General features: G+C 43.5%; 113 protein-coding genes and 17 tRNA genes (2 of these 130 only partly in view). 52 read left to right on the plus strand and 78 right to left on the minus strand.

Going from position 1 to position 115,343, the window contains the following annotated elements:
• Positions 1-108, minus strand: the 5' portion of a protein-coding gene (locus tag AAGA51_RS11050; protein WP_042483940.1) for a DUF4442 domain-containing protein. The gene continues 405 nt to the left of window position 1, outside the view; only the first 108 of its 513 coding nucleotides appear in the window; it begins with the start codon at positions 106-108; its stop codon lies beyond the left edge, outside the window.
• A gap of 257 nt (positions 109-365) precedes the next feature.
• Here AAGA51_RS11050 and fcrX point away from each other — a divergent pair, with 257 nt between their 5' ends.
• From fcrX to AAGA51_RS11085, 7 genes are all read left to right on the plus strand, one after another.
• Positions 366-815: a ferric iron uptake transcriptional regulator FcrX gene (gene fcrX, locus AAGA51_RS11055; protein ID WP_042483943.1), complete on the plus strand. Its 450-nt coding sequence runs from the start codon at positions 366-368 to the stop codon at positions 813-815.
• Between the two features lie 339 nt (positions 816-1,154).
• Entirely contained in the window at positions 1,155-2,255 is a 1,101-nt protein-coding gene (locus AAGA51_RS11060; RefSeq protein WP_042483946.1) for an ABC transporter ATP-binding protein, read from the plus strand.
• Entirely contained in the window at positions 2,252-3,127 is an 876-nt protein-coding gene (locus AAGA51_RS11065; protein ID WP_042483949.1) for a carbohydrate ABC transporter permease, read from the plus strand. Before AAGA51_RS11060 ends, AAGA51_RS11065 begins: the two co-directional genes overlap by 4 nt.
• A gap of 5 nt (positions 3,128-3,132) precedes the next feature.
• Positions 3,133-4,035 carry a carbohydrate ABC transporter permease gene (locus tag AAGA51_RS11070; protein ID WP_217995507.1) on the plus strand — a complete coding sequence of 301 codons (903 nt, stop codon included), beginning with the start codon at positions 3,133-3,135 and terminating at the stop codon, positions 4,033-4,035.
• Between the two features lie 138 nt (positions 4,036-4,173).
• The gene (locus tag AAGA51_RS11075; RefSeq protein ID WP_042483951.1) at positions 4,174-5,487 is read left to right on the plus strand and encodes an ABC transporter substrate-binding protein; all 1,314 of its coding nucleotides are present in this window, start codon (positions 4,174-4,176) and stop codon (positions 5,485-5,487) included.
• Positions 5,488-5,590: 103 nt separating this feature from the next.
• Positions 5,591-6,589 (plus strand): LacI family DNA-binding transcriptional regulator, encoded by a 999-nt coding sequence (locus tag AAGA51_RS11080; protein WP_042483954.1) that lies wholly within the window; start codon positions 5,591-5,593, stop codon positions 6,587-6,589.
• A gap of 66 nt (positions 6,590-6,655) precedes the next feature.
• Positions 6,656-7,618: a glycoside hydrolase family 43 protein gene (locus AAGA51_RS11085; protein WP_042483957.1), complete on the plus strand. Its 963-nt coding sequence runs from the start codon at positions 6,656-6,658 to the stop codon at positions 7,616-7,618.
• A 104-nt stretch (positions 7,619-7,722) separates the two neighbouring features.
• On the opposite strand, the gene AAGA51_RS11090 is transcribed toward AAGA51_RS11085, so the two are convergent.
• The 3 genes from AAGA51_RS11090 to fabB all read right to left on the minus strand — a co-directional run bounded on the left by AAGA51_RS11090 (position 7,723) and on the right by fabB (position 11,368).
• Positions 7,723-8,736 carry an aspartate-semialdehyde dehydrogenase gene (locus AAGA51_RS11090; protein ID WP_042483960.1) on the minus strand — a complete coding sequence of 338 codons (1,014 nt, stop codon included), beginning with the start codon at positions 8,734-8,736 and terminating at the stop codon, positions 7,723-7,725.
• Positions 8,720-9,865, minus strand: a complete 1,146-nt coding sequence (locus AAGA51_RS11095; RefSeq protein ID WP_042483963.1) for a 4-phosphoerythronate dehydrogenase — start codon at positions 9,863-9,865, stop codon at positions 8,720-8,722. Before AAGA51_RS11095 ends, AAGA51_RS11090 begins: the two co-directional genes overlap by 17 nt.
• Positions 9,866-10,156: 291 nt before the next feature.
• Entirely contained in the window at positions 10,157-11,368 is a 1,212-nt protein-coding gene (fabB, locus tag AAGA51_RS11100) for a beta-ketoacyl-ACP synthase I (RefSeq protein ID WP_042483964.1), read from the minus strand.
• A 126-nt stretch (positions 11,369-11,494) separates the two neighbouring features.
• Between fabB and mnmC the strand changes: the two genes are divergently transcribed.
• Positions 11,495-13,513 (plus strand): bifunctional tRNA (5-methylaminomethyl-2-thiouridine)(34)-methyltransferase MnmD/FAD-dependent 5-carboxymethylaminomethyl-2-thiouridine(34) oxidoreductase MnmC, encoded by a 2,019-nt coding sequence (gene mnmC, locus AAGA51_RS11105; RefSeq protein ID WP_042483966.1) that lies wholly within the window; start codon positions 11,495-11,497, stop codon positions 13,511-13,513.
• 65 nt (positions 13,514-13,578) lie between these two features.
• Here mnmC and AAGA51_RS11110 read toward each other — a convergent pair whose 3' ends face one another.
• The 3 genes from AAGA51_RS11110 to AAGA51_RS11120 all read right to left on the minus strand — a co-directional run bounded on the left by AAGA51_RS11110 (position 13,579) and on the right by AAGA51_RS11120 (position 15,158).
• On the minus strand, positions 13,579-14,106 hold the full coding sequence (locus AAGA51_RS11110) for an NADPH-dependent FMN reductase (protein ID WP_042483968.1): 528 nt from the start codon (positions 14,104-14,106) through the stop codon (positions 13,579-13,581).
• Positions 14,107-14,316: 210 nt separating this feature from the next.
• Positions 14,317-14,580, minus strand: coding sequence for a YfcL family protein (locus AAGA51_RS11115; RefSeq protein WP_042483970.1), 264 nt, complete (start codon positions 14,578-14,580; stop codon positions 14,317-14,319).
• Between the two features lie 47 nt (positions 14,581-14,627).
• Positions 14,628-15,158 carry an elongation factor P hydroxylase gene (locus AAGA51_RS11120; protein WP_042483972.1) on the minus strand — a complete coding sequence of 177 codons (531 nt, stop codon included), beginning with the start codon at positions 15,156-15,158 and terminating at the stop codon, positions 14,628-14,630.
• A gap of 236 nt (positions 15,159-15,394) precedes the next feature.
• On the opposite strand from AAGA51_RS11120, the gene AAGA51_RS11125 reads away from it, so the two are divergent.
• Positions 15,395-16,018, plus strand: coding sequence for a trimeric intracellular cation channel family protein (locus tag AAGA51_RS11125; protein ID WP_042483975.1), 624 nt, complete (start codon positions 15,395-15,397; stop codon positions 16,016-16,018).
• A gap of 89 nt (positions 16,019-16,107) precedes the next feature.
• Here AAGA51_RS11125 and aroC read toward each other — a convergent pair whose 3' ends face one another.
• Entirely contained in the window at positions 16,108-17,193 is a 1,086-nt protein-coding gene (gene aroC / locus AAGA51_RS11130; RefSeq protein ID WP_042483977.1) for a chorismate synthase, read from the minus strand.
• Between the two features lie 192 nt (positions 17,194-17,385).
• Positions 17,386-18,318 carry a 50S ribosomal protein L3 N(5)-glutamine methyltransferase gene (prmB, locus tag AAGA51_RS11135; protein WP_042483980.1) on the minus strand — a complete coding sequence of 311 codons (933 nt, stop codon included), beginning with the start codon at positions 18,316-18,318 and terminating at the stop codon, positions 17,386-17,388.
• Between the two features lie 63 nt (positions 18,319-18,381).
• Here prmB and smrB point away from each other — a divergent pair, with 63 nt between their 5' ends.
• A complete protein-coding gene (gene smrB / locus AAGA51_RS11140; protein WP_042483983.1) occupies positions 18,382-18,936 on the plus strand; it encodes an endonuclease SmrB in 555 nt (184 codons plus the stop codon).
• 136 nt (positions 18,937-19,072) lie between these two features.
• Here smrB and flhB read toward each other — a convergent pair whose 3' ends face one another.
• The 27 genes from flhB to AAGA51_RS11275 all read right to left on the minus strand — a co-directional run bounded on the left by flhB (position 19,073) and on the right by AAGA51_RS11275 (position 45,813).
• Positions 19,073-20,203 (minus strand): flagellar biosynthesis protein FlhB, encoded by a 1,131-nt coding sequence (gene flhB, locus AAGA51_RS11145; RefSeq protein ID WP_042483986.1) that lies wholly within the window; start codon positions 20,201-20,203, stop codon positions 19,073-19,075.
• Positions 20,204-20,218: 15 nt separating this feature from the next.
• Complete coding sequence (gene fliR / locus AAGA51_RS11150) at positions 20,219-21,001, minus strand: flagellar biosynthetic protein FliR (RefSeq protein WP_042483988.1); 783 nt, start codon at positions 20,999-21,001, stop codon at positions 20,219-20,221.
• Between the two features lie 8 nt (positions 21,002-21,009).
• Complete coding sequence (fliQ, locus tag AAGA51_RS11155; protein ID WP_042483989.1) at positions 21,010-21,279, minus strand: flagellar biosynthesis protein FliQ; 270 nt, start codon at positions 21,277-21,279, stop codon at positions 21,010-21,012.
• 12 nt (positions 21,280-21,291) lie between these two features.
• Complete coding sequence (gene fliP, locus AAGA51_RS11160; RefSeq protein ID WP_042483992.1) at positions 21,292-22,191, minus strand: flagellar type III secretion system pore protein FliP; 900 nt, start codon at positions 22,189-22,191, stop codon at positions 21,292-21,294.
• Complete coding sequence (fliO, locus tag AAGA51_RS11165; protein ID WP_042483995.1) at positions 22,169-22,558, minus strand: flagellar biosynthetic protein FliO; 390 nt, start codon at positions 22,556-22,558, stop codon at positions 22,169-22,171. The genes fliP and fliO overlap by 23 nt, the downstream gene beginning before the upstream one ends.
• Positions 22,559-22,562: 4 nt before the next feature.
• Entirely contained in the window at positions 22,563-22,973 is a 411-nt protein-coding gene (gene fliN / locus AAGA51_RS11170; RefSeq protein WP_042483998.1) for a flagellar motor switch protein FliN, read from the minus strand.
• A 17-nt stretch (positions 22,974-22,990) separates the two neighbouring features.
• Positions 22,991-24,052, minus strand: coding sequence for a flagellar motor switch protein FliM (fliM, locus tag AAGA51_RS11175; protein ID WP_042484000.1), 1,062 nt, complete (start codon positions 24,050-24,052; stop codon positions 22,991-22,993).
• A 7-nt stretch (positions 24,053-24,059) separates the two neighbouring features.
• Positions 24,060-24,554, minus strand: a complete 495-nt coding sequence (gene fliL, locus AAGA51_RS11180; protein WP_042484003.1) for a flagellar basal body-associated protein FliL — start codon at positions 24,552-24,554, stop codon at positions 24,060-24,062.
• 308 nt (positions 24,555-24,862) lie between these two features.
• Positions 24,863-26,656 (minus strand): flagellar hook-length control protein FliK, encoded by a 1,794-nt coding sequence (locus AAGA51_RS11185; protein ID WP_042484004.1) that lies wholly within the window; start codon positions 26,654-26,656, stop codon positions 24,863-24,865.
• 156 nt (positions 26,657-26,812) lie between these two features.
• Positions 26,813-27,259 (minus strand): flagellar export protein FliJ, encoded by a 447-nt coding sequence (gene fliJ / locus AAGA51_RS11190; RefSeq protein ID WP_042484006.1) that lies wholly within the window; start codon positions 27,257-27,259, stop codon positions 26,813-26,815.
• Positions 27,260-27,266: 7 nt separating this feature from the next.
• Complete coding sequence (gene fliI, locus AAGA51_RS11195; RefSeq protein WP_042484008.1) at positions 27,267-28,589, minus strand: flagellar protein export ATPase FliI; 1,323 nt, start codon at positions 28,587-28,589, stop codon at positions 27,267-27,269.
• Complete coding sequence (fliH, locus tag AAGA51_RS11200; RefSeq protein ID WP_042484010.1) at positions 28,589-29,392, minus strand: flagellar assembly protein FliH; 804 nt, start codon at positions 29,390-29,392, stop codon at positions 28,589-28,591. The genes fliI and fliH overlap by 1 nt, the downstream gene beginning before the upstream one ends.
• 147 nt (positions 29,393-29,539) lie before the next feature.
• Positions 29,540-30,592 carry a flagellar motor switch protein FliG gene (fliG, locus tag AAGA51_RS11205; protein WP_042484012.1) on the minus strand — a complete coding sequence of 351 codons (1,053 nt, stop codon included), beginning with the start codon at positions 30,590-30,592 and terminating at the stop codon, positions 29,540-29,542.
• Complete coding sequence (fliF, locus tag AAGA51_RS11210) at positions 30,585-32,333, minus strand: flagellar basal-body MS-ring/collar protein FliF (protein ID WP_042484014.1); 1,749 nt, start codon at positions 32,331-32,333, stop codon at positions 30,585-30,587. The genes fliG and fliF overlap by 8 nt, the downstream gene beginning before the upstream one ends.
• Positions 32,334-32,347: 14 nt before the next feature.
• The gene (gene fliE / locus AAGA51_RS11215) at positions 32,348-32,659 is read right to left on the minus strand and encodes a flagellar hook-basal body complex protein FliE (protein ID WP_042484016.1); all 312 of its coding nucleotides are present in this window, start codon (positions 32,657-32,659) and stop codon (positions 32,348-32,350) included.
• Positions 32,660-32,746: 87 nt separating this feature from the next.
• Positions 32,747-34,156 (minus strand): sigma-54-dependent transcriptional regulator, encoded by a 1,410-nt coding sequence (locus AAGA51_RS11220; protein ID WP_042484018.1) that lies wholly within the window; start codon positions 34,154-34,156, stop codon positions 32,747-32,749.
• A 2-nt stretch (positions 34,157-34,158) separates the two neighbouring features.
• On the minus strand, positions 34,159-35,211 hold the full coding sequence (locus AAGA51_RS11225; RefSeq protein ID WP_042484020.1) for a sensor histidine kinase: 1,053 nt from the start codon (positions 35,209-35,211) through the stop codon (positions 34,159-34,161).
• A gap of 124 nt (positions 35,212-35,335) precedes the next feature.
• Complete coding sequence (locus tag AAGA51_RS11230; RefSeq protein WP_042484023.1) at positions 35,336-36,799, minus strand: sigma-54 dependent transcriptional regulator; 1,464 nt, start codon at positions 36,797-36,799, stop codon at positions 35,336-35,338.
• Positions 36,800-37,031: 232 nt separating this feature from the next.
• Positions 37,032-37,442, minus strand: coding sequence for a flagellar export chaperone FliS (gene fliS, locus AAGA51_RS11235; RefSeq protein WP_042484026.1), 411 nt, complete (start codon positions 37,440-37,442; stop codon positions 37,032-37,034).
• Between the two features lie 11 nt (positions 37,443-37,453).
• Positions 37,454-37,759, minus strand: a complete 306-nt coding sequence (locus tag AAGA51_RS11240) for a flagellar protein FliT (protein ID WP_042484029.1) — start codon at positions 37,757-37,759, stop codon at positions 37,454-37,456.
• Positions 37,760-37,763: 4 nt separating this feature from the next.
• Entirely contained in the window at positions 37,764-39,752 is a 1,989-nt protein-coding gene (gene fliD / locus AAGA51_RS11245) for a flagellar filament capping protein FliD (protein ID WP_042484032.1), read from the minus strand.
• A 21-nt stretch (positions 39,753-39,773) separates the two neighbouring features.
• Complete coding sequence (flaG, locus tag AAGA51_RS11250) at positions 39,774-40,235, minus strand: flagellar protein FlaG (RefSeq protein ID WP_042484034.1); 462 nt, start codon at positions 40,233-40,235, stop codon at positions 39,774-39,776.
• 73 nt (positions 40,236-40,308) lie between these two features.
• Positions 40,309-41,439: a flagellin gene (locus AAGA51_RS11255; protein ID WP_042484037.1), complete on the minus strand. Its 1,131-nt coding sequence runs from the start codon at positions 41,437-41,439 to the stop codon at positions 40,309-40,311.
• 226 nt (positions 41,440-41,665) lie between these two features.
• Entirely contained in the window at positions 41,666-42,805 is a 1,140-nt protein-coding gene (locus AAGA51_RS11260; protein WP_042484040.1) for a flagellin, read from the minus strand.
• Positions 42,806-43,068: 263 nt separating this feature from the next.
• Positions 43,069-44,202 (minus strand): flagellin, encoded by a 1,134-nt coding sequence (locus AAGA51_RS11265; protein ID WP_042484042.1) that lies wholly within the window; start codon positions 44,200-44,202, stop codon positions 43,069-43,071.
• Between the two features lie 143 nt (positions 44,203-44,345).
• Positions 44,346-45,251, minus strand: a complete 906-nt coding sequence (locus tag AAGA51_RS11270) for a Dyp-type peroxidase (RefSeq protein ID WP_042484045.1) — start codon at positions 45,249-45,251, stop codon at positions 44,346-44,348.
• 97 nt (positions 45,252-45,348) lie between these two features.
• Positions 45,349-45,813 (minus strand): DUF2919 domain-containing protein, encoded by a 465-nt coding sequence (locus AAGA51_RS11275; protein ID WP_042484048.1) that lies wholly within the window; start codon positions 45,811-45,813, stop codon positions 45,349-45,351.
• A 289-nt stretch (positions 45,814-46,102) separates the two neighbouring features.
• On the opposite strand from AAGA51_RS11275, the gene AAGA51_RS11280 reads away from it, so the two are divergent.
• Entirely contained in the window at positions 46,103-46,450 is a 348-nt protein-coding gene (locus AAGA51_RS11280) for a DUF2956 domain-containing protein (protein ID WP_042484049.1), read from the plus strand.
• 24 nt (positions 46,451-46,474) lie between these two features.
• Here AAGA51_RS11280 and AAGA51_RS11285 read toward each other — a convergent pair whose 3' ends face one another.
• Positions 46,475-46,756 (minus strand): winged helix-turn-helix domain-containing protein, encoded by a 282-nt coding sequence (locus AAGA51_RS11285; RefSeq protein WP_042484051.1) that lies wholly within the window; start codon positions 46,754-46,756, stop codon positions 46,475-46,477.
• A 247-nt stretch (positions 46,757-47,003) separates the two neighbouring features.
• Here AAGA51_RS11285 and AAGA51_RS11290 point away from each other — a divergent pair, with 247 nt between their 5' ends.
• From AAGA51_RS11290 to AAGA51_RS11305, 4 genes are read left to right on the plus strand one after another with little or no spacing between them, the layout of a single operon-like run.
• Complete coding sequence (locus tag AAGA51_RS11290; RefSeq protein ID WP_042484055.1) at positions 47,004-47,351, plus strand: ArsC family reductase; 348 nt, start codon at positions 47,004-47,006, stop codon at positions 47,349-47,351.
• Positions 47,352-47,395: 44 nt separating this feature from the next.
• A complete protein-coding gene (gene dapE, locus AAGA51_RS11295; protein ID WP_042484058.1) occupies positions 47,396-48,529 on the plus strand; it encodes a succinyl-diaminopimelate desuccinylase in 1,134 nt (377 codons plus the stop codon).
• A 22-nt stretch (positions 48,530-48,551) separates the two neighbouring features.
• The gene (locus AAGA51_RS11300; protein ID WP_042484060.1) at positions 48,552-49,229 is read left to right on the plus strand and encodes a M15 family metallopeptidase; all 678 of its coding nucleotides are present in this window, start codon (positions 48,552-48,554) and stop codon (positions 49,227-49,229) included.
• Positions 49,230-49,240: 11 nt separating this feature from the next.
• Positions 49,241-49,429 (plus strand): DUF2897 family protein, encoded by a 189-nt coding sequence (locus AAGA51_RS11305; protein ID WP_042484063.1) that lies wholly within the window; start codon positions 49,241-49,243, stop codon positions 49,427-49,429.
• 44 nt (positions 49,430-49,473) lie between these two features.
• Here AAGA51_RS11305 and bamC read toward each other — a convergent pair whose 3' ends face one another.
• Together bamC and dapA are read right to left on the minus strand one after the other, a co-directional pair.
• A complete protein-coding gene (gene bamC, locus AAGA51_RS11310; RefSeq protein WP_042484067.1) occupies positions 49,474-50,490 on the minus strand; it encodes an outer membrane protein assembly factor BamC in 1,017 nt (338 codons plus the stop codon).
• A 58-nt stretch (positions 50,491-50,548) separates the two neighbouring features.
• A complete protein-coding gene (gene dapA / locus AAGA51_RS11315) occupies positions 50,549-51,427 on the minus strand; it encodes a 4-hydroxy-tetrahydrodipicolinate synthase (protein WP_042484069.1) in 879 nt (292 codons plus the stop codon).
• A gap of 439 nt (positions 51,428-51,866) precedes the next feature.
• On the opposite strand from dapA, the gene AAGA51_RS11320 reads away from it, so the two are divergent.
• Positions 51,867-52,409 (plus strand): glycine cleavage system protein R, encoded by a 543-nt coding sequence (locus AAGA51_RS11320; protein WP_042484072.1) that lies wholly within the window; start codon positions 51,867-51,869, stop codon positions 52,407-52,409.
• Positions 52,410-52,418: 9 nt separating this feature from the next.
• The gene (bcp, locus tag AAGA51_RS11325; RefSeq protein WP_042484073.1) at positions 52,419-52,892 is read left to right on the plus strand and encodes a thioredoxin-dependent thiol peroxidase; all 474 of its coding nucleotides are present in this window, start codon (positions 52,419-52,421) and stop codon (positions 52,890-52,892) included.
• Between the two features lie 79 nt (positions 52,893-52,971).
• Here the strand turns inward: bcp and AAGA51_RS11330 are convergent, their stop codons facing one another.
• From AAGA51_RS11330 to AAGA51_RS11340, 3 genes are all read right to left on the minus strand, one after another.
• A complete protein-coding gene (locus AAGA51_RS11330; protein ID WP_042484075.1) occupies positions 52,972-54,843 on the minus strand; it encodes a methyl-accepting chemotaxis protein in 1,872 nt (623 codons plus the stop codon).
• Between the two features lie 193 nt (positions 54,844-55,036).
• On the minus strand, positions 55,037-56,110 hold the full coding sequence (locus AAGA51_RS11335) for an AI-2E family transporter (protein WP_042484079.1): 1,074 nt from the start codon (positions 56,108-56,110) through the stop codon (positions 55,037-55,039).
• Entirely contained in the window at positions 56,094-56,339 is a 246-nt protein-coding gene (locus AAGA51_RS11340) for a sulfurtransferase TusA family protein (RefSeq protein ID WP_042484082.1), read from the minus strand. Before AAGA51_RS11340 ends, AAGA51_RS11335 begins: the two co-directional genes overlap by 17 nt.
• Positions 56,340-56,575: 236 nt before the next feature.
• Here AAGA51_RS11340 and AAGA51_RS11345 point away from each other — a divergent pair, with 236 nt between their 5' ends.
• Genes AAGA51_RS11345 through AAGA51_RS11360 form a run of 4 tightly spaced genes read left to right on the plus strand, consistent with a single transcriptional unit; the run spans position 56,576 to position 59,457 of the window.
• Positions 56,576-58,033 (plus strand): M48 family metalloprotease, encoded by a 1,458-nt coding sequence (locus tag AAGA51_RS11345; protein ID WP_042484165.1) that lies wholly within the window; start codon positions 56,576-56,578, stop codon positions 58,031-58,033.
• A gap of 25 nt (positions 58,034-58,058) precedes the next feature.
• Complete coding sequence (gene arsC / locus AAGA51_RS11350; protein ID WP_042484086.1) at positions 58,059-58,409, plus strand: arsenate reductase (glutaredoxin); 351 nt, start codon at positions 58,059-58,061, stop codon at positions 58,407-58,409.
• Positions 58,409-58,984, plus strand: a complete 576-nt coding sequence (wrbA, locus tag AAGA51_RS11355; RefSeq protein WP_156102027.1) for an NAD(P)H:quinone oxidoreductase — start codon at positions 58,409-58,411, stop codon at positions 58,982-58,984. Before arsC ends, wrbA begins: the two co-directional genes overlap by 1 nt.
• A gap of 44 nt (positions 58,985-59,028) precedes the next feature.
• The gene (locus AAGA51_RS11360; RefSeq protein ID WP_042484092.1) at positions 59,029-59,457 is read left to right on the plus strand and encodes a DUF2069 domain-containing protein; all 429 of its coding nucleotides are present in this window, start codon (positions 59,029-59,031) and stop codon (positions 59,455-59,457) included.
• Positions 59,458-59,561: 104 nt separating this feature from the next.
• On the opposite strand, the gene AAGA51_RS11365 is transcribed toward AAGA51_RS11360, so the two are convergent.
• A complete protein-coding gene (locus AAGA51_RS11365) occupies positions 59,562-60,755 on the minus strand; it encodes a DUF2066 domain-containing protein (RefSeq protein WP_052404585.1) in 1,194 nt (397 codons plus the stop codon).
• A 219-nt stretch (positions 60,756-60,974) separates the two neighbouring features.
• Between AAGA51_RS11365 and AAGA51_RS11370 the strand changes: the two genes are divergently transcribed.
• Positions 60,975-62,231, plus strand: a complete 1,257-nt coding sequence (locus AAGA51_RS11370; RefSeq protein WP_042484095.1) for a uracil-xanthine permease family protein — start codon at positions 60,975-60,977, stop codon at positions 62,229-62,231.
• A 64-nt stretch (positions 62,232-62,295) separates the two neighbouring features.
• Here the strand turns inward: AAGA51_RS11370 and ybaK are convergent, their stop codons facing one another.
• From ybaK to hemA, 8 genes are all read right to left on the minus strand, one after another.
• Positions 62,296-62,775, minus strand: a complete 480-nt coding sequence (gene ybaK, locus AAGA51_RS11375) for a Cys-tRNA(Pro) deacylase (protein WP_042484098.1) — start codon at positions 62,773-62,775, stop codon at positions 62,296-62,298.
• Positions 62,776-62,907: 132 nt separating this feature from the next.
• Positions 62,908-64,569, minus strand: coding sequence for a bifunctional UDP-sugar hydrolase/5'-nucleotidase UshA (ushA, locus tag AAGA51_RS11380; protein ID WP_042484102.1), 1,662 nt, complete (start codon positions 64,567-64,569; stop codon positions 62,908-62,910).
• Between the two features lie 362 nt (positions 64,570-64,931).
• On the minus strand, positions 64,932-65,783 hold the full coding sequence (gene kdsA / locus AAGA51_RS11385) for a 3-deoxy-8-phosphooctulonate synthase (protein WP_042484105.1): 852 nt from the start codon (positions 65,781-65,783) through the stop codon (positions 64,932-64,934).
• A gap of 18 nt (positions 65,784-65,801) precedes the next feature.
• Positions 65,802-66,611, minus strand: coding sequence for a SirB1 family protein (locus AAGA51_RS11390; RefSeq protein ID WP_042484108.1), 810 nt, complete (start codon positions 66,609-66,611; stop codon positions 65,802-65,804).
• Between the two features lie 49 nt (positions 66,612-66,660).
• Positions 66,661-67,044, minus strand: a complete 384-nt coding sequence (locus AAGA51_RS11395; RefSeq protein WP_042484110.1) for a SirB2 family protein — start codon at positions 67,042-67,044, stop codon at positions 66,661-66,663.
• A gap of 46 nt (positions 67,045-67,090) precedes the next feature.
• On the minus strand, positions 67,091-67,954 hold the full coding sequence (prmC, locus tag AAGA51_RS11400; protein WP_042484113.1) for a peptide chain release factor N(5)-glutamine methyltransferase: 864 nt from the start codon (positions 67,952-67,954) through the stop codon (positions 67,091-67,093).
• Positions 67,955-67,957: 3 nt separating this feature from the next.
• On the minus strand, positions 67,958-69,046 hold the full coding sequence (prfA, locus tag AAGA51_RS11405) for a peptide chain release factor 1 (protein WP_042484116.1): 1,089 nt from the start codon (positions 69,044-69,046) through the stop codon (positions 67,958-67,960).
• A 29-nt stretch (positions 69,047-69,075) separates the two neighbouring features.
• On the minus strand, positions 69,076-70,335 hold the full coding sequence (gene hemA, locus AAGA51_RS11410; protein WP_042484118.1) for a glutamyl-tRNA reductase: 1,260 nt from the start codon (positions 70,333-70,335) through the stop codon (positions 69,076-69,078).
• Between the two features lie 160 nt (positions 70,336-70,495).
• On the opposite strand from hemA, the gene lolB reads away from it, so the two are divergent.
• From lolB to AAGA51_RS11515, 21 genes are all read left to right on the plus strand, one after another.
• The gene (lolB, locus tag AAGA51_RS11415) at positions 70,496-71,110 is read left to right on the plus strand and encodes a lipoprotein insertase outer membrane protein LolB (protein ID WP_042484121.1); all 615 of its coding nucleotides are present in this window, start codon (positions 70,496-70,498) and stop codon (positions 71,108-71,110) included.
• Positions 71,107-72,015, plus strand: coding sequence for a 4-(cytidine 5'-diphospho)-2-C-methyl-D-erythritol kinase (ispE, locus tag AAGA51_RS11420; protein ID WP_042484124.1), 909 nt, complete (start codon positions 71,107-71,109; stop codon positions 72,013-72,015). The genes lolB and ispE overlap by 4 nt, the downstream gene beginning before the upstream one ends.
• On the plus strand, positions 72,008-72,952 hold the full coding sequence (locus tag AAGA51_RS11425; protein WP_042484128.1) for a ribose-phosphate pyrophosphokinase: 945 nt from the start codon (positions 72,008-72,010) through the stop codon (positions 72,950-72,952). The genes ispE and AAGA51_RS11425 overlap by 8 nt, the downstream gene beginning before the upstream one ends.
• Positions 72,953-73,273: 321 nt before the next feature.
• A complete protein-coding gene (pth, locus tag AAGA51_RS11430; RefSeq protein ID WP_042484131.1) occupies positions 73,274-73,864 on the plus strand; it encodes an aminoacyl-tRNA hydrolase in 591 nt (196 codons plus the stop codon).
• 10 nt (positions 73,865-73,874) lie between these two features.
• Positions 73,875-74,966 carry a redox-regulated ATPase YchF gene (gene ychF / locus AAGA51_RS11435; RefSeq protein WP_042484134.1) on the plus strand — a complete coding sequence of 364 codons (1,092 nt, stop codon included), beginning with the start codon at positions 73,875-73,877 and terminating at the stop codon, positions 74,964-74,966.
• Positions 74,967-75,257: 291 nt separating this feature from the next.
• Positions 75,258-75,334 (plus strand) — tRNA-Met (locus tag AAGA51_RS11440).
• A 51-nt stretch (positions 75,335-75,385) separates the two neighbouring features.
• Positions 75,386-75,470 (plus strand) — tRNA-Leu (locus tag AAGA51_RS11445).
• 27 nt (positions 75,471-75,497) lie between these two features.
• Positions 75,498-75,572: transfer RNA gene (locus tag AAGA51_RS11450), tRNA-Gln, on the plus strand.
• A gap of 181 nt (positions 75,573-75,753) precedes the next feature.
• Positions 75,754-75,830, plus strand: a tRNA-Met gene (locus AAGA51_RS11455).
• A 61-nt stretch (positions 75,831-75,891) separates the two neighbouring features.
• Positions 75,892-75,976 (plus strand) — tRNA-Leu (locus AAGA51_RS11460).
• A 26-nt stretch (positions 75,977-76,002) separates the two neighbouring features.
• Positions 76,003-76,087 (plus strand) — tRNA-Leu (locus AAGA51_RS11465).
• A 26-nt stretch (positions 76,088-76,113) separates the two neighbouring features.
• Positions 76,114-76,188 (plus strand) — tRNA-Gln (locus tag AAGA51_RS11470).
• A gap of 162 nt (positions 76,189-76,350) precedes the next feature.
• A tRNA-Leu gene (locus AAGA51_RS11475) sits at positions 76,351-76,435 on the plus strand.
• 12 nt (positions 76,436-76,447) lie between these two features.
• Positions 76,448-76,524: transfer RNA gene (locus AAGA51_RS11480), tRNA-Met, on the plus strand.
• Between the two features lie 50 nt (positions 76,525-76,574).
• Positions 76,575-76,659: transfer RNA gene (locus AAGA51_RS11485), tRNA-Leu, on the plus strand.
• 26 nt (positions 76,660-76,685) lie between these two features.
• Positions 76,686-76,760: transfer RNA gene (locus AAGA51_RS11490), tRNA-Gln, on the plus strand.
• 83 nt (positions 76,761-76,843) lie between these two features.
• A tRNA-Leu gene (locus AAGA51_RS11495) sits at positions 76,844-76,928 on the plus strand.
• A gap of 26 nt (positions 76,929-76,954) precedes the next feature.
• Positions 76,955-77,029, plus strand: a tRNA-Gln gene (locus AAGA51_RS11500).
• A 183-nt stretch (positions 77,030-77,212) separates the two neighbouring features.
• A tRNA-Leu gene (locus AAGA51_RS11505) sits at positions 77,213-77,297 on the plus strand.
• 26 nt (positions 77,298-77,323) lie between these two features.
• A tRNA-Gln gene (locus tag AAGA51_RS11510) sits at positions 77,324-77,398 on the plus strand.
• Positions 77,399-77,529: 131 nt separating this feature from the next.
• A tRNA-Leu gene (locus tag AAGA51_RS11515) sits at positions 77,530-77,614 on the plus strand.
• Positions 77,615-77,878: 264 nt separating this feature from the next.
• On the opposite strand, the gene AAGA51_RS11520 is transcribed toward AAGA51_RS11515, so the two are convergent.
• The 15 genes from AAGA51_RS11520 to AAGA51_RS11590 all read right to left on the minus strand — a co-directional run bounded on the left by AAGA51_RS11520 (position 77,879) and on the right by AAGA51_RS11590 (position 93,962).
• Positions 77,879-79,012 (minus strand): flagellin, encoded by a 1,134-nt coding sequence (locus AAGA51_RS11520; RefSeq protein WP_042479973.1) that lies wholly within the window; start codon positions 79,010-79,012, stop codon positions 77,879-77,881.
• Between the two features lie 486 nt (positions 79,013-79,498).
• The gene (locus tag AAGA51_RS11525) at positions 79,499-80,638 is read right to left on the minus strand and encodes a flagellin (RefSeq protein WP_042479976.1); all 1,140 of its coding nucleotides are present in this window, start codon (positions 80,636-80,638) and stop codon (positions 79,499-79,501) included.
• Between the two features lie 391 nt (positions 80,639-81,029).
• Positions 81,030-82,223, minus strand: a complete 1,194-nt coding sequence (gene flgL / locus AAGA51_RS11530; RefSeq protein WP_042479977.1) for a flagellar hook-associated protein FlgL — start codon at positions 82,221-82,223, stop codon at positions 81,030-81,032.
• Positions 82,224-82,235: 12 nt separating this feature from the next.
• Positions 82,236-84,110: a flagellar hook-associated protein FlgK gene (flgK, locus tag AAGA51_RS11535; protein WP_042479980.1), complete on the minus strand. Its 1,875-nt coding sequence runs from the start codon at positions 84,108-84,110 to the stop codon at positions 82,236-82,238.
• A 176-nt stretch (positions 84,111-84,286) separates the two neighbouring features.
• Positions 84,287-85,237 carry a flagellar assembly peptidoglycan hydrolase FlgJ gene (gene flgJ / locus AAGA51_RS11540; RefSeq protein WP_042479984.1) on the minus strand — a complete coding sequence of 317 codons (951 nt, stop codon included), beginning with the start codon at positions 85,235-85,237 and terminating at the stop codon, positions 84,287-84,289.
• 10 nt (positions 85,238-85,247) lie between these two features.
• Positions 85,248-86,333: a flagellar basal body P-ring protein FlgI gene (locus AAGA51_RS11545; RefSeq protein ID WP_042479986.1), complete on the minus strand. Its 1,086-nt coding sequence runs from the start codon at positions 86,331-86,333 to the stop codon at positions 85,248-85,250.
• 116 nt (positions 86,334-86,449) lie between these two features.
• On the minus strand, positions 86,450-87,229 hold the full coding sequence (flgH, locus tag AAGA51_RS11550; protein WP_042480737.1) for a flagellar basal body L-ring protein FlgH: 780 nt from the start codon (positions 87,227-87,229) through the stop codon (positions 86,450-86,452).
• A 50-nt stretch (positions 87,230-87,279) separates the two neighbouring features.
• Positions 87,280-88,068, minus strand: a complete 789-nt coding sequence (flgG, locus tag AAGA51_RS11555) for a flagellar basal-body rod protein FlgG (RefSeq protein WP_042479988.1) — start codon at positions 88,066-88,068, stop codon at positions 87,280-87,282.
• Positions 88,069-88,088: 20 nt separating this feature from the next.
• Positions 88,089-88,838 (minus strand): flagellar basal-body rod protein FlgF, encoded by a 750-nt coding sequence (gene flgF / locus AAGA51_RS11560; RefSeq protein WP_042479991.1) that lies wholly within the window; start codon positions 88,836-88,838, stop codon positions 88,089-88,091.
• A gap of 203 nt (positions 88,839-89,041) precedes the next feature.
• Positions 89,042-90,346 carry a flagellar hook protein FlgE gene (gene flgE / locus AAGA51_RS11565; protein ID WP_042479994.1) on the minus strand — a complete coding sequence of 435 codons (1,305 nt, stop codon included), beginning with the start codon at positions 90,344-90,346 and terminating at the stop codon, positions 89,042-89,044.
• 27 nt (positions 90,347-90,373) lie between these two features.
• Complete coding sequence (gene flgD / locus AAGA51_RS11570) at positions 90,374-91,081, minus strand: flagellar hook assembly protein FlgD (RefSeq protein ID WP_042479997.1); 708 nt, start codon at positions 91,079-91,081, stop codon at positions 90,374-90,376.
• A 17-nt stretch (positions 91,082-91,098) separates the two neighbouring features.
• Complete coding sequence (gene flgC / locus AAGA51_RS11575; RefSeq protein ID WP_042479998.1) at positions 91,099-91,515, minus strand: flagellar basal body rod protein FlgC; 417 nt, start codon at positions 91,513-91,515, stop codon at positions 91,099-91,101.
• A 5-nt stretch (positions 91,516-91,520) separates the two neighbouring features.
• Entirely contained in the window at positions 91,521-91,916 is a 396-nt protein-coding gene (flgB, locus tag AAGA51_RS11580) for a flagellar basal body rod protein FlgB (protein WP_042480001.1), read from the minus strand.
• 281 nt (positions 91,917-92,197) lie between these two features.
• Positions 92,198-93,025 (minus strand): protein-glutamate O-methyltransferase, encoded by an 828-nt coding sequence (locus tag AAGA51_RS11585; RefSeq protein WP_042480002.1) that lies wholly within the window; start codon positions 93,023-93,025, stop codon positions 92,198-92,200.
• A 10-nt stretch (positions 93,026-93,035) separates the two neighbouring features.
• Positions 93,036-93,962, minus strand: a complete 927-nt coding sequence (locus AAGA51_RS11590) for a chemotaxis protein CheV (protein WP_042480005.1) — start codon at positions 93,960-93,962, stop codon at positions 93,036-93,038.
• Between the two features lie 57 nt (positions 93,963-94,019).
• Here AAGA51_RS11590 and flgA point away from each other — a divergent pair, with 57 nt between their 5' ends.
• The 3 genes from flgA (at position 94,020) to AAGA51_RS11605 (ending at position 95,675) form a co-directional block, all read left to right on the plus strand.
• On the plus strand, positions 94,020-94,787 hold the full coding sequence (gene flgA / locus AAGA51_RS11595; RefSeq protein WP_081878633.1) for a flagellar basal body P-ring formation chaperone FlgA: 768 nt from the start codon (positions 94,020-94,022) through the stop codon (positions 94,785-94,787).
• A 112-nt stretch (positions 94,788-94,899) separates the two neighbouring features.
• The gene (gene flgM, locus AAGA51_RS11600) at positions 94,900-95,220 is read left to right on the plus strand and encodes a flagellar biosynthesis anti-sigma factor FlgM (protein ID WP_042480007.1); all 321 of its coding nucleotides are present in this window, start codon (positions 94,900-94,902) and stop codon (positions 95,218-95,220) included.
• Between the two features lie 29 nt (positions 95,221-95,249).
• Positions 95,250-95,675: a flagella synthesis protein FlgN gene (locus AAGA51_RS11605; protein ID WP_042480009.1), complete on the plus strand. Its 426-nt coding sequence runs from the start codon at positions 95,250-95,252 to the stop codon at positions 95,673-95,675.
• A gap of 157 nt (positions 95,676-95,832) precedes the next feature.
• Here the strand turns inward: AAGA51_RS11605 and flgP are convergent, their stop codons facing one another.
• Together flgP and AAGA51_RS11615 are read right to left on the minus strand one after the other, a co-directional pair.
• Positions 95,833-96,267 carry a flagellar assembly lipoprotein FlgP gene (gene flgP / locus AAGA51_RS11610; protein ID WP_042480011.1) on the minus strand — a complete coding sequence of 145 codons (435 nt, stop codon included), beginning with the start codon at positions 96,265-96,267 and terminating at the stop codon, positions 95,833-95,835.
• 9 nt (positions 96,268-96,276) lie between these two features.
• Positions 96,277-96,912: a FlgO family outer membrane protein gene (locus tag AAGA51_RS11615; protein WP_042480013.1), complete on the minus strand. Its 636-nt coding sequence runs from the start codon at positions 96,910-96,912 to the stop codon at positions 96,277-96,279.
• A 162-nt stretch (positions 96,913-97,074) separates the two neighbouring features.
• On the opposite strand from AAGA51_RS11615, the gene AAGA51_RS11620 reads away from it, so the two are divergent.
• On the plus strand, positions 97,075-98,208 hold the full coding sequence (locus AAGA51_RS11620) for a flagellar assembly protein FlgT (RefSeq protein ID WP_042480015.1): 1,134 nt from the start codon (positions 97,075-97,077) through the stop codon (positions 98,206-98,208).
• A 53-nt stretch (positions 98,209-98,261) separates the two neighbouring features.
• Positions 98,262-98,338: transfer RNA gene (locus AAGA51_RS11625), tRNA-Arg, on the plus strand.
• Between the two features lie 562 nt (positions 98,339-98,900).
• Here AAGA51_RS11625 and AAGA51_RS11630 read toward each other — a convergent pair.
• The 7 genes from AAGA51_RS11630 to AAGA51_RS11660 form a co-directional block, all read right to left on the minus strand.
• On the minus strand, positions 98,901-99,800 hold the full coding sequence (locus tag AAGA51_RS11630) for a hypothetical protein (protein ID WP_042480018.1): 900 nt from the start codon (positions 99,798-99,800) through the stop codon (positions 98,901-98,903).
• A gap of 219 nt (positions 99,801-100,019) precedes the next feature.
• Positions 100,020-100,337, minus strand: coding sequence for a hypothetical protein (locus AAGA51_RS11635; RefSeq protein ID WP_042480019.1), 318 nt, complete (start codon positions 100,335-100,337; stop codon positions 100,020-100,022).
• Positions 100,338-100,679: 342 nt separating this feature from the next.
• Positions 100,680-102,224, minus strand: a complete 1,545-nt coding sequence (locus AAGA51_RS11640) for a replication endonuclease (protein WP_042480020.1) — start codon at positions 102,222-102,224, stop codon at positions 100,680-100,682.
• Between the two features lie 243 nt (positions 102,225-102,467).
• Positions 102,468-102,710, minus strand: a complete 243-nt coding sequence (locus AAGA51_RS11645) for a helix-turn-helix transcriptional regulator (protein ID WP_042480026.1) — start codon at positions 102,708-102,710, stop codon at positions 102,468-102,470.
• 50 nt (positions 102,711-102,760) lie between these two features.
• Complete coding sequence (locus AAGA51_RS11650; protein WP_042480028.1) at positions 102,761-103,687, minus strand: hypothetical protein; 927 nt, start codon at positions 103,685-103,687, stop codon at positions 102,761-102,763.
• A 156-nt stretch (positions 103,688-103,843) separates the two neighbouring features.
• Positions 103,844-105,076, minus strand: a complete 1,233-nt coding sequence (locus AAGA51_RS11655; protein ID WP_042480030.1) for a tyrosine-type recombinase/integrase — start codon at positions 105,074-105,076, stop codon at positions 103,844-103,846.
• Between the two features lie 1,179 nt (positions 105,077-106,255).
• On the minus strand, positions 106,256-106,402 hold the full coding sequence (locus tag AAGA51_RS11660; protein ID WP_102954314.1) for a hypothetical protein: 147 nt from the start codon (positions 106,400-106,402) through the stop codon (positions 106,256-106,258).
• Between the two features lie 74 nt (positions 106,403-106,476).
• Here AAGA51_RS11660 and AAGA51_RS11665 point away from each other — a divergent pair, with 74 nt between their 5' ends.
• A complete protein-coding gene (locus AAGA51_RS11665; protein ID WP_042480035.1) occupies positions 106,477-106,830 on the plus strand; it encodes a translation elongation factor Ts in 354 nt (117 codons plus the stop codon).
• 172 nt (positions 106,831-107,002) lie between these two features.
• Here the strand turns inward: AAGA51_RS11665 and AAGA51_RS11670 are convergent, their stop codons facing one another.
• Complete coding sequence (locus tag AAGA51_RS11670) at positions 107,003-108,481, minus strand: EAL domain-containing protein (RefSeq protein ID WP_052404540.1); 1,479 nt, start codon at positions 108,479-108,481, stop codon at positions 107,003-107,005.
• 439 nt (positions 108,482-108,920) lie between these two features.
• Here AAGA51_RS11670 and AAGA51_RS11675 point away from each other — a divergent pair, with 439 nt between their 5' ends.
• Positions 108,921-109,451, plus strand: coding sequence for a GNAT family N-acetyltransferase (locus AAGA51_RS11675; RefSeq protein WP_042480037.1), 531 nt, complete (start codon positions 108,921-108,923; stop codon positions 109,449-109,451).
• Between the two features lie 88 nt (positions 109,452-109,539).
• Here AAGA51_RS11675 and AAGA51_RS11680 read toward each other — a convergent pair whose 3' ends face one another.
• Positions 109,540-111,075 carry a methyl-accepting chemotaxis protein gene (locus tag AAGA51_RS11680; protein ID WP_042480039.1) on the minus strand — a complete coding sequence of 512 codons (1,536 nt, stop codon included), beginning with the start codon at positions 111,073-111,075 and terminating at the stop codon, positions 109,540-109,542.
• A gap of 524 nt (positions 111,076-111,599) precedes the next feature.
• Between AAGA51_RS11680 and AAGA51_RS11685 the strand changes: the two genes are divergently transcribed.
• On the plus strand, positions 111,600-112,106 hold the full coding sequence (locus tag AAGA51_RS11685; RefSeq protein ID WP_042480042.1) for a Fe3+-citrate ABC transporter substrate-binding protein: 507 nt from the start codon (positions 111,600-111,602) through the stop codon (positions 112,104-112,106).
• Positions 112,107-112,215: 109 nt separating this feature from the next.
• Here the strand turns inward: AAGA51_RS11685 and gltX are convergent, their stop codons facing one another.
• A complete protein-coding gene (gene gltX, locus AAGA51_RS11690; protein ID WP_042480045.1) occupies positions 112,216-113,643 on the minus strand; it encodes a glutamate--tRNA ligase in 1,428 nt (475 codons plus the stop codon).
• Positions 113,644-113,878: 235 nt separating this feature from the next.
• Here gltX and AAGA51_RS11695 point away from each other — a divergent pair, with 235 nt between their 5' ends.
• On the plus strand, positions 113,879-115,343 hold the 5' portion of the coding sequence (locus tag AAGA51_RS11695; protein ID WP_042480046.1) for a heavy metal translocating P-type ATPase. The gene runs 1,304 nt beyond the window's last position; only the first 1,465 of its 2,769 coding nucleotides appear in the window; the start codon lies at positions 113,879-113,881; its stop codon lies beyond the right edge, outside the window.

Raw genomic sequence — 115,343 nt, forward strand, 5'->3', positions numbered from 1 at the left:
CGTACTAATAGACTCAATTTTTATGCCCGCCCCCCAGAACGGAGGCCAACTATTCAATGCATACTTCACAATATTAGGTTTATATAGCTTCGAGAGTATTTTATTCATGCTATCCGTGCCTTAGACTCTAGATTGCTTCGCGCCTGCACCCGCAAATGGACTCGCATATGGCGCCAATAAAAAGCAGAATTAATGTTAAATAATTGTAACTGGTCTAATCACTTTTATCAGTGACATAGCACGACTTTAAGAGAAAACACTAGTAACCCTCTGAACTTCGTGGTTTATTGTTCAGTGCGAGTAACCTATAATGTTGAGCAACATTGAATTCTGTTATTTACTGCAGATCATCAACGGGAAGATATATGTCAGACAATAACCAAGCGCTAAAAGATGCTGGTCTTAAAGTAACCCTACCAAGGCTAAAGATTTTAGAAGTTTTACAACAGCCTGAGTGCCAACATATTAGTGCTGAAGAGCTCTACAAAAAGCTAATTGATCTTGGCGAAGAGATCGGTCTTGCTACGGTTTACCGAGTTCTAAACCAATTTGATGATGCAGGTATCGTTACTCGCCATCATTTTGAAGGCGGCAAGTCAGTATTTGAATTATCAACTCAACACCATCACGACCATCTTGTATGTCTAGATTGTGGTGAAGTAATTGAATTTTCTGATGAAGTGATTGAGCAGCGTCAAAGAGAGATTGCACAGCAATACAATGTTCAATTAACCAACCACAGCTTGTACTTGTACGGAAAATGTGGTGATGGTACTTGTAAAGAAAACCCAGACGCACACAAACTGAAAAAATAATTACGTTTGTCTGTATCTCTAATTTAAGAAGCCGAGTGATTATTGCACTCGGCTTTTTTATTCCCTTTCAGACAACAACTCGCTCCAAATTTAGAGTGATAATCATCTAACTCAACATTTCTTTAACTTTGATCTAACTCACACGTCTAAATAACCAGCACTTTCATATCATCCACATTAAGTGTGATCCAACAATTATTTCCCACACCTATAACTGGTCATTTTGTGATCTCTTATTGCTTTTATAATACTCACCGCTACTAACTAATAATATTAGCTATATTATTAACTCAAACAAAAAAACAACACCCTACAAGTATAAATTCAAAGGACGAACCAATGGCAGCATCGATTGAGATTAAAAATCTAACCAAAGCATATAATGGTTCAATGGTTTTAAATGACATCAGTTTCCATATAAAAGAACGGGAATTTATTGTCTTTCTTGGTCCATCCGGCTGTGGTAAATCGACCCTTTTACGAATGATTGCGGGACTAGAAAACCTTAGTGGCGGCGAAATTTGGATGGACGGAAAACGTCTGGACACATTAGCCCCAGGTCACCGTAACATTTCAATGGTTTTCCAAAACTATGCTCTCTATCCACACATGAGTGTGGAAGAAAACATGACTTTTGGTCTCAAAAACATCGGTACTGAAAAGTCTGTTATTGAGCAACGATTGTCCGAAGCTGCGCGTATTTTGGAAATTGAACATCTGCTAAATCGCAAACCTGCTGAGCTTTCTGGTGGTCAGCGTCAACGTGTTGCCATTGGCCGTGCCATCGTTCGTGAACCGAGTGCATTCTTGTTTGATGAGCCGCTATCTAATCTTGATGCTGCGCTTCGTAGTCGTACTCGCATAGAACTGGCTCAACTTCATCAACGCGTAAACACCACTATGATTTACGTGACTCACGACCAAGTGGAAGCAATGACCCTCGCTGATCGTATCGTCATTCTAAATAACAAAGGTATTGAACAGATCGGTACTCCTATCGAAATTTACCAGCGTCCGGCAAGCAAATTTGTCGCTGGCTTTGTGGGTTCTCCCGCAATGAATTTCTTTGATGTCGATAAAGTAGAAGAGGTAAATGGAAAAGCTGTTATCCACATTGATCAGTTCGCTGCTATTCACTCAACCATCAATACTCACCACTTACCTTTAGGTCAGCGATTTGAAATGGGCATTCGCGCCGAAGATATCGTCATCACTGAAAATGACGAGCCAGCACATGCGACAGGTAAGATAACGTTCATAGAGCGATTGGGCGACCGTACTCTGGTTTACGTTTCATTAAAAAGTGGAAAAATGCTGATTGCAGAAGCAAGTAGTAAGCGTCATCTCCAAACAAATCAGCATGTTGGCTTAAATATCGATTTCGATTCCGTTCATCTGTTTGATGAAAGCGAAAAGGCCTACCACGGAGGTGCACTATGAGCATAACGCAATCTTCCACCAAGGAGCGTTGGGGTAACTTCCTCTTTATCACGCCTTATTTGCTCGTGTTCATTTTTATGATTGCACTACCGCTTTTTTGGGGAATTTACCTAAGTTTTCAGAAAGTTGACCTGTTTGGTCCGGGGAAATTTGTCGGTTGGAGCAATTATGTCCGCCTATTTGACAACAAGATATTCATCCAGACCATCTGGAACACTTGCTACTTTGTTTTACTTACCGTACCAGCCCTCGTTGTCCTTGGCTTAGGTTTGGCGATGGCGCTGAACCAGCAAACCAGAACCGCGAATATTCTGCGTGGGGTATTTTTTGCGTCAACTATTCTATCCGTGACAGTGGTAACACTGATTTGGCGCATCATTTTTATTCCAAATGACGGCTTTATGTCGATGGTATTCAATTGGCTCAATTTGGAAGCTATCCCATTCTTATCGAGCCCAGACTGGGCATTGAAATCTATCGCTATCGCGACAATCTGGTGGTGTTTGGGCTTGCCAATGATTCTGTTTACCGCCGCACTTCAGCAAATACCTAAAGACTTGTATGAGGCAGCGCAACTGGATAACGCCAGCAAATGGACCACATTCCGAAAAATCACTCTGCCATCGATTACCCGCACCATTATCTTGGTAACGATTATCGAAATCGTCATGCAGTTCCAGTTATTTGGTCAAGCGTTGCTTATGACTAACGGCGGACCAAACAACACATCACGATCCATCGTTATGTTCATTTACGATGCTGGTTTCCGTCGCTGGGATATTGGTATGGCTGCTGCGGCTTCGCAAGTCCTATTCCTGATCATCCTCGTGGCTGCAATCGCTCAATTTATGATTAGCCGTAAAAAAGGATAACTTTGATGAGTGCAACAAAAATGAATCTATCTTCAGATATTGCCGACTCATCTGCGGCAAAAAAACAGATAACCTATCAACCGAACTCTCAAAAAACCAACCGTGCAATTCTAGTGCTCACGCTCGTATTGTCACTGATTATGGTCGCGCCGTTTCTTTGGATGCTTGGTCTGAGTTTGAAAGATAACCAAGAGTTGATGTTAGGCACGGATGCGGTTTTCCATTTCCCATACACATTACAAAACTACCTAGACATATTTCGTAGTTCGTCAGTGTTTCACTGGCTAATGAACAGCTTGATCGTATCCGGTTGCATGACGCTGGGTGTGCTGACGCTGTCTTCTTTAGCCGGTTATGCTTTCGCTCGACTCGAATTTCCAATGAAGAAAACACTGTTTGTGATTGTGCTTATGGGCCTAGCAGTGCCTGAGCAAGCGGTTATTATCGCTCGTCATCAGTTGTTTAGTGAATTCCAGCTTCACAACACCTATTTAGGCTTAATTTTGCCCGGCTTATCTGCGCCTTTTGGGGTGTTCTTGATGACGCAATTTTTCAAAGCGATACCAAAAGAAATCGATGAAGCTGCAATCATGGATAACGCCTCTAAGTTTAAGATTTTCTGGAAGGTGTTATTGCCACTCACTATTCCAGCGCAAGCAACATTAGCGATTCTGACATTCTTAACCTCATGGAACGATTACTTCTGGCCGTTGATCTCTGCGACAGACAAATCGATGTACACCATCACGATAGGTATTGCATCGTCGCAAACCAACTTTGCTCAAACGGAAGGTTTAGGCTTCTTAAGTTCGCAAGCGATCTTCTCGGCGATACCCATCATCCTTGTTTACATTTTTTTCCAAAAACACATCGTGACTGCCGTAGCTGGCGGCGCAGTGAAACAGTAGAACTTTCCTGAACAAATAAAACCATCAACATCAGGAAATGACAGATTTGAATAAGCTTTACCGTTACATAAACCGCCTACTCAAGTAAGCCGTATGAATAGGTAAACATTAAACAATAAAATAATAAGGCTTTTAGATATGAAACCCTACATCTCTACATTGTCACTAGCCATTGGCTGTATGCTGTCTGCCGGCAATGCTATCGCAAAAACGGAATTAAACATTCAACGTGTTTTTGGTGCCTGCGAAGCAGAATACGCAAAATCGGTGGATGTCAGTGCGGCAAATGGCGAATGTGGAATCATGACCACTTTGCTTAACAAGTTCGATGCGGAAAACCCAGATATCGACGTACGAGTCACAACTGTTGAATGGCCGGGATATGATCAGCTAACCGCACAAATGGCTTCTCGTACTCCACCTGATGTCGTGACTATGCATAACTCTGTAATTTCTGACTATCAGTCGCGTAACTTAATTGTGCCTATTGACGACTTCTTGAAAATGGAGAATGTCGATAAATCAATATTTACGCCAACAGCGACGGATGGCGTAACCCGTGAAGGCCAGTTTTATGGTCTACCAATCGACACATGGACCATGCTGTACCACGTAAACATGAAGCTGATGAAACAAGCCAATCTGGTTGATAGTGAAGGGAAACCCATTATTCCTAACTCTCCTGAAGAGCTATTAGCTCAAGCAAGACAGTTTAAACAAGCAACAGGTAAACCTTATTTCATTCAGATCCTATCGAATGAAACGGCCTCTTATACGCGTCTTCTATACACTTACCTATTCCAACAAAACAGTGATTTCTTTGCTAACCCAGAAAAAATATCGCTACAAACACCTGAAGCAAAAAACATCGTAAATCTATTTAAAACGATCTACGAAGAAGACTTAACAACCAAAAATATGGACTACCCTGCAACCGTTTCTGCATTTAGTAATGGTCAAGGCGGTATATTGTTGAATGGTAACTGGTTGTTAAGTGCTTACGACGAACAAGCCGCGCAGGCAGACAGTCCTTTTTACAACGCTTATGAAGCCGTGCCTTACCCATTTTTATACAAAGGAGCAAAAGCTCACTACGTAGATGGTCACTCATGGGTTGTACCAAGCAAACGTCGTGATGACGAAAAAGACGCTGCGATAGCCAAACTGTTTAAATTCTTCGCTGAAAATGACGGTCAGTGGGCACGAACAGGACATCTACCAAGCGTATCGAGTGTGCTAAAAGATGAGAAATTCTTGTCACTACCTCACCGCTCAAACATTCTGTCCGTCACGCAAACAGGTCGTGGACTCCCAGCTGGCGTGCAACGTCAATGGGCGCTGCAAGACATTATTGGTGAAGAGTTAGCAGCAGCGATTATGGGTTCAAAAGACGTGGATGAAGCACTTGCTGATGCTGAAAGTCGCATCAATGACGTTTTAAGTAATTTGTAATTACCAACGTCACAACCATGCATCTTTGAAGTTGAGGGACTTTTTCGTCAATGGAAATACCTCAACTCCAAAGAACACAAGTATTACTAGAAGAAGCAGAGCTATGCGAAAGAAAAAAAAGGTCACCATGTTAGATATCGCCACCGCAGTGGGCGTATCACAACCGACGGTTTCCGTTATTTTGAACGGTTCAGACAACGTAAAAGTATCTGAAGAAACCCGAGAAAAAGTGCTCAGTAAAGCAAGAGAACTGAACTATAAGTTCAAATCCAATGTATTACACACTCAATCTCACCGTCGCATAGCACTACTAATCAACAGCATGAACATGCACGATCCGTTTATTAACGCGATCACTGCCGCTAAAGTTCGCGCTTGGGAACTGGATACCATTCTTACGGTGTTCGACTATGAAGACAATGATGAGCTCAAAAACAGCATGTTGTCCTTAATCAACAATAGCGGTTATGACGCTCTGATTGTTGCTTCAAACACACCAGCTCAAATTGAATCAACCATCAGTAGTCAGTTACCAATGCTGTTTCTAAACTGCACGAATCCCCTTTATGTTCAAGACGTTCCGAGTGTTTTGACTTCGGACTTTCTAGGTGGTTATCGCGCTGCCGAGTACCTCGTCAATAAAGGATACAAAGATATCGCCATGATTACCGGTGAAAGCTGGTCAGATTCATCGATCCAACGTTTGCGAGGTTTCCGTCAAGCGCTGACCAACGTTGATATCTTGGTAAATGACAACTGGATAAAAGCGGGTAACTGGTCAGTTAAACAAAGTTATCTAGAAACGGAAAACTTACTTTCACAAGCTAACCGACCTCGCGCCATATTTTGTGCCAGTGATTTAATGGCGATTGGTGTGTATCAGGCACTTGCACATCACAACCTTCGCATTCCTGAGGATGTCGCGGTTATTGGATACGATAACCAGCTCTTGGCGAGTGAACTCACCCCTTCTCTCACCTCTGTTGATTTGCCTTATGACGAAATGGGACGAATTGCGGTAGAGACACTGCTTTCATCAACACCACCAGAAGTCATGATGATGAAAGTTGAGGGTGATTTAATTCCCCGAGAGTCGGCATAAGCATTAATAAGATTACTGGGGCTGCCCCCACGTTGTATTGCCATGATTTCATGGCTAGGAGCCATAATGATTATTAAAAACCCACTGGTTGAGCAAAGAGCCGACCCGTTCGTCTATCTGCACAACGACGGTTATTACTACTTCACTGCTTCGGTGCCAGAATATAACCGGCTGGAGCTTCGTCGAGCTGAACACATTCATCAATTGGCTACAACGACGGAAATCGTTGACGTGTGGCATAAACCAGACACTGGCGCTTACTCTGATCTGATATGGGCACCTGAAATCCACTACATTGACGGTACATGGGCGATTTACTTTGCTGCCGCACCCAATCGTGAAATCGTCAACAATGCGTTTCAGCATCGTATGTATGCCATCACCACACAAAGTGACAATCCTTTAACAGGTGAATGGAGCGAACCAACTCAAGTAGATAGTGGTCTTTCCACTTTCTGTTTAGATGCAACTTGCTACAAACACAATGACCAGTGGTACTACATTTGGGCTCAAAAAGACGCCGTGATTCCGGGCAACTCTTGTCTGTATATCGCGACGATGGATTCACCGACCACACTTTCAAGTGCTCCAGTACTGCTGACTAAACCAGAATTTGATTGGGAAATTCGCGGTTTCTTAGTTAACGAAGGCCCAGCGATTTTGCACCGCCATGGAAAAATTCATCTCACTTATTCCGCAAGTGCAACCGATGAACGTTACTGCATGGGTGTGCTTTCGATTGATGAGAATGCGGATTTGATGAACGCCTCAAACTGGACTAAATATCCAAACCCAATATTTGAAACGGCAGAGGAAAAAAACATCTTTGGACCGGGTCATAACAGCTTCACCACCAGTAAAGACGGCAGCAAAGATTACATGATTTACCATGCTCGTAATTACAAAGGTATCGAAGGCGACCCGCTGTGGGACCCAAACCGTCACGCATGCGTGCAGCCAATTGAGTGGTCGGAAGATGGTTTGCCTATTTGGGGCACACCACAGAAAGAAATTGAATGGGTTGAATAACCTTACCAACCAATAAATAAAAGGGAGTCGTTGTAAAACGACTCCCTTTTTACATCAGTTAGCTGATAAGTTTGTGTTCAATACAGACTTGTCAAAAAGCCAATTTAGAAGTAATCGCGAACCAATACTTCTGCAATTTGCACTGCGTTTGTTGCTGCGCCTTTACGTACGTTATCAGCAACAACCCATAGGTTGATACCACTGTGGTGACTGATGTCGTTACGGATACGACCGACCAACACGTCATCAATACCACCAGCGTCACGAACTTGAGTCGGGAAGTCATTCCCTTCAAATACACGAACACCTTCAGTTTGTTTCAAAAGCTCAATCACTTGGCTTGCATCAATCGGTGAACTGGTTTCAATATGAACAGCTTCTGCATGACCGTAGAACACAGGCACACGAACACAAGTCGGGTTAACCATGATTGAAGGATCGTTGAAGATTTTTTGGGTTTCCCACACCATCTTCATCTCTTCTTTGGTGTAACCGTTATCCATAAATACGTCGATTTGCGGAATACAGTTAAACGCGATTTGTTGGCTGAATGCATTGTTATCAGCTGGTACACCATTAAGAAGTTTTGCCGTTTGACCTGCAAGCTCATCAATACCCGCTTTACCTGCACCCGAAACCGACTGATAAGTAGAAACGTTGATGCGCTCGATACCGACAGCATCATAAATCGGTTTTAATGCCACCAGCATCTGAATGGTTGAACAGTTCGGGTTAGCAATGATATTGCGGTTGCGGAACTCAGCAATCGCTTCAGGGTTAACCTCAGGCACAACCAGCGGCACATCGTAGTCGTAACGGAATTGTGAGGTATTATCGATAACCACCACACCAGCATCCGCAGCAATCGGTGCCCATTTTGCAGATAGGTCACCACCTGCCGAGAACAGCGCAATATGTGCTTGGGACCAATCGAAGTTTTCTACGTTCTGAACCTCAATCGTTTTACCGTTAAAACGGTAAGTTTTGCCTTCGCTACGCTCACTCGCCAACAAGAACAGTTCATCAACTGGAAACTTACGCTCCTTGAGAACTTCTAACATTGTTTCACCGACTGCGCCTGTTGCGCCGAAGATTGCTACATTAAATTGCTGGCTCATTGGTTACCTCAATTCTAAAACCTAATTTCTCTAGCGGTGCTAAGTTGGACAGCTCATCACCAACAAGCGTGATCGCGCTGTATTCGCGTCTGTCCCAATAATTCTTACGCATTAAGTCAAACGCACCCGGTTGACCGATTTCACGACGAAACTGCGCATCGTCTTTTCTTACATCGTAGACGAGTTGAATCAAATTAAATAATGTTGCTTCATCCCAAGCGCGCTCCAGTATGACTTTAGGAATAGGTGCGATTGGCAATAAAGTTGAAGGGTTAGCAAAAGCGCTTGATTCGATATACTCACAATAACTATTAAAAATCATTGTTGTTCCGCGCGCTTTACCTTCTAAGCCATAGCCCGCTACGTGTGGCGTAGCAAACGCTAGCAGTGGCAACAGATCCATATCCACTTGTGGTTCAAACTCAAACACGTCTAGAGCTGCAATAAAGCCGTCTTGCTTTTGCAAACGAGCTTTCAGCGCTGCGTTATCGACGATTGGACCACGAGCAGCGTTAATCAGAATTTGATCGCTTCTCAGGCTCTCAAGTACTTGTTCGTTAATCAGATGATGAGTCGGCCATTCGCCGTCAGTAGTGATTGGTGTATGCAGCGTGATGACATCTGCTTTACTTAATAACTCATCAAGCGGCGTAAACTCGCGAGAGTCTCCTTCTGCCTGCTTCGGTGGATCGTTCAGCAGAACGTTAATACCCATCCCAGTTAAGCATTCAGAGAGGTAAGTACCCACTTGCCCTGCACCAATAATACCAACTGTCTTTTCAAAAATTGAAAAGCCATGTTGCTGCGACAAGACCATCAAGACACTCACTACGTATTCAGCAACGCCAACCTTGTTACAACCCGGTGCAGCGGTAAAGAAAATACCACGTTGCTCAAGTAACGCTTGATCGACATGGTCCATACCAGCTGTTGCCGTACCTACAAATCGTAGTTTATTAGCTTTACTCAATAGCGCTTCATCAACTTTAGTTACTGAGCGAATCATCAGCGCATCTACATCGACTAAATCGTCGGCAGTTAGAGTACGACCGGGTTTAAGGATCACTTCGCCCAATTGGCTGAATAGCTCTTCAGCGTAAGGCATATTTTCATCGATTAAGATTTTCATTGCAGAATTTAACCCTGATTTTAACCATAGGGGGCCTGTTTCCCTTCTATAGCAGGCATTGTGCAAAAAAGAGCGGAAGGTGTCGAGGATAATAGGCTTAAGCCCCAAAAATAAAAATACCCAGTGGCAATAATAGCCACTGGGCAATATCCAGAACAAAAGGATCTCGTCCCGCTCTCCATGGGACAAAGTCAGCGTCTGTTTGATCAGTCAAACTGATCGGTTCTGGAAACCAAAATACCAATCTAAGTAAGTCGTTACTCCAATTGGTATTACCTTACGGTAGGTCTCTTAAGCTTCGTACTTCTTGATTACTAGAGTGGCGTTAGTGCCACCGAATCCAAAGCTGTTTGACATAACTGTTGTTAGCTCTTGCTCACGCATTTCACTTACAATATCCAGACCAGCAGCTGCTTCGTCTAGGTTATCGATGTTAATGCTCGGCGCGATGAAGCCGTGGTGTAGCATTAGAGTTGAGTAAATCGCTTCGTGTACACCCGCTGCACCTAGAGCATGACCTGTCATTGCTTTCGTTGCAGAAATTGCTGGGCTGTTGCCGCCGAACACTTCTTGGATAGCACCAAGTTCTTTCACGTCACCAACAGGTGTTGATGTACCGTGAGTGTTCACGTAATCCACTTTGTCGATGCCTTGCATTGCCATCTTCATACAACGTACAGCACCTTCACCTGATGGCGCAACCATGTCATAGCCGTCAGAAGTCGCACCGTAACCTACGATCTCGCCGTAGATTTTCGCGCCACGAGCAAGAGCATGCTCAAGTTCTTCGATAACAACCATACCGCCGCCACCAGAGATAACGAAACCGTCGCGGTCTGCGTCATAAGTGCGAGACGCTTTGTCTGGTGAATCATTGTATTTAGTAGATAGTGCGCCCATTGCATCGAACATCATAGTCAATGACCAGTCTAGCTCTTCACCACCACCTGCAAATACGATGTCTTGTTTGCCTAGTTGGATAAGCTCCATAGCGTGACCAATACAGTGTGCCGAAGTTGCACATGCAGAACTGATTGAGTAGTTCACACCACGGATTTTGAATGGCGTTGCCAAACATGCAGAAACCGTTGAAGACATTGTGCGCGGTACCATGTATGGACCAATACGCTTCACGCCTTTCTCACGTAGAGTATCAACAGCGATCACTTGGTTCAGTGATGATGCACCACCAGAACCTGCAACGATACCTGTACGATCATTAGAAACTTGTTCAGGAGCAAGACCCGCATCAGCGATTGCTTGTTCCATTGATAGGTAAGCAAATGCCGCCGCATCACCCATAAAGCGCATCTGTTTGCGATCGATATGGTCAGCAGGGTTCATCTTCAAGTTACCCCAAACTTGTGAGCGAAGACCTTGCTCTTTAAATTGCTCAGAGCCTGTGATGCCTGATTTGCCAGCTTTAAGAGACGATAAAACTTCTTCGACGTTGTTACCGATACTTGAAACAATACCCATACCGGTGATTACGACTCGTTTCATGTGACATTCCTATTATTCAATAATTCGTTAAATGATAACGAAGATGGACTTCAAAAGTGGTCAGCTTTCCCATTAATCCGTACAATCTCGACAATATTTCGCCGAATTTGAAAGAATTTTCCTACTATGACATCCATTACTAACGCACAGCTTGGCTGGAATGATGCCGGAACGCCGGTTTCAGACCAGTTCGATGATGTTTATTTTTCAAACGTCAATGGACTGGAAGAAACTCGCTATGTGTTTCTAACACAAAATAATCTTCCTCAAAGATGGCAAGATTATGACCAAAAGCGTTTTGTCATTGCCGAAACAGGATTCGGTACTGGATTAAACTTCCTCGCAGTTTGGCATTGGTTTGAGAAGTTTAGACAGCAAAACCCCGAAGCGATACTACAATCGTTACATTTCATCAGTTTTGAGAAGTTCCCGCTAAGTAAGGCTGACTTAATTAAAGCGCATGAATCTTGGCCTGAACTGGCTGATTACGCACAACAACTCCATGAATTCTATCCGATTGCCGTTCCTGAATGTCACCGTATTGTCTTAGCCGATGGTGCAATTACTCTCGATTTGTGGTTTGGTGACATTAAAGACTGTATGCCAAAAGTGCCAACTCTCAAGCAAGGCATTGTTGATGCTTGGTTTTTAGACGGCTTCGCACCAAGCAAAAACCCTGAAATGTGGAACCAAGAGCTGTTCAATGGCATGGCAAAACTGGCTAAACAAGATTGTACCTGCGCAACTTTCACGGCGGCGGGTTTCGTGCGTAGAGGTTTAATCGAAGCAGGCTTTGATATGAAGAAAGTCAAAGGCTTCGGTACTAAGCGAGAAATGATTGCCGGTAAGCTTAAAGATAAAGCGGCGTACAGCAACATTAAACCTTGGTTCCATGTTGAAGCGACTGACAATCTGCATGACGTTGCGATTATTGGTGGTGGTATTGCCAGTGCTGCTCTTGCAAAAACACTCACAGCAAGAGGTATATCGGTCTCTATGTATTGCAAAGATGAAGCCCCTGCGGAAGGCGCGTCGGGCAATCGTCAGGGTGCAGTATATCCTCTGCTTAATAGCGAACACTCTGGCGTATCACGTGTGTTTGCTCCAGCCTTTTTATTTGCTCGCCAATTTATCGACCAAGCGGCAAAGACCGTTTCGTTTGACCATGACTGGTGTGGCGTGACTCAGCTAATGTGGGATGACAAATCGACCAAGAAACTGGACACCATGTTGAAAGCGGATTTCTCGCCGGAATTGGTATCCAAACATAATGTTGATCAGACCAACCAAATGGTGAGATTGCCGGTAGATGTGGAAAGTCTCTCCTACCCTATGGGCGGCTGGCTGTCTCCTGCTCAGTTAACTCAAGGCTTAATTGCTGAGCTAGAGCAACAAGGTAAGCTAAAGGTTTACTACCAGCACCATGTTGATTCGCTCGACTGGCAAGAGGAAGAAAAACAGTGGCAACTGACCTGTGGAGAGAAAAAGCTCCACCATCAAGCGGTTGTTATTGCCACTGGGCATCTGTTTGATAGCCTGACGCAAACACAATTTGTCCCTCTCGGTAAAGTAAAAGGGCAAGTAAGTCATATCCCAACCAACCACGAATTGCAGCAATTAAACACTGTGCTCTGCTATGACGGTTATATGACGCCTTGTAACCCGAACAATCAACATCACTGTATCGGTGCCAGTTACGACCGTTCACACTTAGATCAAGAGTTTGATCCACAGGCTCAAGTTGAAAACGCTCAGCGCCTCAAAAACTGCTTACCTCAGCAAGCATGGCCAAACAGTGTCGATGTGAGCGAGAACCAATCTCGCCAAGGCATTCGCTGCGTGAGTCGCGATCACCTTCCGTTTGTGGGTAACGTTGGGAACTTTGAAGCAATTACAGAACAATACTCCGAACTAAACGGGATGAGCGAGAGCGACGCTTCTGATATTGCCCAATATCCTCAGTTGTATTCATTACTTGGGTTGGGCTCGCGCGGTTTGAGTTCCGCGCCACTCATGGCTGAACTGCTCGCCTCACAAATGAGTGGTGACCCGTTGCCTCTGCCTAACGATGTGCTTGAAACCCTTCATCCAAGCAGAATGTGGGTAAGAAAGCTGCGCAAAGGGAAAGCGTTAACAGAGAAGTAAATCGGTTCTGCAAACACGAAGAAGCCTCGCAATAGCGAGGCTTCTTTATCAATGCGATTTAAAGATTAAGCAGCCAGTTTTGCTACCGCTTCTTTTAGTTGAGCCGCGATGCTTTCATCAGTTACTACACCGCTTTCCATATCGAAATTGTCGTAGAAGTTTGGTACTGAAACTGTTGCTTTTACGTTGCCACCGAAGTAGCCAGCAGAGCCTGAAGCAGCAGCTAATACTGATGATGCGCCGCCAGGACCAGGTGATGTTGCTAAGTATACCGCTGGTTTATTTTTAAATATTTCACGGTCGATACGAGTCGCCCAGTCAAACAGGTTTTTGTACGCTGCAGGGTAGTGACCGTTGTGCTCAGCAAAAGAGATAACAAATGCATCTGCCTGTGCTAAATCACGTAGGAAGCCTAACGCGCCTTCAGCCTGACCAATCTCTTTTTCAAGATCTTCGCTGAACATAGGTACGTTGTAGTTGTTGATGTCCAGCACTTGAACTTCAGCACCATCAATCAAATTTGCTGTATAAGTTGCCAATGCTTTGTTAATAGAGGTTGAACTGGTGCTTGCACCGAATGCGATAACTTTCATGACGATAATCCTGTGTGCTGTTTTGATGTGATTAGATTAATCTTTGAACACCTTACCCACAAGCCGAATTATTGTATGAGGTCATTCAAAAATTTTGAATGATGCGTTATTCGCGCCTCACCTATCGATGTTTCTCAATGAACAATCAACGCATAAAAAAATAGCAGCGTAATTGCTGCCATCTTTTGTATTTTGTTCTTCGCACTGTGACTAAGCTTGGTTCGATAACTCGTTCCATAAGTCAGACACAATAATACGGTCTGCTGGCGTCAACTCAGAGCGAGCCTCTTCCAAACTTTTTTCAATACGTACTTTTAGCTCAGCGATGTCTTCAATGCCTTCTTCTTCACACGATGCTGCGGATAGTGAAATGTGCCCACGTAAATAACCACCAGCAAACAGTTCATCATCCGATGCAGTGGCAATACGTGTATCAATCAGCTCTAAAAGTTTTTCTTCAAATTCAATAATCATGTTCTATGAATACCTAGTTTTATCAAGACTGTGCAGTTGCGTATGGGTTACTTAATCACAAACTGATCAGCCGTTAGTTCTGGTGTCTGATAAAACGACTGCAATGCCTGAGAAAGCATTTTCACTCGTTCAGGTAATCCATGTTGCAAAATACTCAAGACTTCTTGATGGACTTTCGCCATGAATGCCAGACGGTCTGGTTCAAAATCGCCGCTAAGGTTGTCACAACTTACCGTAAAAGGAAACCCTGCACTGAGCGCCAGTATCCACTCATAAGCTTGGGGACGAATTTCGACTTTCTCGAACTCTGCCTGCACTTGCTCAGAACGACCATCGGGATGATACCAGTAACCAAAATCTTCCAATAAACGACGTTCAGGGCCAGCCACACACCAGTGCGCAATTTCATGCAAAGCAGAAGCATAGAAGCCGCGAGCAAAGATAATCCGGTGATAATCCACCTTATCATCAGCAGGTAAGTAGACAGGCTCGTCACCGCCTAACTCCAGCTTAGTGTTAAACGAACTGAAGAAGGTTTGGTTAAAGATGTCGATCAAATCAGTGTATTGGTGAGACATAACAGCAAGTTCTTGGGTATGCGACGTATGAAGTTAACAACGAGCTGCATTTTCGCGGCTTTTTGCTCTGAGGTAAAGTGCAGGAATGAATGTATTAGTTTTATTTATCTGTAAAACTGATGTCAAAACGCCAAAAAGCGGTCGTATTCCGTTTCATCTGATACTACACTGCGCACCTTTCTCAGCCCCTGATTCATCACGACTCTCAACCAACAATCATTTATAGGTGTAATACTATGCTGCTCAGCGTTTTGTACATTATCGGGATTACAGCGGAAGCCATGACTGGTGCCCTCAGCGCTGGTCGCAAAAAGATGGATTGGTTTGGTGTCATGTTAGTCGCCAGCGCTACAGCTATTGGTGGCGGAACCGTACGTGATATTTTGCTGGGTCATTACCCTCTAGGCTGGGTAGAGAATCCAGAATTTCTTTTGATTACCTGCGTTGCGGGCGTTGTGACAACCGGTGTTTACAAATGGGTGATCAAGCTTAAAGGTCTGTTTATTCGCTTAGATGCTCTGGGTTTGATTGTATTCAGTATTATCGGCACCAAAGTGGCAATGGGCATGGGGCTGCATGAAGTAATCTGTGTGGTGTCCGCGCTGGTAACCGGTGTATTTGGCGGTTTGCTGCGTGATCTGATTTGTCGCCAACAACCTTTGGTATTGCATGACGAGCTGTATGCTTCCGTGGCACTTGTCGCCTCAGTGCTCTATTTAGCATTATTAAAATTTGGGGTGAATGATGTGACCAGCACCATCATTACTTTAGTGGTCGGTTACCTGCTACGCATGGCTGCGGTCCGTTTTAAATGGCGTTTACCGTCTTTTCACCTTGAAGCTGAGAACTCGATTCACTGAACTGGAATAAGTAAACCAGTTTCGCTGCAACTCATAATGCAAAACAAAACGCCCTCAAGTGAGGGCGTTTTTCATTCATAAATCCGAGATTAGATGTGTGGTGTCTCTGTAGTTACACCGTGGTTCTGACCACGATGGCGCAACAAATGATCCATCAATACAATCGCCAGCATAGCTTCAGCAATTGGCACCGCGCGAATACCAACACATGGGTCATGACGACCTTTCGTAATCAGTTGCGTTGGTTCACCAGCACGAGTGATAGTGTCACCCGGAACCGTAATGCTCGATGTTGGTTTAAGTGCAATGTTCGCGATAATGTCCTGCCCCGTAGAAATGCCACCTAAGATACCGCCTGCGTGGTTGCTCTTAAAACCTTCCGGAGAAAGTGGGTCACGGTGCTCACTGCCACGTTGATTGACCACATCAAAACCATCACCGATTTCGACACCTTTCACCGCGTTAATGCTCATCAACGCATGTGCGATGTCTGCATCTAAGCGATCAAATACCGGCTCACCTAAACCGACAGGCAGATTGGTTGCAACCACCTGTATTTTGGCACCGATAGAATCACCTTCTTTTTTCAGGTCACGAATCAGTTGGTCGAATGCTTCCACTTTATCGACATCTGGACAGAAGAAAGCGTTGTTTTCGATTTCATTCCAATCCACTTTATCAATCGAGATATCACCCATTTGTGATAAGTAAGCACGGATCTCAACACCAAATTCTTGCTTCAGATATTTCTTCGCAATACCACCAGCAGCAACGCGCATTGCCGTTTCACGAGCAGACGAACGGCCACCACCACGGTAATCACGAATGCCGTACTTTTGATGGTAGGTGTAGTCAGCGTGCCCTGGGCGGAATTTATCTTTGATTTCTGAATAATCTTTTGAACGCTGATCGGTATTTTCAATCAGTAATCCAATCGACGTTCCTGTGGTTTTTCCTTCAAAAACCCCAGAAAGAATTTTCACTTCATCCGGTTCACGGCGCTGAGTGGTATAACGAGATGTGCCCGGGCGGCGACGGTCTAGGTCGAGTTGTAAATCCGCCTCGCTAATCTCAAGTCCCGGAGGGCATCCGTCTACGATACATCCAAGTGCGATACCGTGACTTTCTCCGAATGTGGTTACTCGGAAATGTTGTCCGATACTGTTTCCTGCCATTACTTCCTCAAATTAGTGCGTTGAAAGTAGGAACGAACCACTTCCAACATACTGATAGCTATTCTTCGTGGATTCATAGTGGCTTTATTACGTTTTGATGTAAAGCCCTTAACCGCATCAAATTGGACAAAAATAGCCAGCCCAAAAATGAAAACGCCGACACTAAGGTCGGCGCTTTGCGAGAGTTCGAAATTAATCGATATAAAGTGCGAAATCTGAGGCACATTCGAGCAGTTGCTGACGTGTAAGCATAAACACACCGTGACCGCCATTTTCAAACTCTAACCAAGTAAATGGAATGTGTGGGTACTGATCCATCATATGAATCATCGAGTTGCCCACTTCACAAATCAAGATACCGTTTTCTGATAGGTAACGTGGTGCATTCGCAAGAATACGACGAACCAGTTTCAAGCCATCGGTACCAGCAGCAAGGCCTAGAGCAGGTTCATGTTTGAACTCCGCAGGCAAGCTATCCATATCTTCCTGATCTACATACGGTGGGTTAGAAACGATAATGTCGTATTGTGATTCTGGTAAATCACGGAACAGATCCGAACGAATCGGGAACACTTGCTGTTCAAGACCATGATCTTGAATGTTTTGCTCTGCAACCGCTAAGGCATCTGTCGAAATATCAATCGCGTCCACTTCCGCTTCTGGGAAAGCATACGCACAAGCAATCGCAATACAACCACTGCCAGTACACAGATCCATAATGCGAGTTGGTTCTTCAACCAGCCAAGGTGAAAATTGTGCCTGAATCAGTTCACCAATTGGCGAACGAGGTACAAGTACACGTTCATCGACAAAGAACTCTAACCCGCAGAACCACGCTTTATTGGTTAAATAAGCGGTTGGAGTGCGGTCTTTAATACGTGTGATAACACGTTCAACAATACGTAAACGCTCGCTAGATGTTAAGCGAGAGTTCAAAGCATGAGGAGGCACGTCGATCGGCAGATATAAGGTTGGCAGCACAAGTTGCACCGCTTCATCCCACGCATTATCCGTTCCATGACCATAAAATAAATTGGCTGCATTAAAACGGCTAACCGTCCAACGAATCATATCCTGAAGGGTGTGAAGTTCCGAAACGGCTTCTTCTACAAAAATCTTATCCAAAATTGCCTCCGAAAAGCGCTACAATACTGCGAATATTGATTAGTAACTGATTAACCAATTCTAATGAGCAAAAAAGACACCGATTACAACGACAATGATTATTTAGACGCTGACGATGATTTTGCAATGTTTCGCGATGCAGTAAAGGGCGTAAAAAAGTTAACGCAGGATACCATAGTCCAACAGCCAAACAGAAATGCTAAACAAAAAGAAATCATCAAAGGTTCACGTGAAGCAAGCGACAGTAATTTTTACTTCTCTGACGAGTTTGTACCGCTACTCAGCGAAGAAGGTCCAACTCGCTACGCTCGCGATGACGTTTCTAAATATGAAGTGAAAAAACTGCGTCGTGGTGTCTACGTACCGGATGTGTTCTTAGATATGCACGGCATGACCCAACAAGAAGCCAAACGTGAACTTGGGGCTATGATCGCTTACTGCGTAAAAGAGAGTGTGCATACCGCCTGTGTGCAGCACGGTATCGGTAAACATATCCTGAAGCAAAAAGTGCCGCTGTGGTTGGCACAGCACCCTGACGTAATGGCATTCCATCAAGCGCCATTAGAGTTTGGTGGCGCTGGTGCACTGCTGGTATTGATTTCTATCCCTGAAAAGTAATCACCCAAAAAAGTAAGCACATTGAGTCTCAATGGGTAAAATGCAACAAAGATACTAGGGCAAGAATGCCCTAGTTTAAGCGTATTGGATATGTTGAGCGCTTTGTGTTGCTTTACCCATTGAGGTTTCCATCCCGCTAATAACGCATATCCGGCGGAATTGGCATCTTCTCTTCTTGCAGTATCGGACGCTGACCGCCTCTACGGCGATATTGTTTAAGCTGGAAAATGTAAGCCAGAACCTGAGCCACCGCCACGAACAAGCCGTCTGGAATTTCCTGTTCTAATTCAGTGGTATGGTATAAGGCACGCGCCAATGGCGGAGCAGGAACAATCATGATGTTGTGCTCTCGCGCCACTTCACGAATTTTCAGAGCCATATGATCAACACCTTTAGCGACCACCACCGGTGCCCTATCGGTATTTTGCTTGTATCGCAATGCAACGGAGAAGTGATCTGGGTTAGTAATGATAACGTCGGCTTGTGGTACTTCTGCCATCATACGGCGCTGAGCAGCTTCACGTTGCAGCATCCGGATACGGCCCTTAACTTCCGGTTTACCTTCTGTATCTTTGTACTCATCTTTCACTTCTTGCTTGGTCATTTTCAACTGGTTGGCGTGTTGCCAAATCTGGAAAGGTATATCAATCGCGACAACCACCAGCAATGAACAGCTAATCAGCAGGACGAAGTTAAGTAAGATATCCAACGCATGAAAGATATTCTGCGGGAACACATCCAGGCTCAGCTGAAACAGATCGTGCTTCGAGCGGTCAATTAAGGTAAACGCCACTCCGGCGACTAAAGAAACCTTTAATATCGACTTGATCAGCTCAACCCAGCTTTGCAAACCAAACATTCGCTTGAAGCCACTGAGCGGATTCAGTTTCGAAAACTTTGGCATTGCCGCTTCCACAGAGAAATTCACACCGCCTACGCCAGCAGCGCCAATAAAAGCAGCAATAAACAGAGTAATCAGCACCAACAAAAGCGGGAGAAGAAGATTAACGAGAGCCGATGACGCAATATCAAACAGTTTGCCTAGATCGAAAATCTCCTCTCGGCTCAAACTGAACAAACGTCTCATTGAGGCAAAAAGTCCGCCTGCTAACGCATCTCCGAACCACATCAGAGACACTGCGCCAACCACTAATACCGATACAGAAGCCAGCTCCTTCGAACGCGCAACCTGACCTTTTTCTTTGGCCTGTTGCAGCCTTCTGGGCGTGGCGTCTTCGGTCCTTTCTTGACCGTCTGATTCTGCCAACTCAGCCTCCTAAAGCTAACAATCTAATCGGATAAGGCTGCAAACCTGTTGCTCGCCTTGCAACCAATAGAGTTCGTAATGAGTATAAAGACCACTGATGATAAACCAACAAAGCAGTAAGCCGACCATCAAGGCAAACGCAAAACCCAAAGAGAAAATGTTCAACTGCGGTGCAGCACGGGTCATAACACCAAATGACAAATTCACCGTCAGCAACGCGATGATGCCTGACAGCGACATACTTAACGCAACTTTAAATATAGTCCCGAACCAGAGTGCCATCTGCTGGAAATCTAAATTGTTCAGCCCCGGCTCTCCAATGGGTAAGCTTTTAAAGCTAAACGCCAGCAATTGAATCATCTTTAAATGCCCATCACTGGCAAGAAAGAACATAGTGGCTAAGAACATGAACAACTGACCAAGCAACGGCGTATTCTGACCGTTGGCTGGGTCCACCATGGATGCGAAACCTAAGCTCGATTGCATACCTAGAATCTGGCCGAGCATAACGAAAGTTTGAATAATAAACTGCGTTACCATCCCCATGGAGACACCAATGACCAACTGCTCCAAAGTAATCATAAATCCTTGAAGAGAAAGCAGTTGAATGTTGTCCGGTACCGCTGGAATAGCGGGCATAAGCGCTAAGGTTAAGGCTAAGCCGAAATAGAGACGAATTCGTGCAGAAACAAATCGAGCACCCGTTACCGTCATTACCATCAGCATCGCGGAGATGCGCGTATATGGCCAAAAATAATTGGCGATAAAATCAAGGACGACAGTGGCTGGATACTCCATGTTTGCTCCTAGTAGAGAACTTGAGGCAAACGCTCAATCATGGAATAAAAGAAATCCATCTGCATTTGCACCATCCAGTGGGCAAACGCCATCAAAGCCAGCAGTGTGACGATCAAACGCGGCAAAAAGCTCAGCGTCTGTTCGTTGATTGACGTAGCGGCCTGAAAAATTGCGACAACCAGACCCACCAGCAGACTCGGAATGATGATGGCACACACCATAATGAGTACCATCCATAACGCGTCACGAAAGAGTTCAACAAATATTTCAGGTGTCATGCTTTTCTCCCGCTACAACGCAAAACTGCCGGCGAGTGTGGAGAGAATCAAGTTCCATCCATCAACCAACACAAACAACATAAGTTTAAATGGCAGCGATACGATCATCGGTGACAACATCATCATACCCATTGCCATCAGTACCGATGCCACAACAAGGTCGATAATCAGAAATGGCAAAAACAGCATAAAGCCAATCTGGAAAGCGGTTTTTAGCTCAGAGGTGATAAACGCTGGAATCAATACCGCCATAGAGACATCTTCTGGGTTTTGCGCATCAGAGCCCGATATGTTGACGAAGGTTTCCAAATCTTTCACGCGAGTCTGCTTGAGCATAAAATCCTTCATCGGGATTTGGGCGGTATCAAACGCCTCTCTTGCGGTCATCTGTTCATTCAAATAAGGCTGAACCGCCTCTTCATTAATCTTATTAATTACCGGAGACATGATGAAGAAGGTCAAAAAGATTGCGATACCAATGATGACTTGGTTTGATGGCGTTTGTTGCAAACCCATCGCCTGTCGAAGTATCGACATCACCACCACGATTCGGGTAAATGAAGTCATCAAAATGACCATGGCAGGCAAAAAGCCCAGCATGGTCATTAAGGCTAAAATTTGTAAGTTTATCGAGTAATCTTCGCTACCATCAGGATTGGTGGTCATGGTAAAGGCGGGAATTCCCGCACCACCACTGCTGCTACCCATAGCGATAGTACGCGAAGCACCTTGGTCTTTTTGCATCGCTGTCACAGTTACATTCTGTGCGCCAGCAGCAGTAGAAGGGATAGGTGTTTCCAGCTCTTGTTGCGCGTAAGCTAACGGCGTAAAAACCAAAGCGCTCACCCAGACAATAAGCGCCAAGCGAGCCCATAGATTGCGCAACACATCAAACAGGTGTGTTTTTATCATTCTTTTTTAGTAGCTGAGTCAAAGTGTTAGAGAATGGTACCGACTCTAGCTCCTCCTGAGTCAATGGAGTTTCCAATTTAGAGATCAACTGAACTGACTGAGATGTAACGCCAATCAGAAATTGCTCCTCTCCCGCTTGTACTATCATCAAACGTTCTTTGGTGCCAATCGGTAACTGGCGAACAACGCTCAAGCCCTTTTGCTGACCAAATGCAGGAACTCGCATCCGTTTAAGTAACCAAGCCATACCAATGATGATGGCTATAACGAACAATAGCGACCCTAATGTAGCCGCTATATCGAACTGGTCGCTTTGAGCTGCCAGCGCAGGGCTGGCAACCAAAGATAACACTATGAATTTGCGCATAATGTTATCTCAATTTCTTAATACGTTCTGTTTGACTAATAACGTCAGTTAAACGAATACCGAACTTATCGTTGACCACAACCACTTCGCCGTGAGCAATCAGGGTGCCATTAACCATCACATCCAGAGACTCACCAGCAATTCGATCTAGTTCCACAACAGAACCTTGGTTAAGTTGCAGCAAGTTACGGATACTGATTTTAGAGCGCCCGACTTCCATTGAGATGGTCACGGGAATATCCATGATGGTATCAAGCTTACGACGCTCGTCATCCGTGATTGGTGATGTGGTGTCTTTTAACTCATCCAAAGGTGCCGCTAAAATTTCATCAACATCTATATCTGGCGCGTTTGGATCTTCGCCAAGGGCTGCTGCCCACTCATCTGCAAGCTTTTGATCATCTGACTTTGACATCTAGGCTACCTATTCTATTAATCAATCAACTCTTCGTCGTCTTCATCTTCCTCGTCATCTAACTCGGCAATAATGTCTTTACCAAGAAATGCGAGGTCAGTTTTGACAACATCAGGACGTCTAATTTTTTCTGAAATCTGAACTGCCATTTTTTCACCCGAGCGTCCCATTTTAACGCGATAGGTTGGCAATTCCTCAACAAACATAACAGCGTGTTCTGGCATCTTAATTGGGATGATATCCCCTGCCTGAAGCTCCATAAGATCACGTAACGCAATATCTTGTTCTAATAAGTTCACTCGGAAGTTAACAGGTACATCCATGATCTCTTCGCGAAGCGCCGAGCTCCAACGAACGTCTGTTTCCATCTTGTCTGACTGAACACCCGCATCAAGAAGTTCTCGGATAGGTTCAACCATCGAATAAGGCATAACAACGTGGAAATCACCACCGCCGCCATCCACTTCAATATGGAATGAACTGACAACAATCACTTCTGTCGGGCTGACAATGTTCGCCATACTTGGGTTTACTTCAGAATCCAAGTATTCAAATTCAACCCCCATCACCGGAGACCAAGCTTCTTTGTAATCGCCAAATACGATTTTAAGCAGTAGCTGAGTAACACGACGCTCAGTCGGCGTGAACTCACGCCCTTCGATACGCGCATGATAGCGTCCATCACCACCAAAGAAGTTTTCTACTAAGATGAAAACAAGACGAGCTTCCATGGTCACAAGCGCCGTACCTTTAAGCGGACGGAAACGAACCATGTTCAAACTGGTAGGAACGTAAAGGGTGTTTTGATATTCGCCGAACTTCATCATTTGCACGCCGTTGATCGAAACTTCGGCGGTTTTTCGCAACATGTTGAATAAACTGATCCGCATATGACGGGCAAAACGCTCGTTGATAAGTTCGAGCGTTGGCATTCGACCACGAACAATACGATCTTGTGACGAGAAGTCGAACGAGATGGCACTTTCGTCCGCAGTGTCGAGATTTTCTTCTACTTCGTCAACGCTATCTACCCCGTGGAGTAGCGCATCAATTTCGTCTTGGCTTAATAGATCGGTCACACTTCACCTACTGCATTACAAAATCAGTAAACAACACACGTTCAATGACTGGTTTACCAACCACTTTCGTCATTACGGCTTTAATGTCGTCGGTCGCTTTATCACGTAACTCAATACGGCCTGTTACTTCTCGCAATTGCTCAACCGTTGCAGAGGCAAATGTTGCAAGCAATGTACTTTCAATCAGAGGTGAGTGATAACGAGCAAGATTGTCGTTTTCGCTGCCTCTAACCATGAGTTGTACTTTAATCTGTACCACGCGATTACGGGTATCACTGGTTACGTTAAACACAAACGGCTGAGCAATATTTACATAAGATACTGGTTCAACCTGAGCGGAAGCTTGGCTAGCGCTCATATCGCTATCTTGGCTTGAATCGTCAGAGCCCATAAGGAAAAAGGCTGCGACACCGCCGACTAACAACACAACGACAGCAATAATGATGATCAGTAGTTTCTTTTTACCTTTCGGAGCTTCTGCTGGGAGTTCTTCAACAGCCATAACGTTCTCTATGTTGTTATTTTTTAATTAAGATTTATACCCAAGTAACCTCAAGATGCCTGTTCAGCGAGAATTTATTCGCTCTTAGGCAAGGCACTGATTTGAATACATAGTTATTCTACGTAGAAAATCAGTAACGCAGCATAGGAGCGAATAAAACTCGCCCTTTGGGAGCTCATCAACGAGCTCATTTCTGCGCTCAATAACGTTGAAAGGGAATGACCATTCCTTCCGTTATTAAGCTTGCTCTGAACTCGTTGATGAAGCTCTGAATTCTGCATCTTGAGGTCACTTGGGTATACTATAGTTTAAGCGTAATAACTGATTCCATCACGCTTTGCAGCCACATTCAAATCAAGTTTGACGTTTGTATCAAGGTTTTCTTCACTTTGTCGGTTATCACCGCTCGCAGATTGACCACCCGAACCATCGCCACTTGCCGCATAGCGCTGCTGCTGACCCGAACTTTGTTGCTGAACAGAAGTATCGCCCAACTGAACACCTTGGTTATTCAGCATTTCACGCAATCTTGGCATAGATTGCTCAAGAGCATCACGAGCTTGCTGGTTAGCCACGGTAAAATGCACTGTGGCGCCATCGCCATTCATGTTCATACGAATATGCATACGACCCAGCTCTGGCGGATCAAGGCGAATATCAATGTTCTTGAGGTTTTTAGATAGCATCACTTGTACACGCTCTGCCATCTGCTCTGCCGCCATATCACCTCTGGATAACTGCAAAGGTACGTTTTGTTGAGCGGCTTGCAGAGGCTCACTGCGTAAACTTTGAGGGCTATTTAATCCCTGCTGACCCGCCACTGCTGAAAGTTGCTGTGCCAAATGTGAATCGGCACCGTCGCTTTGTTTATTTCCTTCCATCAAGGCATTTAACGCTTTGGCACCTAAGCCAGCTTTAAGAGCAGCTTGATTCACCGTCGGGTCAATTTGATTCGCCATCGCGCCAGCCAACATTGGATTAGCCTGTACGTTAGCTTGCGGTAACTGTACTTGAGCTTCAGCATGGATAGGCACTTGAGATTGCGCCATCATTGCTTTATCAGCTTGGCTTAACATGGCTTGCGGGTTCTGTGCGCCTTGAGACAAAGCTTGTGATACTGCTGCATGCGCTACGGATTTCGCCGCAACTTTACCTTCAGCGAGATTGTTTATCTCTGCCGCTACACTTGCAGCTTCAGTATTACTGTTCCCCCAAGGAATCGCCGCAGGTGCTTGCGACGCTGAAGGATCCTGAGCGTCTACAACTTGTTGTGAAACATTAGCGTTTTGTGAAACGTTAGTGCCTTGAGCGACCATAATATCTTGATTTGCAACATTTGCCCCAGTGAGCTTAGATTGTTTAGCCAAGATAGCGGCTTGTTCACTGTCACTGAGTGCTTTGATCTCTTTTGCGTTTGTTTCTGGCGCGATCAGCACTTCGCCCTCACTGTCAGAATGCTTCAGCGACGGCTCTTGTTGTAACGGCTTCGCTTGAGGGTGAGTCGAATTCAACTGAGCGACCAGCTCTGGATCGAGTTCTGAATCAGCACCACTTTGCATTTTTTCCGATTGCACAGATTTCTCAGAAAGCTCGGCCTCTTTTTCATGTGGCAAAGCCTTGCCATCATTTTTTACCAGCGTCTGATTTGCCTCTTGCAAGCGGCCTAGTATCTTGTCGCCTTCATCCATAGCCTTAGCTGTTTTCGCTTTTAACTCAGCGTGTTCAGGCTCTTCAGAAGCAATGAAACGCTTGAGGTTTTCAGGAACCTCCACGCTCTCTTCATCCGCGATCAACTTTGGCTCAACGGAAACGTCAGAACCGTTTTCAGCTTTAACCGCAACGTCATCATCACCTTGGCTTAAAAGCTCATCAGTGCTGGTTGCTTTCACTTCAGCGCCCTCTACGGATTTCACTTCTTTTGCCTCTGAAGCGCTATCACTGGAAGCGGGTGCATCACTTTTACCAAGCAGCAGTGAAGCCAGTCTTTCCAAAAAGCCTTTTGATTCTCCGCTGTCACCGCTGACTAAATCCTGCGCAGGGGCAGACTTAGTCACATTGGTAACTTTAGAAGTCTCTACTGAAGGAGTTAAATTGACATTCATACACAGCTCACTCGCATTAATCACTGCAAACCTTTGCCGCTCTAGACGGGAATAGCCCGCTGGCAAAGGGTTGCTAATCTGTTCGCGTTAAAATTGTATTAATAATTGCAAAAAACGAGCCAACCGTCAGATATTCTCTACGATTAAAAATGAGCTCTACAGAGTGTTGGTACGACGACGATTGAACTTGATAGTCGAAAACTCATCCATCATTTTCTGATCTCGTTTCTCTTGTAAGCGCTGATGTTCAGTCTGCTTTTTCTCAATCAGCCATTCGTAAGAACGGCGTTGCTTACGGACATCCAACCAATAAGACTCACAGCTCTCTACTTGCGTTTTGAAGTGCTGCTCAGCTTGACGCTGCTTTGATAAGGTCTCATCTAATTGCGTTAAGAAACGATTTAAGTGTCCATACTGACTGGCGGTTAATCCTGCTTGACCGCGAGAGACAAGCTGCTGACAGTAATCCAAGCGATATTGCTCAATCTGTTTAAGCTGTTGATAATAGTCTTCAAGTTCACGACGAGCTTTGCCCAACGCCATCACCGCTTTATCTTCTTTACTTTTCGCCTGTTCAAGCAGGAATTCCAGAGCATTATCCATTCAACCGTTATCCCACACTGAGCACATTTTTAAGCATGCTGATACACATATCGTAAGGCACTGACTCTTTCATGGTTTGCTGTAAGAAACCATCCAGTTTTGGTTTCAGAGTGAAGGCGCTATCTATCGCCGTGTCTGTACCCGGCTTATAGGCTCCAATCGAAACAAGATCTTGGTTTTTACGACAAGTAGACAATATCTGACGTACCGCTTTAGACATCAATATGTGCTCATCAGTGGTAATTTGCGGCATAACACGACTGACCGATTTCTCCACATCAATTGCCGGATAATGACCAGCATCAGCCATTTCACGAGACAGAACGATGTGACCATCGAGAATAGCGCGAGAAGCGTCGGCAATAGGATCTTGCAAATCATCCCCTTCGGTTAAAACCGTAAAGAATGCAGTGATAGAACCCTGATGAGGACCGCCGTTACCGGCTCGTTCAACCAATGCAGGCAACTTAGCAAACACAGAAGGCGGATAGCCTTTGGTTGCGGGTGGTTCACCCACTGACAAGGCAATTTCACGTTGAGCTTGAGCAAAACGAGTTAATGAATCCATAAGCAACAATACATCCAGACCTTGGTCACGAAAGTATTCCGCTATAGTCAGCGCAGTTTGACACCCTTTTAAACGCATCAACGGTGATGAATCCGCAGGCGCAGCGACAACCACAGAACGTTGTCTGCCATCGACACCTAAAATTTCTTCGATAAATTCTTTAACTTCGCGGCCACGTTCACCGATGAGCCCTACCACAACGACTTGCGCGGTTGTGCCTCGCGTCATCATGCCCAAGGTCACCGATTTACCAACACCAGAACCCGCAAATAGACCGATACGTTGGCCTTTTCCGACCGTCAAAAGACCATTAATCGCTTTGATGCCGACATCCAGTGGTTCACTGATAGGTTTACGTGCTAAAGGGTTGATTGGGTCGGCATTAAATGAAGCTTTTTGGTCGGTGTAGATCGGGCCGAGCCCATCGAGAGGATTTCCCACACCGTCAATGACGCGACCAAGCAATTCCATTCCAACGGGTAAACCCGCTTCTACCGTCAGAGGGGTAACTTTCGCCCCCGGTAGGACACCGGTAATTTGTTCGCTGGGCATTAAAAACAGTCGGTCGCCGGAGAAACCCACAACCTCTGCTTCCATAGAGCCAGACATAGTTTCAACGCTGCACAGACTGCCAATAGGCGCACGGCATCCCGTGGCTTCTAGAGTTAAACCAACCACTCTCACCAACTTACCAGAGGCAATCGGGCGACTTGTAAGTCCTTGGACTTTGTATTGTGAGAGTCTATCAGCCAGTTGAAGCATTATTCGTTGCCCTGTTGATGTCGGTTCGTGCCACAGAAGCTCTGCAATACACTGCGAACTCTGTCTTCCATTCGGTAATTAACACTTGATTCGCCCGCTTCAATTTGCACATCGCCACGACTTAAAGCCGGTTCGCTGACGAGTGTCCAGTTACGGGTATCCAATTCATTTTCACCATAAGCCTGCTTGATGATTTCGCAGTCTTCAGGATGTAATTTCAGCGTGATGGCATGGCCGGCAATCGGCAGCGCTTCAACAGACGCTTTTACTGTGTCGAGAATGATTTGCGAATTGGTCTGCACTTCTACATGCACCACTTCTTTCACCAGTGACAGCACCATGTCGACCAGTTGTTTCTCAACCTGTGCATTCATCAGTTCAAGGGGTTGTGCAAACTGGTTCGCAAGACTCATAAAGATTTGAACATGCTCTTGGACAATTTGTTGCCCGGCTTCCAATCCTTCCGCGCTGCCCGCTTGAAAGCCCTCTTCCTGTCCCACTTTATGGCCAGCTTCTTGGCCCAGTTGGAAACCTTCCTGATAACCTTCCGCTTTCCCTTGCTCAATACCTTCCTGATAGGCGGCTTGTTTAATTAATTCAATTTCTTCTTCAGTAAGAATTGCAGGCTCTTCTGCTTCAGGTTCATCGAAACTCGGAATCCAGCTCGGATCATAATTAAGCGCCGTTTCCTTTGCTTTCTTGTGAGCCTCAGACGTGTAGTCCGGCAGACCCCACTTTTTCGCCTGTTCAACAGTTTCATCAGAATCGAGACGGATAAAACCGCGCTTTCTTTCACCTGACATCATATTTCCTATCTAAAGATAAAAAAGGCCGGCTGATTAAGCTGGCCTTATGGGCTGTTATCTTGTCTGAACAACAGTCCTAAATTAAGAAGACCTGTTTTTACAAAACCGATATTTTCGTCAATGGTATTTCAGCGACCATTCGTTTTATAAGAACTCGTCTGCACCACCACCCAGTATCAGCTCACCGTTGTCAGCCATACGTCGGGCAATAGCAAGAATCTCTTTCTGCGCTGTTTCCACATCGGAAACTTTGATTGGTGGCATTGCCTCCAAGTCATCTTTCATCAGTTCAGCAGCACGTTTAGACATGTTCTTGAAGATCTTATCTCGTAACGTGTCATCTGCACCTTTAAGTGCTTTCTGCAGAACATCTTGAGGAACGTCACGCAGCAATTTCTGAATACCTTGGTCGTCGACTTCGACCAAGTTCTCGAACACAAACATAAGGTCTTGAATTTGGGTAGCCAAATCTTCGTCTTGGTCGCGCATCTGATCCATAAGCGCTCCCTCGATATTGTTGTCGAGGTAGTTCATGATATCTGCCGCAGCTTTCAAGCCACCAATCTTCGCTGCTTGTGCACCAGCCTGACCTGCGAACTGTTTCTCCATGATTTCATTCAACTCAGCCAGTGCTGAAGGTTGGACTTCTTCAAGGTTAGCAATACGCATCATTAAGTCTAGACGGTCACGCTCAGCAAACTGCGCCAGAATTTCCGCAGACTGATCTGGGTCTAGGTAAGACAATACGATAGTCTGAATTTGTGGGTGCTCGTTGACGATGATGCTCGCAACCTGACGAGGATCCATCCATTTCAATGAGTCCAGACCTTTCGAGCCAGTGCCCAGTAGAATTTGGTCAACCAAGTTGTTCGCTTTATCTTCACCCAATGCAGCAACCAGCGCTTTGCGCATAAAGTCTTCGCTGCCCATACCGATATTGGTGTATTTCTGAATATCTTCCAAAAACGCGCGGTGTACAGCAGTGACTTTACCTTGGCTCAGGTCTTTTGCCCTTGCCATTGCACTACCTACACGCTGAACCTGTTTCGGTTCAAGGTGACGGATGATTGCCGCTGCGTCTGCCTCATTGAGGCTCAGCAGCAAAATTGCTGCACGCTCTTCACCTGGAATATCAGCAATTTCTTTTTCTAATTCAGTCAACTCGCGGTTGTCTTGCTTTACTATTTCATTAGGCATCGTTAGCCACCCAGTTCTTAACTACTTGAGCTGCAAGCTCAGGTTCGTTGGCGACCAGAGCACGTACTGCTTTAAGTACATCCTCATCTTTATGTAAATTCGGTAAGTCTATGCCAGAGCCAAACTCAAACAATTCACCACCTTCAATATCACTGCCAATCAAGCTGGTTTCACCATCAATACCGATCGGTAAACCATCTGGTCCATATAGTTGGTCATCGTCATCCGCAGACGGATTGAGCAATTTCTTCATTGCAGGACGAACAAGCACTAGTACGATTACCATGATAACCAAAGCACTTGCGAGCCAACGAATCCAGTCGTTGAAGTTCGGATGTTCCCAAATTGGTACATCAGCAATCGATTCAACTTCAGGTTCGGCAAAGTTCATACTTAATACATTCAGTAAATCACCGCGATTTTCACTGAAACCGACCGCGCCAACCAATACCTGACGAATGGCTTGTAGTTCGCTATCACTGACTGGGGTATAAGTGACTTCACCCGTTTCAGAATTGACGCTGCTTCGGTTTTTAACCGCAACAGCCACGGTCTGGCGATTAACTACACCAGTTTGACGACGCTCATGGCTGATTGTCGTATCCAGCTCAAAGTTACGGGTCGCTTCTTTATGAACAGAACCCTGCCCCATAAGCGAACCATCTTTCATCTGTGCCACATCTTGTGGAATGGATGCATCAGCAGGAGGCTGGTTACTTAATGCGCCCGGTACACCGGCAATCACATTACCGTTGTTATAATCTTCTAAGGTGTATTCACTACGTGTCGCAGGTGTATTTGGATCAAAACGTTTGCGAGTCTGCTCTACCGCACTAAAATCCAGTTCAACGTCTACCTGAGCGGTATAGTTACCCAAACCTAAAATCGGGATTAACACTGAATCAATTTTTTCACGTAAGTCTTGCTCTTTCTTACGCTCTGCTTCCTGCTCTTTACGACGAGCAGCCGTTACCGGATCCTGTGAACCAGAGCTAAGTAGACGACCATGTTGATCAGTTACGGTGACACGTGTCGGTTTCATTCCCGGAACAGCGCTCGCGACCATATCAACAATAGAATCAACTTCGCCTTGTTTAAGGTCGGTACCCGTACGCAGTGTCAAAAACACCGAAGCAGACGCTTCTTGGTTTTGACGAACGAAGACACTCTGTTTTGGCAAGGCAAGAAGCACGCGCGCTTTGTTCACTTGGCGCATCTCTTCAATGCCTTTGGCAAGCTGGCGCTCACGGCTGAGTTTCAAGCGCTCTTGTTCTAAGCGTTGTGAAACACCGAAGCCCATGTCTTGCAGCAGAATTTCATCACCTTCGTGGCGTTCCTGATTCATACCAGCACGAACCATATTTAATTTCAGACTGTTGTAGTCAGAAGTCGGAACCAGAATGGTGTTTCCGTCTAACTTATAGTCTTGTTTTTGCTGGTCGAGGTAATCAAGAACGGGGATCAGTTCTTGTGTGTCATAAGCACCTAAAGGACGCATCTCTGGCTCTTTAACCCAGAAAAACAGCATCACAATTAAGGCCACACAGATAGAGATAGAGAGAACTAGGACAACTTGGCGTAGTAAGTCCAAGTCACCCATAGAGAAGTCCATTTTTGAGGAGCTTTTTTCTTCAGCGTCAACGTTTTGCGTACCCATATCCATGTCGGAGCTCGACATCAATGCATGGTCACCGCCGCTATCGCTTAAAGTAAGATCGGTTGTTTGCTTATTCTCGGCCACAATTCACACCTTTATTAAACTGGCATGTTCATCAGTTCTTTGTACGCTTCAACAAGCTTGTTGCGTACCTGAATAGTGGCTTCAAATGCCACGCTCGATTTGTTGCGGGCGATCATAACATCAGATAGAGAGACACCTTCATCGCCACGATCAAAGCGCATTTGAAGGTCGCTTGAGGTTTTCTGTAAACCATTTACGTTATTGATAGCGTTTGAAAGCATATCACCAAAATCAGCGCCAATTTTTTGTCCTGTTGGAGCTGGGCGTGAATTAGTAGCTTCTACCATCATCGCCTGCATTTCGCTTTGTAAACCGTTTATATTCATTACTACCTCAAAAGCCAGAACTTTGACTAAACTTCATCTCTGTTCAGTAATGCAGCAATTTATGTGCCACTCTGAAATGCGGCGAATTTAGCCCGGAATATCCATACCTGCATCACGCATTTTTGCTAGCTTGTAGCGTAATGTACGCGGACTAATACCAAGTTTTTCCGCCATCTCTTTACGACGACCATTGCATTCAATCAAGGTCTCCATAATGATCGCGAATTCTTGATCACGTAGCTCACCGCCTAAGCCTGCACTGCTGTTCGAAATCTTAGCCACGTCCACCTGAGCAACAGGTTTGATGTCTGGTGTTGCCACCGTTTCGCCACCTTCAACTAACTTCTGAAGGCTCGAAGCATCCTGCCAGTCTAAGCCTTCAAGTAAGATATGTTCTTGATCAATGTGTCCATTTTCACTCAGGATCAGAGCACGCTGTACCACGTTATCTAACTCTCGCACGTTACCTGGCCAAGAATAGGCATGTAGCTTAGTCACTGCGGAAGTCGAAAGATTCGGTACAGGCATCCCCAACTTCTTACAGTTACGCTCCACTAAGTGGTTCGCCAGCGGTTCAATATCCGCTTTACGATCTTTCAGAGCTGGCCAAGAGATTGGGAAAACATTCAGACGGTAATACAAGTCTTCACGGAAGTTGCCTTCTTGCACGTATTGCTTCAAGTCACGGTTACTTGTGGCAAGCACACGAACATCGAGTTTGATGCTCTTACGGCTGCCTAAGCGTTCCACTTCACGCTCTTGAAGAACACGCAATAACTTAGCCTGAAGGTTTAAATCCATCTCACTGATTTCATCCAGCAAGATAGTACCGCCCTGAGCCTGTTCAAATTTACCCGGACACGCTTGTACTGCACCAGTAAACGCACCTTTCTCGTAACCGAATAAGGTGGCTTCCAACATATTGTCAGGAATCGCCGCGCAGTTGATGGCAATGAAAGGGCCATCTTTGCGTAATGAAGCATTGTGAATGTAACGGGACATCACTTCTTTACCGGAACCGCTAGGACCTAAAATCATCACGTTAGCGTCGGTTTTCGCCACTTTGTCAGCCAGAGCCAACAGTTTTAAGCTTTTCTCGTCAGCAACAACCGCATCACCATTATCGTCTGATTTTACAGGCGCATATCGGCTTACCATGTTCAACAATACTTCCGGCGCAAATGGCTTAGCCATGTAGTCGATAGCACCATCTTTCATTGCAGAAACTGCATCTTCAATGTTGGCATAGGCTGTCATCAACAATACTGGCAAATTAGGCCAGTGCTGTTTGATGTTGCGTAGCAGAGCAAGGCCACCCATACCCCCCATTTGCACGTCCGAAACCACAATATCCACAGAATTGTTTTTGAGTTTCACCAAAGCGTCTTCAGCACTGTCAGCTTCCAGCCATTCATAACCAGCCAGTGCTAAGGTGTCTACCAAGGCTTCGCGTAGGCCTTCATCATCTTCAACGATTAAGACTTTGCTTTGTGCCATCATCATTCTCCAGTTTCTGTGTGTGTGGAATCAGTGTGATTCTGCAAGGGAATACAAACGGTAAAACACGCCCCGTCTCCCTCTTCAGAAATCAGTTCTAATCGTCCGTCGTGTGCACGACAAACCATCTGTACAACCGCAAGGCCTAAACCCGTTCCCTGCGAGCGAGTGGTAAAGAAAGGTTCCATAATCTTACTTTGCAACTCAGGAGGTACGCCGGGGCCGTTGTCTTGAACGGATATTTTTAGCTCTCCATTCACTGGTCGGAAGAACACATCTATTTGTGCTTCTTTGCCAGCGATCTGAATCGCATTCATCACTAAATTACTTAATGCCGAAGCAATAGCATTCGCATTGCCCAGCAACATTGTCTCTTGCTCTTCCACTTCGAGACAAAAATCAATTTGGTTGTTTTTCAAAGCCGTCTCGACCATTGGAGAAAATTCCCCAACCAGATCAGCAATTGAAAATGGTTTTACTACTTTATTGTCACCGCCTTTGGCGAACAGCAACATATCATTGACTTGCTTTTCCAAATCATACAAACGATCCATCAATTTACTTTGAAAGCGCTCACGGGTTGTCGTGGGTAAATTGGGTGCGCCCAGATTAGAAGCATAGAGCATGGCACTCGATAGCGGCGTTCTCACCTGATGAGCTAGCGACGCCACCATTCGCCCTAAAGATGATAATCGTTGTAAATCACTGACCCGAGCCTGCAATAAGCGGGTTTCTGTCAAATCAGTGATCAAAATGAGCTGGCCTGTATTGGAAGCTGAAATTGCCAAGCGCACTTTACGGCCATTGCGCAGTGAGATTTCGTGACCGTCATCTTCGCGAGGAGCAAACGCAATCTGAATAATCGCGTACCAGCGCTCACCCAAAAGAGGAACGTCCAGAATTCGCTGCGCTTCAGGGTTAGCCTCTCGCACAACCCCTTGAGTATCCAACAAAATCACGCCTGCTGGCATAACATCAAGAACCTGCTTATAGCGTTCTACTTGGTCTTCTAAAGAATCTAAATGTGAATGCTGCTCTTGCACTTGGTCTACCATCGTCGAGAATCTGCCTTCCAATACAACAATAGCCTGTCACGCAAAATGCATGCCAGGCTATTGTATTTATATTTCAACAACTTATCTTAATGACAATAAATTGACTCGCTCGAAATATGGCTTTTTAGCGCTGCATATTGTACTTACGCATCTTCTCAACCAAGGTAGTTCGACGCATTCCAAGCATATCTGCAGCACGAGCAACAACACCGCCTTGGGCTTCTAAAGCTTGGTTGATCAGGCTCACTTCTAAATCAGCCAGAAGTTCCTTGAGGTTTACACCTTCTGGTGGTAGTGCTTGTGGCACATCAACATCATTGAAATTGTCAGAGGCATCTAAGCTGAAGTTTTCTGAGAAAATGCTGTCCAGAGCATCACGCTCTTGCTCTTCTACTGAACTGAATCGGCTAGGCTCAGGTTGAAACTCAGGGATATCACTGTAACGATACTTAGTAGGTAGATGGTTCACATCGACCAGACTGTTTGGATACAAGATAACCATACGCTCAACTAGGTTTGCAAGCTCACGAACATTACCCGGCCAATCATGCTCCATCAGAGAGTTAATCGCTCTTGGTGTGTAACAGATAGGCTGAGCACCTTCTGCTTCCATACGTGTCATCAGTTCACGCAGTAGTAGAGGAATATCTTCTTTACGCTCTTTTAGCGAAGGCATTTCGATTGGGAAGACATTGAGGCGATAGTACAGATCTTCGCGGAAGCGCTGGTCTTCTATCATGCTATCTAAATTACGGTGTGTTGCAGCGATAATTCGCACATTGGCTTTAATCGTGGTGTTGCCGCCAACCCTTTCAAAGCAACGCTCCTGCAATACACGCAGCAATTTTACCTGCATGGTCATCGGCATATCGCCGATTTCGTCTAAGAATAGTGTGCCGCCTTCAGCCAGTTCAAAACGCCCTTTCCGAGCGGTAATTGCTCCAGTAAATGCGCCTTTTTCATGGCCAAACAGTTCACTCTCCAATAAATCCGCAGGAATTGCACCACAGTTAATTGGCACAAACGGACCGCCACGACGCGGTGAATGGTAGTGAATATTTCTTGCGACAACCTCTTTACCTGTACCAGATTCACCTAAAATCAATACGTTAGCTTCTGTTCCAGAAACTTGTTCAATTAAATGGCGAACCTCTTGGATACCGTTGCTCTGGCCGACCAAACTGCGAAATAGAGTGTTCTTGCGGTCAGACGCGACAACGTTAATGCCCTGACGACCTAAAAATGCTTTGCAGTGGCGGAGTGCTTCGCTCAGTTGCTGATAGTTGAGAGGAAACTCCAACTCACCAACAAATTGAGGAAACTCTTCCAAAGAGTACGGCTGCTTATCAGCCATTAAAAGAGGTATGTGATTTGCACTTGCAAGTGATGAGGCTAATGATTCTGATAGTTTATGATCTTTCAACGATCCAAGAATGCACCCTGTCCACGTTGCCGACCAATTGACTTGATCAGCCAGCGAAGACTCAACTACCTCACACTGCTCTCCTACAAATTCTAATATGATACTGAGATTAAGACGAATAGACGGATCGTCTTCAATCACAAGCAATTTTGCTAAACCTTGCATAGGTGAGAATATTTGCCTTCAATCTGGAAAGTTGGATGTATTTACACAATAAGAATCGTATTCGGCTGAATTAGTCTTTTAAGTAGTGCTAAATATACGATAGTCAATCTGTGAAAATCAGCAACAAAAAAAGCCATTAGGCTATCTAATGGCTTCTATTCTATGTGATAAAAAAAATAAGGCAACCAAGCAATTAGCAGGTGTGAGCTCTGTTAAAACTTTCAGAGATAACTTACAAACCTACTTCATTTGAAGTCAGATTGTGGTATTCAGCAGGAATTTGATCCCATGCTGATTTAATTTCACGAATAATATCGATCACATCATCCACTATCTGCGGATCGTTCTGATGGTTAGCCGCTGCAATTTGCGTGATCATAAATTCGTATAGCTGATCTAGGTTTTGTGCGATTTCACCGCCATCATCCATAGATAAACAGCTACGTAAGCTGATTATGATGTCCAAAGCTTTACCAAAGCGCTCGCCTTTAACTGGGATGTTGCCCTGTAGCATCGCTGCCTTGCCTTGGATCAAACGTTCAATCGCGCCAGCCATTAACATCTGTACAATCTTATGCGGTGAGGCCGCACTTAGCTGGCTATCCACTGATACTTTTTTGTACGCCTGCAAAGAACCACGCATAGTCTTCCTCTTTATAAAAACTTTTTGTATTGCTGAACCGATTTATTACCGTGACGGAATTTTTGTAAATCTTTACCGATTAACAGAGTTTTTGACTGCATCAGTTCAACAAGTAGTTGTGTATCTCGAACAGCATCTCGCCAACATTGGGATTTGCCTAGCGCCGGATTTTCTGACACTTCAGTCAGTAATCCCTGCAATAACTGTTCCCTTATATCGACAAGTTGAATAATTTCTTCAACATTTATATCGTCATGAGCCAATAAATCTTTAATTTGATTATCGACATCACCCAACTCTTTCAGCTGTTCATCCATCATATTAGCCTAGCGCGTTCATCATACCGGCTAACTGAGACTGCATTTTGCCAGTGGCATCCTGCATGGCCGAGAATTTGTCGAAAGTCCGTTTTTCCAAGCTATCCATTCTACGGTCAAGCGCTGCCTGATCGTCATTTAAACGGTAATTACGCTCTGTGAGTGTCTTTTCACGATTGCGAATAACGCCTGTCACACCGGTCATACCTTGAATGGCATCTTCAACTTTTTTCGCAAAGCCCTGATTACCACCAAAAAAGTCGCCCAGCTTGGTGAAATTGTTATTTAATTGACGATCGAGCATATCATAGTTGATCTCCATCGTCCCTTGGCGCGTAGTCGTGATACCAAATTCAGTTAAGCTTTGCAGCGTTTCAGGGGCTTGTTCTATTTTACTAGAGAATACCGATTTCAGACGGGAATCAGCACTGCGAACCACACTATCACCCGCTAGAGGCCCCGCTTGTCCAGTACGAGGGTCGACACCTGATAGTTCTTTTGTTACCTGATAGAACTGGTTATACGCATTGACAAACTGCTCAATGTCTTGGCGTACGCTGTTACGATCGTATTCGATGTCAATTTCAGCGGGTTGTTGATTGCGGTCAGTTTTGCCTTTTAGGGTCAAATCCACACCTTCAATCGCGTTCTCAATTACGTTGTTTTTACTAGAAAGCTTCGCAACGCCGTCTAGCACAACTAAAGAGTCTTGCGCGGCCTGAACTTCTGTCATACCGGTGTAAGCATCAAAAGAGGCTTGTGCCGCTTTAAGTTGCTCGTTAACCGACTCAACTTTTTCAAGCAGTTCACGTTCTTCTGGTGTCAGTTTTGCACGCGCAATCGCTTTGGCTTCTTCAGGCGTCATATTACCGTTTTGTACGGCAGCACGGATATCTGCTTTCTCTTGCGCTAATTGACGTTCAAGTTTTTCCTGCGCTTCTTTTGGCGTCACGTAAGAATCGACTAAGGTTCCTGAAGCGGTATTTGTCCAGCCCGGAACATCTTTTGATTTATCTATCGCTTTATCATCAAGCTCAGGTTCTGGCTCATAATAAGAATCCAGCAAAGTACCCGAAGCTGTTTCAGTCCAACCTGGAATACGTTCTTCAGGTTTTAAGTACTTATTAACGTCCGTTCCAGCTTTGGCTGCCGCTTTAACGGCCGAGTCAGACAACTCTGCACCATCAGCATCAACGCCATTATTGTCTTTTGCTACTTTCTGAACTTGAGCGGCAACCGATTCGTCAATTTCTCTGGCGGCATTACCGATTTTTTCTGCCACTTTAGCGGCAATCTTTTGCTGCTCTGGTGTCAAAGGGGCAATCAGTTGCTGCGCTGAAGCTCGCGCTTTTTCAAGATCTTTAACGCGGTCTTCTAACGTTTTGTATTCAAGAGACTTGAGAGGATCACCCGCTTGCGCTTGCGCCGAGATAGTCACTCGGTTTTCTTCACCGGAAATATTCGAGGCGACAATTAAACGAGGTCCGTCAACGTCGTTGATTACCGAAGCTCGTACACCGGGGTTACTCTTTTCACCGTTGATGCTACGAACAATATCGATAAGTTTAGATTGGGGTTTTACTTCTATGTTGAAGCTTTTCTTGCCAAGTGAAATTTGCAGCTTACCAGGACCAAACTTTGCGTCTTGAGGAAGTACATCAGACGCAATTTTATGGCTCTGCGCAAGCTGCAACACATCTACTGAGTATTTACCAGCGATGGCATCAGTGGTTGCTGTCGCGACGACGGAGTTATCATCAGAAGTGTCCACAGAACGAACTGCGAACGCCTTTTCCTGACGAAAATTCGCCATCAGATTTTTCATCGTATCCAGCGACTCTCTGAGCCGGCCATAGGCACTAATACTGGTATCAATACCAACGCGCTCATTGTCAATTCGTTGCTGTTTGGGAACACGCTCCGAATTAACAATTTTGCTGACCATTGAATTTATATCAAAGCCAGTGTTCATCCCCATTGGGCCTAAACTCATTCAACCACCTCAAAAATATATTTACACCTTAGCCGACAATAAGCCCGATTTATGGTCCTGTTGTCGGGAAAGACGTCGTAATACTTCAAGCATTTCTTCTTCAGGAATTTGGCGGATAATGTCACCCGTTGATGCTTCATATACCGTTACTACGTCCCGACCGGATTCCTCATCAATTCTGAAAGATAACCCTTTGTTGATAGATTTAACGAAATCGCTAACTTGTTCTACCATTCTAGCTCGTCGTTCTTCATTCAGCTTCTCACGTTCACGAGAACGTTCAATTGCTGCGTCGACCGACTCTTGCTTAGTCTTCTCCAGTTGTTGTGAGATGTGCTCATAAATCTTATTTGAGCGCTCTACCGGTCGTTCCTCCCTTTTCGCAGTAGAAATGTTACTTACGTTTTCATTTTCTGAAGCAAATTTGATGCCACTTTGTGAGCCGAAAGGCTGGACGTTCGATGTGTGTAATGGTACTTCCATAACAATCTCCCTTCCACCTTAGAGGTAACTTTCTCCAACTGTGCTACCTATAAAGCTCAGTTAGCTTTATCAGTTAACCCAATAAGCTAAGAGCCGCAGATGGTGACTGCTTCGCTTGAGCCAACACAGACGTACTCGCTTGTTGCAGAATTTGCGACTTCGTCATTGCAGTGGTTTCGCGAGCGTAATCCGTATCTTTAATACGGCTACGAGATGCATTCACGTTCTCATTGATGTTCTCTAGGTTGCTGATGGCATGACCAAAACGGTTTTGGAATGCACCTAGTGAAGCACGTTGGCTATCTACAGCTTTAAGAGCACCGTCGATCACCGCAATCGCTTCTTGAGAACCACCCACTGTTGATACGTCAATATCTTTTACAGTCAGATCTTCACCTTGGCCAAAGCCAATTTCAGCACCAAGATCACCACCGATAGTGACATCACCTTGCACTTTTTGAGTTGCGGCGAAAAGTTGTAGCTTACCACCTTCGCCAACTGACGCTTTAATGTCGTCGTTTTGGCCGTTGATGTAAGTAGCAACTTCTTCCAAGTCATCACCTGCTTTTGCAGAAATGGTGACTTCACGAGCTTCACCTTGTTTGTCGGTGTAGTTCAGTGTTAGATCTTTCGCTTCGCCGACTTTCCAATCCGATCCTTTACCTTCTTGGGCGCGGTAAGCTTTACCACCCATATCAGTGGTATCTGAGCGCATGTTGCTCATAGATAAAGCAACAGCTTCACCTGAGTCAGCACCGATTTGGAAAGATTTGCTGCCGAAAGAACCATTCAGTAGTTTGTTGCCACCAAACGATGTGGTTTCCGCAATACGGTTCAATTCGTCATTAAGTGCAGACACTTCTTCTTGAATCGCTAAACGCTCAGAACGTGAGTTCGAACCGTTAGAAGATTGCAATGAAAGGTCACGCATACGTTGAAGGATGTTGGTAGTTTCATTCATTGCACCTTCAGCTGTTTGTGCAATAGAGATACCATCGTTCGCATTTCTTACCGCCATGTCTAAGCCACGGCTTTGAGAAGTTAAACGGTTTGAAATTTGTAGACCTGCTGCATCATCTTTCGCGCTGTTGATTCGGTAACCCGAAGACAAACGCTCCATAGATTTTTGCGTGCCGTCCGCTGCATTGTTCAAATACCGCTGAGCAGTCATCCCCGCGACATTCGTGTTCACACTTATTGCCATATTGATCTCCTTAGGCAGATTGTTGACGTGCCTTCGAGTCTCTCACCTCTCTCCGGCACACCTCATTTCTCTCGTATTCTGTAACGGCGAAGAATTAACAACCTTTAGAGAAAAAATATTACTTTTTCGCAAAATAATTGAACATTTGGAGAATTAATAAGCAAATCAAGATATTAATCGCAAAAAAAAATCCAGCCGAAGCTGGATTTTTTCATCTGGAAGCGGATTAACCTAGTAGGCTAAGCGCTGCGTTTGGAGCTTGTTTAGCTTGCGCCAACACTGTGCTTGATGCTTGAGAAAGAATTTGCGACTTAGTTAGTGCAGTTGTTTCTTTCGCGAAGTCAGTGTCTTTGATACGGCTCTTAGAAGCATTCACGTTTTCGTTAATGTTGTCTAAGTTGCTGATTGCATGGTTGAAACGGTTTTGGAAAGCACCAAGTTCTGCGCGGTGGCTATCTACAAATTTCAACGCTGAGTCGATGATAGCAACAGATTCTTGAGCGCCGCCTACTGATGTTACGTCAATAGAGTTCACAGTTACCGCTTTACCTTCAGCAGAACCTAAACCTAGTTCACCAGCAAGAGAACCACCAAATGCTACTTCGCCGTCTAGTTTGTCAGTACCTGCGAATACTTGTAGCTTGCCATCTTCGCTTACAGATGCTTTAACTGTGTCTGTTTGACCGTTGATGTAAGTTGCTAGCTCTTCGATGTCATCACCAGTTTTTGCTGAGATGCTGATAGTTTGCTCTTGACCAGCTTTGTCAGTGAAAGACATGGTTAGGTCGTTTGCACCTGATTGCACGCCCCAGTTTTTATCTTTACTTTCAGTTGCTTGGTAGCTAATACCACCCATCTTAGAGTTGTCGCTACGCATGTTGTTTAGGCTTAACATTACTGCTTCACCTGAGTCAGCACCAATTTGGAATGACTTAGTTGAGAATGTGCCGTTTAGTAGCTTGTTACCACCGAAAGAAGTGGTTTCTGCAATACGGTTTAGTTCGTCGTTAAGTGCAGATACTTCTTCTTGAAGTGCTACGCGCTCAGACTTAGAGTTTGAACCGTTAGTAGATTGTAGTGACAAGTCACGCATACGTTGCAGAATGTTAGTCGTTTCATTCATCGCACCTTCAGCAGTTTGAGCGATAGAGATACCATCGTTCGCGTTACGTACTGCTACGTCTAAGCCACGGCTTTGAACGTTCAAACGGTTAGAGATTTGAAGACCAGCTGCATCATCTTTTGCGCTGTTGATTTTTGAACCAGACGATAGACGCTCCATAGACGTTTGTTGTGCGCTAGTTGCGCCGTTTAGGTAACGTTGAGCTGTCATTGCTGATACGTTTGTATTTACATTCACTGCCATGGTGATTTCTCCAATTGATTTTCCGGTAGTTCAGGTTTCCGACGTCTCGGAAAACCAAGTAGTTCTCTCAAAGTTACTTTCTATAACGGCTCCTGTTCGGGAACCTTTAGAAAATTTTTTCGATTTTTTAAAAAAAACTTCGTTTGGCGTATTAAACGTGACGAAAGCATTAAAAGTTTTAAAAAGTCGATTTTTTTATTAAAGGTTTACAACGCAGCGTCGATAAACCTTGATTTTCTTTTTACCAAGCGCGTTTTTCTTTTTTAACCAAGTAAAGATAAAGCCATGTTTGGCTGTTTCTTAGCTTGAGCCAAAATCGAGGTACTCACTTGTTGAAGAATTTGCTGCTTAATCATTTGCGTCGTTTCTTTCGCATAGTCAGCGTCTTTAATACGACTATTAGAAGCAGCTAGGTTTTCGTGCACGTTATCCAGATTGTTGATCGCGTGCGAAAAACGGTTTTGTAAAGCACCTAACTCAGCTCGATGACTGTCTACATATTGCAGCGCAGTATCTAACACCGACACAGCACGTTGAGCACCACCAGCAGAACGGATATCCAGGTCGTTCACAGACTCATAGCCTTTGAGATCCATTTGAAGCTCTTCGGCTAAGCTGCCACTAAATGATAAAGTTCCGGAAGTCTCTTTACCCGCCATAAAGATCTGTAGTTGACCATCTTCATTGACGGATGCTGATAGTTCATCAGTTTGCCCGTTTATGTAAGTAGCCAGCTCTTCTACATCATCACCTTCTTTAGCGTGAATATTGATTGAAGACTCTTTACCACTCGCATCCACATACTGAATCATCAGCTGGTTACTGCCTTTTGATACCTGCCATTGTTCATCTAGCGAGCGACGACCGACATAGCTGAATCCACCCATATCGATACTGTCTGAACGCATGTTCTTCAGTGACAGCTGAACCGCCTCTCCAGAGCTTGCGCCTATTTGGAAAGAAGATTGTCCAAAAGTGCCACTGAGCAATTTTCGCCCACCAAAAGAGGTAGTTTCAGCGATTCGGTTCAATTCATCATTCAAAGCCGCCATTTCTTCCTGCAAAGCAATTCTTTCTGCTTTGCTGTTGGAACCATTAGCTGACTGAAGTGATAAATCTCGCATGCGTTGCAGCAAGTTGGTACTTTCCTGCATCGCCCCTTCCGCAGTTTGCATGATAGACACACCGTCATTGGCATTACGCACAGCGACATCTAGTCCGCGCATCTGAGTTTCTAAGCGATTCGATATTTGCAGACCTGCCGCATCATCTTTAGCACTGTTAATCTTCTTACCCGAAGACAAACGCTCTAAAGATTGATTAAGCATTTCTGTAGCTGAGTTCAAATGGCGTTGAGCCACAAGAGCAGAGACATTTGTGTTTACCGTTATCGCCATACAGACGCAATCACCTACTTCTGGTTAATTCTGTTAGCTATATCGGTGGCGTGCAGATTTTCTTTAGTAAGAGTTTTATTTAAAACGAAAAGCCGGACATTTAGCCCGGCTTTCATCTATGTGATTATTCTCTGTTTATCGAGCTATGCCTTTACAGCAAGGCTCGCTAGCATCTCTTGAGAAGGCGCAAAGAAGTAAGCGCCAGTTACAGCGTGAGTAAAGCGAAGTAGTTGGTCTGTTTTACCATCTGTCACACCATACATACTTTCTAACATCACTTTCATGTTATGCAGTGTGTAGCAGTAAGAGATAAACAGCAGGCCATGTTCACCACTTGCGGTACCATACGGTAAGCTGTGACGAACTATCTTCAAACCTTTACCTTCTTCTTTAATATCAACACGACCCACGTGTGAAGCGGCTGGAACGTCATCTAGCTCGATGGAATCTGGCTTAGTACGGCCGACTACTTTTTCTTGAGCAGAGATGTTTAAACGGTTCCAAGCAGGAAGATCATGCACAAAGCGTTGTAGCAATACGTAGCTACCACCCGCAAACTCACCATCCTGAATCAGTGCAACCTCTTGACGTTTCTCATCTTTAGGGTTTTCTGTTCCATCAATGAATCCTGTCATATCACGAGCATCTAGGTAGCGGAAACCGTAAGTCTCATCCACGACGGTCACATCTTCAGCCGTTTCGGCTAAGAATGTACGTAAAACGTAAAATAGCAAATCGTGACGAGTTGAATGGCAGTGAATCAGTACATCAGCATCTGTACTAGGTGCTACAACATTACCTTCACCCAGCGGTTGAAAATCGATCAGCTCTTCAGGCATCGCCACATCAAGCTTTTGCCAAAAAGCTCTAGTAAAAGAAACGGATACCGATAAAGCCGCCCCCGGTTGATTCGCATTAATATCCGCAATATGTGCTGGCAACGCTTGAAGTTGCTGTAAAACATGAGCGTGGTTTTGACGAATTTTCAAAAGGCTATAGAGTGCAAATGGACCTGCTTCAGGCAGAATTGCAGTCTGTGACATTGACATAAAAAATCCTCACTATTCATTTATGCTCATTGGCTATGGACTGAGTGTAATTAAAAACTATTTCTTTATGTTGACCGTGATCATGAGTTCACAACGATCATGTGCGATACAAAACAGGGACTTGAAAGCAATCTCTGACACTACGACTGTTATAAACATACAGAGCAAACCACAATAAAAGCAACATACTCAAGGCAGATATCCAGCTAAAAGAGCCGTTCTGAAGATAAACGTGGTATCCGGTTTGAACGAATTGTGCCAGTGTCGTTAACAACGTCACCTCTCTGCCCCATTTAGCGGATAATATCGCCCAGCGCCTGTCAGGATGCCTTAACCCGACCAACCACATCATAGCAATACTCGGTACGCCCATCGCTAAACCCAAATACAACATTGAGTGATCAGGATAAATCAAACCTAGAATTTTCGGCCCACTGTCGCGACTGGCTCCAGCCATCACAAATACAATCCAAGCTTTCGACAAGAAAAACCAGCCTAGCCATAACCATTTAGGAGCCTTAAGAAAGCCGTTAGCATCGTATTGTTCTATTGAATAACGCACAGTGTTCCATCTGAATTTACTACTTTTGTTACACAACCACTTTAACCGAATGGTTTCAAATAGCTATACGTAATCTCTGATTGAAGCGGTAGATACGAGATTCAGAATGTAAGAAAAAGGCTCATGTATCTTTCTAGCCAATTATCAAAGACGTCATAGTGACAGGCAAACAGAACACCATGACAGATAGAGAAATTAAACGGCAGAGTTGATCTAGAGCCCTTCATCAAATATGTCAGTTCGTGATAGGGTTTAGCCCTATTCACTACCAAGACTAAATTCTGCATTTATGAACAAGAAGATCGTTCCTTCGGAACAAACTCAGCAAGAGGCATTGGCGGTCGCTAGAGCAATTCAAAAACCGGGACAAACAAAAGAACAGACCAAATTAATTGCTCAAGGAATAGAGAAAGGCATAGCGCTGTACAAAAAACAGCAAAAAGAGAAAAGCCGCCAAGCAGATAGAGCACGTAAGAAAGCGTTAAAAACAAAGCAAACCAGTGCAGAAACTCAAGAAAGCGAAGAGTTTAATGAATTCGACGCAACGACAAGCACATCAAGCTTTTTACCTTGGATTTTACTGGGCTTAAGCTGGGCAGGCTTTATTGCGTATTGGTTTGTACAAAACCAACAATAAGGAAAAAAGCCAGCAAAGCTGGCTTTAAAATCCTAAGCTCGCCGCAATGTCATTTTTGCGGTCAAAAACCCATTGGCTATCAAATGGTCCCCAGTCTGATAATTGGTAGTAACCATCGTTATGACGTCTACCATCCTGAACAAACATGAGTTCTATACCAATTCCCGGAAGCGCTTTAATCACGTCCTGAATAGTACGACGTGGCCATCCCGTTTTCTCAATAAGTTTAGGCACATTTGGCCGCTCAAGGCTTTCCACTAACAAGGCTAAATACAGACGCCTAGCAAAAACAGGACTCAATTCCATTGATACCTCCTAATCAATACAGGACTCATTATTTCTTTTTTGCCTCGAAACGTGTTGCGTTTGATCAATAACTTTTCAATACCATGCAAATCAGAGCGTATTTTCTTGTCACGAACCCTTTTGTCACGAGGCTGGCTTCCTGTTAGGATTTGGCAAACAACGATAATTCAGCCTATATACACAAGCTTGGCTTTGTAACCCTCGCGGTTGCAGGTTCAGTGAGTGGGGAGATAAAGGAAAAGTACTAATGACTATTATGTATGGCATCCCAAACTGCGACACAATCAAAAAAGCGCGTAAGTGGCTTGAAGCAGAAGGTGTCGAATACCAGTTTCATGATTATAAAAAACAAGGGATCGACGCTGAACTCGTGAAAGAGTTTTGCCTATCGCTTGGTTGGGAAAATGTGTTAAATAAACGCGGCACAACCTATCGTCAACTTAGCCAAGAGCAGAAAGACACGTTGAATGAAACCAACGCTATCGCTTTGTTGGTTGAGCAGCCTTCAATGATTAAGCGTCCGATTGTGCGCCATAATGACAAACTAGAACTCGGCTTCAGCACTGCGAACTACGCGGCTCTTTTTAGTCAATAATTTTACTTAATAAACCGTTTCTTTTTTTAACAAGGATTTCAAGGATGACAGATAGCCCTGCTTTGGCTCTCGCAAAAGATTTAATCAGCCGCCAATCGGTAACCCCAATCGACGCAGGTTGCCAAGATTTAATGATTCAACGCTTAAAAGCGCTCGGTTTTGAAATCGAATCTATGGTGTTTGAAGATACAACCAACTTCTGGGCTCGCAAAGGCACTGAAGCACCGTTATTTACCTTCGCAGGTCATACTGACGTAGTTCCAGCCGGTAAGTTGGAGCAATGGCATACTCCACCATTTGAACCAACCATTATCGATGATCATCTTCATGGGCGTGGCGCTGCAGATATGAAAGGTTCACTGGCTTGTATGATTGTTGCTGTAGAACGCTTTCTTACTGAAAACCCGAACCACAAAGGTTCAATCGGATTTCTAATTACCTCTGATGAAGAAGGCCCGTTCATCAATGGTACAACCCGTGTTGTTGATACCTTAATGGAACGTAACGAAATGATTGATATGTGTATTGTTGGCGAACCTTCAAGCACATTAAAAGTGGGCGATGTGGTAAAAAATGGCCGTCGTGGATCGATTACTGGTGACATCACTATTAAAGGCACACAAGGTCATGTGGCTTACCCACACCTAGCAAATAACCCTGTACATCAGTCTCTTCCGGCGCTGGCTGAACTGGCGACCATGAAATGGGATGATGGCAACGAATACTTCCCGCCTACCAGCTTCCAAATTCCAAACGTGCATGCTGGGACTGGTGCATCGAATGTCATTCCGGGTGAGTTCAATGTTCAATTCAACCTGCGTTTCAGTACCGAGTTAACTGCTGACGAGATTAAACGTCGCGTTCATTCAACTTTGGATGCTCACGGTTTGGATTATGACCTTCACTGGACACTGAATGGCCTGCCATTCTTAACAGATACAGGTGAACTGCTTGATGCTGTGGTTAAAGCTGTGAAAGAAGTGAATCATCAAGAACCACAGCTACTTACAACGGGTGGTACTTCTGATGGTCGTTTCATTGCTCAGATGGGCGCACAAGTAGTGGAACTGGGTCCTGTGAATGCCACCATCCACAAAGTGAACGAATGTGTCAGCATCCATGATCTTGAGCTGTTGACCGATATGTACCAAAAAACGCTGGAAAATCTTTTAGCGTGATGGAGAGTCTATTCGCGTGATAATGACCGCTGAGCAATTAACAGGTAAAACTGAATCCCATTTAACGGAAGTACTGGTAGGACAGAAGCATTTTCTCGTCCATCCTGCTGTTAAAGATGATTTGCTGTCACTCAAAGAGGCGGCCGATAAAGAAGGTTTTAACTTCAATATTGCCAGCGGCTTTCGTTCCTTTGAACGCCAACTGGCGATCTGGAATCGAAAAATGTCAGGTGAAGCAGTGCTCCTTGATGAGAACAGCCAAATCATCGAGTCGCAAAATCTGAGTGATGAGCAAAAAATCGCAGCGATTTTGCGTTGGTCTGCGCTACCGGGCGCAAGTCGTCATCATTGGGGAACCGATTTTGATGTCTTTGACAGAAATACCATCCCAAGCGAAGGCGGTTTGAAACTGGAACCCTGGGAATATTTACAAGACCACCAGCACCCCTTCTACCTTTGGTTACAAGCGCATTTAGCTGACTTTGGATTTTTCTTCCCTTATCAGGAAAATGGCTCTGGTGTCGCTTTTGAACCATGGCACATCAGCCACAAAAAAACAGCTCAGGCTTGTTTGCAACAACTCACTTTAGATCAATTGTCTACGCAACTGGATTCTGCGCCCATTTTAGGTAAAGAGTGCGTGCGCCAAGGGCTTGCAAAGATCTACAATCAATACATCACTAACATCAGCACTCGCTAACGGCAATCAGCATGATAGAGTTTCTTTTTAACCCGTGGGTCATCTCAATCGTCATCGTCAGTGTGGTGATCGGTAATATTGCTGCATTGAAATACACAGCGAATATGAAATACGGTCAGCAGAAGAAGAAAAGCGATTTAGATAAACTCAATGAGCTTGATAAGCAACAACACCAAGACGACAACCAGCACAAACAATAAAGGACGCAAAAGCGTCCTTTATTTTATCTAACGAGTGCTCTGCGTTATTTCTTATCAATTACCGCTGCGAGTACTGGAACCATATCTTTCAACAAAGCTTCTTCAACAGGTTTACCTGATGAATCGGTCACGTTAATCGAAGTACGGTTACCCAAATCACCAAACAGAAAGGTGTAAGTTCCCGGTTTTAGCGCTGTAGGTTTGACGCCAATCTCTTGCCAGAACTCATCATCCGGTAACGCATATTTCGCTTTTACAGTACCTTGAGACTGACTACGTTCTTCAATCGTAAAGCCCATATGAGGCAGAATGTTTGGTAAACGAGGCCAAAGCACGTCATAAGAAGAACGAGCAATAATCACAGGTAGACCACTACGGTCTGCGCCCATTGAAATTGGAATCTGTTTGACTAGCTCTTGTGCTTTTCTCGCTGCTTCTTCACGAGCGTCAAGATCATAACGAGTCGTCACTAAATTCGTCATCAAAGCGTTGTAACGCTCTTTATTGGTTGTTGAAACTGGCATCTGCTTGCCATCTTCACGCCAATCAATCAGCGATACTTTAAAGCCGTAGCGATTATTATCTTCGACACGAGTCACTTCGTAACGAGCGCCTAACTCGACGTCTTCATCTTCTGCGACCCAAGAAACCCAATCTGTTTCAATTCTGTCATTGGTTTGAGAGAGGATATTGATTTTGCGCTCAGCGATCACTTTTAAGACCGTATCCCAAACTTTATCCACTTCATCCTTACGAACCATCCACAGTGAAACTTCACCTTTTTGGCGTTCTGCACGAGCACCTGGGATCAGTTCCAGAACTTGTTGTGGCGGACGAATATCAACGGTTTGGCCTACACCGCCATGATAGTTCCCCTGCGGGATATCAAAATTTGGGTAAAACTCTGGAGTCGCTCCCTCTGGTAGCTGCCACTCGCTGAAGCTTTTCGTCTCTAGGTAGGTAAAATCATCTTTGGCTTGGCGGCGATGTGTCGAATTTGAACAAGCACTTAAAACCAAAACAGCTAGTGAACTTATAACTAGCTGACGCGTAAACTTCATTGAAACTCCTAAAATGCACCGAGGTGTAAAAACACCTCGGCATTGTATGGAAAGCGCCTTAAAAAATACAGGCTTCAGTCATTGCTTGGGCAACAACTGGTTGAGCTTGTTCAGAAAGAGGTGTTAAAGGTAGACGTAGATCACCAAAAGAAATCAAACCCAGTTTGTGAGCAGCCCATTTAACGGGAATCGGGCTTGATTCGACAAATAGATTTTTATGCAAAGGCATCAAGCGTTGGTTAATAGCTTCTGCTTCTTCAAACTTACCTTCCAACGCAAGGTGCGTCATGTTCGCCATATCTGCAGCGGCAATGTTGTTCGTTACCGAAATAACGCCTTTGCCACCCAGTTTAATAAACTCTAAACCTGTCGCATCATCACCGCTAAGCAGAATGAAATCATCCCCACAAAGCTCACGATGCAGTGCTACACGGCTTAGGTCACCTGTAGCATCTTTAATTGCAACAATGTTGTCTAACTTTGATAGTCGAGCCACTGTCTCAGGTTTCAAATCAACTGCCGTACGACCAGGTACGTTGTACAGAATAATTGGCACTTCTGTCTGTTCAGAAATGGCTTTGTAATGCTGGTACAAACCTTCTTGTGTTGGCTTGTTGTAGTATGGAGTCACACTCAGAACGCCAGCGATACCTGTATTGTTTAGTAGTCGACTGAAGGTAATGGATTCGTGAGTCGCATTTGCACCTGTACCCGCAATCACTGGAATACGGCCATTGGAATACTCAACGATCTTCTCTACAACTTTGACATGCTCTTCGATGGTCAGTGTGGATGATTCACCTGTCGTACCTACGGCAACGATAGCATCGGTACCAGCGTCAACATGGTAGTCAACAAGCTTCTTCAGACTTACAAAGTCGACTTCGCCATCTTGGGTAAAAGGTGTAATTAACGCTACGATACTTCCTGAAAACATGTCTATCTCCATAAATAAATGCTTTCTGCATGGTACTGCATGGGAGTTGAAAAACACAAGAGGCTAAGAATGCCTAAATGCTCCTTAAGAGTGAATATTTATCACATGTTGGAGCTTTCCCCCACCTAATCTCTTATCGACCATTGTATATAAGCAATCCTTCCACTTGTTAGAGGTCGGTCATATTTAAATAGCCGCTATCTTGAGCGCTTGTTTCTATACTTAATTTATGGAGTGGTTATCCCCAAAATGAGTCGGCAATTTTCACGCAAAGCTTGTGATTTAACCTGATAAGTATAGATAACGATGTAATCAAAACGCCTTAGTTGCAACAATAGTATTGTCACTTTAATTAACAAAGGAAAGTAACCACATCATTGGGGTTAATTAATGAAAAGTTGTGCTAACATGCCAGAAAATAACAAAGCGAAATATCAATATGACTCAACATCTTGTGATCACAGCAGTAGGAACGGATCGACCTGGTATTTGTAACCAAGTTGCGAAATTAGTTACGCAATCCGGCTGCAATATTGTCGATAGTCGAATTGCTTTATTTGGAAAAGAATTCACATTGATCATGCTGTTATCGGGGAATACCAACAGCATTACCCGAGTGGAGACAACACTGCCACTGCTCGGACAAGAACAAGATTTGATCACTATTATGAAGCGAACGTCACCGCATGATCACCAATCCAACGATTATATCGTTGAAGTCTATGTGGAATCTGATGACCGCCTTGGTTTAACCGAGCAGTTCACTCAATTCTTTGCAGACCGCAACATCGGTATGGCGTCACTAAGTGCACAAACCATCAGTAAAGATAAGCTGCAGCGTAACAAAGACCAATTCCATATCGCCATTACCGCTCACGTAGATTCGGAATATAACCTTATGCAGCTTCAAGAAGAATTTGAAGCGCTATGCACCGCTCTTGATGTACAAGGTTCGCTTAATTTTATAAAAAGCAGTCAATAAGGAAGAACAATGAACACTTTAAAAGCAGGCGCGCCAGCTCCGGCGTTTTCACTATTAGACCAAGATGGTAATCAAGTTACCCTATCTGACTTTGCTGGCAAAAAAATTCTGTTTTATTTTTACCCAAAAGCCATGACGCCAGGTTGTACCGTTCAGGCACAAGGCTTACGTGATGTGAATGCTGAGCTTGAATCCATGAATGTGGTAGTACGAGGCGTTAGTATCGACCCTGTCGCTCGCCTTGGTAAATTTATCGCTCGCGACAACCTTAACTTCACATTATTGTCAGATGAAGATCATCAGGTTGCCGAACAGTTCGGCGTTTGGGGGACCAACTATTTTATGGGCAAAGTTTATGATGGCTTGCACCGCATAAGTTTCCTGATTGACGAAAACGGTATCATTGAACACGTCTTTGACAAGTTCAAAACCAAAGATCACCACGAAGTCGTACTGAACTATCTAAAAGAAAAACAGGCTTAACTCGCACTGTTTAGAAAACACATGATGATAAAAGAAAGGCCAGCAATGCTGGCCTTTTTGTTAAACATATCAAGATAGGTTAGACGATAAACTTACCAAGAATCGCATCTTGCTCACGCACGTTTTCTGTTTGAACTTGCATTGCGATGTTGGCTTCTTCAGCCGACTCAGACACCTGTGTCGACAAGTCTTTAATCTTCACTGTGTTGTTATTGATTTCTTCAGCCACTAAGCTCTGTTCTTCTGCTGCTGAAGCGATTTGCATGTTCATGTCGCTGATATGTTGAATTGCGCCATGAATTTTCTGCAATGCAGCATCCGCTAACTGAGCTTTGCTCACTGCTTCCTCTGCCGTTGCTTTACTTTCATGCATAGCAACAGATACTGAATTCGCGCCAGCTTGAAGCTGCTCGATCATACTACGAATTTCAGTGGTCGATTGTTGTGTACGTTGCGCCAGCGTTCGAACCTCATCCGCTACCACAGCAAAGCCTCTACCAGAGTCCCCCGCACGAGCAGCTTCTATCGCAGCGTTCAGTGCAAGTAAGTTAGTTTGATCAGCAATGTCGTTGATAACTTTAAGAATCGTTTCAATGTTCGCCGTTGCAGATTCGAGACCTTGAACTTCCTCTACCGCCTGCTCAATTCGGGCTGAAAGCATATCAATCGATGAGGTCGTGTCCCCCACCACTTTCGAACCTTCTTGAGTAGCATCATCCGCATCTTTTGCCGCTGAAGCCGCACCTTGAGCATTATTGGCTACTTCCATCGCGGTTGCTGCCATTTCATTCATGGCCGTCGCTAACTGCTCAAGCTCATGAAGCTGAGAACGCATAGCTTCAGAAGAAGAGTGTACGCTGCCCATGGTCTGTTCAGCACCACGCTTAATCTCTTCACCAATCGCTTTAGATTGCTTGATTTGGTTTTGCAGTGTTTCCGTGAACGTATTGAAGTCCATCGCCAACTCTGCAAATTCTTTATCTGTATCAGTGCTTAAACGCTTGGTTAAATCCCCCTTACCAGAAGCCACGTCTTTAATCGCATTATTAAGCGTGTTAAGAGGACGCATCAAGAATTTAATCAGAACGGACAAAATAATGATACTTAGAACCACACCGATAATAGTGTAGATAATCGCGCTATTTCTTAGGTTGTCGACAGTCGCGAAGGCTTTTTCATTGTCTATCAGTGCACCGACAAACCAGTTTTGACTCGGCAAATAGGTCAAACTAAGAAGAAAACTTTTCCCCTCTATATCGATATTTTGAGAACCTTCTTTGATATCAATTTTAGGTAAATAAGTGGAAATATTTTGACCGTTATTTTCGACATTTGGGTGAGCGACGGTCATGCCATCGGAAGTAATAATGAACAGCTTACCTGCGTCAAATAGGTTAATTTTATTCACCATTTCAGCGAGCCCGTTTAGCTTCAGGTCATAGAACATGGCGCCAGTGAACTTACCTTGGTTGTAAACCGGTGTTGCAATAGAAATGATCATTTGCTTTGTAGAGACGTCTACATAAGGCTCAGTGACGGTTAATTTGCCGTCTCTTTTTGCAGCGATATACCAAGGGCGTTTACGCGGGTCATAACTGCTATCTGGTTCCCAACCGTCGTCATTTTCAACGACTTTACCGTCAATGTCGTAACCAAGACCAACGGCAAGAAAACTGCTCTTGAGCTTTTTGGTCTCCAGCACATTTTTCACATAATCACGATTTTCGGGATCTAACTGAAGAATATCTGTGGTTGATTGAGCAAGAGATTTCTTACTCTCCATTTCCGAAGTTACTGTATCGGCAACTCCTTCGGCCATTCCTTTAATGCTACCACCAATTAAATTAGATACTTCCTTTCGAACAGTGCTTACCTGCTGAATAGATAGCAAAGATGCTGTTACCAGCAACAATACCGATGATGCGGCCACAATCTTTTGACTAAATCTCATACGTCCCTCATTGCACACTTGTGGTTATGTTATGTTCATCACTTTATCGACAAAAAAAAATGAGAACTTAAGCAATTTCTTTATTAGTTATATGTATTGCAACTGACGCATGTTTAATACTAATCTCAAATAGTAAAAAAGCCCAAAAATATTCAACTTTTGGGCTTAATAAAATCTCAGAGCAACGATTTAGTTATTCAGTTTTGGCTGGAGGCTGTTCTTCGCTGCTAGGAAGCGCATTCCAAACCGCTTTTACCAATGTCGCCAGCGGTATTGCAAAAAAGACGCCCCAGAATCCCCACAAACCACCAAACACCAGAACCGATACTATGATGGCGACAGGATGTAGATTTACCGCTTCCGAAAACAAAACCGGTACTAACACGTTACCATCAAGAGCTTGAATGATGGCGTAAGCAATAAGCAGGTAATAAAACTGCGAAGTCAATTCCCACTGGAACAAACCCACAATCGCAATTGGCACAGTCACTGCCGCAGCACCTATGTATGGAATCAATACAGAGAAACCAACAGCGACAGAAAGTAATACTGAGTAACGCAGATCTAAAATGGCGAAGGTTACGTAACTCACCGTACCTACGATAATGATTTCCAGCACCTTACCGCGAATATAGTTTGAAATTTGTTGGTTCATTTCTACCCAAACTTTATTCGCTAGATTACGGTTACGCGGCATTATGCCACTCGCCAATTTGAGCATTTCTCGCTTATCTTTAAGCAGAAAAAACACCAACAGCGGCACTAGAATCAGGTAAACGCCTAAAGTGGCAAGGCTGACTAAAGACGCCAGAGAACCTTTCACCAAAGATTCCCCCATACCAATCGCTTTGTCCTTGGCGTTATTTATAATTGATTCAACAATTTGTAAATTAGCCAGCTCAGGATAACGTTCAGGCAGTGTAGCTATCAGCTTTTGCACACCATTATACATTTTCGGTATATCAGCGACTAAATTCGCAACCTGATCCCAGATAGTAGGAACCAAGCCAAACAAGGCCAAAAACATCACACCAACGAAAAGCAAAATGACGAGAATGACCGCTAAGGTACGCGGCACTTTCCAACGGCAAAGTTGAGCAACTGGCCATTCAAGCAAATAAGCTAAAACAATAGCAACCAGTAATGGCGCTATCAGATGTCCGAAAAAGTAGATGGTGATGAAACCGAAGAAAAGAATCGCAACCAGACTTACGGCGTGCGGGTCAGAGAAACGCCGTTGATACCAACGACTAACCATTTCGAACATGTAACGATGTCTCCTTTACAACTGTGAGTGAGTTATATCCATCACATTTAACGCTTTGGCAAAGATAATCCTGCTTAAGCAGATAGCTTTCTATATCTTTGAATGAGCTCGAATCACTAATGAGGATGGTTACCGAATCACCAGCGTCAAGCTGGGCAGTGTGACGTTTAGCAAGTAATAATGCCATGGGACATCGCTGTTGACGTAAATCGAGAATATTCGGTTCCATTCTTCGGCTCAATCCTTAATATATGACAGACATTGTATCGGCTTTTCCACTATGCGCCACTCTTAATATCCTAAGTTGTAGAGTCACAAAGTATTGGTTATTTATCTCTCGGATTCACGCATAATACGTTGTAGTTAACGGTACAGTCACAGCAACTTAAGACTGAACGGTGGAAACCATTTCAAGCGGACAATGTCCTAATGGAAAATGATATTGGAGTATCAACAAAGAACATGATGTTAAAACGTACTCGTTCATTCGTTTGCCTATGTATATCAACGGCGTTATGTGCGCCTTCGCTGTCTTACGCTAACACTATAGAGCTTCCTGACATTGGTACCGTAGCGGGTTCCACTCTGACCATAGACCAAGAGCTGATCTATGGTGATGCCTATATGCGTATGCTGAGAAGCAGCAAGCCTATCGTTAATGACCCTGTGATTAACGAATACATTGACACACTTGGTCACAAATTAGTTGCGAACGCGGACGACGTAAAAACACCGTTTACCTTCTTTATGATCCGAGATCGTAATATCAACGCATTCGCCTTTTTCGGCGGTTACGTCGCGCTTCATTCTGGCTTATTTCTTCATGCTCAGTCAGAAAGTGAGCTGGCTTCCGTTATTGCTCACGAAATTGCACACGTAACCCAGCGTCACCTTGCTCGCAGCATGGAAGACCAAGCGCGTCGCACTCCAGCAACAATGGCTGCATTAGCTGGCTCATTGCTACTTGCTATTGCCGCGCCGGAAGCCGGTATTGCGGCCATTACCGCCACCACCGCGGGCAATATGCAGAGCCAAATTAACTACACACGAAGCAACGAAAAAGAAGCGGACCGTTTTGGTATATCTACCTTAGCGAAAGCTGGCTTTGATGTAAGAGCAATGCCACGTTTCTTCGGTCGTTTAGCGGATGAGTACCGCTACGCGAGCACACCTCCACCGATGCTATTAACTCACCCGTTACCGGAAGATCGTATTACAGACAGCCGAGAACGCGCTCAAAGCTTTCCAACCGTTAAGCTGCAGCCTGACCTCGATTATCATCTAGCCCGCGCCCGTATTGTGGCCCGCTATGCAGGCATTGATGGTGAAGCCGCTTTAGATTGGTTTAATAGAACGCAAAAAAAAACCACCGTACCCGCTCTTGATGCTTCTTTTGAGTACGGCAAAGCCTTGGTGTATCTCGATACAAAGCAGCACGACAAAGCCGAAGCGATTCTCAGCAAGCTGTTAAAAGCAGATGCTAACAATCGTTTCTATCTCGATGCAATGACCGACCTTTACATCGCAACCGACCGTCTTAATGACGCACAGAATTTGTTAGAAACCGCGTTAAAACAAACACCAAATAATGCTGTCTTGATGGTGAACTACGCTAACGTGTTACTGAAACAGCAGAAATTTAGCGAATCGATTCGCGTGCTGCAGCGTTATACCCACGATAATCCAAACGATACCAACGGTTGGCATTTGCTATCAGAAGCCAACAGTCGTAATGGCAATCAGGCAGAAGATTTGGCCGCTCAAGCCGAAGTCCTAGCGTTACGTGCCAACTGGAACAAAGCCATTCAGCTATATACACAAGCCAGCCAACTCGCCAAGCTAGGCAGTTTAGAACAAGCGCGATATGACGCTCGTATTGATCAGCTAATGATACAAAGAGAACGATTCTTATCGCTTCAATAATAAAAAGAGAAAGTAAGGAAAAACTATGTCTGTCGTGATTTATCACAACCCGAAATGCTCAAAAAGTCGTGAAACACTGGCTTTGTTGGAACAAAACAGTGTTCAGCCAGAAGTCGTCAAGTACCTTGAAGCACCACTCAGTGTTGAACTTTTGAAAACACTTTACGCCCAGTTAGGCGTGGCATCTGTGCGTGACATGATGCGTACCAAAGAAGATGTCTACAAAGAACTTGCTTTAGGTGATGCCAGCGTTTCTGACGACCAACTGTTCGCTGCTATGGTCGAGAATCCAAAGCTGATTGAACGTCCTATCGTAGTTGCCAATGGTAAGGCTCGCTTAGGCCGTCCACCAGAACAGGTTCTAGAAATCTTATGATGACCAATGTGGTTGTACTCTATTACAGCCGACACGGTAGTACTCAGTCATTGGCAAGGCAGATCGCTAGGGGTATTAACAGTATTCCGGATTGTGAAGCGATTCTGAGAACAGTTCCGGAGATCAACAGCAATGAAACCAATGCTGAAGATCCATATATCACGTTAGATGAGCTGAAGAACTGCGACGGTTTGGCTTTGGGTAGCCCTGCATGGTTTGGCAACATGGCCGCACCTTTGAAACACTTTTGGGACCAAACCACACCTTTGTGGCTAAACGGCGATTTGATAGATAAACCTGCTTGTGTGTTTACCTCTTCATCCACCTTACATGGCGGTCAAGAGAGTACACAACAAACCATGATGTTACCTCTGCTTCATCATGGCATGGTTATTGTGGGCATCCCCTACTCTGAGCCGAAATTGCATACTTCCGTATCAGGTGGCACCCCCTACGGTGCTAGCCACGTATCGCAATTGAACAGCAAACTCTCTGAAGATGAAAGCGAACTTGCACGTCAACTCGGAAAACGTCTTGCTAAGCTAGCGCGACAACTAAAAGATGCATCGAACTAAAGACCGTCTCTGTTCAACAGACGAGTCTCATTAAAGGAACGACCATGAGTGTTGAAATGACCTCAAAAACCAAACAGTTTCGCTGGTTAGCACTGACAAGTAACCTCGCTTTGATTGTTTGGATAGCTTTATGGCAACTGGATTTATCACCACACCCACACCTTAATCCATTGGCGTTAACGGTAGCGTGGCTGATTCCACTGCTGTTGCCTCTACCAGGTATCTTAGCGGGTAAACCTTATACCCACGCTTGGGCCAACTTTATTCTGATGCTGTATTTCTTACATGCTTTCACCATTTTGTATGTCGACGATGGCGAACGCTGGCTGGCAGCTGTCGAACTGTTCCTCACTTTCTCAGCATTTATGGGCAACGTTTTGTACGCAAGACATCGTGGTAAAGAGTTAGGGCTGAAATTGACCAAACTTTCTGTCGTTGAAAAACAAGAGAAACAACGATTCGACCAAGAGTAGCAAAGACTTTAAAGAGCAAAAAGAAAGCCCCTGTTGTGATGAGCAACAGGGGCTTCTTATATTTATTTGCGTCTATCTTGCCTTTCGATACTTAATCGGACAGATTAATCTAACCAAGTAAAACGCAAAGTTTTCTCCATTGAAACAGGCTCTGTCACAACCGACATATCACCTTGTTGAGTAGGCTCGCTGCTATCAACAGGGTTCACAACCGCAGGCTCAGTCGTATCAATAGCTTGGTCTTGTGGCTCTTGAACTGAGTTTGCTTGTTCAACTGACGGTTCCACAGGTAAAGGTTGCGGAACTTCTAGCTCTGGAGCCTTTTGAACTTGGGCAATACGCAGTACTTCTTGCTCGAAATCCTCTTCAGTCGCCAGCAAGTGAACATTGAACACCACTTCTTGACCTTGGATTTTAAGAATATCGAGTGAAGCCACTGAGCTTAACGCTTTTAAGCGTTTTTCTAATGAGAAAAAGTCTTCAGCATTTTTAATTGAATCAAATGATGCTAATACGGTTTGTGAAGACTCAGAACCAATCAGTACGGAGTTTTTCTTTGCGTAGTAGTCACTAATTTGATCAATCATCTCTGCCGCTGCGGCACTGCCAGATGCTCTTCCTGTCATTGGCGCTTTCTGTGACTGAAGCATGTTGTAAGCATTTTGGTCATACAGTGTCCAACGCAAATCGTTGCCTTGCGCTTTAACTACTAATACTGCATCTGTTGGGTAACGATCACTTGCTAGGCTGATAGGTTTAATGAAACCACCCCACAGATCAGAAATTTCTAACCCTGTAATGTCATCAAAATCACCAACCGGGACAGTGATAGGCAACCCTCTCGCCAAGGATTCCTCTTTCAACTGTTTTAGAATCTTAGAGTCAGAATGTTCCCAACTGATCACACGTTCGTATGGGGTCTCTTCCACCAGCCAAACTAAAAGGTTAGCGCGATTTTCAGGCCAGAATGGCAACTGAGCTTGAGTAATCAGAGAACGAATTTGCGGCGCGCTGAACTGCATGGTTATCGTAGAGACATCGTTTGTCTGACCATAACTAAACTGGTTTAGATATTGGTTATATTTACTTAACGCCTTTTGAACTACTTCATTGTTTACGGCATCTTTATCGCCCGTGGCGCGAACAATAACGTTTTGCATACCCAGCGATCGAGCTTTGGCATCTGCACCTTCTTGTGTCTGATCAATAACGACTTCTGTTTTGTACAGATTAACCGTGGTGAGTGCAGAAGCTGGGAGAGACGTTAATCCCATCAGCAAAAAAGCTAAATAGCGCATATTGTTCCTACGTTCTAAGTTTCTGAAAGTTGATGATAAGCAACTATCGTTTATGGGGCAAGGTGAGTGCTCGCCACTGGTGATAAAAGTTTCCAAACTTTTACTTTGGCTCGCCGAATGTAAATGACAAAAGTAACAAAAATTGATCTAGTTTAAATGGCAAACGTTTGCAAAAGTGATAGAATCCCGCGAATTTTGTTTAGCTACAGGGAAAATACCATGAAAAATGCCATTTTGGGCACTCAGATGCTGTTTGTTGCATTTGGGGCGTTAGTGCTGGTTCCGCTGCTGACGGGACTCGATCCTAACGTTGCTTTATTCGGTGCTGGTGCCGGCACATTACTCTTCCAAATTATTACCCGTCGTTCTGTTCCTATCTTCCTCGCTTCTTCTTTTGCCTTTATTGCTCCTATCATGTTTGGTGTTCAAACATGGGGTATTCCTGCAACTATGGGTGGCTTAGTCGCAGCAGGTGCTGTTTACATTATTCTTGGCAGTTTCATTAAACTTCGCGGTGTAGAGTTCATCCACAAAATTCTGCCACCTGTAGTAGTTGGCCCAGTCATTATGGTTATCGGTCTTGGTCTAGCCCCAGCAGCGGTAAACATGGCACTAGGTAAGAGTGGTGATGGTGCATTCCAACTGGTTGACGGTGATGCTTCTCTTTGGATTTCTTGTGTATCTCTACTTGTTACTATTGTCGCTAGTGTATTTGCTAAAGGTTACTTTAAGCTAATCCCAATCGTGTGCGGCATTATTGCGGGTTACTCTCTGTCTCTATTCTTTGGCGTTGTAGACTTCACTCCTGTTCGTGAAGCAGCTTGGTTCGCAATGCCTAATTTCACTTTCCCAGAGTTCAACATTAACGCCATTCTATTCATGATCCCTGTTGCGATTGCTCCTGCGGTAGAGCACGTGGGTGACATGCTGGCAATTTCGAACGTAACGGGCAAAGACTATATTAAGAAGCCGGGACTACACCGCACTATCGCAGGTGACGGAGCGGCAACAATGCTTGCAGCATTCCTAGGTGCTCCACCAAACACAACTTACTCTGAAGTTACTGGCGCAGTAATGCTAACTAAAGCATTCAACCCAGTGATCATGACTTGGGCAGCAGTAACAGCGATCGTACTTGCTCTTGTCGGTAAACTGGGTGCTCTACTACAAACTATCCCTGTACCTGTAATGGGCGGCATCATGATTCTTCTGTTCGGTTCTATTGCAACAGTAGGTCTAAACACGCTAATCAAAAACCACGTTGACCTGCACAAATCACGTAACCTAGTGATTGTGGCAGTAACACTGGTATTTGGTATTGGTGGTATGGCTTTCGGTGTGGGTGATTTCAGCCTACAAGGTGTAAGCTTATGCGGTATCGTTGCTATCCTACTAAACCTTCTTCTACCAAGAGATTTGGGCGAAAACCACGTTGTGGATAACGCTCAAATGGAAGAGAAAACACAAAATTCTTAATAGAGACGTTACTATCTCTGTAAAAATGGCCTCTTGATGAGGCCATTTTATTGCTTAATACAGTTCAAGCTTCAAGACATAAGTCTACAAACTGCGCCCGCGTTAATGTCGCTAAATCTTGCGGTGCTAGCTCAATCTCCAATCCTCTCTTCCCTGCACTCACACACATGCTTGCCAGCTCAGTGGCACTGTGATGAATGAAAGTCGGTAGCGCTTTCTTTTGTCCTAAAGGACTGATTCCGCCAACCACATATCCGGTTGTCTTCTGTGCGATGTCTGGGTTAGCCATATCGGCTTTTTTGGCTTTCGCTGCTTTCGCTGCCAACTTGAGATTCAGTTTCTGGTCAACGGGAATGATAGCCACAGCAAGGTTTTTCTCTTCGCCATTAAGACAAAAAAGCAACGTTTTGAACACGGTTTTCGGATCTTGACCTAACGCTTCTGCCGCTTCTAAACCATAGCTGGCATTGTTAGGATCGTGTTCATATTGATGAATGGTGTGAGGGACTTTTTTTTTCTTCGCTAACTGAATCGCTGGGGTCATTCTATTTCCTTACCACAATCTAACCTTTATTCCTCAGGCGGTTAGCTTATCTCTTCTCGCATCAATTTACATTAATAAAAAAAGCGGTGTTTGCACACCGCTTATTCAATTGCGTATCAAACAACGCATTGATTACTTGTAAACAATCTCACCTGACGGAGCATATTTGTTTACGTCAATCGGGCTGTTCGCTTCTAGGTAGTCTTTAAGAACTTCCGCATCCACGAAACCAGTGTTTACGAAACCTTTACGGTCTGTAATCTTAGGATAGCCGTCACCACCAGCGGCGTTAAAGCTTGGAACTGTGAAACGGTAAGTGTCGTCTAGACGAAGCTGTTTGCCACCGATAAACACGTTTGATACTTGACCATCTTGCACTTGCATTGAAATACCAGCGAATTGCGCATACGCACCTGAATCTACAGGCTTAGTCGCAACTACATTTAGGTAATCAAGCACTTCCTGACCACTCATATCGACGTAAGTAAGGATGTTGGCGAAAGGTTGAACTTTCAGTACATCTTTGTACGTGATATCGCCTGCCGCGATAGAGTCGCGAACACCGCCAGAGTTCATCACAGAGAAATCCGCTTTCGCACGTTGCATATGCGCTGTAGCAATCAAGCGGCCTAGGTTAGTTTGTTGGAAACGAACCACGTTACGGTCACCTTCCAACTTACCATTAGACTCAGCAACTTTTGCACCTAGCTGAGCTTGGCCTTTCTCTTGATAAGGACGTAAGAACTCCAGCATTTCTTTGTTTTCTGCAATTTCAGTCGTTGCGATGACACGTTGGCTTTCACCGTTAACTTTTACTTTCTTCTTCAGGTTTACTGGAATCAAGTCATAGCTAACCATGTTCAGCTCACCGTTACGGAATTCGTAATCAGCGCGACCAACGTATTTACCCCATTCAAATGCTTGAACGATGTAAGTGCCGTTTTGCATGTCTGGTTTACACTCATCACCCGGAGCAAAGTTTTTGTTCACTACATTCGGGCCTTCCATACACACAGGCTCCTGAGAGTGACCACCAACGATCATATCCAAGTCGCCTTCATTCAGATAGCGAGCCAGTGCAACGTCACCCGGTGCATTAATACCGTATTCACCGTTTTGGTAGTGGCCCATATGAGTCACTGCGATGATCAGATCTGGATGCTCAGTCTTTTTCAGCTCAGCAATCACTTTCTTCGCTTCTTCTTTAGGGTCACGGAAATCAATACCGCCAATGTACTCTGGGTTACCGATCTTCGCTGTATCTTCCGTTGTTAAACCGATAACAGCGATCTTGATACCTTGCTTATCAAACATTTGGTAAGGCTGGAACAAACGCTTGCCAGTAGACTTGTCGTAAATGTTTGCAGAAAGCATTGGGAAATCCGCCCACTCACGCTGCTTGAACAGCACTTCTAGTGGGTTATCAAACTCATGGTTACCTAATGCCATGGCATCATAACCAATCTTGGTCATCCCTTTGAAATCAGGCTCAGCGTCTTGCAGGTCTGACTCAGGAACACCTGTGTTGATGTCACCACCTGAAAGTAGCAACAGGCTGCCGCCTTCTGCTTCAACTTGAGCGCGAATATCGTCGATCAAAGTCTTACGAGCGGCCATGCCGTACTCGCCGTATTTGTTCTGCCAGAAACGACCGTGATGGTCATTGGTGTGAAGCACTGTCAGTTTGTACGTTTTATCTGCTTCCCACTCGTGAGCAGGTTGAGTCGCACAGCCTGCCAATGACGCTAAAATAGCGGTACTTAAAACCGTTTTAAGAATAAAGCCTTGTTTCATTGTCATACCTTTGAGCTGATGAATTCCACTACTAATAATTTTTAAGCCTAGATCAATCTGTTTTCTGTTGAGTTCACTTGCGATTGACCTTTAAAAATAGATCTAACCTTAAAATAACCTCGTACAAGTGACAGAGTTATTTCATATTTATGTCTAATAGATCACAACAGAAACGTCAAAAAATTTAGTCACTTAATTGGCTAAATAGTAAAACTAGTTGATTGAAGCCGTTTTTTTTACTTTTTCTTAATTTAGTAAGATGAATTTGTGAATGAAATCGTTTGCTCAACGATTTAGTCACTGTCTGGCAGGCATAAAAAAGCCACCCGAAGGTGGCTTTTTTTACACGAAAATTCATTCAATTAGCGAATGTCGATGTGCTGAAAACTTTTCACTAAATCGTCCAGAGCTTTCATCTGTGCTAAGAATGGCTCAAGCTTATCAAGTGGCAATGCTGAAGGACCATCACAGCGTGCTTTTTCTGGATTTGGATGTGCTTCAATAAACAGACCAGCAATACCTGTTGCTAAGCCCGCTTTGGCTAGCTCAACAGTTTGCTCACGACGACCGCCAGAAGCTGCGCCAGATGGATCACGCATTTGTAGCGAGTGAGTCACGTCGAAGATAATTGGGCTGCCGTTTGACACTTTTTTCATCACGCCGAAGCCAAGCATATCAACCACTAGGTTATCGTAACCATGGCAAGAGCCACGCTCACATAGAATAATTTTCTCGTTGCCGCACTCAGCGAATTTCTCAACGATGTTACCCACTTGACCCGGGCTCATAAATTGAGGTTTCTTCACGTTGATTACTGCACCTGTTTTTGCCATTGCTTCAACAAGGTCAGTTTGACGAGCTAGGAAAGCTGGAAGCTGAATAACATCAACCACGTCAGCAACAGGCTGAGCTTGTGCTTCTGTGTGTACGTCAGTGATAATTTTCACACCAAAAGTATCTTTCAGTTCTTGGAAAATTTTCATGCCTTCTTCAAGACCTGGGCCACGGTAAGAATGTACTGAGCTGCGGTTTGCTTTATCAAACGAAGCCTTAAATACATATGGGATACCTAGCTTGTCTGTCACTTTTACGTAGTGCTCACAGATTTGCATAGCCATATCGCGAGATTCCAGCACATTCATGCCTGCAAACAAGGTGAACGGTTTGTCGTTTGCGACAGGGATATCGCCAACGTGAACGATTTTTTGTTCCATGTTTTGTCTCTTCATTGATTAATGCAAGGTCACAGTACTATGACTGAGTGCATGCATTTGAGTTTTTAATAATTCTGCTGCTGGATCATCAGGGCAATTATCAATAAAGAACTGATAATCAGACATTGCCACCTGATGACAATCTAATTGCTGATAAATATAGCCTCTATCACGGATTTCGTATGGGTCATCCGGAACAAAAGTCAGGGCTAAATCGGTACATCTCAATGCAAGAGTGTATCTCTCTTCACGCAATAAGGCACTTTTTAGCAAGGCAAGCCAGCGGCCAATGATCGTCGGATGATCGGTTACTTTGAGGTCCTCTGCTTTCAATTTAGCGAGTGGGCCTTTCATACCAATCAACCACGCTTGCAACGTATGGTTTGATACGTACTCACCCGTAAATGGGTTTAAGTAACGATTCGTTTCGTCTGGCCAATTCACCTGCAATAAAAATTGCGTCGGAAAAGTGATGCCTTGCATCGGAAAACCAAGCTTACGGCCCAAGTACAGAAGCAACGCGCCTAAGCTTACTGGTACGCCTTTGCGTCTCTCTAATACTTTGTCAATAAAAGCATTGTCAGAGTCATAATACGCTTCACGATCGCCGATGAATCCCCACTCTTTGTAAAATAAGTGCAAGAATGCATCGAAACGTTCTTTCTGTTCCGCTTTATCCGCTAATCTGGTTTCAGCTTCGTTTAGTAGACGGCTTAACTCTTGCTCAGCCCATTCTACTTGAGTTTCTGGATCAATGGCTTTATTGAGGATTAATGCTCCCTCAACCAGCTCCATCTCATCAAAATCTTCATCAAATAAGTCAAGCATTTAACTACTCTTTGTTCGCTAACTGGGATTATTCTGACTAGGTTGATAATTAGCCGAAAAATACTGGCACTTTAGTTACTGCAACTTTACCTGCCATGCCTAACCAACCTAATGCACCGAAAAATGCAAAGGTACGCAGTAAGTTATTACGCGCCAATTTAAGGGTGAAGAAACCTAGGGCGATATAAGCGAGAACACAGGTCAGTTTTTCGGTCATCCAAGGTGCCGCTTCAGTAAATGGGAAGTAACCAGTAATAAAGATTAAACCGACACCAGATAACAATAAGAAGGTATCAACAACGTGTGGTGTGATTTTCAGAAATTTATTCTGCAGATGCTTTGAGTTCATCATCAGTAATACATAGCGAACGGACAACAACAGTGCACTGATGGCAATCGTCAGCATATGGAAATGTTTTAAACCTTCGTACATCTTTATCCTCTCTGCGCCTAATATGACTTTTTATTCGATATCGTTTTTATTTGATTTTGGCTTCTATACGATATTGGCCTAAGGTAACACGATCATTACCGGCATAATCCTTTTGTGTTTCAACATTGCTATAGCCGAAACCTTGCAAAATCTCTCTAACTGCCGCGCCTTGGTCATAACCATGTTCAAACAGCAACCAACCTTCATTTAACAGATAATCACGAGCATTCTCGCTGATGGTCTTAATATCCGCTAACCCGTTATCTTGAGCGACCAATGCACTTTTCGGTTCAAAGCGCACATCGCCAAGCGTTAAATGAGGATCGTTTTCTTCAATATATGGCGGGTTTGAAACCACTAAAGCAAACTTTGTACCCGATGGTACAGGAGTAAACCAGCTTCCGTTCCAAAACGACGCATTTGCAATGCCTAAACGTTCGGCATTGTCGCTTGCTAGCTGCCAAGCTTCTTCACGTAAATCAATGCCAAACACTTTGCGCAGAGGCAGTTCGGAAGCCAGAGCCAAAGCAATTGCGCCTGTTCCCGTTCCTAAATCTAAGATATCACCATCGATAAGCTGAGCTTTATCTAACGCCAGTTCCACCAGCCTTTCGGTATCGGGTCTTGGAATCAAAGTCGATGGCGACACTTTAAGTGGCAATGACCAAAACTCGCGTTCACCAATGATATAGGCAACTGGTTCACCCGCTTTTCTGCGCTCAATCAGTGCGTCGAATTGGTTCTGCTGCTGGATGTCGAGAGATTTATCTGGCCATGTGAGAAGGTAGGAACGTGGCTTGTCTAATACATGGCAAAGTAGCACGTTGGCGTCGAGAGACGGCGAATCTCTGCCGCTCTCGGTCAATTGCTCTGCTGCCGCTTTTAACGCGGCCTCAATGGTTAGCAACATTGATTAGTTTTGCTCTGAAAGTGCAGCTAACTGATCAGCTTGATGCTCTTGTAGTACTGGGTCGATCAGCGCTTGTAGATCGCCTTCCATCACTTCACTTAAACGGTAAACCGTTAAGTTAATACGGTGATCAGATACGCGGCCTTGTGGGTAGTTGTAAGTACGGATACGGTCACTACGGTCACCAGAACCTAACAGGTTACGACGTGTATCTGACACTTCAGCCGCACGCTTAGCAAGTTCAGCCTGAGCAATACGAGCGGCAAGTACCGCCATCGCTTTTGCTTTGTTCTTATGCTGTGAACGCTCGTCCTGACACTCTACTACGGTACCGGTTGGTAAGTGAGTAATACGGATTGCTGAATCCGTGGTGTTAACGTGCTGACCACCCGCGCCCGATGAACGGAATGTATCGATTTTCAGATCGCTGGCTTTAATTTCAGGGATTTCTGCTTCTGGTACTTCAGCCATTACCGCTACCGTACATGCAGAAGTATGAACACGACCTTGTGATTCCGTTGCTGGAACACGTTGTACACGGTGACCGCCTGATTCAAACTTCAGTACGCCGTATGCGCCATCGCCGTTCACTTTCGCGATCATCTCTTTATAACCGCCGTGTTCTGCTTCGTTTGAAGACATCACTTCAATGCGCCAGCCTCTTTTCTCTGCATAACGGCTGTACATACGGAACAAGTCACCAGCGAAGATACCCGCTTCATCACCACCTGCACCTGCACGAATTTCTAGGAAGCAGTTACGGTCATCGTTTGGATCTTTAGGCAACAGAAGGATTTGCAGCTCGTCAGTAAGACGCTCGATAGTCGCTTTTGCTTCTTTCATCTCTTCTTGAGCCATTTCACGCATTTCAGCGTCATCTTCTTTGGTCATCTCTTCCGCTGCAGCCAAGTCTTCTTGAGCCTGCTGGTAAGCTTGGAAACACTTAGTGATCTCTTCAAGCTGAGAGTACTCTTTTGAAAGAGCACGGAATTTATCTTGATCACCAATAACTGTTGGGTCACCCAGCAGGTGTTGAACCTCTTCATAACGTTCAACAAGAGATTCAAGCTTCACTAAAATCGACGAGTTCATAATTTCTTCTTTAAATTCAGAGTTACAGATTACTGTGAGTCTTCAAGACCCAAGCTTTGTCTGATAATGGCAAGTTTTGCCGGTTCTCCTAACTCCGCAGCGCTTTGCATCGCTCGGGTAGGGTTATGAATAAGTTTGTTGGTGAGCTTGTTGCTCAGCTCCACCAACAGTTTTTCTGGGTCTCCGCCCGCAGCCAGAGCTTGTAAGCTTTTTGACAACAATTCTTCACGGATATCATTGGCTGCTTTACGGTAGTCACGAATGCTGTCTACCGCTTGCAGTGAGCGCATCCAGCTCATGAAAGCAGCGCTTTCTTCACTGACAATTGCTTCCGCCTCAATCGCTTCTACTTTGCGCTGCTCAATATTGCTATCCACGATAGATTGCAAATCATCCACCGAATACAGATAGGCATCATTAAGATCACCCACTTGCGATTCGATATCCCGTGGCACGGCAATATCGACAAACAGCATAGGCTGATGGCGGCGTTTTTTCAGTGCGCTTTCTACCATACCCTTGCCAATTATAGGTAAAGGACTGGCTGTTGAACTGATAACGATATCGGCAAAATGCAGGTGATCCGGTATTTCGTTCAATGCAATCACGTCTGCATTAAATTCTTCCGCCAAACTCATTGCACGTTCGCGGGTTCGGTTTGCCACAATAATACGTTTACAGTTGTGGCTTGCCAGATGTTTTGCTACCAGTTCAATGGTTTCCCCTGCGCCAACAAGCAGTACAGTGGCATCCGCCAAAGATTCGAAAATGTGTTTTGCCAGAGTACAAGCGGCGTAAGCCACCGACACAGCGCTGCCACCAATTTCAGTTTCAGTACGAACACGTTTAGCGACAGAGAATGCTTTCTGGAACCATTTATCGAGCGATGAATCAACGGCGTTGTTTTTACGAGAGTCCGCGTACGCTTGTTTCACCTGTCCAAGAATCTGCGGTTCACCCAATACCAGTGAATCCAGACCGCAAGAGACTCGCATTAGATGACGAATCGCCGCTTGGTCTTCATGAACATACAAGCTGGGTTTCAAATCTTCAGGGCTGACGTTGTGAAACTGGGTCAACCATTCGATAAGTTTGTTCTTACTTGATGATTTAACATCACAATAAATTTCAGTACGGTTACACGTCGAAAGAATGACACTTCCGTTCACGTGTGAGTCAGCAGACAACTGGCCAAGCGCCTCAGACAATTTATCTGGGCCGAAAGCCACTTTTTCTCGTAACTCAACCGAAGCCGTATTGTGATTGATACCAATAGCAAGCAAGGACATCTATCGAGGATTCTCTGGTAAGAAATGAATTAGGGGCAGAATTTTACTTTATGCCCCTTGTGATTGAAAGAGCAACGAGGATTTGTTTTCCCGACTTCGTGATATCAATGATATAGTAGCGCCAGTTTCACTCACTTTGCCGGACAAATAACGAGCAATTATGATGATTAAACCGCGTATTCTCCTCTCCTTGAGCTTTTTGCTGATTCTGTTTGGCTGTAGTTCAACACCAGAACCTATCGTTGATGTAGAGTGGCAAGCCCACCAACAAAAACTGCAACAGATTCAAACATATCAAGTTATCGGCAAGATCGGCTATATCTCACCAGAGCAGCGTGAAACCTTAAACTTTCAATGGCAAAAGTCATCTAATAAGAGTCAACTTCGTCTGACCAATTTTCTTGGTCAAACTGTACTAAGCCTTTCTATGGATGCTAAAGGTGCCATCGTAGAAACCTATGATGACCAAAAATTCAATGCCGCCAATGGCCAAATATTAATTTACCAACTCACTGGACTGGATATCCCTATCGACGATCTTCAGGGCTGGGTTCTGGGACTACCAACAAAAGCCGATCATTTTAAGCTTAATGAAAGCAATACATTAGCTTCTCTGGACAAAGCTTCAGGTCGACAAAACTGGCATGTCGATTACACTCGATATAAAGAATTCAATTGGCAAAATGACATTATTCCTTTACCCGATAGAATGCAGCTAACTCAGCAACAAACGTCTATAAAACTTGTTATCTCTAAATGGATACTTAACCCATGATTTTTGGCAAAACGGTTTGGCCATCTCCTGCAAAGTTAAATCTATTTCTCTACATCACTGGACGTCGTGATAACGGCTACCACGAGCTACAAACACTGTTTCAGTTTCTCAATTATGGTGATGACATCACCATCTCCACCAACGAGAGCGGTAAGATCACTCTGACTCCTGAACTGGAAGGGGTAAAAACTGAAGACAACCTGATTTGGAAAGCGGCAACCGCATTGCAACAAAAAACGGGTTGTAACTTGGGTGCGGAGATTGAGTTAAACAAGATCCTACCAATGGGCGGAGGTATCGGTGGTGGATCTTCAAATGCCGCGACCGTGTTAGTCGCTTTGAATTTTCTTTGGCAAACCAACCTCAATGATGACGAGCTCGCAGAGATAGGCTTAGCTTTGGGCGCCGATGTACCCGTATTTATCCGTGGTTTTGCCGCTTTTGCAGAAGGTGTAGGTGAAGAGTTAACGCCTGTTGAAGCACAAGAAAAATGGTATTTAGTGGTGAGACCGAATGTCAGCATCGCAACTAAAGATATTTTTTGTCATCCTGACTTGACCAGAAATACGCCAAAACGAGAGCTGTTCACGCTTCTTGACACTCAATACGAAAACGATTGCGAAAAAATTGTCCGAATGCTGTATCCAGAGGTTGATAAGCAACTTTCTTGGCTGCTACAATACGCGCCGTCAAGATTGACCGGTACAGGATCGTGCGTTTTTGCTGAATTTTCAAACGAAAACGATGCAAAAAATGTTCTGTCCGAACTCCCTGACACCGTCTCAGCGTTTATCGCCCAAGGGCGAAATGTTTCTCCGCTTAAAGAGACACTGGCTAGATACCAAACAGCCAACCCCAATCTATTTAAAAACTGGACGCAACCCCGAGGTTTCCACCGTGCCTGATATGAAGCTATTTGCTGGTAATGCCACACCCGAACTAGCACAACGTATTGCTGATCGTCTATACATTTCTCTTGGAGATGCTACTGTTTCACGTTTCTCTGATGGAGAAGTTGCAGTACAAATCAATGAAAATGTTCGTGGTAGCGACGTATTTATCATCCAATCTACTTGTAAGCCAACCAACGACAACCTTATGGAACTCGTTGTAATGATTGATGCTATGCGTCGTGCTTCAGCAGGCCGTATTACTGCTGTTATTCCTTATTTTGGTTATGCTCGTCAGGATCGCCGTGTGCGTTCTGCTCGTGTGCCAATCACTGCAAAAGTTGTTGCAGACTTCCTTTCTAACGTTGGTGTTGACCGTGTTCTTACTATCGACCTGCACGCAGAACAAATTCAAGGTTTCTTCGATGTACCAGTAGACAACATCTTCGGTACTCCAGTACTTCTTGAAGATATGAAAGCTCGTGGTTTAGAAGATCCAGTAGTTGTATCTCCTGACCTAGGCGGCGTTGTTCGTGCACGTGCAACGGCTAAAGCTCTGGGTGATATCGATATCGCAATCGTCGACAAACGTCGTCCACGCGCTAACGTTTCTGAAGTAATGAACCTAATTGGTGATGTTGAAGGTCGTGACTGTGTGATCGTAGACGATATGATCGATACAGGTGGCACACTATGTAAAGCAGCAGAAGCTCTGAAGAACCGTGGTGCTAAGCGTGTATTCGCTTACGCAACTCACGCAGTATTCTCTGGTAACGCAGCGAAAAACATTAAGAACTCTGTTCTTGACCAAGTTATCATTACTGACTCAATTACTCTGTCTAAAGAAATGGCAGCAACAGGTAAAGTGACTCAGTTGACTCTGTCTACCATGCTAGCAGAAGCGATTCGTCGTATTAGCAACGAAGAATCTATCTCAGCAATGTTCAACTAAGCGTTGAAATTGACTGTTAAAAAAGCGCCTTCTAAATAAGGCGCTTTTTTTATTCCTATCTCGCGGCGATAAACCAATCTCACTCCCCTAGCAACGCCTTTACCAGCTATGAGTTAAAAGCTATTCACTTGCCGTACTTCAAACAGAAACTGCAAATTAACGTTGTCAGAATGCGCTAACTAAATAGTCAACAGGAGCGAAAGAGACAACTTGTTCATCCTCTCAAAAACGCTTAAAGAACCGAATCCCTTTGAGCCTCGCGCCAAAGGGAATTTTTGTGCTATCATACCGCGCTTTTTCGTTTCCTAAGGGATCCTAGCTTTGAGTCAACCTATTAAATTACTTGTCGGTCTGGCGAATCCTGGCCCGGAATATTCTAGAACTCGACACAATGCCGGTGCATGGGTCGTAGAAGAACTGGCTCGTATTCACAATATTACGTTGAAAAATGAGCCTAAATACTTCGGTCTGACTGGCCGTATTGTGGTCAATGGCGAAGATTTACGTTTGCTGATCCCAACCACTTTTATGAATTTATCCGGTAAAGCCGTTGCAGCTCTTGCAAAGTTCTACCAAATTCAACCTGAAGAGATCATGGTGGCACACGATGAACTTGATCTCCCTCCGGGTGTTGCTAAGTTCAAAAAAGGCGGTGGCCATGGTGGTCACAATGGCTTAAAAGACACCATCAGCAAACTGGGCAACAACAAAGAATTTTACCGTCTGCGGATTGGCATTGGTCATCCGGGACATAAAGATAAAGTCGCAGGCTATGTGTTAGGCAAAGCCCCTGCTAAAGAGCAGGAGCAATTAGATGCAACCGTCGATGAATCGGTTCGTTGCCTCGATATCTTGTTAAAAGATGGTCTAACGAAAGCGCAAAATCGCTTACACACGTTCAAAGCTGAATAAGGTTACAGACATGGGTTTTAAATGTGGCATTGTTGGTCTACCAAACGTTGGTAAATCAACACTTTTCAATGCTCTTACAAAAGCAGGTATCGAAGCGGCTAACTTCCCGTTTTGTACCATCGAACCAAACACTGGTGTTGTACCGGTTCCAGATCTTCGTCTAGATGCACTAGCGAAAATCGTAAATCCTGAGCGTATTCTTCCAACAACAATGGAATTTGTGGATATCGCAGGTCTGGTTGCGGGTGCTTCTCGTGGTGAAGGTCTAGGTAACAAGTTCCTAGCTAACATCCGTGAAACTGATGCGATCGGTCACGTTGTTCGTTGTTTCGAGAACGAAAACATCGTACACGTTGCAGGCAAAGTTTCGCCGATTGAAGACATCGAAGTGATCAACTTAGAGTTGGCAATGGCTGACCTTGATTCTTGTGAACGTGCTATTCAACGTAACGCGAAGAAAGCAAAAGGCGGCGACAAAGACGCTAAGTTAGAACTAGTAGCACTTGAAAAATTACTGCCTGTTTTAACTGAAGGTGGCTCAGCTCGTACAGTTGACTTAACTAAAGAAGAACTGGCTGCAATTGGCTACCTAAACTTCTTAACCTTAAAGCCAACCATGTATATTGCTAACGTTGCAGAAGATGGTTTTGAAGATAACCCGTACTTGGATCTCGTACGTGAATTTGCAGCAAAAGAGAATAACGTTGTTGTTCCTGTATGTGCAGCAATTGAATCTGAGCTTTCTGAATTAGAAGACGACGAGCGCGAAGAGTTCCTAGCAGACATGGGTATCGAAGAACCGGGTCTAAACCGCGTGATTCGTGCGGGTTACGAACTACTAGAACTGCACACTTACTTCACGGCAGGTGTTAAAGAAGTTCGCGCTTGGACAATTCCAATTGGTGCAACAGCGCCAAAAGCAGCTGGCAAAATTCACACTGACTTTGAAAAAGGTTTCATTCGCGCTGAAGTTGTCGGTTATGACGATTTTATCCAATTTAACGGTGAAAGCGGTGCGAAAGAAGCAGGTAAATGGCGACTAGAAGGCAAAGATTACATCGTTAAAGATGGCGATGTTGTTCACTTCCGTTTCAACGTTTAATCTGCATCAGACAGAATCGAATAAAAGCCAACCACTCGGTTGGCTTTTTTGTTTTTTTCGACATTTTCAAATAAAAAAATATGAATTTTTGCCGCTATGCAAAAGTAATAAATCTGTTGTTTTGTTAGCACTTTTTGATCACAAACACGCCTCTTTGTTTAAAAAAAAGTCGAACGATGCGTTTCAGGCGATTTATTCAAAAAAACTGTTGACGCTCCGAAAGCAGATCCGCATAATGCGCACCGTTCTCAGCAATAAGGCAACTTAGTTCTGAGAGCAAGAAATAGTAATGGCTACGTAGCTCAGCTGGTTAGAGCACATCACTCATAATGATGGGGTCACAGGTTCGAATCCCGTCGTAGCCACCATTTCCTAAGTACTTTTTGAAACAGCAATGTTGAAAGTCTTTAGGAAATAATGCGGAAATGGCGAAATTGGTAGACGCACCAGATTTAGGTTCTGGCGCCGCAAGGTGTGAGAGTTCAAGTCTCTCTTTCCGCACCATTATTTAAGATGAGCAATCATCTCTGCAGGTCTATCGCCAAGCGGTAAGGCAGCGGCTTTTGATGCCGCCATTCCCTGGTTCGAATCCAGGTAGACCTGCCACTATTTAAAAGATAAATGGTTAGTTAGGCATTTGATGCCTCGGTCTATTCCCCTGCTTCGGCTCTAGGTAGACCTGCCATTTATTCTTAATAACTACTCAGTTATTAATTGAGTTTCAGTATTTGAAAATTTATTGGAACTCGTAGCGAGTTTGTATTATATTGTCTCGCTCAAAAATGATGGCTACGTAGCTCAGCTGGTTAGAGCACATCACTCATAATGATGGGGTCACAGGTTCGAATCCCGTCGTAGCCACCACTTATTCTAAGTTGTTTGCTTATCTCTTAGTTAGATTGCAAATGACTTTAGATACCGAGATGCGGAAGTGGCGAAATTGGTAGACGCACCAGATTTAGGTTCTGGCGCCGCAAGGTGTGAGAGTTCAAGTCTCTCCTTCCGCACCATATTATCTCGATATCTTAAAAGTTTTGCGGAAATGGCGAAATTGGTAGACGCACCAGATTTAGGTTCTGGCGCCGCAAGGTGTGAGAGTTCAAGTCTCTCTTTCCGCACCATTATTTAGATGAGCAATCATCTCTGCAGGTCTATCGCCAAGCGGTAAGGCAGCGGCTTTTGATGCCGCCATTCCCTGGTTCGAATCCAGGTAGACCTGCCATTACAATTAAGATAGTGGTTAGTAAGGCTTTGATGCCCCATCTATTCTCCCTGTGTCGACTTCGAGGTAGACCTACCATTATTTAAAGTGATTTGTTTTAAATGACAGATCACTACAACGATTATCTGAAAACCAATATTCAGTTAATCTACAAATTAAGATGCGGAAGTGGCGAAATTGGTAGACGCACCAGATTTAGGTTCTGGCGCCGCAAGGTGTGAGAGTTCAAGTCTCTCCTTCCGCACCATTATTTATTGTTGGCTACGTAGCTCAGCTGGTTAGAGCACATCACTCATAATGATGGGGTCACAGGTTCGAATCCCGTCGTAGCCACCATTTCCTAAGTACTTTTGAAACAGCAACGTTGAAAGTCTTTAGGAAATAATGCGGAAATGGCGAAATTGGTAGACGCACCAGATTTAGGTTCTGGCGCCGCAAGGTGTGAGAGTTCAAGTCTCTCTTTCCGCACCATTATTTAGATGAGTAATCATCTCTGCAGGTCTATCGCCAAGCGGTAAGGCAGCGGCTTTTGATGCCGCCATTCCCTGGTTCGAATCCAGGTAGACCTGCCATTATTTAAGTGCTTTGTTTTAAATGACAGATCACTACAACGATTAATTGAAGACCAATATTCAGTTAATCTACAGATTAAGTTGCGGAAGTGGCGAAATTGGTAGACGCACCAGATTTAGGTTCTGGCGCCGCAAGGTGTGAGAGTTCAAGTCTCTCCTTCCGCACCATTATTCAGATGAGCAATCATCTCTGCAGGTCTATCGCCAAGCGGTAAGGCAGCGGCTTTTGATGCCGCCATCCCCTGGTTCGAATCCAGGTAGACCTGCCACTACAATTTAGATAGTGGTTAGAAAGCATTTTTGATGCCCCGTCTATTCTCCCTGATTCGGGTTCAAGGTAGACCTGCCATTATTTAAAATAGTGATTAGTCACTATTTGGAATAGCTGGTTTTAGACGAGTTATTACAACAATTAGTTGAACGCCTAATTCAATTAATTTACAGATTAAGATGCGGAAATGGCGAAATTGGTAGACGCACCAGATTTAGGTTCTGGCGCCGCAAGGTGTGAGAGTTCAAGTCTCTCTTTCCGCACCATTATTTAGATGAGCAATCATCTCTGTAGGTCTATCGCCAAGCGGTAAGGCAGCGGCTTTTGATGCCGCCATTCCCTGGTTCGAATCCAGGTAGACCTGCCATTACAATTAAGATAGTGGTTAGTAAGGCTTTGATGCCCCATCTATTCTCCCTGTTTCGACTTCGAGGTAGACCTGCCATTATTACAACGATTAATTGAAGACCAATATTCAGTTAATCTACAGATTAAGTTGCGGAAGTGGCGAAATTGGTAGACGCACCAGATTTAGGTTCTGGCGCCGCAAGGTGTGAGAGTTCAAGTCTCTCCTTCCGCACCATCATAATAGAACCCAGCTTAGGCTGGGTTTTGTTTTATCTGTCATCTGTCTAACAACATCCCTCTGCTTATCTCTTCATTTCAAATCACCACGCCTTTATAAAAGCTTGAATCAATTACCTTGAAGACGGTTGCTATTCCTTTAGATCTTCTTTTCTCTACGAATACTCCGTCATAAAGGCGGTGACTGTAATAATGAAGCTTTGCTAGGTATAAAAAAATCCAGCCGAAGCTGGATTCTTTATTAACACTAATGTACTCGCTATTAGCCAAGTAGAGCCAAAGCAGAGTTTGGTGCTTGTTTTGCCTGTGCCAATACCGTACTTGAAGCTTGAGAAAGTATTTGCGACTTAGTTAATGACGTTGTTTCTTTCGCAAAGTCAGTGTCTTTTATTCGGCTCTTAGAAGCATTCACGTTTTCGTTAATGTTTTCTAAATTGCTGATGGCATGGTTAAAGCGATTCTGGAATGCCCCCAACTCAGCACGATGGCTATCAACGAACTTCAGTGCCGCATCAACAATCGCTACTGATTGCTGTGCACCACCAACGCTTGTCACATCGATATCTTTAACAGTGACGTCTTTACCTTCACCAAAGCCCAATTCACCAGCAAGGCTACCACCAAACGTCGCTTGGCCTTCCACTTTATCTGCCGCAGTAAACAGCTGTAGTTTGCCGTCTTCATCGACAGAAGCTTTCACCATGTCTGTTTGACCATTAATGTAAGTGGCTAACTCTTCAATATCATCGCCTGTTTTCGCATTGATAGAGATGGTTTTCTCACCTTCATATTTGTCATTAAGAGTAATCGTCAGATCATTGCTTCCTGACTTAACAGCCCAGTCTTTACCTTGACCATTTTCTGCTTTGTAGCTAACGCCACCCATTTTCTGGTTGTCACTGCGCATATTGTTCAGTGAAAGCATCACTGCTTCACCGCTATCTGCGCCAATCTGGAATGACTTAGTATCAAAGGTACCATTGAGGAGCTTACCACCGGCAAATGATGTGGTTTCCGCGATACGGTTAAGTTCATCATTCATTGACGAAATTTCTTCCTGAATAGCTACACGCTCAGACTTAGAGTTCGAGCCGTTCGCTGCTTGCAATGATAAATCACGAACACGTTGTAGAATGTTCGTAGTTTCATTCATCGCACCTTCAGCGGTTTGAGCAATAGAAATACCATCGTTCGCATTACGTACAGCAACATCAAAGCCTCGGCTTTGAACATTCAGACGGTTTGAGATCTGTAGACCTGCTGCGTCATCTTTTGCACTGTTGATCTTTGAACCTGATGACAAACGTTCCATAGACGTTTGCTGAGCAGATGTAGCACTGTTCAAATATCGCTGTGCTGTCATTGCTGACACATTAGTATTTACGTTCACTGACATAGTTGTCTCTCCTAGATTTTTCTGCGAAGCGGAACTTCGAATGCGGCTTCCGACGTCTCGAAAAACCAAAATGTTCTCTCAAAGTTATCTCTGTTAGCGGCCCACAAGAGAATACCTTTAGAAAAATTAAGGATTTACCGAAAATATGCGACGCAAACAGCAAAGAACTGCCAACTCTGTAGGATGCAGACTAGATAAACGTAAGGGTTAACTTAAAAAGATCGGATATTGGGGAAAGGGAAATGACAAATTACAGGCAAAAGAAAAGCCCCTTTTCCTTTGAGAGAACTGGGGCTGTTTGTGGTAGCCAAACCATGTGGAGATCAAGAGAAATGAACACATTTAGGCATACCGGGGCGTATGAATATTATCCGGTGGCAGACAGGGTGTAGATTGAGAGAGCCTGCCACTTTCTAATAAACATACTTTGCCAAAGGATCTTCAATACATGTCTACGTCTAGACTTATTAATGAAGAGTCCTAAAACTACTGCAATAGTGTAATTGCAGAGTTTGGCAACTGTTTCGCTTGAGCGAGAATTGAGGTACCCGCTTGTTGCAGAATTTGAGATTTAGTAAGTTGCGTGGTTTCCTTCGCAAAATCTGTATCTTTGATACGGCTCTTAGACGCTTCAACGTTTTCTTGGATGTTTGCCAAGTTACTAATACTGTGGCTTAAACGGTTTTGTTTCGCACCCAAGTCAGCACGTTGTGAATCAACGTATTTCAAAGCCGCATCGATAATACCAACAGCGTTTTGAGAACCGCCCACTGTTGTTACATCAATATCTTGCACTGTTGTGTATCTGCCACTTTCAGTGCTCAAACCAAGTTCACCAGCCAGACTACCGCCAATGTTGAAGTCCTGTGCCATATCCGGTTCAGCGATGAAAATTTGTAGCTTGCCATCTTCGTCTACTGACGCTTTGAACACGTCAGTTTGACCATTGATATATGTTGCAAGCTCTTCGATATCGTCACCGACTTTAGCTTGAACGCTTACCGTCTTCGGCTCACCATCTTTACCAGTAAACTCGAAAGTCAGTTCATTTGCGTTGACAGGTACGCCCCAGTCTTTTGTTTTGCCCTGCTCTGAAACGTACGCCATACCACCCATACGAGGTTCATCAGCACGGATACTGGTTAGGCCCATGATGATTGCTTCACCAGAGCTAGAACCGATCTGGAATGATGCTTCACCAAATGAACCGTTAAGCAGTTTACGTCCACCGAATGATGTGGTTTCTGCGATACGGTTTAATTCGTCTTGCAGCGCTGACACCTCTTCGTTAAGCGCTGTACGCTCAGATAAAGAGTTGGTACCGTTTGCTGATTGCAAAGATAGGTCACGCATACGTTGTAGGATGCTGGTTGACTCATTCATTGCACCTTCCGCAGTCTGTGCAATCGAAATACCGTCGTTGGCATTGCGCATTGCTACATCTAGACCACGAGACTGAGCAGTCAAACGGTTAGAAATTTGTAGGCCCGCTGCATCGTCTTTCGCACTGTTGATGCGGTTACCAGACGACAAGCGCTCCATAGATGTGTTTAGCTCACCAGTCGCTTTGTTTAGATAACGCTGCGCAGTCATTGCCGACACGTTGGTATTTACATTAATGGTCATAGTTTGCTCTCCTATCGAGTCCGCAAGTATTTTGCGAAGCGGTCAGCTTTACTCTTTGGAAGCACTGACCGTAAATAACTTGCTAAATCTGCAACATGTGCCGATTTAAAAAATTGTTTAATTAACACTAGTATTGATAATTCAATATGTGTGCCAACTTTAAAATTCAGTGAAATTATTTTTAAAAGCACTAAATTTCAATAAGTTACTGACATCATCTATCCAATATCATTGGAAAACCTAGAGAGTCATAGCCAGCGGCAATAATTAATTGCCGCATACTTGCCGCTTTACTATTGATTAACTCGTAATCAATAAACGAAGTGGCAATCGTTCCTTTATTAATCACATTTCACTTTGCTCATATGGCATTGCACATATGGCATTCAAGTTAGATGTAATTAAATAGGGTTAAATCTTTGGTTTTGCCGAACGCTTGTTGAGAAGCTTGCAGTGCTCGGGAATTTTCGTTGAATTCAATCACGGCTTCTGCGTAGTCCAAGTCTTCAAACTGACTTTTTGACTTCGCTAAGCTGATTTTGAAATCTTCGTGTTGCTCTTCTTGAATATCTAAAGTGCTCAAACTTGCACCGATATTTGTGTGCGATTTATTCAAGTGAATAAAGGCTTTATGCAGTTCCTCTGTCACTTGATGTAACTTCGCAGTCGAAGAAGCATCCGCGACTGAGCGGGATGAATACTCAATCGCATCTTTAAAGCTGTCGAAAATACTGAAGGTTTTACGCGGCTCGATGGTTATAGAGTCACCTTTGGTGATCTGCCCTTTAATCGCGATCGTTAACCCTTCAAACTGGATACCCGTTTTGCCGTCAAATTCGTCGGCCTGCACAATGCTGCCGTTACGTTCAAGTTGATAACCAAACTTGCCGTTATCCATATCAACGAATGTCACCGTGTAGTTCGAGTTATCATCAACATTGCTGTTGGTTGCACGCTCAAGCAATAACTCAGAACCTTCTTGCAAAGCGTAATTCGGTTCGTAATCACCAAACGGGTTCTCAATCTCCATAAAGATTTTGCTACCCGGAGTGTTAAACGGAATTTCCAAGCTATTAGAAATCTTCATTTTTCGCTGATAGTCATCACCGGAATAAGTGACGTTACCAGCATTGTCGCGGAAGAAAGGCTGATTCTTTGGTTTGGTACCGGCAAAAATATAGTTGCCCATCTCATCCTGAACATTCGCAAGGTTAATGAAGTTATTGGAAATCTCTTGGATCTGACGAGCTATAGCGCCGCGGTCTTCAGGTGAAAGAGAACCGTTGATCATTTCCATGACATTCCGCTTGGCTTTATCAGCAAACTCTTCCGCATTACTAACAATAACTTCCTGATGCTCAAGACGGTTTCGAACCAAAGTAATGGCATCCAAATATTGACGTAACTGCTCTTCTTGCTGAGTCACGTTCTGAATGTAATGTGTCGCGAGCGGGTTATCCGCAGCCGACAATAGCTTCTTACCAGACGCTAGCTGCGCTTGGTTATGGTGAACTTTCGATTCCTGACGACGCATGTCGTTTTGCACAGATTGATAGTTATGGAAGCTAGAAATTCGAGTTAACATTTAATCTCCCTCCTATCTCAACTGCAGAATAGTGTTAAACGTATCGTTTGACGCTTGGATGATACGAGACGAAGCCATATAGGCTTGTTGAAACTTCATCATGTTTGCCGCTTCTTCATCCAGGTTTACCCCAGATACAGAAGCAATACGTTCTTGTGCTGACTGCTTTTCTAAACGAGAAACGTCCGTAAGACGTGAAGCAGTCGACAGCTTCAAACCAAAATCTGTATTGAGGTTGTGGTACAGATCGATGATGGTCGAGTTGTTATCGTTCATCTCTTTATTGGTTTGAACATTGATCATTTTACGTAAGTTGCCGTTGTCACCTTCTGAAGCGACAAGGTTTGCCGTAAATTTGTCATCCGGCAATGCACCGCCGGAGAGTTCAAAAATAGTTCCCTGAACTTCAACAGGACCTGAAGGCGGATACTCTTGCGGTTCCAAAAGGATGTTGCCTTTTGTATCGGTAACGGCAAACTGATCACCCAAAGGAGAGATCACCACTTCAAACTCACGAACAGCACCTGCTTCAAGAATTTTGAATTTCGCTTTGCCTTGGGCAAGCGTGGTCGATGCTTCATAACTTTGAGCGGCAATTTTTGCCGGATCGTTGGTGATGAGCTTAATCTCTTTGGCACCATTACGAGTTGGGCGCAATATTACGCGCTCGCCCGTTTGTGGGTCATTGTTGATTTGGATTCGCATGCCATCGATAAAAATATTGCCGCGAGATTCCTCTGCAATCACCTGTTCACCGCTAGGACGCGTGATCACATAGTCACTGCCATTATAAGAGAGCGAGTACTCTCCACCAGTGAGCTGGCTGATATCATCAATGTAAACGGCGACGTCTGCTTTTGAATCTGCAGGAGTAACAACACGCTCACGTGCGGCAACATCTGAGTTCACATCAGTAAAAATGTTATGACCGACATCGCCACGCAAATCCAAACCTTGCCATTGCAACTTATTCACTTCATAAGAGAAGGATGTCGCTAAGCGGCCGATTTCATCCATAACGTAAGGGATGTGATCGTCACGCATATCCATCAACGCGCCAATTTTGCCGCCGATGTCTTTTGCCGTAATCGGTTTAATCCCATTACCTTCAACCATTGCAAGACGACGTTGTTTAACATCTGGATAGCCGTCCATCATTTTCAACTGGCTTGCTTCAGTGCCTGAAACCAAGGTATGACCATTGCCGATATGGATGTTAAATCCTTCCGCATTTTTACGAGGCGTAACGGTAACATTGGTGTACTCAGAAAGCTCAGCCACCAGCTTTTCATGCTGATCCATTAAATCATTGTGAGGACCAGGTACCTTCATCATCAGACGCTGTAAATCACGGATTTCAACTGCGATCTGGTTAATACGTTCGACACCGACATCAAGACCTTTGTTGGTCACATCGTACTGTCGGCGCACTGTCTCATGGAAATCGTTAAGGTTTTGAGAAATCAAATTAGCTTTCTCAAGTACCACTTTACGAGCGCCCACGTCATTAGGGGAATCCGCCAGTGATTTCACCGCATCAAACCACTCGTTAAGATTCTCAGGAATTTTTTTAGACGCAACGGAAGAGAGCAATTTGGATAACATATCGAGGTTCTGCTCGGTATCGCTCTTAAATGCGTATTCAGAAGTGGCAATGTTCAGCTCTTTAACGGCAAACTGATCCCATGAGCGGCGAACATTGTCCACATGTACGCCCATACCATAGGTTTGTCCGCCGTATTGGCGAGGCATGTTGGTCCCTTGGATCACAGACTGACGGCTGTAACCCTCTGTATTAACATTAGAAATGTTATGACCTGTTGTATTGAGTTGTCTCTGAGCGGTTAATACGCTTTGCGTACCCACATTCAGAAGATCAGACGCCATACTGCCCCCAAAAACTATAAAAACATCAGTGTTCACTGACTATCTACAGGGTATAAAGCAACATGTATGCCAATTTTATTTATTGGAGATAAGCCGAGGAAATATAAAGAAGAAATAGGAAATGAGGTAAAGAAGAAAGACAAAAAAGCCGGAGTCATTTCTCCGGCCTTCACAATTTAAAGTTCGCCCATCTGGTCGATTTGAGATTTCACTCGTAGCACTTTGTCTGCGTATTCTGGGTCAGTTGCGTATCCCGCTTTATGAATACCTCGAATGAACTCTTCGTTGCTACCTTGATGATTCAGTGCCGTAGTGTAACGAGGGTTCTTTTCTAAGAAACGAACATAATCGTTAAAGCTGTCTTGGAAAGAGTTATACGAACGGAATGCCGCTTTTTCCATAACAGGTGTATTGTGGTGATACTCCAAGGTTTGAGTTGCCACTTTGTTTCCTTGCCAACTGCGATCCGCTTTAATGTTGAATAAATTGTTGCTGCTACCACGGGCATTTTTAACCACTTTCTGCCCCCAGCCTGTTTCTAATGCCGCTTGAGCAATCAGTAGAGAGGCATCAATGCCCAACGCTTTTGCCGCTTTATCAGCATAAGGCTTCAATGAAGAAACAAATGAACGCGGTGATTCAAAGTTTGCCGCCTGTTGAGCCTCTGCGCCACTAGCAGTAGCACTACCAGCCATCGCGAGTTCACTGTCATCACTCATTTCTGCTCGGTTTGCCTGTGCTTCGCGAGAACGTTCTACACGGCGCATCGCTTCTTGGAAACCATCTTCACCGCCAGATTGTGATTTCTCACCAGCAGACAGTTGCGCCACAATCATATCCGCTAAACCAAGCGAACCCGACGAGCTCAGTTCACTGGTCATTTGCTCATCAAGCATCTGACGATAGAAATCTTCATTTTGACTGTTAAACAGTTCCGATTTGAAGCCAGAATTCGCGTCACGCATCGACTTCAGCATCATGTTGGTAAAGATCGATTCAAACTGACGAGCTGCCGCAGTTAACGCTTCTTTTTCTGAGTTTTCATCACCACCCACAGCCTGCTTACGCAGTTTATCTAGGCTGGCAATATCGTGAATAAAACCAATATCGTTAGAGTTATTAATCATCTTAATCTCCTTAGATAATGATCAACTGACCTTCAATAGCACCTGCTTGCTTAAGAGCTTGCAGGATTGCCATTAAGTCTGAAGGCGCTGCGCCGACTTCGTTTACTGCACGTACAAGTTCATCGAGAGTCACACCCGGCTCAAGTTTAAACATCTTGCCCTGCTTCTCTTCTACTTCGATAGTCGAATTAGGAACAACCACGGTTTGACCACCAGAGAAAGCATTCGGCTGGCTGACATTTAGATTCTCTTTAATAGCCACTGTCATACCACCATGAGTCACTGCCGCGGGTTTTAAGCGAACGTGCTGACCAACAACGATAGTACCAGTGCGGGAGTTAACAATAATTTTTGCCGATCCGTCTGCTGGGTTAAATTCTAAGTTTTCAATCGCAGAAAGAAATGCCACTCGCTGGCTCACATCACGAGGAGCACGAACGCGAACTGATGCAGCATCTACCGCTGATGCCATTTGAGGGCCAAGGAAGTTGTTCACTGCATCTGCCATACGTTGAGCAGTAGTAAAATCCGACTCCAGTAAGTTGAAGGTAATAAAATCGCCGCGACCAAATGGTGTTGGAACTTCACGCTCGACAATCGCACCACCTGAAATCATACCCACCGCTGGGTTATTACCCACGACTTTTGAACCGTCCGCGCCAGAGGCACTAAAGCCGCTAACAACTAAGTTACCTTGTGCCACAGCATAGACCTGACCATCCAAACCTTTTAAGAAGGTTTGCATCAATGTGCCGCCACGCAGGCTTTTCGCTGAGCCGATTGAAGAAACAGTAATATCGACCGTTTGACCTTGCTTAGAGAATGCTGGCAAATCAGCCGTCACGATTACAGCGGCAACGTTTTTGGTTTTTGGCTTAGTGCCAGGTGGCAATTGAATGCCGAAGCTTTGCAGCATGGCGTTGAAGCTTTGATCTGTGAAAGGTGTGGATTCACCCGTACCCGGCAAACCAGTCACCAAACCGTAGCCCACCAATTGGTTACTACGCACACCTGCTACTTGAGCAACATCTTTGATGCGAGCAGCGTTGGCGCTTGCTGTCACTAGCATCATCAATAACAAAGTGAGTTTTTTCATTGTGGGTTACCGTTAACGTTAGGTCTGCCGACCTGAGTTCAAAAAAACAAATGAGGCCAATTAGGCCTCATCGATATCAACTTAATTCTGTCAATTCTTCGACTGTAGAGCTTAATCTACAGAGACACATTAAAAAATCGTGCCAAGAATCCAGGTTCTTGCATATCTTGGTTCGTTCCGGTACCAGAATATTGAATTCGAGCGTTAGAAATACGGGTTGAAGCAATGGTGTTATCAAAATCAATGTCGTCAGGACGAATAGTTCCGCTTAAACGAATGTACTCATCACCGGTATTAAAGGTTAACCATTTTTCACCACGAATCACGAGGTTACCGTTTGCCAGTACTTCAATAACTTCGACTGTAATCGAACCCGAAAGACTATTGCTCTGGTTAGCTTCTGCACTGCCGCTGAATTTATTGTCATTTTTTAACGCATAGGAAAAGTTGTAATCACCCACGGTTAAGTTCTGCCCACCGACGGCAAGAGGATCCATCGATGCATCATTCGATTTTGACAAATCAGCATCAGCACTTTTTGCCGCTTTGGTTTTTTCATCCAAGGTCACTGTAATGATGTCACCAATAATACGAGGTTTTGAATCATCATAAAGGCTACTTGAGTTAGCTAAATTAAATAGTGAACCCGTCTCTGCTGCGTAATGTTCCGGCTTAGCTTTCGGGTGAATCGGTGCCCATGCAGGATCGCCAGCAACAGGATCAGTCCGTTTACGCAGAGTATCAACCATGCCAGTATCAGTTTCAACAGCCTTGTCACCTTCAACCGCATCTACGACCGTAGTTCCAGCAGTCACATCCGAAGTTTCGATCTCTTCTGGCAGTAATCCGCAACCAGAAACCGTCAAAACAAAAATTAGGCTAAGTAAACGTTTCATCATCACTATCTCTCAATCACTCTATATAAACCAAAGTTACTGCTATTGGGTTATAGCTGCTGGTTCGCATAGCTCATCATCTTGTCTACTGCCGAGATAACTTTCGAGTTCATCTCATAGACACGTTGAGCTTCAATCATATTCACCAGCTCTTCAGTTACGTTAACGTTTGAGCTTTCCAGTGTTGACTGACGAATGCTACCTAGGCCATCTAGACCCGGCACACCTTCTTGTGGGTCACCACTTGCCCCTGTCGGCAAGTAAAGGTTCTGACCAATCGGCTCTAAACCACCTGGGTTAATAAAATCTACCGTGGTGATCTGCCCTAAAACTTGGTTGTCTTGCTGACCACGAATTCGAGCCGACACTTCACCGTCATTACCGATAGTGATTGATATAGCATCTTCAGGAACCACAATTTCAGGGTCCAAAGCGTAGCCCGCACCTGAGGTCACAATTACACCTTCATCATTCAGTGTGAACTGACCATTTCGTGAATAACCGATATTGCCATCCGGCATCAGGATTTGGAAAAAACCATCCCCTTCGATCATCATGTCGAGGCTGTTGGTTGTCGTTTGTGCGTTACCATTGGTGTGTACTTTTTGAGTAGCCACCACTTTAGAACCCGCACCTAACATCAAACCACTTGGCAATTCAGTATTCTGAGATGACTGACCACCAGGCTGGTTAATATTTTGATAGAACAAATCTTCAAAGACCGCACGACTCTTCTTGTAACCAATGGTTGATGCGTTCGCTAAGTTGTTCGAGATCGTCGCAATATTGGTTTGCTGCGCGTCGAGGCCTGTTTTACTTACCCATAATGCCGGCTGCATACTAATTTCCTTTCAATTGGTTAGCTCATACGAAGCAGAGAATCGGACGATTTGTCCATGTCTTCTGCCGTGCTCATCATTTTGACTTGCATTTCAAACTGACGCTGTAACTCGATTAGGCTGGTCATTTCACCCACCGCATTGACGTTACTGCCTTCTAGGGCTCTGGTCAGAATTTTTACATTGGCATCTGCATCGTATGCCGTGTTTGGATCTTTCGCGCGGAAAAGACCATTAACATCTTTATATAAATCTTGGTTGTTTGGACGAACAAGCTTAATACGGTCGACGATTTCCATTGCATCTGCTGGAGCGCCTTGCGGGCGAACAGAAATAGTACCGTCGTTACCAATTTCAACTTTTGCCACTGGTACCGGTAAAGTAATTGGCGCACCAGTTTCACCAAGCACCAAGTGACCATTGCCGTTAAGCAAAAGACCGGTTTGGTCGATCTGCAAATTACCGTTACGAGTTAAACCTTCAGCGCCGGTTTTGTCTTGAACAGCAATCCAGCCATCGCCTTGAATGGTGACATCCAAATCACGTCCCGTTGTGATAACACTGCCTTGCTGGAAATTGTTTCCTGGGCGTTCAGTCATACTGAACACTCGGCTAGGCAGACCATCACCATATGCTTGCATTGAACGAGCTTGTGCTAAGTCAGCACGAAAACCAGTTGTGCTTACGTTGGCCAAGTTATTCGCTCTTAGCTGCATAGCTTGCATATTTTGCTTTGCGCCACTCATGGCGAGAAACAATGCACGGTCCATAATTTGCTCCAAAATTCATCTGTTACGACTTATAAAGCAATAGGTGTGCCAAGTTTTATTTTTAATATAAAACAGAAAGTTATAGTAAGTAGAAGGGGTGTTACGGGGAGGTTTGCCGCGGCAATGTGGCAAGCTGGCAATCCTATCAAGCCAGCGTTGCCGCTGGCTTGATAGACCAGATGACCATATATACGAAGATCGTATTATCGAATCTGCAGGATGTTTTGTTGTAGCTGGTTGTGAACTTCAAGCGCACGTGAGTTAGCTTGGAAGTTACGTTGAGCAGAGATCAAATCCACTAACTCTTGGGTCATATCAATGTTGGATTGCTCTAAAGTACCGTTGTTGATCGAACCAAAAGAGCCTTTGTTTGATTCGCCCCAGATCTTGTCACCAGAGAACTGAGTTGAATCCCATTGAGTACCACCTTTTTTATCCAGACCTTGTTCGTTAGATACACGTACTAACGCAACTCGGCCTAGAGTGATGTTTTCACCGTTTGAGTAAGTGCCTAGCACACTACCGTTTTCGTCAAAGTCGATCTTAGTTAAGAAACCCGTTGTTGCGCCATCTTCATCGAACTTAGTCAATTCAAATGGTGCAGCAAACTGAGTTGCTGAATCTAGACCAAAGGAGAGTGTCTGGTTAACATCTGCGCCATTTAGGTTAATAGGATTTGCACCTGCGCCTAGAGGATCAGAAACAATTGGCTGCCCGTTGTTCAAACTTGCTAACGTACCGTCATTGTTAAACTTCATGGAGTGACCAACATGACCAGTCGGTGTAGTCGCATCACCACCAGTGATGTTCAATGGCTTCTCACCGTCTTTGTCTGTCACTGTGTAATAAGTTTGCCACGTATTTGGCTGAGTTTGGTCTTTCAGATAATACGTAGTTAGCTTATACGACTGCCCCATTGAGTCATAAATGGTCGATGACGTTGAGCGGTTATAAGTTTCAGGATCATTGTAGTCAAACAACGCTGGATCTTTCAGATCACCGTTTGCTGGAAGGTTTACACCTACTTCAATGTTTGCCGTTTGTTTAGGTTTACCAAACTCTGCTGGAATGTTCAGTGGCTGTGGTTCATAAGAAAGCACATCACCAGTATCAGGGTTTACCTGATAGCCCAGTAGGAACTCATCATTCGACGTCACCATGAAATTGTCTTTGTTCAGGTGGAAAGCACCGTTACGAGTCAATTCATTTTGCTGTGGAATAAGGCGATCTTTAGATACCGCGAAAAAGCCAGTGCCCGAGATACGCAAGTCCATTGGGTTGTTAGTATAAATACTTGAACCTTCGTGGAACTGCTGGGCAACTTTATTCACTTGTACACCACCACCCGGAGTGGTTTTAGCGTTGGTAAATAAAGAGCTTGAGTAAACATCACCGAACTCCGCACGTGACTCTTTAAAGCCGAATGTGTTTGCGTTCGCAATGTTGTTACTGGTTGTGTTCAGGTCTAACTGAGCTGCGGATAAACCGCTAAGAGATACATATGACATTCCAAATTCTCCTATCTAGCTAGCATTCTATGCTTTGCCAACTTCAAGTACTTCAGCAAGTTTCACTGGTGATGTGAAACCAGCTAGATTGAGTAGTACGTTACCATCACCCTTACCAAGCAGAACACTATTGACGTTAGCGTAAGTAGATACGCCAAATTCAGTACTTGTTCCATCTAGTAGACCAGCGGCTTTCACTTTGTATTTGCCGGCCGGCAATGGATTACCGTTTTGATCTTTTCCATCCCATTCGACACGGTTGTCACCGGCCGGTTTAGCTCCTACATCCATAGTACGAACTAGCTGTCCCATTTCGTCTTCGATACGAACAAATAAATTCTCTACCGAACTTGGAAGCTTAACCATTGCCGCCATGCCTGCATCATCTTTCTTAACGCCTGCAGCACCAGGTACCAATACATCACGACCTACCAGTGATGATGCTTGCAAGGCTTGGTTAGATGTCATTGCCGAGTTCAAACTCTCAAATTGAGTGTTCATCTTGCCAATACCATCAACCGTCGCAAATGATGCCATTTGCGCAATCATCTGGTCATTGCTAACCGGCTTAAAAGGATCTTGCTGAGAAAGTTGCTTCGTGAGCAGGGAAAGAAAATCTTCTTGTTTAAGATCTTGTTTACCTGTGCTCTCAGTCGGCTTCTTCTGTTCTTGAAGAGCTTTCAGCTGGTCAACATAGGACAAGCCGCTTTGACCAACGTTATCTATTCCGGCCATACGCTAACTCCTTATCCTTATTGACCCATCTGCAGCGTACGCAGCAGCATTTGTTTACTTGCATCTGCAACTTGTACGTTCGTTTGGTATGAACGTGATGCAGAAATCATATTAGCCATTTCTTCCATTACGTTAACGTTAGGCTTATAGATATAGCCTTCGTCATTCGCAAGTGGGTGGTCAGGGTTAAACTCCGCTGATAGCGGTTTATCACTTTCCACAATACCTAACACTTTCACAGGCACGTTTGGGTCGCGGTTAAAACGTGCTTTACTCAACTCGGCACCGAACACTGCGTGACGCGCTTTATAAGTATCTTCAGCAGAGCTGCTGATACTGTCCGCGTTAGCAAGGTTACTTGAGGTTGTATTTAGACGAACAGACTCTGCACTCATCGCGGAACCTGTCACATTGAACACATTAAATAAGCTCATCTAAATTACTCCCCTTTAATTGCTTTCGTTAAGTTCTTGAATTTACTTCCTAAGAAGTCGAGTGATGCTTGGTGGCGAATCTGGTTTTGCATAAACAAGTTACGCTCTAAATCCACATCCACCGTGTTGCCATCACCAGTGTCAGGTTGAGTTGGAACGCGGTAAAGCATTTCCCCTGTCACAGTCGTAGAGGCAGGAATGTGCCGACCGTCCGTACGGCTAAGACCAATGCTTGCCCCCGAACTTGCCGCCTGCAAAGCCTTATTGAAGTCCATTCCTTTCGCCTTAAACCCAGGTGTATTCGCTTGAGCAATGTTAGTAGAGATAACCTCTGCATTGCGTTCACGAACACCCACCGTATGCTGGTGTATACCGAGTGCGTTGTTGAAAGAAATAGCCATACTTTGCCTCTTTAATAAGAACTGACCGTTAGTCATAGATTAAAAGCAATTAGCGTACCAACTTTTAAATTTACTAATTCGCAATTAATCTTTTCTCGTGTTGCAACCTTTTAGCTTGCATAAAACAGTTTGCAAAAAGCACGCCGTTTTGGCAGTAGCAAACCTATAAATTTAGAGATTTGGAATGTCTCTCTTTAGGTATAGAACAGAGAACCAGAAAGGAAAGAAAAAGCCCAGCGCTTGGCTGGGCTTTAGAAAATAATGGGTTTGAAGCTTATGGCTTACTTGAGCTTATAGATGATGCCTGGATTACAACGCACCATTTCAAACTTGTCCGTCAGCCCAGTTAAAGACTCAGATGCACCAAGCAGCAGGTAACCACCGGGATTTAGGTTGTTTGCCATCTGATTCAATACTTTGGCTTTCATATCTGGCGAGAAGTAAATCAATACATTTCGACAGAAAATGATGTCGAACTTACCGAGCAACGCATAGCTTTCCATTAAGTTTTGCGGGCGGAAGTTCACCAAACGTTTGAGGCTATCTTTTACCTTCATACGTCCATCCCCTGCATCTTCAAAGAATGCACGACGGCGCTCAGGAGACAAACCACGTCCCAGAGCGAGGTTGTCATAGACACCTGCACGACACATATCCAGCATGCTTGCTGAGATATCCGTTGCCGTGATCGACACGCTTGGAAGTAAACCAGGACGACGCTGCTGAGTTTCAAGGATAGTCATTGCCATTGAATAAGGCTCTTGACCAGAAGAACTCGCCGCCGACCAGATTTTAATTGGGCGTTTTTTTGCCGCCATTTCTGGCAGTAAACGCTCAGCAAGCACAGTAAACGGATACGTATCACGAAACCACAAGGTTTCATTGGTTGTCATCGCATCAACTGCTGCCACACGCAAATCACGATTTCTCCCTGTTACGACATCTCGTAACAGGTCAGATAAACTAGCTAACTTATATTTAGTCACAAGTGGACTGAGACGACTTCTCACCAAGTACTGTTTGCTGTCTCCCAACACGATCCCGCATTGAGATTCCAGAAATCGGCAAAAGTCGCGATATTCTTGATCGCTTATAGTAATAGCAGTCATTAATTTCTCTTTATTTTACTAGCGCAGCCTTCACCGCATTACCAAGCTCATCAGGGTTAAACTTAGCGATAAATGCATTTGCACCTACTCGTTCAACCATAGCTTGGTTAAATACCCCACTCAGTGATGAGTGCAGTATAACGTAGAGATCTTTTAATTCATTATTCCGGCGTATTTCTGCCGTTAAGGTGTAGCCGTCCATCTCTGGCATTTCAATATCCGAAATCACCAAAGAGATTTGTTCGTAAATACTACCTTCTTTTGCCATTTCTAACAGCTTTTCGTATGCATCTTTACCGTCTTTGGTCAAAATACATTCAAAACCGATTGACTCTATCGCTCGTTGAACTTGCTTACGAGCTACTGTCGAGTCGTCTGCAATTAAAATACGACGAACAATCGCCTTTTCTTGTTCAGCTTCCGCAATATCATGACCGATACTAGCATCCATCTCTTCATTAACTGGTGCGATTTCTGCAAGGATCTTTTCTACATCGAGAATTTCAACCAGCTCGTTATCAATATTGGTTACTGCTGTCAGATAGTTGGCTTTACCAGCACCTTCTGGCGGAGGCAGAATTGTTTCCCAGTGCATATTGATTATACGTTCAACCGAACTTACTAAAAAAGCTTGAGTTGTACGGTTAAATTCCGCAATGACAACAAAACTTTTTTGAACATCTTGAGTCGGACGACCACCGATGGCCAAGCTTAAGTCAATAACAGAAAGCGTTTGACCACGAATATGGGCAACACCTTTAACTAAGTGATGCAAGTTAGGCATAGCAGTCAATTTAGGACATTGTAGAACTTCTTTGACTTTAAAAACGTTAATGCCATAACGTTGGTGTCCGTTAAGACGGAAAGTCAGTAATTCTAGTCGGTTTTGGCCGACAAGTTGCGTACGCTGATTCACAGAATCAAGAATACCCGTCATAAGCACATCTCCATCTCAAACTTATGTTCATAAAAAAGTGGTAGTCTACTACACGCTATGAAGAAACGAGAGACACGAACAATGCATCCGAAGATCTGTTTACATCTACATTCCCTATCTAAGTGTAGAGCTTTCTATAATATTTTTTTTAACTCTATCGGTTTTTTGTTAGCTTTCTTTAGTCTTTCTTTGTTTGCTGCAACACCAGAGCAAGTAAAAATGATTCAAAATGCCGCTGAAAATCATGTTTTGAGCAGTGTTGAAGTCGCCGAAGGAGGCGAGCTCGTAGTGAATGCCGCAAACATAGATGACCGCATATTCGCCACCGATTGCCCAAACACTCTCACAACCTCTTCGTCATCCAGTAATGCGTCTGCCAGCAACATCACCGTGTTAGTTGAATGCGAAACAGATAACTGGAAAATCTATGTTCCCGTTCGCCTAACAATGCGAGTTCCTATGGTTACCGCTGCTAATCATATTAGCAGAGGACAAGTTTTAACAGACAACGATATAACTATCAGTATGGTAGATCTGCTGCGCTTTAGACGGCAAGGTTTTTCCTCGATAGAGAGAGTGGTCGGAGCAAAAACCAAGAAAAACGTGAAGTTAGGTGATGTTATCGAACAAAATGATATCTGTGTGGTATGCCGAAATGACAGTGTACTTATCCAAGCAAACGCCAGTGGTATGAATATTACTACTAAAGGAACAGCATTATCTGACGGAAGCTTCGGTGAACAGATAAAAGTGAAAAATGATAAATCTAACCGTATAATAGATGCGCAAGTCAGTGGTATTGGCGAAGTAACCGTTCAGTTTTAGTTACTTAACAATAAAAGCATTAAATTCGTCACGAAACCATAAAATTGCTAAAGTTATTCTTCTACATGTCGATATTGACAGTACAGATTCATATTTTAAAAAAGGCTCATTTATGGCAGGCATTGATAACATACGCTCAGGGCATTCGTTAAACACGACGAATCGCGCCCCTGCTCGTTCTAATTCAGATGCATCTTCATCAACATCAAGTGCGACCAACCGTGGTGCTGTTAAGCAAGATTCTGTATCGCTTAGCCATCAGGGAAAGGCCATTGGTGAACTGCATAACGACATGACGACGACCCCTAGCTTCGACAGCGCTAAAGTTGCTGCGATTAAAGAGGCGATCGCAAACGGATCTTATGTTGTTGATTCAGAAAAACTGGCCGACAATATGATCAGATTTGAAAAAGAATTGGGTGGCTTTAACTAACCCGATTCGGTTTATAGGCAATTTAAGTTATGGCAGCACTAAAAGACTTGATCGAATTCCAACTTAAAAACGCACAAGAATTATCAGTGCTGTTGGAAAAAGAGAAAATCGCAATTACTTCGCGAATATCTGCGGATATAGAAGCGCTTGCCAAACAGAAAACCACTTTGGTTAACCAACTGCAAACGACAGATCAACGAATTGCTGCTCATCCTCATGTCTCGAGCCTGGCTGAGGATAGCTACCTCAATGAGTTAACCAATCAAATTCGTTCTGTTATTCACGATTGCCAGCAAGCCAACTTGATAAATGGCGAAGCCCTGAATCGCGCACAACTTAGCTTTAATAAACTCAATAATATGATGCAGCAAAGCTTGGGCAAAGTTGGAATGACTTATAGCGCAACAGGCCGCACTCAATCCGTTTCGACTTTGGGTACCAATCTCAAAGCGTAATCGGCACGTCGCAGTATTAATGGTCACAGTATTGATGACAGGCGACGGCAATAAAACCAGAAAATAGAAAAGCGGCAATATTTGCCGCTTTTTTGTATGCCGATTTTAAGTATCTGGAGAGTGATAATTAAAACTACAAGAGATAGAACCGAGACAGTTAGAACAGAGTTTGCTGACGTTTTTCAGGCACCTGCTGAACTTCGCCGTAATCTCGAAGCATGTTCATCTTATTAATGTCTAGACGTAATTCCGTTACATAGCTGTCGCCAACTTTATAGCTACGAACCACTTCTGCACCTCGAATAACACCATCAACTTCACCGCTGGTACGTTCAGTACCAAGACGCTGATCGCTTAGCTCCGCTCGGCCGCTAACACGCATGCCATAGACTTGTTCAGCCAGCTCGCGGTAAGCATCAATTTTTGAAGCTCGCATCGCTCGAACTCGCTTCTCTTCAACATCACGCCCTTTCTGCTCACTGATACTCGCGTATCCCACCGCAGTTAACCAATCATCGGCTCTTGTTGTTTGAAGAGGCTGACACCCCATCATTACAAACGCTGTCACTAGGACCAATAACCATTGTTTCATCATAAACTCCTATGGGCGCAGAATGACAGTGTAAGGTTGCTTCATCGTTGGATCAGAACGAATGAGAACACCATCTTGAGTACGCATACTGTTCAAAGTATCTAAATCTCTACCGATGCGATCAGCGGGTAGGAAACCTTGTGCAGTCGCCACAACAATACGAGATTGCAAACCAACAACACGAGCATTAACAAGAACGCCACCATCTTGACGAAGCATAGTGCCCGTTAACACGTATTGGATTTCTTGCTCTTGAGCTAAGTCTTTCCAGTCGCGGCTAAACGCAAAATCGCCTTGCTGCGTTACTTGAATCGTACCTGTGGTTTTATAGTCAACAACCTTAAAACCACGGCGTTGGAACTGGTAAATAAACCCTTCGGATACCGAATTACCCAACCAGTTTGTTGTATCCATATTTTGCAGATCAACAAATGAGGTCACAGCAATAGCATTACGTGCAGTAATACTCGTGTTCGATATCATTAAATCTTCAGTCATACTCTCTACAAAGAAATCCAAAGTATGTCTTGGACTCTCCATCAACATAAATTGTGAACCAGAGTACGGCTCTTTTCCGTTATAAATCGGGGCATAGGCACATGCAGTCAAAAAAACTGCTGGCACTAAAGGAAGCCATTTTTTCATTCTCTTCATCTCCAGATATACTAAGGCATCGGTTCCATTTCACTCTCACTGATGAAACTGGAACACTCTTTGCTTTTCTAAATTCGTCTACTATTCAGAAACGCGATACCTACATCAGCTACGAATTAAGAAGCAAAATTTATACCTAACTGGTAATTCATAATGAAAAAAATTATTTATTGTTTAATTTCAATACTTTCAGCAACACTCAGCGTACCCAGAGCTTATGCAGAATGGTATGAAGTGACAGGTACTGCCGCTGTTGTTTCGACAGAAAGTGCCGCCCGACTCCACGCATTAGAAAACGCCATTTATAAGGCGGTAAAATTTGCCGGGGCAGATATTGGCAGTATCAGCAATTTAATGCCGCTATTAGAATCAGAACGTACCGAATACCAGTTTTCAAACCATGAAGTAAGGTACATCCTGATTGAACAGACAACTTCTAGAAACGATGTGATGAGTGTTCGAGCTCGTATTGACATCTACCCATCGGCAGCAGGTTGCCAGCAAAACCAATATAAAAAGACCTTCTTAGTCGGCAATATTGATTTAGCATCACCTCAACAAGCGGTAATGGGGCAGATTTATAGTCTGGGAGATGATTTTGCCGAAGTAGTAAACCGCCAAATCGGTCAGGAGTCAGGAAGCTTCGTCTCTGTCGGTACCACCAACTATGATATCAACGCCCGTAATCCTGAACGAATCAAAATGATTGCTCAAGATACCGGCGCACAATACATCATTGGGGGTGTAATTACTGATCTTACGGCGACTATCGAGCAGAAATTACTACAAGATGATGTCATTAACCGTCAGTTCGCTTTAGAGATGAAAGTGTTCGATGGCAAAACTGGCAGTGAAGTCTTTAAACATAACTATCGTGAAGTCGCTCGTTGGCCTTTTGCTAAAACCAGCCAAATCGATACGCGAAGCGCACGCTTCTGGGCTTCTACTTATGGCGATATGTTACTTAGAGTAAGCCGAAATATTATGTTGGACTTAGAGTCTGAAATTTCGTGCAAGATTACGCTTCCTGAAGTTGTTGCCAAATTTGGCAACACAATAACCATGGATTTAGGCAGAATTCACGGCGTTCAAGAAGGCGATAAACTGCAACTGTGGCACACAGGCGCATTCATTGATCAAAAAGGTTTGCCACGCAATAAAGTTACCCAAAGTGATATCACTTTAACGGTATCACGTGTTTATGAAAACGACGCTGAACTGATGATTGATCAGCCAGAACTACTATCGAGCGTGCAAATTGGCGACGTTATGCACAAACAGAATTAAAAGTGTTTATCGGTGGTTAACTTATTCAAATAATTGAGTAATATAAGAGCCCTGCTCCCGTGGCACAGCTGGATAGCGCGGCCCCCTCCTAAGGGGCAGGTCTCAGGTTCGAATCCTGTCGGGAGCGCCATATAAAACAAAGGCTTAGTGAAAAATCATCACTAAGCCTTTTTAGTTTTCGGATTGTTGTGTAGCAAATGTGTAGCAGATTCAATGGGTGAATTGGCTGCGACAGTAAGCTAGTACAAGGAAACGATTTTAGGGAAGATAGAAAGGTAATTATTTTTTCGTCTCAATCAGTTTTCACTGTTCGTTCAAAAACATCATTGGACATTTTTGAGTTAGTGATTATTTCAAATTAACTTTCACACGGATTAACTTAGGTATGGAAAAGTCGCTTATCCGCATGTTCAGTTTTGCTGATTCAGATCAATAGCCAATTTTACTTTACTACTACGCTATAGGGCGGCAATGGAACACAGAGGAATCAGAACCCTATAGCGTTTTGTCATGCATTATCATTGAGAATGATCAGCTCATAATCTTGAATAAGCGATTTAGTCAGAACCAAGCTCTCTAGATTGCTATCTGGGATGTCATATCCCTTACCCTTTGGATGTATTAGAACAAATACAATAAAGCGAGGTATGCAGTACATCACCTCGCTTCTATGTATGAGATGTAATTGTTAATTAATTTAGCTTTATTTGGCCATGTAATGTTATCAGTTGATTATCTAAAGGAGCCATTATACTCATCGTTATGTAGTCAACACTTTTACCAATGTCTAAAATGCCAACGGAACCATTCTCAACTTTACAATTAGTATTACTGTCATCAATTTTAAATTCATGAGTCCAGTTCATCCCAGCCGTCCCTTGAAAAATATTTGCGTTGGTGGGAATTAACTTGGAATGAATTCTACAGTTACCAAAACGAGTATCATGTATTTCAATCTCTCCGTCACCAATGTGCTTAAAGCTCACTTTTTCAGGGTCAATGCTCATAGGGAAATTGTAGTCAAGATCGCTGAAGCTAACTCTTTCTTCGCTAGGGCCAAAGCCCGTACTAGATGGAACATTTTCACGGTATAGCTTTAGATGAGTAGATGAAGATTCGCTTTTTAGATCGAAATTTAAAGTCGCGGATACATAAGGGGTCGTCTGGGTGACATCCATAGTGAAATTGCCACTAATTTTATCCAAGATGTGGTCACCGAACGGCAAAGATTGGTAATGTCGTAGGGTGATATTTTTGTCGACATTTTGGCCTGACTTTTGGACTATCTCAGGAATGATTCCAATATAATCCTTTTCCTCTATGTGAACGGTTATCTTCGCGGTTCGGTTTTTTGAAACCACTACGGATAATAACGCTGATGGCTCTTGTATTAGCCAGCTTCCCACTATTGGGTCTTCAGGAGCTTCCACCGTCACAACAGGATAAGTTTCATTATCATCGTTACATCCAGATATAGTAAAACTGGTGATCAATATTGCTAATAATGGCGTTATCTTATTCATAATGTTTTTATTTATCTTTAGTTGAAAGTTGTAATATCGTTTTTGATTTTTCTGTAAACGATGTTTCACAGAGGAACTTCCTATTGTTTAAACCTTAGTGATTAAAGAATAATTCTCTTTTGTTCATAAAAAATCATTAAATCGCTCTTCAGGCACCACCCACTGCATTAGTGCGGGAAATAAACAATAAATTCTCATAGCAATTTGGCGAAAGCTTAAGTATTTCAATATAATTAAGCCCCACATTTGTGAGGCCTATATTTTATTAAACTAGTTTAATAAGATTACTTATACTGTAAAAGTACAAGATTTTGCTTTTAGAACTGGGCGCACAGTTGTAGCTGCTTGGTTGTATGCAGCGCTCATCGTTGCTTTAGCTTCAGCAGTACCTGTATCCATACCAACCGCACTTAGGATGCTAGAGCCTGAATCCAATGTTTCCATGTTTGATTTGTAATCTGTGAACAATTGTTCGATTTGATCACAATCCATAGTATTGAAATCTGCGTTTGTTAAGTCTGGAGTTTCGCTAGAACCTGTCAACTGACAACCAGAAAGAGCAGCGATAGAGATCGCCGTAACCACTGATAAGACAACTTTTTTCATTGTTAATTCCTTATTTTATATAAAACAGCCACGAATAAACGCAGCCGAAAAAGATTAACCGAGCGAATGATTCATGATAAGAAATAAATAGATATTCAATATTAAATTAGTGAGACTAGTCACACTTGGCACTTTCTATAAAGAAAAATACATATTATTTGATTTTTTACAATGAGTTGTTTGTAGTATATGTATTTTTTATGTTAAGAGTGGCCTTCGTGACATTGCTTAAATTTGGTCAAACTATTGTCAAATAAGACGAGAGCAAATAGCGTCGCAAAAAGGAATGGGGCATATTCAATTTACATACGTCAAAAATACAGTTATTCACAGAACTCCAAGTTAAAAAGCAGGGCGAACGCTTGCATCTATTCGCCACTGAAAAACACGCGTGATAATCTCACGTCCAGCAGTAAATACGCCTTTCAAAGCTCTCATAAGCTCACTATCGCAATATTGGCTCGTTTTAATTACGCCAGTATCTGTATCCACTGAAAGCTCGTAGTAAGGCTTAAAGACCTGTTCTTTGCGCAAACTAAATACTCCACCCATTTTTTGAGTAAACAGTTTCCAGTTACCAGAATCTGCCGCTTCAACAATTTCCTTAGCTAGTTGAGCAAGACCTTCTACACTCTTCAAACGTCTTAGCTCTCGCCATACAGTAACCGAGCAACCGCCTAACTGCTGAAATTGACGAATCCCCCAGCATGACGCCCAAGCGTCAACACGGGCTGCCGCATCTCTTGGATCCTCGCCGTAAACACCATCATCTAAATCACTACCATCAATATTCTTTGAAATGTATTTAGCAATGTAGCCTGTCGCACTGCCTTTCTTTGGGTCTATTTTCACTTCAGTAAAGCGGTGTTCAGTCGCACCGATCTCGTCACCATCTTCGCGTAAAGCGTACTCACGCATAATATTTATCATTTCTTCGTAACGGCTAGGCTCAACAAATAAGAGCAAGTGCCAATGTGGTGTACCGTCATGCTGAGGCTCCGCTACACGGAACCCATAGAAACGAATATTTAATCGATTCAGTTTAGATCGCATTAACTGCCAAATGTTATTCAGATATTGCTGTCCATCTAATGGGGTATACCCTTCCCACTTAGGGTTCTCATGACCTGATTTTGAGTAGCTACGGTGGTATTTAGATGGGCAGGTAATAGTAAGAAAAGTTGCTTCATGTCCTAATTCCTTGGCTAAGTCTTCAAACCCTCTTGCTCTCATCATCAATTCACCTTTGCGAATCGTTGGGTTAGATACTCCTTTCTGAGATAGTTCAAACAAGGAGAAGCTTTGACCAAGCTCATTAGTGGCAATCGTATTTTCTAAGTAAGCACGCTGATAGTCTTTCTGACGAATTCGAGCCAATAGCGTTGGGTTTGAACAATATAAACTCTTCTGTTTATTCACCTGGTTAAGATGATGCAGAACCGCTTCAATATTTTGTCTTAACGACTTTCTGAGTTTTCTTAACCACCACTTATAATCTCCGTAGCGACTTAACTCACCGTTTAGACTGTAATTTACAGTTGTCTGATTTATACCCTGCTGTTGAACAAAAAGACGAACCGGATATAAAGCTAACTCATCATCCAAATACTGACGACGTAGAGCAAATGTGGACTTAGCCAAATGCTTTGCCTTAGCTCTTAGGTCATCTTCCGATAGGTTCAATTCAAGCTTGCTTAAAGGAATAGAAAGTTTTTGTGCAATCTTATCTGTGGTGATCCGAAGGTAAGTATTTCGCTCAAACTTAGTAGGCTGGCTTAAGTACTTGTTAAATAGGATACGTTGTATTTCTAGCGGAAACGAAGAAAGCCTTTGTTCTACAAAGGCTCTGTCATCACGGTCAACAAAGGTTAGATTAAGGCAACTCATACCGCTGCCTTCCCTTTAGCTGTTATCGAATAAGCATCCCAGCGAATCCCATAAACTAGCTTAGGAGTTCCTATAATAAGTTCCTCCTTAACGAGCCTACTTATTGTCCGACTAGAAACTTGAATTGGAAGACGCCTTTTCGGAACAATGTCGCCACGTTTAGGGCAACTTTCATCTGAGCATACTTCAAACTTTCGTCCGGTACTCATCCAATGTAATAATGTGATTTGATCTTTGGTCAGGTTAGGCATAGCTAAATACCTCCTGAGACAGATGGTCTAACTTAGTATGGCTTTCTAGCCACTGGTCTAAGTCTTCTTTTAAATAACGGACAGCGCGTCCAATTTTAATGAAAGGTGGGGCATCGGTACGGTTCTTACGCTGACCTTCCATTCTAGCCTGACGTAGAAATGAACGGCTCATTCCGATATAGACAGCAGTTTCCTGCTCTGTGTATGCGCGTTTCCCAACGGTAGCGAGTGACATATTGTTGTCTCCTTGTGTTTATGGAGACTCAACAATAATCATCAAAAACGTCAGTTGACGCTACTGACGACGTTACTGACGACGTTATGTTTTTTATTTTTAATTAGGGTTCTTATACGATAAACCGTACTCTTCCTAAAAGATTCATAAGTCATTGTATTTTCAGACTCTATACCTTTACCAAACCAACATAGATTATCTGCAGTAATGTCATCTATGACATTATCAATATCATACTTACGTCCCCCTTCTTGATTTACATCTTTGCGAATAATGACCCAAATTTTGTCAGCGGTAAGAGAAGGCGCTTGTTGAAGAACACGAAATACGATTTGATCAATAGGATGTGTTATGACATTCACATCGTCAGTCACTGATTGAGCTACAGACTGTGGCTCTCCCAGCTTTAAAGCGATTTCTTCTAGGTCTAGACGAATATCCTGTGGCTGTATAACAACTGAAGAAGATTGAAAGTAGCTTTTGTTGTCAAAAGCTACTGGCATATCAGAATTACTGATACTTGCCAATTTAGATAAAAAATTCTTCCCCATTTGGTTTAATGATTGCCCGACTTCAACTTTTGTGAAGGCAACAAAAGGTTTATCCGATTTGGAAACATTGCGAATAATTTTAAATCGACTATTAGAAATATTTCCAAAATATTGCTCAGGCTCTGCCCAGCCAGCAATTTTCTCAGGCTGTAAAACGAGTACCCTTTCAATCATTTGTTTCTGATTTGTTCTAGCAAACTTTCGGGAATCCGATGTAGATAACTGTGCAACACCATCATATTTAAATACACAAGACACAGCGTCTTTACCTTGTGCTAGATGTGCCGCAGCCATAGAACGTAGATTGACAACAGCGCAATACGATAGTTTTTCTTCTTCTACATATTCCAAAATATCGCCTTTTGAAAAATTGGTACATAACTCAATTTCATCTAATCGTATAAATCGCCGCTTTAAAACTGTCATTTAACCCACTTAGCTATGTATGTAATGTTATCTAACGATACGTAACGTAATGTTATATAACGTTACGTAAGAGAATTTAGATTCGAAATACGTTTTAAATGATTTCAAATAGATTTGAAATTCATTAGGTTATATTGTTTAAAACAACTCACGTTTTTAGCCAATAAGATTAACTGCCGCTGCTTTGTGTTCTGGAGCAAGGTGCGCATAACGTAAAGTCATTTTGAGATCAGCGTGACCAAGTAGTTCACGAACAGTATTTAGATCGACCCCTGCCATAACCAACTTGCTGGCAAAGTGGTGGCGTAAATCGTGGAAGCGAAAATTTTCAATATTGGCGTTACTAAGAACTCTCATCCAAGGTTTCTTAACATCGGTAATAGCTTCTTCTCCAGCTCCAACAAACACAAACTCAGAATCAAGGTTTTGTGTCCTCCATGTTTTGAGCACATCAAAAACCGTATTGTTCAACGGTACATTTCGAATCATCTTAGATTTTGCATTCTGTGCCGTTACCGTTAAGTAACCTTTATCGAAAGAAATCTCTCTCCATCGAAGTGAAAGCAACTCGCCTCTACGCAACCCTGTATTTATTGCAGTGATCACAAGAGGCTCAAGATAATCAACATACCGAGCATCATCAAAAGTAGGAAATAGCATTAAGTTGCGCTCTTTTCTGAATTGGTTTGCCGATTCTCTTTGCTGCCTAACTTCTTTATCCCTCTCTTTTAAAGCCCTAAACAAAGCATCTTCTTCAACAACGGTTAAGTAACGTATACGAGTATTATCTTCTCGAACTAGCTTAATACTCTTGAAGTTGTGCTTTTCAATTAACTCCCATTCAACAGCTCGATTCATAGCAGCTTTTAGACGATTAAAGGAATAAGTAATCGTTGCTGGCGATACTCCTTGTTTCCGACGTTCAGTAACCCACTGCTGCAAATCCCATGAGGAAATAGAAACTAAGTTCATATCTAGGAACAAGCTAAAAGCAGAAGTGATATTTCTATAGGCTTTATTAGCAGTTTTAGGATTAAGAGCCACCAGATATGGCAAGTATGTATTTTTGAGGTATGAGCCCAAAGTAAGGTTCTTTCGTTCCTCTTCTTTCTTGGCTACTTGTTTCTCTTCTTGAACATTCACACCACTCACTACTCGACCAGAAAGCTCTTTAGCCTGATCTCTTGCCTGAGCAGGAGTAAGGACGTTGGCAGAACCTATTAAGTAATTATGCTGCTTACCGTTAAAGCGATAGAACAGATAATAGCTAATATGTCCCTTTGGTGAAATCCGCGCATGAAAACCGGATACCTCCGTATCATTTAACCTTTTGTCTTCCACCTTGAGGCTTTTGATTGTCGCTGTAGTGATTTTTTTAGTTATCGGCATAAATGACCCACTTTTACTCGAACACCACGCTGTGTATCACATGTGTAGCAAAACGCGATTCCTGTGTAGCAAATATGTAGCAGATTCATTATATTCAGACGAACAAAAATGAACAACAAAAAACAAAAGATAATCATTTTATCTTTTAAAAACAATCAATTATTTGATTATTAAAGTTCACCACTGTTCATTAAGAAACACTAAAAAAAGCCTCTCCTAAGGGGCAGGTCTCAGGTTCGAATCCTGTCGGGAGCGCCAAATAAAACAACGCCTTAGCTAACATTCAAGCTAAGGCGTTTTTGTATATATCCACATATTGAACCAATTAAAACTGTAGCAACCTTATTCGTTAATTGCATTTATACCTTCTATTAATTTCTTACCCCTAGAGAGTGAAATCATACAACTCCACTCGATACGGCAGGCATAACTAAACTACTTATAGATTGCCGATATAGAAATGACTTGAACGCGGCAAGATTTCCCTAGAACGGGCGCACAGACCTAATTCGCTCCCTCTCATACAGTCCAAACTCATTTCAGAAAAGTCTCTATAAAAACGGGAGTGTAACTATCAATTTCTGTAAGGAATTGTGCTTAAATATGAATTGAAATTATCAAATAAAGAAGAAAAATCATAAGGTTGCCTAGAAATGAAAGTCGAGTGCCCTCGATGTCATACCGATAATAAAATTGAGTATGCTGAGAACATATTGTGTAAAGAGTGCGAAAAAAGCTTCAAAGGTTATAAGTTCAGTAAACGGAAATTGGTCTCTTCAAGTGCTGCTTTATTGGTAGGTGTTGTAGGTGGGTACCAAGTAAATGATGTCTTTGATGAAATTCGATATCCACTTCAAGTTGAGTATGCGCTTGTTGATACATGCTTGAATGCTTCAACTAGTGCAGTTTCTAAGAGTTGGTTTAACAGCAAACGAGATATATGCCTGTGTGCTGTAGAGAAGACAACTAAAGATGTTTCCTATTCTGACTACAAAACAGACGAATCTCTGTTTATTAGAAGATTAAAAAGAAACGCTGAACGCTGTTCATAGGTTAAAAGAGGCAGATACACTGCCTCAAAAATTTATTTAACGCTTTGGAGTGTTACCACGCCCAGGCCCTGAAGGGTTACCGGTTTTGCTTGGATAATTAGGATTTGGTTTGCTCATGATAAACTCCTTATTTACCTTGTTTTTTATTATTGTCAGCCGCTCTCTGAGCACGAGCAGCGAATGAATCTTTAGAGACTTTCCCACCATTTTTTTTAGCTTCATCTGATTGAATTCGAGCCGCGGCTTTAGTCGTCATAAGTGTTTTATTTGACATAGTGTAGTTCCTTTTCATTAATATTTACCGTCTCCGCTGAGACAATTGCATACTAACTAATAGGTTTGGGACAAATGGGGACAGAGCAAAAACAAAAACAAATTCGTCAGATGCTAAATGCGCTAGGTTGGAGCAATAAACAATTAGCTGATGTCCTATACGAAGAAATGTATTGCGATGAGCAAGTTGATATTTATGAGACTCCAAGTAAGTTTCGAGAAAAGCTCAAGAAGCAACTGCAACGCCCAACAACACCAGAATCAAGACTGGACGAATACATTAAAATTATTTCTGAGCACCCAGACTTCAAGGAATTGGGATTAGATTTGATTGTGACAAAGTATGTCGACCATAAATGCCTAAACAAACACATATCTGAAAGATTGAAAGACATTTCTAGTTGGCTAGATACCAAAGCAGACAACTAAGGACCCAACCCCGGTAAACCTCGAACCTATAGAATGCTGAACTCTTCATAGATGGAACATATACAGTAAAAATCCACCTGCATATCTACTAAAGCGGTGTTTAAGGAAATAAACCGAGTGCGCTAATTAATGATTAAAGTCCTAGTTGCTATGTGTGGCAACTGAATAATAACTATGAAAGATATTTTCCAATAAACTCTTCAATTGGCATCGGCTCATCAAAATAGAAACCTTGATAGTGTGTTACATTGTTTGCATACAAATATTCAAATTGATCTTTATTCTCAACACCTTCTGCCAAAATCTCTGCATTTGTTGCGTTAGCTAAGCTAATGATGGCATCTAATACATGAGTATTTTTCCCCTCAGATATAGTGTTTACAAATGTACGATCAATTTTAATGATATCAATACTTGAATTAATTAAGTATTTCATTGAGCAATGACCAGTACCAAAATCATCAAGAGCAATTTTTATATTCTTATCTTTAAGCTTATTGATGTATGAGGTAAAAATTTTGCTTTCAAATTCTTGTCTTTCAGTTATTTCTAATACAATTAAAATAGGTTTTGATGACAATTCTTTCTGTAACAACATTATATCTTCATACAAAAGATTTGAATCAAACTGTATTGCACATACGTTAAACCCTAAATGGAACTCGCCCTTTCTTGTGAATTCCACATTACGTAAATGCGTCGAACACTTTTGCATTAAAATCTGGGTGATTTCTCTAATTTTTCCGTTTGCTTCTACTTCTTCAATAAAACTGGCAGGAGGGATAACACCTTTAGTTGGATGAATCCAACGAACGAGAACTTCCGCCCCAGTTAAAGTACCATTGATGTCAAAAACAGGTTGCAAATATGGATGAAAGTGGCGGCGTTTTATGGCTTTATTTATATCCCAATAACTAATTGTAAACTTATCAAAAATTGGTAACTTAACACGTACCATCAATAAATATAAAAGCGTCCAAAATATTATCACAAAACTGTGATTTATTATCACATATTTAAAAAACAAATACGGACTAATATTATACTTAACTTCATAAAGCGATTTTCCTTCCAAGGCGTTATTTTTGCTAACTATTTTATCTTTATATAAAACAACATTTTCGAAGTTTACATAAACATCATATTCGGAGTAATCATCGATGATTTCAGTTAATGATTCAGGATATAACCCTATGATAGTGATGTAAGTAGGTGTATAAGATATCTTTACTAAGAAAGCCTCCATGTTTTTTTGATTTACACTGTCACTATAAGGAGTCTTAGATATATAAAAAAACCGTATTTTCCCAGTTTCTTCTTTGGTGAATTTTAATTCCATCCCGTTGAGTAAATTGATTGAAGAACAAATTACTTTTTTATTGTCGGTGATACTTATACTTCTTACATTTCGATTATTTAAAAGTAAAGTTGCATTTTCTTCTAAGAAGTTCCAACAATTTTTAACTGGTAAACTTCCACTTATCTCATCTTCGTAATACTTTATATTTTCAAAGATTATATTGTTTACTTCTGCTGAAACTTCTTCTACAACGTCAAGTGAATCATAGTTGTATTTGGCGAATAGTGTTAACAGAATTAATGACAAACCAAGAACGTAAATATGATGTTTTATTGTTTTTTCTGAGTTCATTTCAGCTCTCTGCTTTCCTCTATAGAGCAAGAATCATTCTGCAATCTGAGGCTAGTTTGCATCACTTTCATCTTAATTAGCTAACCCTAATTAACATTATTAAATTGCCAGCGAAATAGTTGCTTACACAATATGACAAATAGCGAACACATCACATTAATGCAAGAAATAATTCTCATTTTTGATAAAACTATGAACTGAATAAGATAATTCCCTCTCAATATTCAAGAAACAATTAGTTTATGGAAGTTCTTTTGACTGGTAGGGAAGTGAGAAATGTCCAAATTCGGCACTAGAAGAGATCGAATTCTAGTACCCTCTAGTACTCATTGAGGCGTTATCAGTAATGATTTGAACTAGGAAGTCATTGCTTAAAGTTTCTTTGTTTATATGATGATGAAGTACCAGCGTTAACCGAGACATCAAAGGAATTATAAAAATGAAAAAGGAAGAGGCAGAACATCTTCGCATTTCACTCCGTGGGCTAGACATCACTATCAGACCAATTACCCCTGAAGACAATGATGCTATTGCTGAAGTCATTCGTAACAGCTTCATAGATAATAAAATTGACCATCTAGAAGGCGTAAGCCTACACGATCCAGCTTTAGCCAGCCTGAGTACCGCTTACACCTCTGACAAATCCGGTTACTGGGTAGCTACACTTAATGATCAAGTTGTTGGTGGCGTTGGCATTGCACAGTTATTAGGGGCTAATGAAGAGTATGGCGAAATGCAAAAGCTGTACTTGGATAAATCCGTGCTAGGTATTGGTCTTGGTAGGTGTTTAATTGATTTATCGATAAAGAAAGCGAGAGAGTTTGGATACAAATACCTATATTTGGAAACACTGGAAGAACTGAACTCTGCTGTCTCTTTATACGAGCAATTTGGTTTCGAACATATAGAGGGAAGTATCGGTAATACTGGGCACGGCAGTTGCGAAATTTGCATGCTAAAAAACCTTTAACGCTTTAGATATATTAGTTCAAGCAAACAAAAAGACTAACCATGATGAGTTAGTCTTTTCTGTTTTAGAGTGCTTAGTCGTCGGAAAACTAACGGAAGTTACAACTTAACGCATTAATGTTGTTTGCACTTATATGTGCTTCACATGCATTCTCGCTTGCCTGCCCGACTAAATCGACGTTTTGGTTAGATACCGCTTGTACATGGTGAACGTTTTGGCTGATTTCAGCAGTAACCGCACTTTGCTCTTCCATGGCTGACGCAATCTGAATAGATTTGTCCTCAAGTAACGACATCATATCAATCACACTAGACATAATAGACTGGACACTTTGGGCCTCAGTATTACACCGTTGCGATTTATCTTGGTTGGTTATCATGGATTTTTGCCACGTTTGCATTGAGTTCTGAAGATTGGTTACCGAACTCTGAATATTCTGTGTGGCAAGTTGAGTTCTTCCGGCCAAGGTTCGCACTTCATCAGCAACAACGGCAAAACCACGACCTTGCTCTCCCGCCCTCGCCGCTTCTATTGCCGCATTCAATGCCAATAAGTTGGTTTGATCTGCAATCCCTTGAATTTCGGCCATAACACCAGAAATCTTATTGGTATCTTCTACCAGTTGAAGCAAGCTCTGAGCTGCCGCGCCAATATCTTCAGACAACTCATTCAGGTTCTCACCGTTCCTTGTTAACGTATCTGCCGCATTGCCGCACTTGGCTTTGACTTCACGCACGTAATCACGAGTATCTAAAGTTGCGCTGTTTACTTCTTGTATTGACGCATTCATTTGCGTGGCCGCAGTAGATAGCTGCTCTAAAAGCTCACTCTCTGCTTTCAAACTTTGTAAGGATGATTCACTGGTTGATTTTAGCTGCTCAGAAATGTTCACTAATGCCTTACCAGAATCCAAACTTCTTCCCAAGATTGTCCTAATTTTGGCTAATTGAATATCCACATTGTAGGCAACCTTTCCGCTTAGCCCCGTTCCACAAAAAACCACACGTGAAGGGCTATTTACTATATCTGCTTGTTTATGAATCAAAGTTGGCAATTTGATGATTTCATCAAAGAATAGACCGCCGAAAATGACTAACGCTGCCAAAACTAATGCAAACATTGTCATTCCGGCTATCCAATATGCGCTGCCCAATAAAGCTATTGCGACTATTGCCGCGACGGCTCTCTGAAATAAAATGTGTTCAGTAACAGGGAATGGTTTCTTTCCATTATTAATTCTCTTATACAACCTCTCAGCAGAGGCAATATCTTTGCGCGACGGGCAATGTCGAACAGACTGATAACCAATAATCTTATCTTTGTCGTAGATAGGAGTAACGAATGCGTCTACCCAATAGTAGTCTCCATTCTTACAGCGGTTTTTTACCATTCCTCGCCAACTGTTGCCTTTTTTTAGCTGCCCCCACATATCTGCGAAAGCCGCTTTAGGCATATCAGGGTGACGAACGATGTTATGAGGTTTGCCAATCAGTTCTTCAGCGGTAAAACCCGCCACACGGCAGAACTCATCGTTAGCATAAGTGATGATACTGTTTGTATCCGTTGTTGAGACCAAGAACTCCGATTGGGAGAAGGTCACTTCTTTTCCTTTATGAGTAGACATAGCCAATTGCGTCCTTACTTGCTCATTCTTATTATAAAAAACTGACAACTTCTTATTACTTGTATTCTTTCGAGCCTCCGATTGCTCACCCCTTAGTAATAAGTTACACAATAATTACACTATAGTTACGATAAGACGTTCGATGTGGTAAACGTTGGAAAATGTGACAAACATTAACCTTGCGTCATAGCTGTTACATAAGCGACATGTTGTTCATCAACTATAAACGTAGTAGATATTCTGAAAACCATTCAACGTTGTTGCAGATAAAAGACGAAAGTTTTATCTCGCAGAATCCTGACTCAATTTTGATATAAAAAATTAACATTCAACTAGACTGTTTATTCTCGTTATTCGGGATTTAATCTAAAATTACTATTAACAAAAATGTTGATAACCCAAGGCGCTTGCTGCTTTTGGGTGGTTGGTAAACTTTTCTAACACTCGGCACGTCTAAGTTCTGTTGTTGGGATAAGAAATCCACCACCTTGAACCCATCAAGTTGTAAGGGAAACCGCTAGCCTATGAAGAAAAGTAACCTAGAAACCAATACTGGCCACCGATTTATCTCTAAAGCTAAAACGGCTTATAAAATTCATATTCACACTCCCGATGACAGTGTTCTCCACAGATCGGTCGGTTACATACGTCTAGGAGAAACCAAGGGGCTGAAAAAGGCGATTAAACTACGAAATGAATTAGGCAGAGAAATGTGGGGCAAGCATTGGCGACGTATATTGAAAGATCCTTATCTGATGACGCGTTTACCTCATAGCTTAGAGCCCAAAATCATCTATAAGCCACGTCCGACAAGCGATAACCCAGATAGCCGAGATGCTTGCTATATTGCCGCTTGGCGCGATTATGACAACAAAGGCAAATGCACCTTCAAGAGTGTGGTTTGCTCTATCAATAAACACGGCAAACTCGCCGCTTATACCAAAACGAAAAAAGCGCTATTGGAAGCCCATAAAGACTGTTTGGATATTCTTATTTATATGGGACGTTTGAGCAGTATTGATTTGAAATAATCTCGTTTAAACCGAGTAACTCATTGCTATATCAACAAATTCCCGAACGCCAGAAAACAAAAAAGCTGTGGTTGTTACACCACAGCTTTTTCATCACTCAATAAATAGCTTATTGTGCGTTAGCTTCACGCTCTTCGATAAATGCCAGAGCCATCTTGATACGTGCGATAACACGCTCTTGGCCAATTAGCTGCATTACCGCATCTACAGAAGGTGATTGACCGCCGCCAGTGACTGCTACACGTAGAGGCATACCAATTTTGCCCATACCGATTTCAAGTTCTGCACATACTTGTTCAATCACTTGGTGCAGTGCTTCTGTTGTCCACTCAGTCAAAGCTTCAAGTTTGCTTAATGCAAGCGCTAGAGGCTCTTTTGCCACACCACGTAGGTGCTTCTTAGCAGCGCCTTCTTCAAACTCAGAAAAATCTTCATAGAAGTAGCGAGACTGCTGAGCAAGCTCAACAAGTGTATGGCAACGCTCACCAACAAGACTCACGATCTCTGCTAATGCTGGACCGTTGTCTTTGTTGATACCTTGGTTGTCAAAGTGCCATTCTAGGTGCTTCGCCACATACTCAGGATCAGAAGATTTGATGTAGTGGTTGTTCAACCAAAGTAGTTTGTCAGTATTGAAAGCCGATGCTGATTTAGAAATCGCATTCAGGCTAAACAAGTTAATCATCTCTTCTTGAGTGAAGATCTCTTGGTCGCCATGACCCCAACCTAAACGAACTAGGTAGTTGATCAATGCTTCAGGCAAGTAGCCTTCGTCACGGTATTGCATTACAGATACCGCACCATGACGTTTAGACAGCTTAGCGCCATCGTCACCTAGGATCATTGCACAGTGAGCAAACGTTGGAACTTTCGCGCCAATCGCTTCGTAAATGTTAATTTGACGAGGCGTGTTGTTGATGTGGTCTTCACCACGAATAACGTGAGTAATGCCCATATCAATATCGTCAACTACAACACAGAAGTTGTAAGTTGGAGAACCATCAGTACGGCGGATAATCAGATCATCAAGTTGGTCGTTACGAATTTCGATACGGCCACGGATCTGGTCATCAAATACTACGCTGCCTTCTTTCGGGTTACGGAAACGAATAACGCAAGGATCACCCTCTTTCGCTGCTTCATTCACCGCTTTGATTTTAGGGTGGTTCGCATCGTAACGAGCCATCTCTTTATTCGCTTCTTGCTCAGCACGAATCTCGTCGAGAAGCTCTTTAGACGCATAACATTTGTAAGCTTTGTCTTGAGCTAGAAGTTGATCGACCACTTCGTTATAACGATCAAAACGTTTTGTTTGGTAGTAAGGACCTTCATCCCATTCCAAACCTAACCAACTCATACCTTCAAGAATCGCATCTACTGCTGCTTGAGTAGAACGTTCAAGGTCAGTGTCTTCGATACGTAGAACAAATTCACCACCTTGGCTTTTTGCGTATAACCAAGAGTAAAGTGCTGTACGTGCACCACCAACGTGAAGATAGCCCGTAGGACTTGGGGCAAAACGAGTTTTAACCGTCATTTGACTTCCTTAGATATAAAAACAACAGTGGCACATTAAGCCACTGCGACTGAAAGGATAAAATTTGGCGCCATTTTACCATTGATGACTAATTCCACAATGGAAGATTAATTCATATTCAACCTCGTTTGAGAAAGACGAGTAACAAACGACGTTTATAATTTCACCACACAGCTTGACCTTACCTTTAGGTCAAGGTTTATGCTTTTCTTACTGTCGATTGGAGGAAAAGAAAATGGGCCATTACGCATTACCTTTATCAGGCTTGAATTGCATGGGCTGCGCACGAAAAGTTGAACGTCAGCTCAACACTGATTTTACGGTTGAAATTCAAACGCTATCACCCACTTTTATCGAGTTGGATGTCAATTCTCCGCTCGAAAAGGTCATCGACAGTATAGAATCGCTGGGCTATCACGCAGGCAACACCCTGCAATTTAGTCTGCAAGGGTTAAACTGCGGCAATTGTGTAAATAAGCTCACTAAGCATTTGCAGACCTTTGACGATATTGCTCGTCTGAATGTTTCTAAAGAGTCTTTATCACTAATTACTTCAAGCTCACACGAAGAAATTATTAACCGAGTGGTGGAAGTTGGTTACAAAGCAACTCTTATCACCCCCCCTCAAGTTGAAGAAGAACAAATTGAAGTAACCGCAGATGAGCCTGCTCAGCAAGAAAAAATTGCTGATCCTAAAGTCGCAACTGAAGAACCAACATCGGTTGAACCAGAACCTGCTGAGCTAACACCAACCCAAGCTGATGATTTAGTAAATACTCACTTACTGATTAAAGGTATGACATGTGCAAGCTGTGTTTCATCCGTCGAGAAATCCTTGCTTTCCGTTCCTGGAGTAGAAAAAGCGCAGGTCAATCTGGCTGAACAAAGTGCTTTAGTCATTTCAAATCAAGATGTCACATCGGCATTGGTGGCAGCGGTCAGCCAAGCGGGATATCAGGCTGAATGGGTCGATGACCCAGCCGAGCAACAAAAGAAACAACAACTCAATTTAGACAATATCCAGAAAGAACATAAACGTAATGCGTTTCTTGGTTTAGTTATGGGTGTGCCTTTAATGGCTTGGGGTGTATTCGGTGGCAACATGATGATCCAAACCACCAGCGACCAAATGGCTTGGGGTGTAGTGGGATTACTGTGTCTTGCACTTTTATCTACCGCAGGGAAAGGATTTTTCACCAGCGCATGGCAAGCATTAACTCACCGCCGTGCCACTATGGATACACTCGTTGCCTTGGGCACGGGTGCGGCTTGGTTCTATTCAACATTGGTCGTCATTGCGCCAAACTGGTTCCCAGATAATGCTCGTCACGTTTATTTTGAAGCGACAGCAATGATCATCGGTTTGATTTCTCTCGGTCATTACATCGAAGCCAAAGCCAAAGCCAAAACTACACAATCACTGCAAGCTCTAATCAATTTGCAACCACAACAAGCCACTCTGGTTGTGACCAATAACGGTGAGACGACAGAGCAAACTATTGCTATAGCAGATATCAAACAAGGGATGACTTTGCGCGTAAAACCGGGTGAACAATCTCCGGTAGATGGTGTGGTATTAGAAGGCAGCTCTTATGTTGATGAATCCATGCTGACTGGCGAACCGATTCCTGTACATAAATCGGCTTCAAGTCATATCTCTGCAGGCACCATCAATCAGGATGGTAGCTTATTAATTGAAG

This window comes from Vibrio diazotrophicus, assembly GCF_038452265.1.
Classification (GTDB): domain Bacteria; phylum Pseudomonadota; class Gammaproteobacteria; order Enterobacterales; family Vibrionaceae; genus Vibrio; species Vibrio diazotrophicus.

Excerpts from the sequence above, each read along its gene's own strand:
- mnmC (WP_042483966.1), top strand. The coding sequence starts at position 11,495 with ATGACATCCATTACTAACGCACAGCTTGGCTGGAATGATGCCGGAACG.
- AAGA51_RS11090 (WP_042483960.1), bottom strand. The coding sequence starts at position 8,736 with ATGAGCCAGCAATTTAATGTAGCAATCTTCGGCGCAACAGGCGCAGTC.
- prfA (WP_042484116.1), bottom strand. The coding sequence starts at position 69,046 with ATGAACTCGTCGATTTTAGTGAAGCTTGAATCTCTTGTTGAACGTTAT.
- AAGA51_RS11080 (WP_042483954.1), top strand. The coding sequence starts at position 5,591 with ATGCGAAAGAAAAAAAAGGTCACCATGTTAGATATCGCCACCGCAGTG.
- AAGA51_RS11330 (WP_042484075.1), bottom strand. The coding sequence starts at position 54,843 with ATGAGATTTAGTCAAAAGATTGTGGCCGCATCATCGGTATTGTTGCTG.
- AAGA51_RS11220 (WP_042484018.1), bottom strand. The coding sequence starts at position 34,156 with ATGGCACAAAGCAAAGTCTTAATCGTTGAAGATGATGAAGGCCTACGC.
- fliO (WP_042483995.1), bottom strand. The coding sequence starts at position 22,558 with ATGCGCAAATTCATAGTGTTATCTTTGGTTGCCAGCCCTGCGCTGGCA.
- AAGA51_RS11075 (WP_042483951.1), top strand. The coding sequence starts at position 4,174 with ATGAAACCCTACATCTCTACATTGTCACTAGCCATTGGCTGTATGCTG.
- AAGA51_RS11590 (WP_042480005.1), bottom strand. The coding sequence starts at position 93,962 with ATGACGGGTATTCTTGATTCTGTGAATCAGCGTACGCAACTTGTCGGC.
- AAGA51_RS11395 (WP_042484110.1), bottom strand. The coding sequence starts at position 67,044 with ATGTACGAAGGTTTAAAACATTTCCATATGCTGACGATTGCCATCAGT.
- prmC (WP_042484113.1), bottom strand. The coding sequence starts at position 67,954 with ATGTTGCTAACCATTGAGGCCGCGTTAAAAGCGGCAGCAGAGCAATTG.
- AAGA51_RS11525 (WP_042479976.1), bottom strand. The coding sequence starts at position 80,638 with ATGACCATTAATGTAAATACCAACGTGTCGGCAATGACTGCGCAGCGT.
- fliH (WP_042484010.1), bottom strand. The coding sequence starts at position 29,392 with ATGTCAGGTGAAAGAAAGCGCGGTTTTATCCGTCTCGATTCTGATGAA.
- flgJ (WP_042479984.1), bottom strand. The coding sequence starts at position 85,237 with ATGATTAATAACTCTAACGATATTGGTTTTATTCACGATATTGCCAGC.
- fliL (WP_042484003.1), bottom strand. The coding sequence starts at position 24,554 with ATGGCTGTTGAAGAACTCCCAGCAGAAGCTCCGAAAGGTAAAAAGAAA.
- smrB (WP_042483983.1), top strand. The coding sequence starts at position 18,382 with ATGAGCAAAAAAGACACCGATTACAACGACAATGATTATTTAGACGCT.
- AAGA51_RS11095 (WP_042483963.1), bottom strand. The coding sequence starts at position 9,865 with ATGAAAATCTTAATCGATGAAAATATGCCTTACGCTGAAGAGCTATTC.
- AAGA51_RS11615 (WP_042480013.1), bottom strand. The coding sequence starts at position 96,912 with ATGAAAAAATGGCTTCCTTTAGTGCCAGCAGTTTTTTTGACTGCATGT.
- AAGA51_RS11340 (WP_042484082.1), bottom strand. The coding sequence starts at position 56,339 with ATGGAACCGAATATTCTCGATTTACGTCAACAGCGATGTCCCATGGCA.
- AAGA51_RS11115 (WP_042483970.1), bottom strand. The coding sequence starts at position 14,580 with ATGATTATTGAATTTGAAGAAAAACTTTTAGAGCTGATTGATACACGT.
- wrbA (WP_156102027.1), top strand. The coding sequence starts at position 58,409 with ATGACCAATGTGGTTGTACTCTATTACAGCCGACACGGTAGTACTCAG.
- AAGA51_RS11685 (WP_042480042.1), top strand. The coding sequence starts at position 111,600 with ATGAAGAAAAGTAACCTAGAAACCAATACTGGCCACCGATTTATCTCT.
- AAGA51_RS11280 (WP_042484049.1), top strand. The coding sequence starts at position 46,103 with ATGAACAAGAAGATCGTTCCTTCGGAACAAACTCAGCAAGAGGCATTG.
- AAGA51_RS11670 (WP_052404540.1), bottom strand. The coding sequence starts at position 108,481 with ATGAACTCAGAAAAAACAATAAAACATCATATTTACGTTCTTGGTTTG.
- AAGA51_RS11300 (WP_042484060.1), top strand. The coding sequence starts at position 48,552 with ATGACCGCTGAGCAATTAACAGGTAAAACTGAATCCCATTTAACGGAA.
- AAGA51_RS11645 (WP_042480026.1), bottom strand. The coding sequence starts at position 102,710 with ATGTCACTCGCTACCGTTGGGAAACGCGCATACACAGAGCAGGAAACT.
- flgK (WP_042479980.1), bottom strand. The coding sequence starts at position 84,110 with ATGGCGTCTGATCTTCTGAATGTGGGTACGCAAAGCGTATTAACCGCT.
- AAGA51_RS11665 (WP_042480035.1), top strand. The coding sequence starts at position 106,477 with ATGGGGACAGAGCAAAAACAAAAACAAATTCGTCAGATGCTAAATGCG.
- flgE (WP_042479994.1), bottom strand. The coding sequence starts at position 90,346 with ATGTCATATGTATCTCTTAGCGGTTTATCCGCAGCTCAGTTAGACCTG.
- AAGA51_RS11605 (WP_042480009.1), top strand. The coding sequence starts at position 95,250 with ATGGCAGCACTAAAAGACTTGATCGAATTCCAACTTAAAAACGCACAA.
- flgC (WP_042479998.1), bottom strand. The coding sequence starts at position 91,515 with ATGAGCTTATTTAATGTGTTCAATGTGACAGGTTCCGCGATGAGTGCA.
- aroC (WP_042483977.1), bottom strand. The coding sequence starts at position 17,193 with ATGGCAGGAAACAGTATCGGACAACATTTCCGAGTAACCACATTCGGA.
- AAGA51_RS11545 (WP_042479986.1), bottom strand. The coding sequence starts at position 86,333 with ATGAAAAAACTCACTTTGTTATTGATGATGCTAGTGACAGCAAGCGCC.
- AAGA51_RS11345 (WP_042484165.1), top strand. The coding sequence starts at position 56,576 with ATGTTAAAACGTACTCGTTCATTCGTTTGCCTATGTATATCAACGGCG.
- arsC (WP_042484086.1), top strand. The coding sequence starts at position 58,059 with ATGTCTGTCGTGATTTATCACAACCCGAAATGCTCAAAAAGTCGTGAA.
- AAGA51_RS11125 (WP_042483975.1), top strand. The coding sequence starts at position 15,395 with ATGCTGCTCAGCGTTTTGTACATTATCGGGATTACAGCGGAAGCCATG.
- AAGA51_RS11065 (WP_042483949.1), top strand. The coding sequence starts at position 2,252 with ATGAGCATAACGCAATCTTCCACCAAGGAGCGTTGGGGTAACTTCCTC.
- flgP (WP_042480011.1), bottom strand. The coding sequence starts at position 96,267 with ATGAAACAATGGTTATTGGTCCTAGTGACAGCGTTTGTAATGATGGGG.
- AAGA51_RS11680 (WP_042480039.1), bottom strand. The coding sequence starts at position 111,075 with ATGTCTACTCATAAAGGAAAAGAAGTGACCTTCTCCCAATCGGAGTTC.
- AAGA51_RS11185 (WP_042484004.1), bottom strand. The coding sequence starts at position 26,656 with ATGAATGTCAATTTAACTCCTTCAGTAGAGACTTCTAAAGTTACCAAT.
- fliJ (WP_042484006.1), bottom strand. The coding sequence starts at position 27,259 with ATGGATAATGCTCTGGAATTCCTGCTTGAACAGGCGAAAAGTAAAGAA.
- AAGA51_RS11225 (WP_042484020.1), bottom strand. The coding sequence starts at position 35,211 with ATGGTAGACCAAGTGCAAGAGCAGCATTCACATTTAGATTCTTTAGAA.
- AAGA51_RS11640 (WP_042480020.1), bottom strand. The coding sequence starts at position 102,224 with ATGAGTTGCCTTAATCTAACCTTTGTTGACCGTGATGACAGAGCCTTT.
- fliR (WP_042483988.1), bottom strand. The coding sequence starts at position 21,001 with ATGGAGTATCCAGCCACTGTCGTCCTTGATTTTATCGCCAATTATTTT.
- dapA (WP_042484069.1), bottom strand. The coding sequence starts at position 51,427 with ATGTTTTCAGGAAGTATCGTAGCGTTAATTACACCTTTTACCCAAGAT.
- AAGA51_RS11365 (WP_052404585.1), bottom strand. The coding sequence starts at position 60,755 with ATGCGCTATTTAGCTTTTTTGCTGATGGGATTAACGTCTCTCCCAGCT.
- flgD (WP_042479997.1), bottom strand. The coding sequence starts at position 91,081 with ATGGCCGGAATAGATAACGTTGGTCAAAGCGGCTTGTCCTATGTTGAC.
- AAGA51_RS11265 (WP_042484042.1), bottom strand. The coding sequence starts at position 44,202 with ATGGCGATAACGGTAAACACAAATGTCTCTGCTCTTGTGGCTCAACGC.
- AAGA51_RS11255 (WP_042484037.1), bottom strand. The coding sequence starts at position 41,439 with ATGGCAATAAGTGTGAACACGAATGTCGCGGGGATGACTGCTCAGCGG.
- AAGA51_RS11070 (WP_217995507.1), top strand. The coding sequence starts at position 3,133 with ATGAGTGCAACAAAAATGAATCTATCTTCAGATATTGCCGACTCATCT.
- fliG (WP_042484012.1), bottom strand. The coding sequence starts at position 30,592 with ATGCCTAATGAAATAGTAAAGCAAGACAACCGCGAGTTGACTGAATTA.
- AAGA51_RS11270 (WP_042484045.1), bottom strand. The coding sequence starts at position 45,251 with ATGTCAATGTCACAGACTGCAATTCTGCCTGAAGCAGGTCCATTTGCA.
- flgM (WP_042480007.1), top strand. The coding sequence starts at position 94,900 with ATGGCAGGCATTGATAACATACGCTCAGGGCATTCGTTAAACACGACG.
- AAGA51_RS11520 (WP_042479973.1), bottom strand. The coding sequence starts at position 79,012 with ATGTCAGTGAACGTAAATACTAATGTGTCAGCAATGACAGCACAGCGA.
- fliN (WP_042483998.1), bottom strand. The coding sequence starts at position 22,973 with ATGTCAAAGTCAGATGATCAAAAGCTTGCAGATGAGTGGGCAGCAGCC.
- dapE (WP_042484058.1), top strand. The coding sequence starts at position 47,396 with ATGACAGATAGCCCTGCTTTGGCTCTCGCAAAAGATTTAATCAGCCGC.
- flaG (WP_042484034.1), bottom strand. The coding sequence starts at position 40,235 with ATGGAAGTACCATTACACACATCGAACGTCCAGCCTTTCGGCTCACAA.
- AAGA51_RS11120 (WP_042483972.1), bottom strand. The coding sequence starts at position 15,158 with ATGTCTCACCAATACACTGATTTGATCGACATCTTTAACCAAACCTTC.
- AAGA51_RS11260 (WP_042484040.1), bottom strand. The coding sequence starts at position 42,805 with ATGGCAGTGAATGTAAATACAAACGTATCAGCAATGACAGCTCAACGT.
- AAGA51_RS11620 (WP_042480015.1), top strand. The coding sequence starts at position 97,075 with ATGAAAAAAATTATTTATTGTTTAATTTCAATACTTTCAGCAACACTC.
- AAGA51_RS11320 (WP_042484072.1), top strand. The coding sequence starts at position 51,867 with ATGACTCAACATCTTGTGATCACAGCAGTAGGAACGGATCGACCTGGT.
- ychF (WP_042484134.1), top strand. The coding sequence starts at position 73,875 with ATGGGTTTTAAATGTGGCATTGTTGGTCTACCAAACGTTGGTAAATCA.
- AAGA51_RS11675 (WP_042480037.1), top strand. The coding sequence starts at position 108,921 with ATGAAAAAGGAAGAGGCAGAACATCTTCGCATTTCACTCCGTGGGCTA.
- ispE (WP_042484124.1), top strand. The coding sequence starts at position 71,107 with ATGATTTTTGGCAAAACGGTTTGGCCATCTCCTGCAAAGTTAAATCTA.
- lolB (WP_042484121.1), top strand. The coding sequence starts at position 70,496 with ATGATGATTAAACCGCGTATTCTCCTCTCCTTGAGCTTTTTGCTGATT.
- fliS (WP_042484026.1), bottom strand. The coding sequence starts at position 37,442 with ATGCGTGGTTCTTTGCAGGCGTACAAAAAAGTATCAGTGGATAGCCAG.
- AAGA51_RS11585 (WP_042480002.1), bottom strand. The coding sequence starts at position 93,025 with ATGACTGCTATTACTATAAGCGATCAAGAATATCGCGACTTTTGCCGA.
- AAGA51_RS11085 (WP_042483957.1), top strand. The coding sequence starts at position 6,656 with ATGATTATTAAAAACCCACTGGTTGAGCAAAGAGCCGACCCGTTCGTC.
- fliI (WP_042484008.1), bottom strand. The coding sequence starts at position 28,589 with ATGCTTCAACTGGCTGATAGACTCTCACAATACAAAGTCCAAGGACTT.
- AAGA51_RS11635 (WP_042480019.1), bottom strand. The coding sequence starts at position 100,337 with ATGAAAAAAGTTGTCTTATCAGTGGTTACGGCGATCTCTATCGCTGCT.
- AAGA51_RS11110 (WP_042483968.1), bottom strand. The coding sequence starts at position 14,106 with ATGAAAGTTATCGCATTCGGTGCAAGCACCAGTTCAACCTCTATTAAC.
- ybaK (WP_042484098.1), bottom strand. The coding sequence starts at position 62,775 with ATGACCCCAGCGATTCAGTTAGCGAAGAAAAAAAAAGTCCCTCACACC.
- AAGA51_RS11360 (WP_042484092.1), top strand. The coding sequence starts at position 59,029 with ATGAGTGTTGAAATGACCTCAAAAACCAAACAGTTTCGCTGGTTAGCA.
- fliD (WP_042484032.1), bottom strand. The coding sequence starts at position 39,752 with ATGAGTTTAGGCCCAATGGGGATGAACACTGGCTTTGATATAAATTCA.
- fcrX (WP_042483943.1), top strand. The coding sequence starts at position 366 with ATGTCAGACAATAACCAAGCGCTAAAAGATGCTGGTCTTAAAGTAACC.
- AAGA51_RS11305 (WP_042484063.1), top strand. The coding sequence starts at position 49,241 with ATGATAGAGTTTCTTTTTAACCCGTGGGTCATCTCAATCGTCATCGTC.
- hemA (WP_042484118.1), bottom strand. The coding sequence starts at position 70,335 with ATGTCCTTGCTTGCTATTGGTATCAATCACAATACGGCTTCGGTTGAG.
- flgL (WP_042479977.1), bottom strand. The coding sequence starts at position 82,223 with ATGTTAACTCGAATTTCTAGCTTCCATAACTATCAATCTGTGCAAAAC.
- fliQ (WP_042483989.1), bottom strand. The coding sequence starts at position 21,279 with ATGACACCTGAAATATTTGTTGAACTCTTTCGTGACGCGTTATGGATG.
- fliP (WP_042483992.1), bottom strand. The coding sequence starts at position 22,191 with ATGATAAAAACACACCTGTTTGATGTGTTGCGCAATCTATGGGCTCGC.
- AAGA51_RS11285 (WP_042484051.1), bottom strand. The coding sequence starts at position 46,756 with ATGGAATTGAGTCCTGTTTTTGCTAGGCGTCTGTATTTAGCCTTGTTA.
- AAGA51_RS11060 (WP_042483946.1), top strand. The coding sequence starts at position 1,155 with ATGGCAGCATCGATTGAGATTAAAAATCTAACCAAAGCATATAATGGT.
- bcp (WP_042484073.1), top strand. The coding sequence starts at position 52,419 with ATGAACACTTTAAAAGCAGGCGCGCCAGCTCCGGCGTTTTCACTATTA.
- AAGA51_RS11335 (WP_042484079.1), bottom strand. The coding sequence starts at position 56,110 with ATGTTCGAAATGGTTAGTCGTTGGTATCAACGGCGTTTCTCTGACCCG.
- AAGA51_RS11655 (WP_042480030.1), bottom strand. The coding sequence starts at position 105,076 with ATGCCGATAACTAAAAAAATCACTACAGCGACAATCAAAAGCCTCAAG.
- AAGA51_RS11240 (WP_042484029.1), bottom strand. The coding sequence starts at position 37,759 with ATGGATGAACAGCTGAAAGAGTTGGGTGATGTCGATAATCAAATTAAA.
- AAGA51_RS11650 (WP_042480028.1), bottom strand. The coding sequence starts at position 103,687 with ATGACAGTTTTAAAGCGGCGATTTATACGATTAGATGAAATTGAGTTA.
- AAGA51_RS11390 (WP_042484108.1), bottom strand. The coding sequence starts at position 66,611 with ATGCTTGACTTATTTGATGAAGATTTTGATGAGATGGAGCTGGTTGAG.
- AAGA51_RS11660 (WP_102954314.1), bottom strand. The coding sequence starts at position 106,402 with ATGTCAAATAAAACACTTATGACGACTAAAGCCGCGGCTCGAATTCAA.
- bamC (WP_042484067.1), bottom strand. The coding sequence starts at position 50,490 with ATGAAGTTTACGCGTCAGCTAGTTATAAGTTCACTAGCTGTTTTGGTT.
- flgA (WP_081878633.1), top strand. The coding sequence starts at position 94,020 with ATGAAGAAACGAGAGACACGAACAATGCATCCGAAGATCTGTTTACAT.
- AAGA51_RS11370 (WP_042484095.1), top strand. The coding sequence starts at position 60,975 with ATGAAAAATGCCATTTTGGGCACTCAGATGCTGTTTGTTGCATTTGGG.
- flgB (WP_042480001.1), bottom strand. The coding sequence starts at position 91,916 with ATGGCTATTTCTTTCAACAACGCACTCGGTATACACCAGCATACGGTG.
- ushA (WP_042484102.1), bottom strand. The coding sequence starts at position 64,569 with ATGAAACAAGGCTTTATTCTTAAAACGGTTTTAAGTACCGCTATTTTA.
- flgF (WP_042479991.1), bottom strand. The coding sequence starts at position 88,838 with ATGGACCGTGCATTGTTTCTCGCCATGAGTGGCGCAAAGCAAAATATG.
- AAGA51_RS11290 (WP_042484055.1), top strand. The coding sequence starts at position 47,004 with ATGACTATTATGTATGGCATCCCAAACTGCGACACAATCAAAAAAGCG.
- flgH (WP_042480737.1), bottom strand. The coding sequence starts at position 87,229 with ATGAAACGTTTACTTAGCCTAATTTTTGTTTTGACGGTTTCTGGTTGC.
- flgG (WP_042479988.1), bottom strand. The coding sequence starts at position 88,068 with ATGCAGCCGGCATTATGGGTAAGTAAAACAGGCCTCGACGCGCAGCAA.
- fliE (WP_042484016.1), bottom strand. The coding sequence starts at position 32,659 with ATGAATATAAACGGTTTACAAAGCGAAATGCAGGCGATGATGGTAGAA.
- fabB (WP_042483964.1), bottom strand. The coding sequence starts at position 11,368 with ATGAAACGAGTCGTAATCACCGGTATGGGTATTGTTTCAAGTATCGGT.
- kdsA (WP_042484105.1), bottom strand. The coding sequence starts at position 65,783 with ATGGAACAAAAAATCGTTCACGTTGGCGATATCCCTGTCGCAAACGAC.
- AAGA51_RS11230 (WP_042484023.1), bottom strand. The coding sequence starts at position 36,799 with ATGCAAGGTTTAGCAAAATTGCTTGTGATTGAAGACGATCCGTCTATT.
- gltX (WP_042480045.1), bottom strand. The coding sequence starts at position 113,643 with ATGACGGTTAAAACTCGTTTTGCCCCAAGTCCTACGGGCTATCTTCAC.